Raw genomic sequence first — 93,009 nt, forward strand, 5'->3', positions numbered from 1 at the left:
CTACCGGGTTTCCCACCGAGGCCCGTTCGCCACCGAGACCATCTGCACCACGGTCAGCGACTCCATGAACGAGCCCCCGGACGTCTACGCTTTCCGCTGCTTCTATTCGGAAACCGGCGTCCGCGGCTACAAACTTCTGCCCGGCTGGTATTTCCGCTACCAATACCGAATCGACTGAGCTCAAGGGTCAAGGAAGCGTAAAACCTGTTTACCGGTGCCGTGGATGGTGGCAACGTGCGGGCATGGACTTCCTTTCGCACTTCCGGCGTGAGGTCGGCGCGTTCGAGGCGGCGGTTCGGCGGGCGGCCGAAGGCGGTGAGGCGCCGTTCGTGCCGTCCTGTCCGGGGTGGACGGCGGCTGATCTGGTCGCCCATCTGGGTGGGGTGCACCGGGGCGTGTTCCATGTCATCGACGCGCGGCTGACCACCTGGCCCGGCTTCTCCGACCCGAGCGTCTTCAAGCTGCCCGCCGACATGACGGGCTGGCCGCGGCCGGACGGGGCGCCCAATGTCGGGCCGCTGGCGGCGAGTCTGGTCGACTGGTTCGCGGAGGGGGCCGAGAAGTTGGCGGCGCTGTTCGGCGAGCACGATCCCGCCGAGGCGGCGTGGACCTGGTCCCGGGAGCAGACCGTCGGTTTCTGGCTGCGCGTGCAGGCCATCGAGGCGGCCGTGCACCGGTGGGACGCCGAGGCCGCGCTCGGCGCGGCCGAGCCGCTCGCGGCCGATCTGGCGCGTGACGCCGTGGGCCACACCTTCGAGGTGATGGCCCCGGCGCGGCGTGCCTGGCGGCAGGCTCCGCCGGGCGCGGGCGAGCGGTTCGGCTTCCGCCAGACGGACGGCGACGGCGCGTGGACGGTCACCTTCGACGGCGACCGGATCGACCTGGCCCCGAGCGCGAAGGAAGCCGATGTGGAGGTGGCGGGGACGGCATCCGACCTGGCGTTGTTCCTCTGGCATCGGCGCTCGGCCGACGAGCTCGCCGTCCGGGGTGACCGCGCACTGCTCGACCGCTACTTCGAGCTGGTTCCCCCGGTCTGACCCGGATCAGGGCCGGAACGCGCGGAGCGCGGCGTCCACCAACGCGTCCGCGTACTCCGCCGTGAGCGGCCCGGAGCGCGTCAGCCAGCGCTGGTAGATCGGGGCGTAGAGCAGGTCGAGCACCAGGTCGAGGTCGGCGTCGGCGGCGAGCTGGCCGGCGCGCTGGGCACTGCGCAGCCGTTCCCGTTTGGCCTCGTCGACGGGGGCGGCCAGCTTCTCGTGGTACTGCGCGGCAAGCTCGGGATCATTGACGATCTCCATGTTGAGCGCCCGGATCGGCGCCTCGAACTCGGGGTCCGCGAACTCGGCGGCCGTCGCGCGCATGACGAGCTTGAGGTCGGCCTCGATGTCGCCGGTGTCGGGCAGCACGACGCCCTCGGCGCCCTCGCTGAGCGCCAGGAAGGCGTCGAAGATCACCGCGCCCTTGGACCGCCACCACCGGTAGATCGTCTGCTTGCCCACGCCCGCCCGTGCGGCGATGGCCTCGATCGAGACCTTGGCGTATCCGACCTCGGTGACCAGTTCGCGCGCGGCGCCCAGGACGGCCTGCCGCGAGCGCTCACTCCGGCGCGCCGGATCGGGGTTCCTCGTGGCTGACATGCGCCGAGCATAGCAGCACACCGAGACGAGACGGTCCGTCTTGACACGGCCCCGGCCGTCATGCAGACTCTCGAAACGAGACGCAACGTCTCGTGTCGCAACCCCAACGAGAGGAACCCGCCCGATGACGACCGCCCGAGTATGGTTCATCACCGGCGCGTCCCGAGGGCTCGGCAGGGCCTTCACCGAGGCCGCGCTCGCCGCCGGAGACCGCGTCGTCGCCGCCGCCCGCGACCTCGCCCCCCTCGCCGACCTGGCGGAGAAGTACCAGCAGGACCTCGTCCGGCTACCGCTCGACGTCACCGACCGCGCCGCCGTCCAGGAGCAGACGGCCCGCGCCGTCGCCGCGTTCGGCAGGCTCGACGTCGTCGTCAACAACGCCGGGGTGATGCTCTACGGCATGCTCGAGGAGGCCACCGAGGAGCAGGTCAGGGCGCACCTCGACGTCAACCTGTTCGGCGCGATCTGGGTGAGCCAGGCCGTCGTGCCGTACCTGCGGGCCCAGGGCTCGGGGCACATCCTGCAGGTCACCTCCATGGGCACCGGCGGCGGGTTCGCCGCCGTCGGCCTGTACGCGGCGGGCAAGTCCGCGCTCGACTCGATCGGCGCGTCGCTGGCCATGGAGGTCGAGCCGTTCGGGGTGAAGGTGACGATCGTCCAGATGGGCGGCTATGACACGGGTCTGTTCACCACGGGGACGACGGCCACCGACGCGATGCCGGAGTACGCGCCGCTGCGCGCCAGGCTGGCCGAGATGTGGGGCGACGAGGCGGGCCCGGATCCGAGCACGGCGGCCCCGGTCATCATGGAGCTCGTCGACATGCCGGAGCCCCCGCCCCGGCTCATCGTGGGCGGCGCCTCCTACGACATCGTCCAGCAGATGGACGCGGAACGCACGCGGACCTACCGCGCGTGGGAATCCCTCAGCCGCAAGGCTCCGGGCTGATCAGCGCGCCGCAGCGAGGGCCCGGTCGAGGGCGGCCAGCAGACCGGCCCGATCCACCCCGCCGAGGGCGAGGGCCCTGGGGACGGTGCCGACCTCGGCCAGCAGCACGCCGCGCAGCAGATGGCCGGGCCGCAGGTCCTTCTTACGGCCCACGGACGCGAAGCCGCGTTCCAGCGCGAGCCGCGCCGAGGTCCCGAGCCTGGACGGCGGGTCGCCCGCCACGCTCGCCGCGGGCAGGGTGAACGCGGCGACGTCCACGCCGATGGCGGCCAGGCTCCGCGCGTTCTCCCGGTCGAGCGCGGCCCGGACGGCCGCGCGGTCGAGCCCGGCAGCGTCGAGCACCCCCCGCACCACCGGATCATCGGCTCCGGCGAGCGCCAGCAGCAGGTGGTGGGCCTCGACGGCCTCCGCGCCGTCCTGGTGCGCCTCGCGGCGGCCCCGTTCGATGACCACGTCCACGTCGATGAAGGCGGCGGCCACCGTCACCGCCTCCGGAGCTTGACACCCGCGTCGATCAGCCGCCTGGCGTGCTTCTTGTGCACGGCCTGACGTGTGACGCCGAGCGCCTCGGCCACCTGGGGCCAGCTCCAGCCGGTCCGCATCGCCTGTTCGACGGCGGCGTCCTCGATCCGGTCGGCCAGGCGGCGCAGCGCCGACACCGCGGCCAGGGCGTCGGCGGGGTCGTCGGGGAGGGGGGCTTCGGCACCGGGCATGCCGCAACTGTAGTGGGCCGGGCCGTGGCACGCGGGCCTCGCCGGGGCGTCAGGATCCCAGCGCGCGGCCGAGCCGGTCGCGCAGGTCGCGGAGGTGGGCGAGGAGTTCGGGCGGGTCGTGGACGACGAAGTCACAGCCGAGTCGGGCGAGGCTGAACGCCAGGTAGTCGAGAGTGTCGGCGCCCCCGCGCCACCGGCAGGTCCCCCGCCCCACCCAAGGAGCCCTCGCAATGCTTTCGACGTCCTCCCCCGTCCAGGTGACCTGGCGTGAAGTCCGCTCGCGGCGGCTCGCGCGTCACTCGCTCGCCGCGCCCGGCGGAGGCGGCACGGCGGCGGACGTGGCATCGGCCAACTGCGGGGCACACGCCCAGGTGATGTCGGCGGCCGAGCTGTCCGTCGCGACGCGCATGGACGGCGACGCGACGCGCCAGGACGTGCGCGAGGCGCTGCGCGGCGAACGACCCTCGCTGGTCAAGGCGCACGGCCCGCGCGGAACGATCCATCTGCTGGCGGCGCGCGACCTGCCGATGTGGACCAGGGCGCTGTCCGCCGTCCCGTCCGTCCTCACCGCCCGCTCAGGGCTCACCGCCGAGCAGATCGACGAGATCGTCCGCGCGGTCGCCGACGCCCTGGACGGCACTGCCCTGACCATCGCCGAGCTGGACGAGGCCGTGGTGGAACGTACCGGCCCGTGGGCGGGCGAGCGGGTGATGCCCGCGTTCCAGGACATGTGGCCGCGCTGGCGGCAGGCGCTCGCCCTCGCGGGGCACCGGGGCGCGCTGTGCTACGGCCCGAACCGGGGACGCAGCCTCACCTACACCAGCCCGGCCACCGTGCTGCCGGGGTTCCGGCCGGTGCGCGGCCCGGAGCCGGACGAGGAGCAGGCGGCCCTGGCCGAGCTGGTCACGCGCTACCTGCACGCGTACGGGCCGGTCACCCCGCAGGAGTTCGCCCGCTGGCTCGCCGCCCCTGCGGGGTGGGCGGTGCGGCTGTTCGAGTCCATGGGCGAGCGGATCACCCGGGTCGATGTGGATGGCCTGCCCGGCTGGGTGGTCGCGGGCGACACCGGAGTGTCGCCGGAGCCGCCGGGCGGGGTGCGGCTGCTGCCGTACTTCGACGCCTACACGGTGGGCTGCCATCCGCGCGAGCGGGTCTTCCCCGGCCGGGCGGCCGAGCGCGCCCTGGCGCGGGGCCAGGGCGGCAACTACCCCGTGCTGCTGGTGGACGGGACGGTGGCCGGCGTGTGGCACCAGCGCAGGTCGGGACGCCGGATCGAGGTCACCGTGGAACCGCTGGACGATCTCTCCCCGGCGCTGCTGAGCGACCTGGACCGCGAGGTCGAGCGGATCGGGCGGATCCTGGAGGGCGTTCCGCGCCTCACCGTCGGGCCGGTCACCGTCGGCCCCCACGCCTGACCGGCGCGGCCGATTCCGCCACCGGTCAGGCGGAGGCGAGCGCGCGGTCGATCCCCTCGGCCATGAACGCGCGGGCCAGCCGGGCCCGCCGCAGCCGCCAGCCGGGCGAGGTGCGGACCGGACGCCCGTAGCGGCGGTCATATATGTCGCTGACCAGGTCGGCCGGCGCGCCCAGTTCGAGCAGCACGGGGAACGCCTCCCGCTTGGAGATCATCCCGCCGCCCCTGAGCGTGACGGTGGCCCGCGCCAGCGTGAGCGGGCCGACGTCGATCCACGTGTCGGAGAGCCACGGCCCGAACTTGGCCACGACCCGCCGCCAGTAGCCGTCCAGTTCCTCCCGGACGAAGGCGGCCAGGTCGGCCGGGGGGACGGGCGGGATCATGCCGCCGGGAGCCGGGCCGTACAGGGTGGCCCCGATCTCCAGCAGCTCACTGCGGATCACCGGCGAGACCGGACGGTGGAACATCTCCTGGAACGCCCAGGTCAGGTGCTCTATGCCGGGATCGCGCAACCGGTGCCGCTCCATGTAGGAGCAGTGCAGCTTGGCCGCGACGGGATGGTCCCTGATCAGGTCACGATGCACGGTCTCCAGGCCCTGCACCTGCTCGGGGCCGGGCTTCTCGGCGATCACCGCGAGCAGGTCGAAGTCGCTGCGCCCGAACTGGAAGTCGCCACCGGCCAGCGAGCCGTGCACCCACAGCGAGACCAGGGGGACCGTCGCCCGGATCTCGGTGGCGAACCGCTCGACGACCGTGCCCGCGACTTCCTCGAAATCCATGTCCCTAGGCTCTCATGCGACCGGTGAGCCAGACCAATTCCCTAGGTTTACCGGAGGCGTCCGGACTTTTCCATACCGCATTCACGGGGCCGGAATGCGCGGACAACTCGACGGCACCCCGCTGACCGGCCCAAATGCGCCGGAGCCCGGTTTCGACCGGCCCCCCTGAACTGCCCCGGGCCGCCGGAAGACCTACCCCTGCCGCTCCTCAGCCGGGATTGACACACAGTTACCCGCGAGTAAATATCGGCTCACGGCGCGCCGCCACTATTCCCCGTGCACTCACTCTTACCGAAGGGCGGCCAAATGGGCTTGCGTGTGCGCGTGAGCATTGCCTTTGTCGCGATTGCGACCATGGTTTTAGCCGTCGCCGGCACCACCGTTCCCGCTTCGGCGGCCGGTGCCGGTGACGTCATCTCGGCACAGTCAGTGAGCTTGTACTACGACCCCACCAAGCTGGTGAAGGTCCCGGCGAAGGTCTGGAAGATCCTCTACCGCTCCACCTCGGCGCGAGGCACGGCGGTGCAGGTCTCCGGAACCGTGCTGGTACCGAACGGCTCGTACTCCGGCACCCGGCCGATCGTCGGGTACGCCATGGGCACCCACGGCCTCGGCGACCAGTGCGCGCCGTCGGCGTTGATGCAACAGGGCAAGGACCAAGAGATCGCGTTGATCAGCCTGCTGCTGGCCAAGGGCTGGGCCGTCGCGGTCACCGACTACGAGGGACTGGGCACTCCCGGCCTGCACACCTACATGGCCGGTATCTCGCAGGGCCAGGCCGTGCTCGACTCGATCAGGGCGGCCACCCGCGTTCCGGGCTCTGGTCTGTCCGCGTCGGCGAAGGTCGGCGTGATCGGCTACTCCCAGGGCGGCGCCTCGGCGGGCTGGGCGGCCCAGCTCCAGCCCAGCTACGCCCCTGAGCTGCAACTGCGCGGCGTCGCCGCGGGCGGCGTCCCGGCCGACCTGCAGCGGGTCGCGGCCAACCTGGACGGCACGTCGAACTTCGGCCTGTCGGCCGCCGCGGGTATCGGCCTCAACGCCGCCTACCCGGAACTGAGTTTGGACGCCTACCTCACCGCCGAGGGCCGCACGCTGTTCACCGACGTCAGCGACGACTGCGGTGGCGCGATCAACTCCAAGCTGAGCGGACGGCGGCTCTCCCAGCTCACCACCACCGACGTGATGAACCTGCCCGCCTGGCAGGCGCGTCTCGCCGAGACCCGGCTCGGCTCCCGGACCCCGGGCGTGCCGGTCTACCTTTACCACGGTGACAACGACGAGGTGATCCCGCTCGCCGTCGGCCAGACCCTCCGCCGCGACTGGTGCAACCGAGGCGCCAAGGTCCTGTGGACCCCGCTACCCGCCCCCAACCACGTGGCCGGCGCGGTCGAAGGCGCCCCGCTGGCCATCACCTGGCTGCACACCCGCTTCAACAACCTGCCCGTCCTGTCCAACTGCTGACCCCCTGAACGACCCGCCCCGTGATCACTCACGTGATCACGGGGCGGTTTCAGGTCCTACGACCAATGATGTACGGCGGCCCCGGCCGTGGCCCGAGGCGACCGCCGGGTGGGACGGCATAGCGTCGAGGCCATGAAGATCGGAATTCTCGGAACCGGCCACGTAGGGCGGGCGCTGGCCATCGGCTGGGCCGGCGGGAGCCACGACGTCGTCCTCGGATCACGGCGGCCGGAGGACGCCGCGTCGCGTGCCGAACTGGCGACCGTACGGGAAGCGGGCGTACCGGTCCTGGACCCGTACTCAGCCGTCGCGGGCGCGGACGTGGTGGTCAACGCGACCCCCGGCACCGTGTCCGTGCCGCTGCTCACCGAGATCGGCGCCCCGGCCCTGGCCGGGAAGGCGCTGCTCGACGTCGCGGTCGGCTTCCGGGAGGACGGCACGCTCTCCCACCTCGAAGAGAGCCTGGGAGAGGAGATCCAGCGCACATTCCCGGACACGAAGGTCGTCAAGACGCTCTGCACCATCGACGCGCAGCTCATGGTCGCCCCCGAGTCGCTGCGGGGCCCGAGCACGGTCTTCCTGTCAGGGGACGACGCCGACGCCAAACGCAGGGTCGGCGGCCTCCTGAACGACCTGGGCTGGCCCCCTGACTCCCTGCTCGACCTGGGAGGCATCCCCACGGCCCGGGGCCAGGAGCACTACAGCCTGCTCTTCATGGGAATCGCCGACGCCATCGGCTCATACGGTTTCGGGATCCAGGTGGTCCCTCCGAGCCGCGGCTGAAGGCGAGATCAGCGGAGCACCTGCCCGATCTGCTCCACGGTCAACTGCCGGGCGTCCCAGAGCAGCCCCACCGTATCGACGACCTCCTCGGGGAACGGGACGGCGGGCGCGGCCCGGCGGACACCGGCCAGCGAGTCCGGCACGGCGGCCGGAACCCCGAGCACGGCGCCGCGGCGCCCCGGCCACCACCGGCAACCGAGCCGCATCCCCAGTCGCTCCGCGACCCGCCGAAGGAACTCCTCCCCCGGAGGCCACTCCGGAGGCACCGCGGCAACCGCACCTCGCGGCCCCGCCAGAAGGTCTCCGGAGGGGCCGCGGTTCGTTCGCGCTATGGCCGCTTCCAGCCAATGCTCTGTGGCAGCACACCCTTCTCCCAGAGGCGGTCGAGCCTGGCGAGGAGCCTGGGCAGGGTCCTGTCGAATTCCTCCCATGCCTCCGGGTCCAGCTCGCGCCACCGGTCGGAGATGACCAGACCGGGTGGCAGCGGGCCCGTCGAGCCGGCCACCCTGCGGCACGCGGCGCACCAGGTGTAGCCGATCATCGCGGGACGATCCGCGTGCCGCGTGTTCCTGAGGTACGTGCGAACGGACACCTCTCCGCACGCGGGGCAGCGCCACTCCGACTGGTCCCGAAGGAAATTCCGCTCTCTTCCGAGAGCCTCAAGCTCCATGGGGGTGAAGCGCCCTAGCTGCAGCATTGGCCCGTCCTTCGCCGGAAGATCGCCAACGTGGTCACAGACGGCGTTCGCCGCGAAAGCCCCGTCAGGACGTGCCTGACGGGGCGTCCGCCGCGCCGTCGGTCAGCGCGGTAGGCGGGACAGCATCCGCGCCAGATCGTCTGGAAATTCCGTTCTGTGCGGCTCGGCGCAATATCTCACGGCTGCGGCCGCTGAGACCAACTCCATGGCCGAGTACCCCCCGCTCGACAGCATTCTCGCGGCCATTCCCAGAGGAACCACGAAGTCCGCCTGGGCGCCGTCCGACAGCGTTTCGAGCAGTCCGGATTCCTCCGAAAGCACTCGCTCGACGATCGAGCTCAGGACTCGCGCCAGTTCCGGGCCGTCCGTCTCGCGGGAAAGCTCGATCATGTCTTCGTATTCGGCGAAGCCGAATCGATTGATCCGGCGATGTTCTCTGCTCACCGTGATTTCCTTACCAGCGGATTCCTTGATGTCGCAGCCTGGGTTGGCAGACCAGTTCGCAAGGAGTGGCAGACGTGCCGTGCGCGCCACCGGGGGGCGAGTTCAAACCTCTTACCTTCACCACTTCGAACACATCCCCTCGAACTCCGGCCGCGCCCTCCACCTTCTCGGCTTTGATGAGGCACATGGTCTCGGCGCATCCCGCGTGGTAACGGCCGTCCGATGGGGTGAACCGCCGGACGAGGTCGTCCACCGCTCCGCCGGGAGTCGGCGTCATGTCGTGACCTGAGTGACCGTAATAGGTCTGCCCTGAGGGAGATGTGTATTTCGCCGCGAAGAAGGGGCCGTCCTCCTTGTTGAACTGCTCACGCAAACTGTCGGCATACTCCTGGAGATTGTCGCAGTTGTGGACGAGGACCGGGGTGGCGCCCGTCAGCACGTAGTACGTGTTGATGTCGGCGATGGTGAAGTTGTGGACGCGTTGCCTGGCGGTCGAGGTCTTGGTCGCGGTGACCTGGACGTAGGTGCCCGCGCTGGTGCGGAGCCACATGCCGGGCTTGAGGCGGTCGGCCTTCAGCCAGGCGCGCTCGCTCTGGACCCAGATCGGGTGGCCATCGGTGGCGACGAGGTCGCTGGTGGCGGAACCCGTGTCACCGTCGGTGTCGATCGTGATCTTGACGAGCTTCTTGTCGCCTTCGCCGGCGATCTGCCGGACGACGGGCTTGGCCCTGGTCTCGCCGGTCTCGGGGTCGGTGGCGAGGACCTTCTCGCCCAGGGCCACCTTCTCGATCGGCTTGGCCGTGCCGTTGGCCAGGAGCACGAGGGTTCCGGCGGCGAAGCTGTTGGGGCAGCTGTCGGCCTTGGCACCGCGTGACTTCGGGTTTGCGGCCGGTGGTTTGGTCTTGGCCTTGGCCTTGGCGGCCAGGGCCTTGGCCCTCGCCGCGGTCTCGGCGGCGAGCTTCTTGGCCAATTGCTCGGCCGCGGCCTTGGCGGCGGCTCTCTTGACGGCCGCTTCGCGGGCCGCCTTGGCGGCCGCGGCCTTGGCCGCCTCCGCGGCCTTCGCCGCTCCTCGCAGGATGGCTCTGGCCCACTTCAACTGCTGGAAGAAGTTGATGACGGCCTTGCCGGCCTTCCAGATGGCCTCGATGATCTTCGGGGCCTTGAAGATCTTGCCCCAGGGCAGCGCGCCGACGACCATGGAGACGCACGCGCCGAGGTCGCCCTTGAGGCAGTTGAGGATGTCGTTGATCCCCAGGATCTCCATCAGGATCTGGCCGCCGGCCTCCAGCACCACGTCCAGCACGGACTTGTTCTGGAGCTGCTGGGCCTTGGCCACGTCCTCCGGGCTGGGGCCGGGGTCGGCCCCCTGGCTGGGGGCGGTGTCCCCGTTGGTGGTCGGGCCGTTGTCGGGCCGCATGCCCGTCCGGTCCGGCCCGGCCGTGATCTGGTTGCCGTTGACGTCGTAGGCGAAGTTCTTGGACACCGTGCTGTCCGGCTTGGCCACGGTCTCGCGAAGAAGCTGGTCGGCGACGTCGTAGGTGTAGGTGGTGGTGTCGTTGCCCGCGGTGCCGGTCCGCTTCTGCGAGAGGCGGTTGCCCATCAGGTCGTAGGTGTAGTCGATCCGGCCGGCGGCCTGTGTGCCGGTGCCGCAGGTGGTGGCCGAGTAGCAGGCGGAGGTGACCCGGTCCACGCTGTCGTACGCGTAGGCGACCTCCTCGGTGCGGTCACCTCGGCGGGTGACGACCTTGGTGGGGTTGCCGACCTGGTCGAGCGTCAGGTCGAACGCCGACACCGGAGCGGCGTCGCCGTTCGCCGTGGCGATCGAGGTCAGCCGTCCCGACTCGTCGTAGGCCCGCTTCTCGGTCAGCCCGCCGGTGGGCAGGGTGGTGGAGACGCGACGGCCAGCCGGGTCGTACTTGAACGTCCATTCCGACGCCCCGCCCGCGACGCCGCCGGACACGTTGTGCGAGGTGATCCGGCTGTCGCCGTCGTAGTCGGCGGTGACCTTCGTGCCGTCCGGATGCGGGCGCGAGGTGATGTTGCCGCGCTCGTCGTAGGCGTAGGTGAAGGTCTGGTCGGACTGCCCGGCGGTCTTGCGGGTGACCGTCTTGATCTGGTCCTCGTCGTCGTAGACGACCTCGCGGACGCCGGTCGGGTCGCCGTAGGCCGTGGTGCGGTCCTTGGCGTCGTAGGCGAACGTGTGGACCGGGCCCTGCGAGCCCAGGGTGGTCTTGGTGCGACGGCTCAGGATGTCGTAGTCGATGCTCACCGTGCGCTTGGCGCGCTCCTCCGGCGACACCCACTCAGGGCCGTTGATGGTGATCGCGGTCCGCGGGTTGCTCTCCGCGTCGTAGGTGACCTCGACCCGGCGGGACAGCGGGTCGGCGCGGGTGATCAGCCGCCCGGCGTCGTCGTAGGCCATCCGGGTGTAGCGGCCCAGCGGGTCGCGCACCGACTCCAGCATGCCGTCGATGCTGTAGGTGTAGACCGTGGAACGGGCCTCGGGGTCGTACGGGCTGTACGGCGTCTCCGGGGTGTGCACCGTGCGCAGCAGATTGTCCTCGTTGAACGTCTGATGCGTGGTGCGGCCCTTGGCGTCGGTCGTGGCGATCAGCCGGTTGACGCCGTCGTACGTCGCGGTGGACGCGTTGCCCAGCGGGTCGATGATCTTCGTCTGGTTGCCCGCCCGGTCGTACTCGTACCGGGTGGTGTACCTGTCCGGGTCGGCGCCCTCGACGTTGCCGCGCGGCTCGGTCACCGCGACCAGCAGGCCGTCGTCGTCGTACTTCCAGGTGGTGACCCCGCCGACGGCGTTGGTCTCCTTGATCGGGTTGCCGGCCTTGTCGTACTCGGTCTTGGTGGTCTTGCCGCCGGCGTCGGTGATCTCGGTCTGCCGCCCCGAGTCGTCGTAGGCCATCCGCGTCCTACGACCGAGGTTGTCGGTGGTAGAGGTGATCTGGCCGTTGTTGTCCCGGCCGAACGTGGACTCCTTGTTCAGCTCGTCGATCTTCGAGCTGGTCCGGTCGAGCGGGTCGGTCTTGATGTCCCGGTCGGTGAAACCGCCGCCGGGGTACGGGTGCCGCACCCGCACCGGGTTGTCGTCGGCGTCGTAGAAGTACGTGGTCGTGTAGTCGGCCTTGTTCGCCCCCGGCTCGTTGCCCAGCGGGGAGGTGGTCGTCTTCAGCAGGCCCTCGGCGTTGTAGGTGTAGCTGGTGGTGATCGGCGCGCGGGTCCGCAGCAGCACCGACGCGGTGGCCTGACGGCCGGCCTAGGTGTAGGTGTAGGTGCTGGTGCGCCGCTCGTGGTCGACCTTCTGGAGCAGCCCGTTGGCGAAGTAGTAGTAGTTCGTCGTCTGCCCCATCGGGGTCTGCACGCGAACCTGCCGGCCGGTCTCGTCGAAGCCGCTGCGCCAGGCGTTGTTCTTGCCGGGCTCCTGCGTGCTGGTCAGCCGGTCCTGGGCGTCGTAGGCGTACCTGGTGGTGTAGGCCGCCGGGTTCCCGCCGGGCACCGTGCCGCGCGGGTCGATCGAGGCGATACGGCGGCCGGTCACGTCGTAGACGACCTCGGCCCGCCGTCCCTCCGGAGAGGCCGACGCCTTGATCAGACCGGAGTTCGGCCCGCCCTGCGGCAGGTACTCGAACCGGGTGACCTTGCCGCGCTGGTCGGTGGTGGAGGTCCGCAGGCCGCGCGAGTCGTACGCGCTGGTGATCGTGTTGCCGTCGGGGTCCTCGCTCTTCACGAGTTCGTTGAACTCGTTGTAGGTGTCCTTCCAGACCTTGCCGTTGGCGTCGGTGTGCTCGGTCGGGTTGTTGTTTCCTTGTCGTAGCGGTGGTTGTCGGTGTCACCGGTACCGTGCTGGGTGTAGACCAGCGTGTTGCCCCGGTAACCGTCCCAGGTCACCACGCCGTCGGCGTCGGTGGTCGTGGCCTCCTGCTTGGCGGCGTCCCACGCGGGCGGTGCCCTGCTTGACCTGCGGCACCGGCGGCGGCGCGGCCTGGGCCACGGCCGCGTCCACCGGCGCGACGAACGACGCGACGAACGACGCGACGAGCGTCAGGGTGAGTAAGGGAATCTGAATTCGGGCATGCCGAAATCGGCCTTTGGCGAGCAAAGCTCGGAACCTCCCCCGTGGAGGACGACAGTGAAATACCGTCGACTATCCGATTACAGATTCGAAGGAAGGCAGACAACGCACTGGACTACAACCAGTGATCTGGTAAGCCACACTCCGTTACATAATGTCGGCATAAGCCGCTTGACAAATGCTTCACGAGATGGCGAACCATCCGCCGACCTGGAGTGCAATCGCCTTGGATCGATCCAAGTGCGGCATCTGCGACAGCGGAGCGTCGCGTGGGGAACCCGTCGCGGTACGCGATCGGGGCTCTGTGATCTGCCGAAACCCGAACGGCGCGGGCGAGACCGCGAGCGTCATAACATCGCGGTATAGCTAGATCTTATAGACCGAAATCAACGGGAACGGAACCGTCGAGCGCGACCTCGATGTACCGCCGCCAGTCGCCCGCGCCGTTGCGGATCACCGCCGCCAGGCCGCAGATGACCATGTTGACGTCGCCGGTCGTCACGTCCTCGCCGATCGCGCCGTGCGCCCGCGCCCGGTCGACCAGCCCGCCCGCGACGGCGAGCAGCGCCTCACGGGTCTCCCTCCCCTGCCCGCGCGCGCCCATGGCCTTCTCCACGACCTCGGACATGCCGCGATCGTCCGCCGACACCTCGCCCATGTGGCGCACGGGCGGCTGCACGGCGTGCCCACCCCGGTCAACGCGGTGCTCCAGCGCCTGGCGGCGGAGTTCGCCCGCGACCGCAGGCCGCCCGGCTCCCTCCCCGGTCGAGGCGCTGACCGTCGCGATCAAGGCCGGGACCACCGGGAGCTGAAACCCGATCAGGGCAGGGCGATGCCGCCGCCGTACAGGCGGGCGACCCGGATCCTGATGACCACGCGACGGTCCTCCACCATGTTCCGCAGGAACACCGCCTCGTCCTCGGGTCGCTCGAACGGCGCCTGCATGCCGAGGAGTTCCCGGCCGGTCTCGTCGCCCGGCTCGGCGCTGGGCGGAGACACCTCCGCCTCCCCGGCGGCGACCGCGTACGCCATGAAGTCGGTCGTCGAGACGTACAGCGCACACCGGGGGTCGGCGGCCAGCCGCCGCACCTTGACGCGGCCCTCGATGGAGCTGATCCGGATGATCCGCTCCGCCGGGTCCCACGCGTAGGCCACGGTGGACATGACCGGACGGCCGTCCTTGCCGTTGGTGGCCAGCGCGCCCATCCGCTGCTCGCCGAGCAGCCGGATCAGGTCTTCCTCAGACGGAGTGGCGGGTCCCGGGCCCCGGCCCGGTTCGTACGCCTGCGTCATATGGTCGATCAGCACCCTTCGAACTGGGGGACGGTAAATGTGAGGTTCAGGCCGGTGGGCTTGAACCACTTCTCCAGCAGCCGCTTGGCGGTGCCGTCCAGGTACATCTCGGTGATCGCCTTGTTGACCGCCTCGCACCCGGCGACGTCGCCCTTGCGGATGCCGACACCGTAACGCTCGTCCGTGAACGGCGCGTTGACGAACCGGATCTGACTGCCCTTGGCCTCCTGCGCGTAACCGGCCAGGATCAGGTCGTCGGTGGAGACGGCGTCCAGCGAGCCGTCGGCCAGCTTGGCCAGGCAGTCGCTGTACTTCTTCACCTCGACCAGCTCCACGTTGACCTTGCGCTCCTCCTTGACCCGCCGCCAGGAGTTGGAGCCGGTGACCTGGCAGAGCTTCTTGCCCGCCAGGTCGCGCACGTCGCGGATGTTCGCGTCGGAGGAACGCACCAGGGTGTCCTGGTGGGCCACGTAGTACGGCCCGCCGAAGTCCACCTTGGTCTTGCGCTCGGCGGTGATCGAGTACGACGCGAAGATCAGATCGACGTCGCCGGCCTGCAGCATCGCCTCGCGCTTGGCCGAGGGCGCCTCCTTGAAGACGAAGTTCTTGGCGCCCAGCTTGCGGGCCACGTAGGCGGCCACGTCGACGTCGAAGCCCTCGTTCTTGTTCCCCGACTTGTAGCCGAGGCTGGGCTGGTCGAACTTGACCCCGATCGTCAGGGTCTCCTTGCCGAGCACGGAGTCGGCCTGGGCGCCGAGCCCGCACCCGGCCGTGGCCAGCACCACCGCGCCCGCGAGGGCGAGCCGTACACGCATCGTCGGTCTCCTTTCGCCCACGCTCAGCGGTACTCGCTCAGCCGCGGCTGGACTCCGGCGAGGATCAGCGCGGCGGCGGCCAGCGCCACCCCGGGCAGCAGCCAGTTCCAGCCGCCGAGCGCCGAGTCGCCGCTCTTGATCTGATCGTTGAAGGTGGTCCTGTGCAGCTTGATGAGGTCCACGAGGGCCGTGTCGTAACTCTGGAAGGTCTGGCTGAGGTAGCCCATCCGGTGGCCGATGGCCTTGCCGCGCTGCCCGCCCAGCGCGAGCCTGCGCATCTCTTGGTCGCCCCGCTGGAAGCCCTGGTAGCCCTTCAGTACCTTGCCGACGGCCGTCCGCTCGTCGGAGCGGGTGACGGTGGCCGCCTCGACGCCGTGGAAGCCCAGGAACCCGGCCTGGCCGGGAAAGGCCGAGACCGCCTTGTTCACCCCGGCGTAGTACTTGTCCAGGCTGCCGCCCGGCGTGTAGAGCACCTTCTGCGAATTGTCCAGGTAGACCTGCTCGTAGGTGTCCGCGCGCTCGGGGTCGAGCAGGTAGCGGCTCTGGTCGCCGTGCATGGTGTTGCCGATCGCCCGGGCCCGCGACATGGCGAGCACCGAGTTGAAGCCCTCTTCCTTGGCCTTGCGCAGCCCTTCGGCCTGCGCGCCGAGCAGCAGCACGGCAAGCACGGTGAGCGCGCCGACGCCGACGGTGGCCAGCATCAGCGCCGGGTTCGTCAACCGGCGGAACCTGCGGGTGAGGAAGACCTGGATGCCGACCAGGGTCAGCACCGCGCCCAGCCCCACCACGCCGACGATGATCCGCCCGGCGGTGATGGCGGCGTGCTCGTCCTCGTAGGTCTGACGGACGATCGTGCCGCTCTCCAACGTCAGGTTGTACGCCTTGGGCAGCAGGTCGAGCCGCATCAGGTCGGTCGCCTCGCGGTAGACCTCGATGACCCGCGTGGGCGGCGGCCCGGCCGCGTGGTCGGCCTGCTGGTTCAGCAGCATGGCCCGCTCGGCGAGCTGCTGGTAGCGGCCGAAGCCGTTGAGCAGGGCCACGACGGTCAGCTTCTCGGTGGGGTCGCCCATGGCCAGGTCGCTGGCCAGCAGCAGCGCCTTGCCGACCTCGGTCCTGCGCTGCTCGTAGCGCTGGACGGCGGTGTCGCGGCCCTCGCCGAGGCCGGTGTCCCTGCCGATCAGCAGCACGTTCGCCACCTGGGCGTCCATGTCGCTGAGCGCGAAGTACATGTCGGCGGTGGCGACGACCTGCGGGCCCGCGTCGTGGCCGATCACCTGCAGGCCGTCGCGGACGTTGCCGATGGCCCAGAAGGTGCCGCCGAACAGCAGCGCCACGGCCAGCAGGCAGACCCCGGCCAGCGTGCGGATCCGCCCGGGCACCGTACGGCGGCGCGGCGCGCGCGGCTCCGGCGCGGGCCTCTCGGGCAGCGTCGTCGGGCGGCCCATGACGGCTGTCGTGCTCGCCTGCGCGCCGCCCGGGTCGTTACCGCTGGGGACAGGCGTCAGTGGAGGCGCGGTCACGGTGCCTCACCCTTTCCGTAGCGTGATGACGGTCCACGCGCCGAGCTGGATCCGGTCGCCGTCGCCGACCGGCACCGGCACGTTCTGCGGCAGCGACTCACGTGAGCCGTTGACCGCGGTGCCGTTGGCGGAGCCGGGATCGACGAGCATCCAGGTGCCGTCCGGCTGGGCCAGCAGCACCGCGTGCAGGTGCGAGACCCCCGGATCCTCCGGCGGCCCGGTCAGGTCGATCTCCGGGCTGAGGTTGCGCGAGCGGCTGCGCCGCCCGATGCGCACCTGCTGCCCGGTGAGCGGGAACCGCCGCTCCGGGCAGTACGGCGGGAACGGCACGCTCGACGCGTCGGGCCCGCCCATGCCGATGATGGTGTTGTAGTAGTCGCGGTCGGCGGTGACCACGGCCTCCCAGGCCCCCCCGTAGGTCGCCTCCGCCGCCTGCGGCTGCGGGTCGGGGGCGACGCCCTGCGGCGTGGTGACCGGCGCGGGCATCACCGGCGGCCCGACCGGTGGTGCCGTGGGCGGCGGACCTGCCGCCTGGAACGCGGCCGTCTGCTGCGGGCGCGACGACCGCCCAGACTGCGCCGACTGCGCGGCCGTCCGGCCCTGGAGCATCGCCTGCACCGACTGCGCCTGCTCGGCCATCCGGATCGCGCCGGAGACCTCGACCGCGTAGTCGAACCCGCACTCCTCGCAGAACCGGCCGGTTCGCGGGGCGTCGCAGTCGGGGCACGTGCTGCGTCCGCCCTCGGCGTTCGCGGCCGGTGCGGCCGGGACCGGAGTGGCCGAGGACGCGGGCATGCCCGAGGGCACGCCTGAGGGCGCGGCCACCGGCGGCCCTCCCATCACGGTCCCGCAGATGTCGCAGTAGTCCGTGGCCTCCGACTCATGGCCGGTGGGACATGTCGCCATCGCTCGTCCTCCTCACTCTCGGCTCTCGCCTCGGGGCCCTCAGCCCTGCGGGTCCCGGCGCATCCGGGCGGTGCGCACCGAGCCGGTGTCCAGCGCGATCTCCGCCGCCTTCTCCACATTGGGCTTGAGCCGCGCGGTACCGCTCTCCGGGTCGAAGTCGATGACCCGGTCGAGCAGTTTGGCGGTGTCGCTGTTGCCGGACTGCGCGGCGATGCCCCTCGCCCGGCCGAGCCTGGCGGTCGCCAGGTCGAGGTCGCCGTCCTTGCGAGCCTGCAGGCCGTCCTGGATGAGCTGGGCCAGTTCCTGCTGCCCGGTGTAGTGGGCGACGCGGGGGTTGATCCTGGTGGACTGCGCCAGGTCGGTGCTCCACTCGGCGAGCACGTTGCCCGCGGCGAGCTGCTCCCCGGTGTCCGGGATCATCAGCCGGATCCACGCGGCCCGCATCTCCTGCCCGACCGTGCCGGGGGCCACCTGGAAGGACATGTGGTACTCGCGGCTCTCCGCGCCCCACGAGCCCGTCGGGTAGTCGCCGTCCAGCGGCCCCGACGGCGTGCGGCGGCCCGTGAGGTCCTCCAACGTCGGCGAGACCTGCTTGACGAACTTCAGCGTCGCGTTCTGCGGCGTGCGCACCCGCAGCACGACATCGGCCACGGCCTTGCCCATCGCGGTCTGCGTCATGGCCCGGAAGTCGGCCTCCAGGTCCTTCGGGTCGGGGATGTCGTTGACGCTGCCGAGCAGCGCCGAGGCGACCTTGCGCAGCTCGGCGACCACCCAGCCGTCGCCCACGCCCCGGCAGTCGCAGACGAACTTGCCGGTGCAGTAGGCCAGGTCGGCGTCGAACTCCCTGGCCTCCTGGTGCTCGTTCTTGCCGTCGGTGAGCAGGATGGCGTGCTTGATGGCGTGCGGGAACGGCTGGAACAGGTCGGCGGCGAGCCGCAGCCAGCGGCCGATCGCGGTGCCGCCGTCGGCCTGCATCCGGCTGATGGCGTCCTTGGCCGCCCGCCTGCTGTTCTCGTCGGCGGGCACGAGGTGCCGGTCGTGCGGGAAGACCATGTGGGCGTAGGCGGTGCCGGAGACGATCGCGAAGAACACTCCGTCGCGCAGGGTGTCCACGGCGGCCATCGCCGCCTTGCGCGCCTCGTTGATCTTTCCGTAGGACATCGAGCCCGAGGTGTCGACGATGATGACCTCGGCCGCCTGCTGCGCCTGGGCGAGGCGTTCCACCGGCCCGGCCGCCTCGACGGTGAGGATCGCGTGCACCTCGGTACCGTCCACCGGGAGGTACTTGTTCTGGTCCACGCGGATCGTGAACTGCGGCTGCTCGGTCACTTGGGCGTGCTCCCCTTCTCGAACGGGATCACCAGCACGGTGATGTTGTCGCGGCCGCCCGCGTCGTTGGCGAGCCGTACCAGGGCCTGGGCGGTGGGCAGTGGGGCGGTGGCCGCCTCCGGGGCGGCGCGGGCCATCTCCTCGGCGGCCGGCAGGTAGTTCCACAGGCCGTCACTGCACACCACGATCACCCCCGGGCCGTCGGGCTCGAAGGTGCGGATCTGCGGGATCACCTCGCCGGCGTCGGCCCCCAGCCAGGCCGTCAGCATGCCGGTCTCGGTGGCGTCGTCGAGGGTGAGCCGGGCCGGGGTGGGGCCCAGCCAGTAGGCGCGGCTGTCGCCGACCCAGGCGATGGTCACCCTTCCCCTGCCGACGATGGCGGAGACGAACGTGCAGGCCGGGGCGTCGTGGACGGTGCCGAGCGCGGCGATGGCCTCGGCGGCCCTGGCCACGGCGGCGCGGGTGGCGTCCACCGGGTCGGCCCCGCTGCGCAGCTCCTTGGTCATGGTGGCCAGCCCGGCCTCGGCGGCGGCCAGCGAGCCGTCGTCGGGGCGCGGCGAGGAGGACACCCCGTCGCACACGATTCCGGCGGTGATCCCGCCGTCCACCGCGGCCAGGGCCATGGCGTCCTCGTTGCGGCTGTGCCGCTTGCCCCGGTCGCTGACCCCCGCGCCCGCGCCCGCCTGGACCTCCGAGTGGTCGCGGGCGGTCGGCTGGCGCAGCCCGCAGCGCTCGCAGTACCCCTCGGCGTCGATCGCCGCGGCCCCGCACGCGGTGCACGCCCCCGGCGTACCGGCCTGCAGGGCGCGTCCGCACTCCTCGCAGAAGGTCTCCCCGAGCAGCACCGGATAGCCGCAGTGCGGGCAGTTGGCGTTCATCTCACACCCACGTTCTCGGGCGGACGGCGTTGGCCTTGTCCACGTAGGCGTGCCGGTCGTCGATCGCGCCGGAACCCCTGGCCAGGGCCCGGTAGACGCGCTCCAGCTCCTTGCGCACGCCGTTGTCGCTGAGCGTCGCGCCCAGCAGCGGCGGGCCTGCCGTGCCGCGCTGGCCACCGGCCGAAAGCCAGGTCAGCGCGACCTCCAGCACCTCCGCGGCCATCCGGTTGTGGCGTCCGGCGTCGAGCCGCAGGTCGGCCAGGCGCTCCCCGGCGACCATCAGGTCGTCCACCGGCAACTGGCCGGGGTCGCGGCCCCTGATGGCCAGCGCGACCGCCGCCATCTGCGCCGAGATGTAGTGGCTGGAGGTGGTCGGCACCTCGTCCAGCACGCGGGTGGCCGACGCGCGGTCGCCCATCGCCAGGCACACCCTGGCCAGGCCGAACGCCGCGCTCACGTAGGCGCGGTCGGTTCGCCAGATGCCCGCGTAGTGGCGGGCCGCCTCGCCGTGGTCGCCCGCGCACTCGCGGGCGAACGCCAGCGCCAGCCGGGGCGCGCGCTCGCCGGGCATCCGGAAGTAGACCTCGTCGAACAGCCGCACCGCCTCGGCCAGGTTGCCCCAGGCCAGCTCGCGCAGCGCGTGGTACCAGAGCACGCGCCAGTCCCACGGCGTCTCCCTGGTCGCCGCTTCGAGCACCTCGCCCGCGCGCGGGTTGCGCTGCTCGATCAGCGCCCTGATCAGGGCCAGGCGGATCTCTATGGAGGCGACCGGGGCCGCGTCCAGCATGGTGACGAGGTCGTCGAGGGTCCGCGCGGTGATGCCGGCCAGGAAGCCGGCGCCCTGGTCGCCAGGGTCGACCAGCGGGGTGGACAGCGCGCCGACCGCGGCCTCGACCGACAGGGGCTCAAGGACCTGGCCGTTCACCGGGCCCTCGGCGGCGAGGGTGGTGGCCGCCGCCAGGCGCTCGGGGCCGAACTCGGTGGACAGGGCCGGGCGCGGCCTGCCGTCCTCGGCCGCCCTGATCTCCCGGAGGATGCCGGTGAGCTGCTCGGACATCTCCTGGGCGCTCTGGAAGCGGCGGGCCGGGTTGGGGTCGGTGGCCCGGTGCAGGAAACGGTCGAACGACTCGTAGGTGGCCAGCAGCGGCTGGCGGTCCGGCGTGGGCAGCGGTGCGGCGCGGTTCTCGGCGGCCGGGCTGAACGGCATGCTCAGTACGGCGAGCATGCGGCCCACGGTGTAGAGGTCGGAGCTGACGGACGGGCCGTCCTTGGCGATCTCCGGCGCCTGGTAGCCGACCGTGCCGTAGATGGAGCTGTCCTGGTCGTCGATCCGCCGGACCGCGCCCAGGTCGATCAGCTTGAGCTGGTCCTCGACCTGGATGATGTTGGCGGGCTTGAGGTCGCAGTACAGCAACTGGCGGTCGTGCAGGTAGTCGAACGCCTTGAGGACCTCAAGGATGTAGGCGATGGCCTGCGCGACCGGCAGCGCCTCGCGGTTGGCGGTCATCGACAGCCGGGCCTTGAGCATGTCCTGCAGCGACTGGCCGCCGACGTATTCCATGACGATGTAGCCGACCATGGTGCCGGTCGTCGGGTCCGGGTGCTGCACGAAGTTGAAGATCCGGACGATGTTGGCGTGGTCCATGCTGGTCAGGAACCGCCGCTCGGCCTCGGCGGCCAGCAGCGCCTCGACGTCGCCGGTGTCCAGCAGGCCCTTGAGGACCACCCAGCGGCCGTCCAGGTTGAGGTCCGCCGCGAGGTAGATCCAGCCCAGTCCGCCGTGCGCCAGACAGCCCTTGACCTCGTACTGCCCGGCGACCAGGTCGCCGTCGTTCAGCTTCGGGGTGAAGGAGAAGCGGTTGCCGCAGTGCGGGCAGAACCCCTCGGCGCGGCCCGGCCGGTCCCCCTTGGCCCGGCCCACCGGCTTGCCGCACGAGCCGTTGCTGCAGTAGCGCTTGTGCTCGGGGACCTCGGGGTCGCGCATCACCACCAGCGACGGGTCGCGGTACGGCACCGGCGGCACCTCGACCAGGCTCGCGCCCAGCGAGCTGCGCCGGGAGCGCGTGGAGCTGGTGCCGCGCCCGCTGACCGGCCCGGTCGAGGGCGCGGTGCCCAGGTCGATGCCCGATCGGCCGCGCCAGCCGGCCGAGACCGGCGCGCTGCCGCCCTGCCAGCCCGACACCGGGGTGCTGCCCGGACGCTGTGGCATCGAGGGCTGCGACGCGCCCGGCGCCTGAGGGGCCTGCGGCTGCGGCGGGGCCTGCGGCTGCACCTGGCCGGTGTGCGGGTACGGCGGAGCCGGCGGCGGCGCCTGTCCGGCGCCCGCCGACGGGTACTGCTGGAACGGCTGCGGCGCCGGGCCGGACGGCGGCGGCCCCTGCTGGCCCGTGCCCGGCGGGTACACCGGGGCGCTGCCCGGAGACGGATACACCGGGCCGCTCGCGGGCGGCGGCGGATAGAGCGGACCGCTGCCCGGCGCGGGCGGATACGCGGGCCCGCCGCCCGGCGGCGGGTAGGCCGGGCCGCCCTGCGGCGCGGCGTGCCTGCCCCCGGTGCGGGGCGGCTCGGGAACCGGAGCCGCGGGCGGGGCGAGCCCGCAGGTGTCGCAGTAGCCGTCCTGGACGGTTCCAGTGCAGCCGGGATGGGTGCACGCAGTCATCCGGCCTCTCCCATCTCCTTGATCGCCCGCTGGTAGGCGGCCACCGCCACGGTCGACTGGCGCAAGTCGCACGGGGCGGTCCACAACAGGTCACGCGCCTGACGGAACAGGTAGTCGAGCCCGGCGTCCTCGCCGCGGCCCAGTCGTACGGCCTTGGCCCGGAACGCCTCCAGCCGCCCGCGCAGTTCGTCGCGGCGGTCGAGCAGTCCGGTCACCGTCGCGGTGGTGGTCCTGGCCTGGTCGAGGGCACCGGCGGTGGCGCGGTCCAGGCCGCCCAATCGCTCGGCGAGGTCCATCCACTCGCCCCGGTCGCGCAGCGCGTTCAGGGCGTCCAGCCGGTCGCGCAGGTTCGCGGCCTGGGCGGGCATGGCGGGCAGCACCGGGGAGGCGATCTTGGCGAGGACCATGTCGCGGGCCGTGCGGGTCTCCGCCTCGGCCGCGTCCACCTGCGCGATGCGGTCGGTGATCTCCTTCGACCGCCGCGGGTAGTCGTCCATGATCGTGGCGGCCTGTTCGAGCAGCGCCCGGCGGCCGGCCACCTGGGTGACGATCGCGTCCAGCGCGACCAGCTCGCGGGGGTCGCCGCCCGCGTAGGCGAGGGGGTCGGCGCGGGCCTCGTCGCGCAGCCTGACCAGTTCCTCGCCGATCCGCATCAGCTCGGCGTCGTCTCCGCCGACCCGCCCGGACAGCTCGCGCGCCGAGAGCCAGGCGCCCTCGGCCTGGTTGATCCGGGGCGCGAGAACGCTCCACGCGGAGTCCGCGGCGGCCACCGTCTGCGCGCACTCGCGGTACGCGGCGTCCATCCGGCCCATCACCTGGTCGAGGGTGAGCCACTCGGCGGTCGGCCGGACCAGGGAGCGCCGCTCGACCGGGACGTCCTCGACCTTCATCTCCACCGAGGCGCCGTTGAGCAGGCCGGTCAGCGAGGCCAGCTCCGCGCCCCCGAGGCGTCTGCCGCCCCCGGCCAGTTCCTCGGCCTTGGACAGGACCCGGCCGTAGGCGTCGAACAGCCACCAGAGCGTGGCGATGGCCGCCTCGGTGGCCTCCCAGCGCCGTTGGGTCTCGCCCCGCAGCTCGGCCCCCTTCAGCAACTGGTGACCGGGATGCTGCTCCAGGTCGAGAAGGTCACCGGACAGCCGCTCACGCTCATCACGACGTCGCCGCAGGGCGTTCGCCACACCCTCGGCGCTCATGGGCGGCCCGCTCGCGCTCACCACTTCCCCCGCCCCACACTTCATGTCCCCGCTGTGTCCCGTCCTGTCCGATGATCTCCCTGTCTTGGACAGTCCCCGGGACGGATAAGTTTGCCTATTTCCTCAATCTTTGTACATCGGGCTGGGACACGCGAACCGGTTCACCTCCCAGGGGGCCTTGTGTGACCCCACCGTGACCCTGGCGATCCTTTACCACCCGCATATACCCCCTTGCCCTATCGGACTCGCGGGGCGGCATACATCCTCCGGGGCCGGGCATGCCGCAGACAGCACCCGGGACTCCGCTGCTCATCGAGGGGGAAACCATGTCGCAGGGCAAGTCGATCGCCTTTCTCGTCGCTCCCGAGGGCGTCGAGCAGGTGGAACTCACCGAACCGTGGAAGGCGGTCCAGCGGGCCGGCGGCACACCCCGGCTGATCTCCACGAAGTCCGGCAAGGCGCAGGCGTTCAACCACCTGGACAAGGCCGACTCCTTCGAGGTGGACGCCACGGTGGACGAGGTCTCCGCGAACGACTTCGTCGGCCTGGTGCTCCCGGGCGGCGTCGCCAACCCCGACTTCCTCCGCACCGACGAGAGGGCCGTGCGGTTCGTCCGCGACTTCTTCGAGACGGGCAAGCCGGTGGCGGCCATCTGCCACGCGCCGTGGACCCTCATCGAGGCCGGCGTGGTGGACGGACGCACGCTCACCTCCTGGCCCAGCCTCCGGACCGACCTGCGCAACGCGGGCGCGACCTGGGTCGACCAGGAGGTCATGGTCTGCACGTCGGGCCCCAACGTACTGGTCACCAGCCGCAAGCCGGACGACCTCAAGGCGTTCGGCCAGGCGACCGTGGACGCCATGGTGTCCGTATCGCCCTGACCTGGCTTTTGACGGTCACCTGACGTGGGGAATGCCACGCCGACGCCGAAACGACGCGTCGCTGTAACATCGCGGGCCCGGGATGAGATCAATGGTCTAAAGACAGGCCAAGGAGATTCCTGGATGCCAGACCTGCCCGTGGATCCGATCCGGCTGGTCACGGCATGGGCGGGCCGCCCCGTGACGGTAACCGAGATCAAGGGCGGGCTCAGTCACCGAATCGCCCGGGTGGACACCGGTGACGGCGAATGCTGGCTGATGCGGGTGCTCGACCCCCGCGTCTCGGAGGCCGGTCTGGGGATCCCGCTGGAACAGGAGATCGCCAACACCGCGTGCGCGGCCCGCGGCGGTGTGGGCCCCCGGGTCGTTCACCGGATCCCGGACCACCCGGTGCTGCTGCTCGAATTCCTCGACGGCCGCACGCTCGACGCCGCCGCCGTACGCGATCCCGACATGATTCCCGAGATCGCCCGCGCGTGCCGCAGGCTGCACGCCGGGCCGCGTTTCGCCAACGACTTCTCCATCTTCCGCAAGCTGGAGGAGCTGCTGGCGCTCTGCCACGCCAACGGGCTGCCGGTGCCGGACGGGCACGCCGACCGGCTGCCGGTGATCGCCGACATGGAGCGGGCGCTGACGCGCTGGCCGCTGCCGGCCGTACCGTGCCACAACGACCTGCTGCCCGAGAACTTCATCGCGATGGCCGACGGCTCGGTGCGGATCGTGGACTACCAGCTCTCCGGCAACCACGACCCCACGTTCGAGCTGGGCGACATCGCCGCCGAGGCCGACTATCCGCCCGAGCTGGTGTCCCTGCTGGCCGCGTCGTACTTCGGCGAGCACGACCGGCGGCTGCTGGCCAGGGTGCGGCTCTACCTGGCCATGTCCAACTTCACCTGGACCCTCTGGTTCGCGGTGCACCACGGGCTGCTGTCCGAGCAGGCCGCCGCCGCGGACTTCGACTACGCGGCCGAGGCCGCGGACAAGTTCCAGCAGGCCGTACGCGACATGGACGACCCGGGGTTCGGCCGGCTGATCGATGACGTCCGGGGGCTGCCCCCGGTCTGACCCCCCGCACCACCGCAAGGGCTGTCGGCGCGCCGGTGGTTCACGGGCCCCCGGCGTACGGTGACGAACCCACCCAGGACGCCCAGGAGAAATCGATCAACTGAGGACGGCGCCGGTCGCCTCGAAGGCGCGCGCCACCTCGGCGCGCGCCGCCTCCATGCCCGCCGCGGAGCCCTCGCGGGACAGCGAGGTCATGTCGACGTCGGGCATGCCGCAGGCTACCGCCCACTGCCACGGGGTGAGGTCGCCGTCCACGTTGAGGGCGAACCCGTGGCTGGTCACGCCGAGGCTCTGCCGCATGCCGATCGAGACGATCTTGCGCTTGGACCCGGTGGTCCACACCCCGGTCAGCAGTTCGGACCCCGGCGGGGTGTCGCGGCGCTCGGCCCCGACGCCCATCGCCGCGAGCGCGGCCACCAGCCGCAGCTCGACCTCGCGGACGTAGTCGACGATGCCCTCGCGCTCGCCCAGCTTGACGATGAGGTAGCCGACGAGCTGGCCGGGGCCGTGGTAGGTGAGCTGCCCGCCCCGCCCGGTGGGCATCACCGGGATCTCGTGCGACGGGTCGGGCAGGTGCTCGGTCAGTGTGCGCTTGCCCACCGTGTAGACGGCGGGATGGCTGAGCAGCCACAGCGTGTCGGGCAGCGCGTCACGCTTGCGCTCCTCGACCAGGACGGCCATGCGCTCCATGGCCTTCTCGTACTCGACCAGGTCGTCCTGGATCATCGACAGCGGCCGTTCCCTCATGACGACAGCCTATGCCGCCGCCCGGGGACGCCTACCTGTGGGTGTAGTAGGACGAGGGCATGTCGGAGGCCGGGGCCTTCGGGATGAAGATCCACATGATGAGGTAGATCACGAACTGCGGCCCCGGCAGGATGCACGAGAGCAGGAACAGCAGACGCACCAGGTTCGGCGACCAGCCGAGCCGCTCGGCGATGCCGCCGCACACGCCCGCGATCATTCTGTACCTTCTGGACCGATGCACCGTTGCCTCCCACTGAGTTGGTCTCTCACCCAGAAGAACGCCCACCGCCCCACCCCACGTTCCGATCCCCGCCCCTGACAAAACCCTGACCTCACCCCCGACAGGGTCCGCCCCTGCCGCCGGCGGACGGGGAGGGCGCGCCGGAGTGGGTGGCCAGCGAGATCAGACGAGCGGCGTGGGCGCGGTTCAGCCGAACTTTATATAACGTTCCATCTATTACACAGTCGTATGCCTGAAAATCGCCCGAGACGCGGCCCTGGGGATTGAGCACGCCATCGACATCTACCAGCGGCAACGGTCGTTTCGGCATGCTCGAAATAGTACGGGTGGCCAAATGGGTCCAGGTCCTGGCGAAAACGAAGTCTGGCGGGTTAAGTTCCCTAAGCAAGTTTCGGGGGTTTGCGATCCATACCTCTATGGAGGAGCCGTATGCGGTTATCCCTGCGCCACCGCGCGATCCGTGCCGTCACCCTGGCGACGGCGCTCGCGCTGCCACTGGCGTTCGCACCACCGGCCGGCGCACAGGCCGGCCCGGTTTCAGACGTCTTCGCCAAACTGCTGGAGAAGACCGTCACGGGGAAGAACGTCAAGAAACACCTGAACGCCCTCCAGGCGATCGCCACCGCCAACGGAGGCAACCGTGCCGTGGGGACGTCCGGCTACGACGCGTCGCTGAACTACGTCGCGGACAAGCTGCGCAAGGCCGGCTACAAGATCAGCACCTCGCCCGTCGAGTTCCCGCTGACCTGGGAGGAGCTGTCCGCTCCCGTCCTGGAGCAGGTCTCGCCCACGCCCACCACGTACAACACGCCCGCCGACTTCGTGACCGTGCACTCGTCCGGCTCGGGCGACGTCACGGCCGAGGTCCAGGTCATCGACCCGGTGCTGCCGCCGACGCCGACGCCCAGCTCCACCGCGGGCTGTGAGGCGAGCGACTGGGCCGGCTTCGTGCCCGGCCGCATCGCGCTCATCCAGCGCGGCACCTGCCCGTTCAAGCAGAAGGCGGACAACGCCAAGGCCGCGGGCGCGGCCGCGGTGATCTTCTTCAACGAGGGCCAGCCCGGCCGGACCGACCCGTACGTGTTCGACATCGGCGAGTGGCGCTACGGGTTCCCCGTGATGTTCGCCGGCTTCGCCGTGGGCAACGCCCTGGCCGGCACGCCCGGCGTGCGGCTCCACGTCAAGACCGACACCAAGACCGTGGTCGGCAAGGCCAAGAACCTGCTGGCCGAGAGCCGGTTCGGTGACCCCGACGACGTGGTCATGGTCGGCGCGCACCTGGACAGCGTGCCCGCCGGTCCCGGCATCAACGACAACGGCTCGGGCACCGCGGCGATCCTGGAGACCGCTCTCCAGATGAAGCTCTTCCCGGTCCGCAACAAGGTCCGTTTCGCCTTCTGGGGGGCGGAGGAACTGGGTCTGCTGGGCTCCGCGCAGTACGTCGAGCAGCTCTCCCAGGCCGAGCGTGACCGCATCCGGCTCTACCTGAACTTCGACATGGTGGCGTCGACGAACTTCGCCTACAAGCTCTACGACGGCGACAACTCCGACAACGTCGGCTCGCCTGCCGGTCCGCCCGGATCCGCGCAGATCGAGAAGCAGTTCGAGAAATTCTACGGCAAGCGCAACCTGGCCACCGTCGGCACCGACTTCGACGGACGCTCCGACTACGGCCCGTTCATCGCGAACGGCATCCCGGCGGGCGGCATCTTCACCGGCGCCGAGGGGATCAAGACCGCGGCCGAGGCCACGCTCTTCGGCGGCACCGCGGGTGCCCCGTACGACCCCTGCTACCACCAGGCCTGCGACAACATCAGCAACATCAGCGACAAGGCGCTCGACGTCAACTCCGACGCGATCGCCGTCTCGACGGCGACGTACGCCTTCGACCTGTCCTCGATTCCGAGGCGTGCCGCCGGGGCGGCGGCCACGACTCTGAGGTCGCTCTCGGCCTCCTGACCGCACGATGACGGCGAGCCCTCGCGAGGAGGGCTCGCCGTTCGCGTTCCCCGGCTCACTCCCCCGGCAAGTCGGCGGGCTCTTCCCCCCACGACGGCAAGTCCGTCGGGCCATCCTCCGAAGGCGGAGCCACGTCCGGATCCTCCTCCCACGGCGGCAGGTCGGTCGGGCCTTCCTCCGAAGGCGGAGCCACGTCCGGCCGATCCGTGAACGGCGGGTCGGGCACGAGCGGCTCCTCGGACGGGAAGGGCACGTTCGGCTCACTCGGCGGGTGCTTCTCACCCTTCGGCGCGTCGTAGATCCCTACCGCCCAGGACAGGGGCCGCTCACCGAACTGGGCCGCGAGCCTGTCGGCGAGACCCACGTCGCGGAAGTCACCACTGATGGTCGGATCGCACCGCTGGGCCTCGCCCGCTTTGCCAAGTGCGCAGACCTTGAGCACTTCGCCGTCCACGAGGTCGGTCGGGTTGATCGGCGCGTCCGCCGGGAAGACCCACAACTTCAGGCTCTGCGGCTTCTTCAGCCAGTCCCGGCTCACCCGCCGCTCGTTGAAGTCCCAGCTCATGTGGTCCCCACACCGGCTGATACCCCCGGAGGGCGCTTCACCGGTCCGCTCATAGCGGGTGAGGACCCAAGCCCTCGGGTCCGAGCAGAGCAGCGTGAATCCCGTGTCGACGCTGCTCGGCCGGAAGGTCATGGCCGCCTTGCCCGCCGTGGTGGACCGCCTCTGCTCGATCAGCGGCACCCATCGGATCTTCGCATCCCGGATGGTCGTCTTCACGACCACGTCCATGGTCGGGGGCAGCCTCAGGTCCGGCGCGGGCGTGGTGATCTTCGCCGAGCTCATGGGGCCCACCGCGACCGGCGCCGCCGTGCCGTTCGCCATCAGTCCCGTCACGCCCGCCACTGACGCCACCGCGACCCCCGCGAGCACGGCGGAGGCGAGGTACCGGCCGCGGCGGAGGCGGTGGCCCCGCCGCACGATCGCCTCGATGTCGGGAGCGCCCCCCCGGTCTCCGGAGGCGCGCTCGTCGAGCAGCGCGCGCAGGTTGCCTTCCGTGTGCCTCATCGGTCCGCCCTCTCCAACTTCAAGGTCGCCATGCCCGGATCGACGCGTAGCCGCGCCAGCGCCCTGCTGAGCTGTGTCTTCACCGTCCCGAGCGAGCAGCCGACGAGGTCGGCCACCTGGGCGAGCGTTCGCCCCTCCAGGTAGTGCAGGACGATCACCGATCGCTGGCGCGGGGACAGTGCGCCGATCGCGTCCCACAGGGCCGCCTGGTCGCTGACCTCGCCGGCCAGGTCCCGCGGGTCGGCCTGGTCCGGCAGGATCTCGGTCGGCACCTCGCCGCGCCAGCGCCGCCGCCACCAGGAGGCGTGGGTGTTCACGATGATCCGGTAGACGTACCGGTCGGGGTCACCCTCGATCCGCCGCCAGGCGACCCATGCCTTGGCCAGCGCGGTCTGCACCAGGTCCTCGGCCAGATCCCAGTCCCTGACGAGGAGATACGCCATGCGCCGGAGCCGCAGGTGGCGCTGCGCCACGTAGCCGGCGAAGCCGTCGTCCATATGTGGTGTCTCCGTATCGTCGTCCTCGACGATGACTACGTCCTGAGCGCGCGTTCCGGTTGACAGCCGCGTCCTTCTCGCGGGCCGGGTCCGCTTTGGTCCAATGACCGGGCACGAAGACTCCACGGCTCCGCTAGCCTCGCTTCTCACGTACTTTGTCGGCATCCCAGTGGAAGGTGTCTTCGCTTGATCGGCTGGTTTGAGGCGACCGTGCTGGGCGTGTTGCAGGGGCTCACCGAGTTCCTGCCGATCTCCTCCAGTGCCCATATCCGCGTCGTGTCCGCCTTCTTCCATTGGCCGGACCCTGGTGCCGCCTTCACCGCGGTGATCCAGCTCGGCACCGAGGCCGCCGTGCTGATCTATTTCCGCAAGCGGATCTGGGACATCATCAGCACTTGGACCCGTTCGCTGTGGACTCCTGAGCTGCGCCAGGACCAGGCGGCCAAGATGGGCTGGTTCGTGATCGCGGGAAGCATCCCGATCGGCGTTCTCGGGCTCGCCTTCAAGGACCAGATCGAGACCGTGGTCCGCGACCTGCGCCTGGTCGGCACCTGCCTGATCGTCTTCGGCCTGCTGCTGGCCCTGGCCGACTACATGGCCCGCAACCAGCTCACCCTCGACAAGCACCTCAACATGCCGCACGCCCTGACCTACGGCATCGCGCAGGCGCTCGCCCTGATCCCCGGCGTGTCCCGCTCGGGCGGCACCACCGGCGCGGGCCTGCTGCTCGGCTACCGCCGCGAGGAGGCCGCCGAGTACTCGTTCCTGCTGGCCATCCCCGCCGTGCTGATGTCCGGCCTGTTCGAGCTGACCGAGATCGGCGACAACACCCCCGACTGGGGGCCGACCATCCTGGCGACCGTGATCTCCTTCGTGGTCGGCTACGCGATCATCGCCTGGTTCCTGCGGTACATCAGCACGCACAAGTTCACCAGCTTCGTCATCTACCGCGTCGCGCTCGGCGTACTGGTCATCGCACTGGTCTCTTTCGGAGTGATCCCGGCCTGACCTGGGGAAACGCTGTGGCCACCTAAACGATAGGGTGCTATCGTTTAGGTGTACGCGTTTCTTGACCGTGAGTCGATCCGGGAGGAAACAATGAGCGCACCCGCGATCCTGCCCTTCCACATGCGGCGTTCCGGGTTCGACCCGGCACCAGAGTTGTCGGCGCTGCGCGACGACGAGGGCGTCAGGCGCATCACCACCCCGTTCGGCGTCGACGCCTGGCTCGTCACCCGGTTCGCCGACGTCCGAGCGGTGCTGTCCGACTACGAGCTGTTCCGCATCGTCCCGCGCCCCGAGCTTGAACGGGGGGCCGCCAAGCTGAGCGACGAGGACGCCGCCCGGCTGCGCGCGGGCAACCTGCTGGGCGTCGATCCCCCCGACCACACCCGGCTGCGCCGGATGCTGACGGGCGAGTTCACCGTCCGCCGGATGCGCAGGCTGGAGCCCCGGATCAGGGAGATAGTGGACGCCCACCTCGACGCCATGGAGCGCGAGGGTCCCCCGGCCGACCTGGTCACGTCCTTCGCGCTGCCGATCCCCTCACTGGTGATCTGCGAGCTGCTCGGCGTGCCGTACTCCGACCGCGACGAGTTCCAGCGCCGGTCCAACCGCCTGCTCGACATCTCGATCCCGCTCGTGGACCGGGTGGCCGCGCAGGGCGAGATGCGCGGCTACATGTCCGAGCTGGTCGCGCGGGCCAAGGCCGATCCGGGCGACGACCTGCTCGGCATGCTGGTGCGCGAGCACGGCGACGAGCTGACCGACGCCGAGCTGGCCGGCATCGGCTCCCTGCTGCTGGTGGCCGGGCACGAGACGACCTCCAACATGCTCTCCCTGGGCACCCTGGCCCTGCTGCGCCACCCCGAACAGCTCGGCCTGCTGGCCAAGGAGCCCGAGCGGATCGACGAAGCGGTGGAGGAGCTGCTGCGCTGGCTCAGCATCGTGCACGCCGTCACGATCAAGGTGGCCACCCGCGACACCGAGGTGGGCGGCCGGGCGATCGCGGCGGGCGAGCTGGTGATGTGCTCGATACCCGCTGCCAACCGCGACCCCGCGCTGCTGCCCGACGGCGACCGGCTCGACATCGCCAGGGCGGGCGCCGGGCACGTCGCCTTCGGTCACGGCGTCCACCACTGCCTGGGCGCGCCGCTCGCGCGGATGGAGATGCGCACCGCCTACCCGGCGCTGCTGCGCCGTTTCCCCACGCTGCGCGAGGTCGAGCCGGGGCCCAGGTTCCGGTCCTTCCACATCGTGTACGGCCTGGCCTCCCTCCCGGTGGCCTGGTAGCCGCGCGGTCCCGGTCAGCGTGCGGCCCATGGAAGAGCGGCGTTCCCCCCGGCGCGCGTCCGGCCCGGCCCGGCGGGCGGACGCGATGCGCAATTCCGGAAGGATCATCCAGGCCGCCATCGCGGCGCTGCGCGACGAGGGCCCCGGGGTTTCCCTCGACGAGATCGCCCGCCGGGCCGGAGTCGGCGTGGCGACCGTCTACCGGCGCTTCGGCGACCGCGACGGCGTGATCAGGGCGGCCTTCGAGAGCTACTTCGCCGACGAGGTCGAGCCGCTGGTGCTCGCCGCCGGGGCCGACGCCGACCCCCGGCACGGCCTGGCGGGCGCGCTGGCCGCCGTGGTGGACACCATGGCCGCCCACCGGGTGCTGCTGGCCGCCGCCCGCGAGTCGGGCGCGTTCACGGTGGAGATCGCCGAGCGCTTCATGGGGCCGCTGGGCGACCTGCTGGCCGCCGCCCAGCGGCGCGGGCTGGTCAGATCCGACCTGATCACCCGCGACCTGGCCGCGATCGTGGTGATGGCGCTGGCCACCGCGCGCGACGACGACACGGGCGCCGCCCCCCGCCGCTACCTGGCCCTGCTACTGGACGGCACGCGCCCCTCCCCCGACCCGCTGCCGGCCCCGCCCTCCACATCGCCGCTCGGCGGCCCGCCGGGGGGCGTGCGGCCCTCGCCCGAGTGACACGCCCCCAGGGCCGAACGCCGTTCGTCGACTGCCTGACGCCGTTCGCAGAGTTCCCCGACTGACTGCGTGTCGGACGGGGATGTCGTCAAGGTGACGTGGCCGCTGACACACCACCCCGGGCACGGCGAAAGCCCCACCGGCCCGGGTCCTGTCCCAAGACCGGAGCCGTGCCCCGATGCCGAACCCCAGTCCTCCCATAGCGTCCGGCGACACCCGCTCGCGCCAGGCGTGCTTCGACGTGCCCGACCGGCTGGAGGCGATCGGTGAGGCGCGCCGGTTCGTCCGCCAGGCGCTGGCGCGCTGGCGGCTGGCCGACATCACCGACGACGTGGCGCTGATCGTCACCGAGCTGATCACCAACTCCCTGGCGTACGGGAAGGAGCCGATCAGGCTGACGCTGCGGGCCGACGGCCGGGCCGTGCGCGGCGAGGTCAGCGATCACGGCTCGGCCCTGCCCACGCTGATGCCCGCCGACCTCTACAACGAGCACGGCCGGGGGCTGATCCTGGTCAACGCCTACGCCGACCGGTGGGGCATCGATCCGGCCGCGTCCGGCAAGACGGTGTGGTTCGTCCGCCGGGCGGCGGCGGCCACCGAGGAGTTGCATCCAGCTCCGGACCGCACGTTCGCGTGGTGAACGGCGTCCCGGATGTCACGGGTTGCACACGAATGACCTTCGCCGGGTTCCAGAGGCGGATCACCAGGAGAACACTTCGGGCATGTCATGGCTTGGGCATACCGCCGTCGAGATCGCCGCCGCGGTCCGGCGCGGTGAGACGACCGCTCACGAGGTCGTCGCCGAGCACCTCGCGGCGATCTCCGAGCGGGCCGGGCTGGAGGCGTTCCGGGTCGTGCGCCAGGCGGCGCTGGCCGAGGCGCGCGCCGTCCAGGACCGCGCGGATCTCGCGCGGCTGCCGCTCGCCGGGGTGCCGGTAGCGATCAAGGACAACATCGCGGTCGCGGGCGAGGCCGACCGGAACGGCTCGGCCGCGACCCCGGCGGCCCCGGCCGCCGCCGACCACCCCGTGGTGGCCAGGCTGCGGGCGGCGGGCGCGGTCGTCGTGGGCGTCACGAACGTGCCCGAACTCTGCCTGGCCGGATTCGCCGACAGCTCCTACGGCATGCCGCGCAACCCCTGGAACCCGGCCCGTACGGCGGGCGGCTCGTCCTCGGGCAGCGCCGTCGCCGTCGCCGCCGGTCTGGTCCCGATCGCGCACGGCACCGACGGCCTCGGCTCGCTGCGCATCCCCGCCGCCTGCTGCGGCCTGCTCACGCTCAAGCCTGGCCCCGGGGTGGTGCCGCCGCAGGCGCGCGACTGGTTCGGCCTGGCCGAGAGCGGCCCACTGGCCACCACCGTCGCCGACCTGTCGCTGGCGCTCGCCGTGATGGCCGACGACATGGCCCTGGCGACCGCGTGGCGCACCGGCGGCCGCACCCGCATGGCCTGGGAGCCCGGCCCCGCGAGCGGCCCGCTCGGCTCGGCCGCGGCCTGGCGGGAGGAGCCGTTCGAGCTGCGCGTCGCGGTCGCGCCGGCCCCGCTGCCGCCGGGGTTCGGCATCGACCCCGAGTTCCAGGCTGCGGTGCTTGAGGCGGGCGAGATCCTGCGGGTGGCGGGGCACACGGTGGTCCCGCACCCCGGCCGCTTCCCGATGCGCCTCGGCCCGGCCGCGCTCGCGCTGTGGGCGCGCGCCGCCGCCGACGGCGCCCACGGCCTGGACCGCGCCCTCCTGGAGCGCCGCACGCGGGCGCTGGCCCGCGCCGGGCGCGTCCTCGACGCGTTGCGCCTCACCGGCCGCGCCGCCTACGAGCGCTGGCGCGCCTACGGCGCCGACCGCTGGTTCGGCGACGCCGATGTGCTGATCACGCCCACGCTGGCGCTCGCGCCGCCCCCGGCCGACCGCTGGGGCCGCAGGGGACTGCTGCCGAACGTCTCGATCGCCGCCCGCTACGCCCCCGTGACCGGGCCGTGGAACCTGGCGGGCTGGCCCGCCATGTCCGTGCCGCTGGGCACGCGCGGCGACGGCCTGCCCATCGGGGTCCAGCTCGTCGCGCCGCCCGGCGGCGAGGCCCACCTGCTCGGCCTGGCCGCGCAGATCGAACAGGCGCGCCCGTGGCCGCGCCACGCCCCCTGAGCGTTCAGCCGGGAGGTCGCCGAAGAAATCGGTAGCTGTTACGGATACGGCTACCGATAGGTCTTGGGCCTATTTTTGGCCCACGCATGATTCGGCGACATCGGCGGCCGGGCCGGATATCCCCTCCACGGCCCTTCACCGGTGACGACGGTGCGGCCAAGGGGCCCCGTCCCGGAAGCGGTAACCCCGCTCACCCGGACGGGGCCTCCGCCACCGATCCCCCGTCAACCCACTCCCCCCAACGCCCCCAACCGTCTCCGCTCATCACTCCACCTCACCCCCCCCACCGTCCCGCGCGTGATCCGCGCTTCCGGGCGGCCATGTCCAGTGGAGGTGCTCCCCACCATGAGCCTTCGACGACATCTCGTGACGGCGTTACTCCCCGCGATCCTCCTGGGGATCGCACCGGCCACGGCTCCGGCCACCGCACAGACCGCCGGGACACCACCGGCGCACGCCTCCGCCACCACTCCCGAGAGTCCGGTGGCGTCCTCCGGAGAGGAACGCGAGGCCGACATCACCCTCCGGTACGGCACCGACGGCCGAATCCGGAGCGCCAAGGTGACGCGCCCCGGCGCCGGCTACGTGAAGGTCCACTTCTCCGCGTTCCGCCTGCTGCCGGGCGACCGCGTCACGGTGGCCGACCCCGCGGGGCGCGAGGTGCACACCTACTACGGCGACCCGACCCGAGGCGGCAACGCGGGCGGCTCCGGCCACACCGAGCACGGCGGCCCAGGCTTCGCCGCGCTGTCCATCGACGGCGACACCGCCGTGGTCACCCTGCACGCGCGTACCGCCCGCCGCGACGCCGGACGGCTGGCCCGCGAGGGCTACGGCGTCCGCGTGGACCGCTTCTGGCGCGGCTTCACCGCCGACGAGGCCGCCGCGCGCTCCAGGGCGCTGACCGTGTGCGGCACCGACGCCCGCCGTGACGTGGTCTGCTACCGCGACAGCCACCCCATCGAGTACGCCAGGGCCAACGCGGTCGGCCAGCAGCTCCTGAACGGCCTGGGCTCCTGCACGGTCTGGAAGGTCGGCAACACCAACCGCCTGCTGACCAATAACCACTGCATGGAGAACGCGGCCGACCTGCGCGCAAGCGAGTTCAAGTTCGGCAACGACTGCGCCACCTGCGGCGGGAACGACCCGCGTCCGGGCACCAAGGTCGGCCCCGGCGAGTTCCTCAAGACCAGCGGCCTCAACGCGCTGGACTACACGCTGTTCAGCGTGGCCGACCCGGCCGCCATCCAGCAGTACGGCACGCTCTACATCGAGCCGCGCGAGCCGATCGCGGGCGAGCGGATCTACATCCCCGGCCACGGCGACATCAAGCCCAAGCGGCTGTCGCTGTACGAGGACGACCAGGGCGGGGCCACCTGCAAGATCGACATCGTGTCGTCGGGCGTGAACACCGGTTACCGCTGCGACAGCTCGGGCGGCAACTCGGGCTCCCCGGTGCTCTCGGCGTCCAGCCACAAGGTGATCGCGCTGCACCACCTGGGCGGCTGCCCGAACTGGGGCACCCGGATCACCCTGGTCTACAACGAGATCGCCGCGCTGATCGACAACACCCCGCCCACCGGGGGTGACGACTTCTCGGTCGCGGTCTCGCCGTCCTCCGGGAGCACCGCGCCCGGGGGCGTCCTGACCGCCTCGGTCTCCACCGTCACCACTGGCGGCCAGCCGCAGAACCTCACGCTGAGCGTGAGCGGCCTGCCCGCCGGGGCGAGCGCGAGCCTCAACCCCGCCACCGTGCGGTCCGGCGCGAGCTCCACCCTGGCCATCTCCACGGGCGCCCAGACGCCGCCGGGCACCTATCCCCTGACCGTCAGCGCGGCGGGCTCGACCGGCACGCGAACCACCGGATACACCCTGAGCGTGGGTTCGACCTCGGTCTGTCCGGGCTACGAGACCACCAAGACCGGGACGATATCAACGCAGGAGCAGTACCAGCCGGACGGGCGTTACTACCAGACCACCGTGTCCGGCCCGCACCGAGCCTGCCTGAAGGGCCCGGCGACCGGCGACTTCGACCTCTACCTGCAGAAGTGGAACGGCGCCACGTGGGCGGTGGTCGCCCGGTCGACCACTCCCAGCAGCGACGAGAACCTCACCTACACGGGTTCGGCGGGCATCTACCGCTACCGGATCCACGCCTACAGCGGTACCGGCTCGTACACCCTCGGGTACGACGCGCCGTAGCGATACCACCTCCCGGCCACGGCGAGGCGGCGCGGGCGGACGGTGGGCCCCCACACTCCGCCCGCGCCCCACGGGCTCCTGCCGCCCGCGCCGTACCCGCGCGCGGCGGCGCTGATTCCCCTCCCGGCGCCGCCGCGCCCCTTTTGTCGTGCCCTAGGGGAAATGGGCAATGAATGGTCTACCGACCGGACAGTGCCGTGCGCCAGAGTCCCTCTCGCGGCCGATCCGTGGCCAGGACGGCAGAGCGGGCGGATGACACGCCCCCGCCGTCGTGAGCCGACGCCGCTCCCCCGATCGAACAGGCCACCGGAAGGGACGCCGATCAGTGAGGTTTCCGAGCAGCAGCGCCTGGCGGCACGCGACCGGGGTCAGCCGTCGCGGCACAAGGCCGCGGCTTGCCGTACCGGCCCTGGTGATGAGCCTGATCGCGGGCACCGCCATCACCTTCGCGGCCCCGCCCGCCTGGGCGGAGCCGCCACCCAAGGAGATTCCGCAGGAAGGTCACGTCAGCGACGCGCACCTGAAGTTCCAGCCGTTCATGGACTACGACAACGACGGCTGCTACCCGTCCGTGGCCATCGGTCGGGACGGGGCCATGAACCCGGGGCTCGAACTGGGGGGTGCCCGCAACGGCGCCTGCCACGACGAGTCCGACCTGGACAACAGCAACATGTACGCGCGCACGCGATGCAACTCCAACGGCTGGTGCGTGCACAAGTACGCCCTGTACTTCCAGAAGGACCAAAAGCTCGACGGCGATCTCGTCGGCAACGGGCACGTCAACGACTGGGAGCACGTCGTGGTGTGGACCAAGGACGACAAGGTCCGGTACGTCGCGGCCTCCCAGCACGGCAGTTACGTCGTCCGGGAGCCCTCGGAGATCGAGATGGGCTGCGACCGCGAGGGCGAGACGAACTGCAACCATCCGAAGATCGTCTATCACCTGCAGGGCGGTGACACGCACTCGTTCCGCTTCGCCGACAAGGGCGAGCAGCCGGAGAACCACTACAAGCGGTGGCACCTGCCGGATTTGATCAGCTGGAGCGGCTTCCCCACGAGCGCGTTGCGGGACAAGCTGGCCGCGCACAACTGGGGCAGCGCCACCCTCGCGCTCAAGGACCAGAACAATGAGTTCGCCCGCGACCTCGCCAAGGCCCACCGCAGGCTGATCGCCGTGGACGACGGCTACGACGAGGTGGAACTGCCCTTCGACTTCGACATCTACACCAACGAGGTTCCGGCCGGAATGGCCGATCCGAACAGCCCGCCCGACGACGATCCGGAGGACGGCGGCAGCGGCGACAACACCGCCGACTCCCTGCGGGTGATGGGCCTCGGCTCCTCCAGCGTCTACGGCCAGGGCAGCAGCCACGGCAACGGCTACCGCGACGTGGCCGACCACGGCTTCAGCGACCTGTACGAGAACAGGTCGCCGCTCACGGCGCTCGCCGCCGAAGACACCACCCCCAAGGTCGACTGGGTGGGCTCCGTCCGGGTCGGCACCATGCCGGACCGCGACATCGAGGGGTGGAAGGGCTACCGGATCGACCAGATCGCCGGCAAGGCACAGTGCGCCGTGAAGACCTACCAGCCCAACCTGATCACGCTCATCGCGGGCGGCAATGACGTGATCTACGACGACCGGATGGACACCGCGATCGACCGCCTCGAATCGTTGATCAAGCAGGTCATCCGAGACTCCCGGGGCGTGACGGTCCTGGTGGCCGGCATGCAGCCCTTCCGCGACGCCGGCACCGACCAGCGCGGCAGGGCGTTCACCGCCCAGATCGACGGCCTGGTCGAACGGCTGGCCCGCGAGGGCGAGCACGTCGTCTACGCCGACACCACCGGGCTCACTCACTCCGACATCGGCTCCGACGGCATCCACGCCACCGACGAGGGCTACCGCAAGATCGGTGAAGCCTTCGTGAAGGCCGCCCGCTACGCCAAGGACAAGGGGTGGATCTACAAGCCCAACCCCTTCGCCCCGAACGTGCACTCCAACCCCTGCGGCCTGAAGGACGACGGCACGGGGGCCGAGGGCGCCCAGGACTCCGATCCGTCGAAGCTCGGCCCCTACTGGGATGATCGCGGCGTCATCCAGGACAAGCAGTACGACTCCTCGAACCGGTACCTGCTGGTGGACATCAACAAGGACGGCAAGGCCGAGTTCGTCTTCGTGGACAAGTACCAGAACTTCCGGTTCTGGTGGAACAGCGGACCCTCCGGCAAGAACTGGGTGCCGTTCGTCGAGGGGCAGAACTCCTACCGTCCCGCCGCCGGGGCGGTGGGCAACCAGTTGCGCTTCGGCGACATCGACGGCGACGGCTTCCCGGACTGCATGATCGTCGATCTGACCGGCCGGGTGACCGCGTTCACCTGGAAGGGCGAGAATCCGTCGGGTTCACGAATGTGCATGCGCAAGTACGACGGCGTGGCGAGCGTGTTCTCCAACGGTTCCGAGGGCGACCGGCTGAACACCGACCCGGCTACCAAGATCCGGTTCGCCGACGTCACCGGAGGCGGCCGGGACGACTACTTGCTGATCAAGCCGGACGGCACGACCACCGCGTGGTACAACCGCGACTTCCAGACCAAGGACGACCGCAAGTGGCTGGACTGGACGCCACCCAAGAAGATCGGCGGCGCCCTGGTGAACCCCAGGCAGATCAGGTACGCCGACATCAACGGCGACAAGCGGGCCGACCGCATCCTCATCACCGCCCGAGGCGGCGCGCGGGCGTGGCTCAACGAAGGGGCCCGGGGCGCCGGCGGGAAGTACCGCGACATCGGCAGGATCGCCGGTGACGCCGAGGTGCCCCCGAAGGACGTCCAGTTCGCCGACATGGACGGCGACGGCAAGGCCGACTTCGTACGCATCGGCTGGACCGGCGTCGCCCACGCCTGGCTCAACAAGCTCCCGCCGGACTACTTCAACAGCTTCCACCCGTAACGGCGGCTGAAAGACTCCGCCCGGCCGCCCAGGAGGCGGGCGGCCGGGCGGGACTCGACCAAGCGGGACTCAGCCGGTCGGGAATCAGGTGCCGGCGGGATGCCAGACGGTACGGGTCTCCAGGAACGCGGTCATCCGGCCGGTGCCCGGGTCGGCCGTCCAGTCGTCCCGGGCGGGGCCGCGGACGCGCTTGAGGTTCTCGGCCGCCGCGCGCTCGCACTCCACCGCCAGGTCGTCCGGGCAGCCGGTCAGGTCGATCGCGTTGACGTCCATGTGGCTCGCCAGCCAGGGAGCCAGCTCGGCCGGGCGGCCCGTGAGCAGGTTGATCACCCCGCCCGGCAGGTCGGAGGTGGCCAGCGCCTCGGTCAGCGTGACGGCGGGCAGCGGCGCCCGCTCGCTCGCCACCACCACGCACGTGTTCCCGGTGACGATCACCGGGGCGACCACCGAGACCAGCCCGAGCAGCGGGTCGGACGGCGGCGCGACCACCGCGACCACGCCGGTCGGCACGGGCGTGGACACGTTCAGGTACGGCCCGGCGACCGGGTTGACCGCCCCCTGGATCGCGGTGATCTTGTCGGACCAGCCCGCGTACCAGACGAGCCGGTCGACCGACGCGTCCACCGCCTCGCCCGCCTTACGGGCGGACACCCCCTCCACGGCGGAGATCTCCGCCGCGAACTGGGCCCGCCGTCCCTCCAGCATCTCGGCGATCCGGTAGACGACCTGGCCGCGGTTGTACGCCGTGGCCCCGCTCCACCCGGGGAACGCCTTGCGGGCCGCGACCACGGCGTCTCTGGCGTCCTTGCGGGACGCCCTGGCCGCGTTGGCCAGGAAGTCGCCCTTGGAGGAGGTCACCGGATAGGACCTTCCGCTCTCCGAGCGCGGGAACTTCCCGCCGATGAACAGCTTGTAGGTCTTGCGGACGCCGAGCCGCGCGCCGGACTCACTCATGGCCGCCGCCCCTCCAGGTGCTCTGGTGCGAGGGACGCTCGGACTCCATGATCTGCCCGCACCGGCTGACTCCGCCGCGGTGGGCGAACCAGCCGCCCCGGCGTGCCGTACGGCCGGCCGCGGCGAACGCGTGCCCCCCGCTCATCTGGGCTCTTCTGGCCGCACGTTTCGGGCGGCGGTGGTCACACATCGAGGTACGCCTCAAGGCCATGACGTCCACCTTCGCGCCCGTACCCCGACTCCTTCAACCCCCCGAACGGCGAAGCCGGGTCGAATCGGTTGAAGGTGTTCGCCCAGACCACCCCCGCGCGCAGCCGATCGGCCACCCACAGGATGCGTGAGCCCTTCTCCGACCAGATGCCCGCGGACAGCCCGTACGGCGTGTTGTTGGCCTTCTCCACCGCCTCGGCGGGGGTGCGGAAGGTGAGCACGGAGAGCACCGGGCCGAAGATCTCCTCCCGGGCGATCCGGTGCGACTGCGCCACGCCGGTGAAGACGGTCGGCGCGAACCAGAACCCCCGGTCCGGCAGTTCGCAGGACGGTGACCAGCGCTCGGCGCCCTCCGCCTCGCCCGCCGCCACGAGTTCGCGGATCCTGGCGAGCTGGGCCGCCGAGTTGATCGCGCCCACGTCGGTGTTCTTGTCCAGCGGGTCGCCCACCCGCAGGCGTCCGAGCCGCCGCCGCAGCGCCGCGAGCAGGTCCTCCTCGATGGACTCCTGGACCAGCAGCCGCGATCCGGCGCAGCACACGTGGCCCTGGTTGAAGAAGATCCCGTTCACGATGCCCTCGACGGCCTGGTCCAGCGGGGCGTCGTCGAAGACGATGTTGGCCGCCTTGCCGCCCAGCTCCAGGGTGACCTTGCGGCCCGAGCCCGCGGCCTGGCGGGCGATCTGCCGTCCGACCCCGGTGGAGCCGGTGAAGGCGATCTTGTCCACGCCGGAGTGGGCGACCACGGCCGCGCCGGTCTCACCGGCGCCGGTGACGATGTTCACCACCCCGGGCGGCAGCCCGGCCTGGTCGCAGATGCCCGCGAACGCCAGCGCGGTCAGCGGCGTGGTCTCGGCGGGCTTGAGCACCACGGTGTTGCCGCAGGCCAGCGCCGGGGCCACCTTCCAGGCCAGCATCAGCAGCGGGAAGTTCCACGGGATGACCTGCCCGGCCACCCCGAGCGGGCGGGGGGCGGGGCCGAACCCGGCGTGGGCGAGCTTGTCGGCCCACCCGGCGTAGTAGAAGAAGTGCGCGGCCACCAACGGGAGGTCCACGTCGCGCGACTCGCGGATCGGCTTGCCGTTGTCCAGGCTCTCCAGGACGGCCAGCTCCCGCGCCCGCTCCTGGATGATCCTGGCGATCCTGAACAGGTACTTGGCCCGCTCGGCGCCGGGCAGCGCGCTCCAGGACTCGAACGCCTTGCGCGCGGCGCGCACCGCCCGGTCGACGTCGGCCTCGTCGGCGTGGGCCACCTCGGACAGGGTCTCCTCGCTCGCCGGGTTGACCGTCTTGAACGGCGTGCCGCCGCCGTCGGTGAACTCTCCCCCGATGAACAACCCGTAGGAGGAGTCGATCGAAACCACATCCCGCGACTCGGGCGCGGGCGCGTACTCGAAGACCATGATCAGTCCAGGGTGTAGTAGTCGGGGCCGGCGTAGCGGCCGGTGGTCAGCTTGCCGCGCTGCATCAGCAGGTCGTTGAGCAGCGAGGACGCCCCGAGCCGGAAGAGGTCCGGGGTCAGCCACTCCTCTCCTGCGGTCTCGTTGACCAGCACCAGGTAGCGGATGGCGTCCTTGGTCGTGCGGATGCCGCCGGCGGCCTTGACCCCGACGCGCCGCCCGGTGGCGGCGTGGTGGTCGCGCACCGCCTCCAGCATGACCAGCGTGACCGGCGTCGTCGCGGCCGGGCTGACCTTGCCCGTGGAGGTCTTGATGAAGTCGGCCCCGGCCAGCATCGCCAGCCGGCTCGCGCGCCGGACGTTGTCGTAGGTGGCCAGCTCCCCCGTCTCCAGGATCACCTTCAGGTGGGCCGCGCCGCACGCGGCCTTGATGGCGATGATCTCGTCGTAGACCTTGCGGTAGTCACCGGCCAGGAACGCGCCGCGGTCGATCACCATGTCGATCTCGTCGGCCCCGGCCGCGACCGCCAGCGCCGTGTCGGCCACCTTGACCTCCAGGCTGGAGCGCCCCGACGGGAACGCGGTGGCCACCGCGGCCACCTTGACCGGAGTGCCGGCCAGCGCGGTCACGGCGACCTCGATCAGGTCCGGGTAGACGCACACCGCGGCCACGTGCGGGACGGAGGCGTCGGCCGGATCAGGCCGCGCCGCCTTGGCGCACATCGCGCGGACCTTGCCCGGGGTGTCGGCACCCTCAAGCGTGGTCAGGTCCACCATCGAGACGGCCATGTCGATCGCCTGGGCCTTGGCGGTGGTCTTGATCGACCGGGTGGCCAGCATCGCCGCCCGTTCATCGGCGCCGACCCGGTCCACGCCGGGCAGGCCGTGCAGGAACGCCCGCAACGTGGCGTTGGAGGACACCACATCCGCGTAAGCGGTAGTCAGTGTTGACACAGGTCCAGCATCGCCGACCAGCGCGATCCAATCCAAACCGGACCCGGCCGAGGGTCGTCACGGCATTTCGTCAACATTCGCTCGTGTAACCCCTAAGACCCCTTCTAGGTAGTCCTAGGGCGGTAGTACGACCAGGTAAGGCCCGGAGATAAGGCATCCGCCCGATGTGTCGGAGGGGGTCTTAGAGCGAACCTTGAGATGTCAGCAAAAGGACATCGACCAGGGAGAACCCCCATGGGACCGGAACTGCACTACGAACTGATCCTCAACCGCGTCAGCGAGCTGCACGAGGCGGCGGCGGCGCACCGCAGGGCCAAGGAGGCCGACAAGCGGCGCAAGTCTTCAGAGGGGACCCGCGGCTCGCGGAACCGCTCCCTCTTCGCCAAGCTCCGCACCTCATGACCCCCCACAGAGCGCCCGGCCGAAACCTCCCTCTCGGCCGGGCCTCGAAACCCCCGTGAAGGCCGGTGGCCTGGCGCGATGTGCGCCCGGGCGCCGGCGTTCAGCCGACCGAAAAATCAGGCGATTCCCCAAGGTGGGGCATGACATGCTGGACGACATGGTGGGTCGGACGGTCAGTCCTGTCTTCGTGGGGCGGGAAGCCGAGCTGGGGGTCCTGACCGAGGCGTTCGACGAGGCGCGCAAGGGGGCGGCGTCCGTCGTCTTACTCGGGGGCGAAGCGGGGGTGGGCAAGACCCGCCTGGTGGGCAGGTTCACAGAGCACGCGATCGACGAGGGCGCCCACGTGCTCTCCGGCGGCTGCGTCGAACTGTCCGCGGAAGGTCTGGCCTACGCCCCGTTCACCGCCGCGCTGCGGCAGCTCGTGCGGGAGATGGGGGCGGCGCCGGTATCCGCGCTGCTGCCCGACGGCGCGGGCCGCGATCTCGCCCGCCTGTTGCCGGAGTTCGGGGAACCCAGCGGCGACACCGAGACCGAGACCGCGCGGGCCCGGCTGTTCGAGCAGATCCTGGCGCTGCTGGAACGCCTGGCCGAGCGGCGTCCGATTGTGCTGACCATCGAGGACGTGCACTGGGCCGACCGCTCCAGCCGCGACCTGATCGCGTTCCTCAGCCGCAACCTCGGCACCGCGCCCGTCCTGATGATCCTCACCTTCCGCTCCGACGAGCTGCACCGCCAGCATCCGCTGCGGCCCGTGCTGGCCGAGCTGGGCCGCGTCGAGGGCGTGCTGCGGATGGAGATCCCCCGGCTGACCCACGACGAGGTCGCCGCGCAGATGGCGGGCATCCTGGGCGGCCCCGCCGAGTACCACACCGTGCTCAGCGTCTTCCAGCGCAGCGAGGGCATCCCGCTGTTCGTGGAGGCACTGGTCGAGGCGGGAGGCGACTCCTCCCTTCCCGAGTCGCTGCACGACCTGATCACCGGCTCCGTGGAGAACCTCCCCGACGAGACCCAGCGGGTGCTGCGGATGGCCGCCGCCGGGGGCACCCGGATCGGCCACGCCCTGCTGGCGGCCGTGAGCGGGCTCGCCGACGCCGAGCTGGAGGACGCCATCCGGCCCGCGGTCGCGGCCAACGTGATCCAGGTGGCCGACGGCCGCGCCTACGTGTTCCGGCACGCGCTGATCCGCGAGGCCGTCCACGACGAGCTGCTGCCCGGCGAGCACACCCGGATGCACGCCAGGTTCGCCGAGGAGATCGAACGCCACCGCACGCTGGTCCCGCCGGGACGCGCCGCGATCGAGATCGCCCACCACTGGTATTCGGCGCGTGACGACTCCCGCGCACTCAACTCGGCCTGGCTGGCCGCCCGCAAGGCGGCGCACGCGTTCGCCTACACCGAGCAGATGCAGCTCCTCGAACGCGTGCTCACGCTGTGGGACAAGGTGCCCGACGCCGCCGAGCGGATCGGCGCCGACCACACCCACGTGCTGGAACTGGCCTCCGGCGCCGCCCTGTCCAGCGGCGAGCACGAACGCGGGATGAAGTTCGTCAAGGCCGCGCTGTCCGAGCTGGACGAGCAGGCCGAGCCCGAGCGGGTCTCCGAGCTGATCGTGCTCCTGGCGCAGATCCAGAAGGAGCGCCGCAAGCCGGGCGCGCTGGAGAACCTCCGCCGCGCCGAGCGGCTGGTGCCCGACCCGGGGGCCGCCCGCGCCGCGGTGCTCACCAAGCTGGGCAGCTACCTGTTGTTCAGCGGCGCGATCGCCGAGGGCACCGCGCTGACCAGTGAGGCGCTGCGCATCGCGCGAAGCGTCGGCGACGAGTCGCTGGTCGCCGACCTGCTGATGAACATGGCCATCGGCCACTCCATCGACGGGCGGCTGGAAGAGACCATCGCCACCAACAACCGGGCGATGGCGATCGGCAGACGCCTCGGCCACGGCCGGCTGATCCTGCGCGCGATGGGCAACAACATCGACGCGATGAACAACCTGGGCCGCTCGGAGGAGGCCGTCGCGCTGGCCGTCGAGGCCGAGCGGCTGGCCAGGAAGTACGGCCGGTACCGCGTGCAGGGCCTGTTCATGACCCTCAACCGGGCCGAGGCCCTCGACTCGCTCGGCCGGTGGGACGAGGCGATCGAGGTGATCGAGTCGGCCCTCACCAGAGACCCGGTCCTGCAGACCCGCCACCACCTGCTGCGCGCCAGGGGCGACATCGCCGCCGCCCGGGGCGAGGCGGACGTGCTGGAGTCGGTGCTGGCCGAGCTCGACGCCTTCACCGGCCCCATCGACGACGCCGCCCAGGAGACCACCGGCAACACGCGGCTGCTGATGGCCTACCACCGGCTGCGCGGCGAGCCGGGCAAGGCCCTCGACAGCGCCGAGCGCATCCTGCGCGACGACCGGCTGTCCAGCAAGGCGCTGATGGGCTGGCGGCTGCTCGCCGACATCTGCACGGTGTGCGACTCCTACACCCACGAGGCGTTCGACGAGTCGCAGTCCGAGCGGGCCCGCGTGGTGCGCGCGCTGGCCGACGGCATAAGGGCCGGGATGCACGTGGACGGCCCGGTCGGCGACGCCTACCGGATGATGTGCGAGCGCGCCCACGACGAGGCCGCCGCCGCGTGGGCCCGGCTCGGCCGGTGCTACCCGCAGGCCAGGGCGCTGGTGATGGCCGCCAAGGAGGCGAGCGTGGCCGGCGACCGCGAGGCGGCGGCCGTCCGGCTCCGCGACGCGCACCCGCTGGCCGTGTCGCTGGGCGCGCACCCGCTGATCGAGTCGATCGAGGTCCTGTCGCGCCGGGTGGGCGTGTCGCTGGACGGCGGGGCTCCCCTCGCCGACACGACAGGGGCCGACCTGCTGACGCCGCGCGAGGTCGAGGTGCTGCGCCTGGTCGCGCAGGGCCGCTCCAACCGCGACATCGCGGCCGAGTTGTTCATCTCGGCCAAGACGGTGAGCGTGCACGTCTCGAACATCCTGGCCAAGCTCGGCGTGTCCAGCCGTACCGAGGCCACCGCGGCGGCACATCGCCGTTCACTGCTGACCTGATTCGGGCCGCCTCGGGGGACGCCGGGCACTACCCTGCTGGGCGTGAACCAAAGATCACCCGGAGGCGATCAGCACGCCTTACGCAGCGCCCTGATCACCGGTGTGGCCACCGTGCTCGCCGCAGGGGCGGGTGCGTTCGTCACCTGGATTCTCACCGGGCAGAATCCGGCGCCGCGGACGTCCGCGTCGGCCGTCGTGACGCGTACCGTCACGCAGACGGCCACCGCCACGGTCACCACCGTGGCGACCACCGGCGGGGCGGAGGCCGAGCCCTCCGCCTCCTCCGAGGAGGCCCCCTCGGGCGACTCTCTGGCGCTGACGAGCCTGAACTCCACGGGCGACGCCCTGGTCCAGGGCACCTGGACGCTGGCGGGCAAGAAGTACCCGAAGAGCCTCTCGACGTCCGACGTGTGCGGCAACGACTCGACGGTCGTCTACCAGTTGCCGCGCCCCTACCAGGCGCTCACGGCCACCGTGGGCCTCGACGACGAGGGCGGGCGGCGCGACGCGGGCGACGCCGTCAAGTTCGAGGTCTACGTCGATCTGGACGACGACCTCGAAGCCGACGAGAACGAGCAGGTGACCGTGGTCGCGGCCGAGTACCGCAAACCCGGGCGGATCAAGGCGCCGCTCAAGGGCGCGAGCACCGTGATGCTTCGCGTGAGCTCCGGCTCGTGCGTGCTGTCGCCCGCCGTGTGGGGCGCCCCGGCGGTGTCCGGGCCGGTCGGGACCGGGTAGGACCGGTCACAGGAGCGGGACCGGTCACAGGAGCGCCTCGGCGATCAGGATCACGCCGAAGATCGCGAACGCGGCGGCGGCGCCGTACCTGATGAACCTCTCCGGCAGGTGCTTGCCGAGCATCCGGCCGACCACGATGGCCAGGGCGTCGGCGGCGACCATGCCGACCGTGGAGCCGATCCAGGTGCCGAACCAGCCGTGCTGGGTGGCCAGGGTGATGGTGGCCAGCATCGTCTTGTCGCCCAGCTCGCTGAGGAAGAACGCGACGGTCACGGCGATCAGCGCGGACCTGGTGGTGCGCGACGCCTTGCTCGACTCCTCCTCGGTCAGCTCGTCGCCACGCAAAGTCCAGGCGGCGAAGCCGAGGAACGCCACGCCTGCCACGACGGCGATCGCGGTGGCCGGCAGGAGGTCACCGGCCAGCCCGCCGACCGCCACGCTGATCAGGTGCACGACCGTGGTGGCGATGGTGATGCCGGCCAGCACGGGCCACGCCTTGAACCGGGTGGCGAAGGTCATGGCCATGAGCTGGCTCTTGTCGCCGAGCTCGGCGACGAAGATCACAACCAGGCTGATCCAGAACGCTTCCAACGGGGGTGGCCTCTCCTGCGGCGCGGCCGGGCCGGAGGAGCGTGCACCGGGGGAGCCGGGGCAGGTCTTCGGCCCGGCAGCGGTCGAATACGACACGTCTACCAGGCCGAAGGTCTCGTCCGCCCGCGACTGCGGGCCCGCGTGACCGGGCGCTGGGCGCCAGTGTGTCGATCACGCGATTGGGACTACTCCCCTTCGGTGTTACTGGGAGCCTAACACCGCTCCACGAGCCGGTATTCCGGCCGTGAGAATGGTCACAGTGACACGCCGACGAGCACCGGCTCGTTGACGAGGGTCACGCCGAACTTCTCCGCGACGCCGTCGCGCACCTCTCTGGCCAGGGCGAGCAGTTCGCCCGCGTTGCCGGAGAGGTCGGGATTGGTCAGGGCGAGCGGGTGTTTACCGGAGATGCGGACACGCCCCGTGCCGTAGCCCTTGACGAACCCGGCCTGCTCGATCAGCCAGGCGGCGGGCACCTTCACCGCGCCGTCCGGCATCGGCCAGCGCGGATAGCCGACCGCGCGCAGCTCCAGTTCGGCGGCCTGCTCGGCGGTGAGCACGGGGTTGGTGAAGAAGGACCCGGCGCTGCGGGTGTCGGGATCGGCGGGGTCGAGGACCATGCCCTTGGCGCGGCGCAGCCCGAGCACGGCCTCCCGGGCGTCGGCCAGCGGCACCCGTTCGCCCAGCGGCACGCCGAGGCGCGCGGCCAGCTCCTTGTAGGAGATCGGCCCGGACAGCGGCGAGCGGGCCAGCGAATAGGTGACCGACAGCACGACGTGGCGGGCCAGGTCGGCCTTGAACACGCTGTGCCGGTAGGCGAATCCGCAGTCGGCGGCGGCGAGGTCGCGCACCTCGCGGGTGCGGCGGTCGAGCACCCGCACGCCGGTGATCGTCTGAGCCACCTCCTGGCCGTACGCGCCGACGTTCTGGATCGGCGTGGAGCCGACCAGGCCGGGGATGCCCGCCAGGCACTCGGTCCCCGACCAGCCCTCGGCCACGCCGCGGGCCGCCAGGGCGTCCCAGTCCTCGCCGCTCTGCGCGGTGACCAGCACCCGGTCGCCGTCGGTCACGACCTGAACGCCCTTGGTCGCCACCCGGACGGCCAGGCCGTCGAACCCCGCGTCGGAGATCACCAGGTTGCTGCCGCCCCCCAGGACGAGCACCGGCTCTTTCGCCGCGTCGGCGGCGGTGACCAGGCCGATCAGCTCCCCGGTGTCGCCCGCCTCGGCGAACGCGCGGGCCGCGCCGCCCAGCCCGAGCGTGGTGTACGGCCCGAGCCGCACCTCCGACAACCGTTCCGCCATGCGTCACTCCCCAACCGGCCGGACGTCGATCAGGCCGTTGACCAGCCTAGGGTGTGCGGGCCCCGGGTTTCGAACGCAGCAGCCGCAGGACACGGTCGTAGGTGCGGTGGGACTCGCGGTCGCGGTAGGCGGGATCCACCTCGTGGTAGGCGCGGTGGCGCTCCTGGTGGACCGGCAGCGTGCCCTCGGGGACCACCAGGTCGCCGGGGAGGGTGAGGGAGAACTCCAGGTCGGCGTTGCGGTAGTAGCGGGCCCGGTCGCTGAGGCCGCCGGCGTCGAGGGCGGCGGCCCGCCGTACGGCGAGCAGGTAGCCCAGCAGGCCGCGTACGCGCCCAGGACCGGCCGGGTGCCACTCGCGCCCGTCGTCGCCGGGATCGACGCCCTGCCAGCCCGCCGCCGTGGCCCCGGCGTGGATCGCGTCGGCAAGCGGGGTGATCGCGTCGCCGTCCAGGACCGTGGAGGTCTCCATCATCACGTGGATCTCGGCGGTGTCGATCCGCATCAGCTTGGTGCGGCTGGCGCCCCAGCCCGCCGAGCCGGAGCGCCAGTGCGGGCGCTCGGCGACGTGGAATGCGGTGATCCGGCTGCCGTGCGCGTCGGCGAGTTCGTGCAGGACGGTTCCGGCGCCGTCGATGTCGCCCAGGTCAAGTGCGATGATCTTGGCGTCGGTGTAGGTGAGCAGCGCGTCCAGGCACCGGCGGACGTCGCCGGGCCAGCCGTCCACCAGCAGGCCGACCGTCACGGTCCCGGAGGGCGTCTTGGTGTAGCGCTCGCTGCCCCCGGCGCCGCTGATGGCCTCATCGACCCGCGAGGTGGCCAGGCTGGCGTCCCAGAGCACCTGGGCGGCCACCACGCCCTCAGTGCCGGGTCCGGACGCCTCGGTGGGCTCGCCGCCCTTCTCGGGCCCATCTGGCTCTTCTACGGGCTCCAGGCGCTCTCGCGCGGCTGGGACCGGGATCGCGGCGACGGTGGGCCACACCTCGAACGGCGGCTTGGGCGCCAGCTCGAAGCCCTCGGGGCCGCCGTCCCGCACGAGCCAGCCGGCCTGCTCGATCTGGCCGCGCAGCACGTCGGCCGAGGCGAAGTCGCGGTCGGCCCGTGCCTTGGCGCGCTGCTCGGCCAGCCCCCTGACGTGGGCCGGCGCCTCTCTCCGTTCGCTCACCGCGCCACCATCCCCTTTCGCGCCTCGCGTGCCCCTGGGTGGGTTCCGGTACCGGCCCCTACCCGTACGGCACGGCGCTAAGCGGCCGCGCGGCCCGCTCCGCTCAGGCCAGCCGGACCACGGCGCGCGCCCTGGACAGCACGCGGGAGTCGCCCGAGCGGGCGGTCAGCGCCAGGACCACGAGGTTGTCGTCGAGCTTCTTGTCGATCACGCCGCTGACGGTGATCGACGCGCCCTGGTCGTCGTCGGGGACGACCACCATCGAGGAGAAGCGCACCGAGTAGTCGACCACCGCGCCCGGGTCGCCCGCCCAGTCGGTGACGAACCGGCCGCCCTGGGCCATCGTGTACATGCCGTGCGCGATGACGTCGGGCAGCCCGACGGTCTTGGCGAAGCGCTCGTTCCAGTGGATCGGGTTGAAGTCGCCGGACGCCCCGGCGTACTTGACCAGATCGACCCGGTGCACCGGGTAGTCCACGGCCTCGATCTGCTGCCCGGCCTCGACCTCGTCGTACTTGATCGTCGCGGTCATCGCTACGCCGCCCCTCCGCGCTCCACGATGGTGTTGTAGGTGGTGCAAACGTGCTCGCCGTCCACCGTGGTCACGTCGCTCTGGACGGTCAGCACCTCGTTGCGCCCGATGCTGCGGATCTCGGTGATCGTGGACGTGCACACCAGCTCATCGCCCGCGCGGACCGGCCGGGTGTACTCGAACCGCTGGTCGCCGTGGACCACCATGGCGTAGTTGAGACCCAGCTCCGGGTCGGACAGCGCCTCGCCCGCGCCCGCCAGGGTGAAGACGATCGGGAAGGTCGGCGGCGCGATGACGTCGGGATGCCCGGCCGCCTTGGCGGCCTCCCGGTCGCGGTAGACGGGGTTGGGGTCGCCGATCGCCGAGGCGAACTCCCTGATCTTCACGCGGCTGACCTCGTAAGTGGAGGACGGCGTGTAGGTCCGGCCGACGAAATCGCGGTTCAGGGCCATCGTGCCCGGGGCTCCTTCTGGTTCGAGAAACGCCACTACCCGCCTACCGGTGTTCGGCATAGGCGGGTAGACGGGATCGCCTGTCGACGCCGCGAACGCGGCGGATAGGGAGGGGCGCCGATCAACGGCGGCGTGACGCCGCCGCCCCGGTCAGCGGGTCTCGCGGTGCGGCTGGTGGCACTTGCAGTTGGGGCAGTACTTCTTCAGCTCAAGCCTGTCCGGGTCGTTGCGCCGGTTCTTCCGCGTGATGTAGTTGCGGTGCTTGCACTCCTGGCAGGCCAGCGTGATCTTCGGCCTAACGTCGGTGGCAGCCACGTGGGAGTGCCTTTCTACGTCTGGGACGGGTGGACGGCCCGCACCGGCCGCTCTGTATGAGACGACTCGGCGTGGGTTGTAGCGGAGGCCGGACTTGAACCGGCGACACAGCGATTATGAGCCGCTTGCTCTGCCTGACTGAGCTACTCCGCCTGGAGATCTGCGAAATCCAACGGCACCCAAGAATACCCGACCCGCGGGGGTGCAGCGCACGCGACCGCTCGGCACTAGGGGTGGGCCCCGGGTCCGACCGGCGGCATGAGCATCGCTGTACTTGCTTGGGCTCCTGGTGTTGGAGCGCTGGTCAGCCTACCAGGCGGCGGGCTCCCCACGCGAACGGGCCGGCGCTCGCGCGGATCACGCGTGCCGATCACACGATTTCTGCGGATCATGACAACCGACCCGCCCCAAGGGGCGTCCAACGACGCCGATGGTGATCGTGACCGCGACGGCGCACCTGGGGAGGGAGTCGGCGGACATTCGGTGCAAGGGGTAGTAGTCTCCTTGTTCTCGATACGCGGTCCCGCGCACCTCGGCAGGCACGACTGAAGGCCCCCGCCCGCGCTGGACGAGGGCCTTCAGGCCGTTTTGCGGCTGCACCGTTGCCATAAAGTTGCTATAAAAGCTGGATATTTCGCTTTACTGGCTAACATCCGTTTGTCGGGGTGCCCGCGACGACGGCTCAGAGTCACAGATTCCCTGTAGGCGCGCGAGCGCGCGCCCTCCCTCCCTCGATCAGGAGCATCGATGGCCCACAATGAAGGCCCTCCGCAGTACGGACAGTCCGGGCAGCCGCAGTACGGTCAGCAGCAGCCCGGCGGCCAGCAGTACCAGCAGCAGCCGCAGCAGGGCTACTACGGCGGCCCCGGCGGCGACGCCGGTCAGGGCTACTACGGCCCGCCCGGCGGCGGCGCGCAGCCGCAGAACGGCCTCGGCCTGGCGGCGCTGATCGTCGGCATCGTCGGCCTGGTCTTCGCGATCATCCCGTTCACCTTCTGGCTCGGCGCGGTGCTCGGCATCGTCGGCATCGTGCTCGGCATCGTCGGCATGCGCAAGGTGTCGTCCGGCGCGGCCAACAACAAGGGCGCCGCCCTCACCGGTGTGATCACCGGCGCTCTCGGCCTCATCGTGGCCATCGTCTGGTTCGTCCTGGGCGTCCTGCTCGTCAACTCGGTCAGCGAGCAGACGCAGAACCAGCTCAACGAGCTGCAGAAGACCTCTGAGTGCCTGCAGAAGGCGCAGACCGCCGACGAGATGTCGGCCTGCACCGCAGGCTCCTGACGCGGCTCTGACTGCCCCCGCAGCTTGGGTATTTCCCCAGGTCGCGGGGGCATTCGCATGGAAATGGGCACTTTTGGGCGGCCGGGCCGCCCGGCGTTTTCCCAGGCAATCGTGACCCGGAATCCACCCCCGGCTGCCCTAAGATCCGGACAGGCCCTTTAACTGGGGTGATTTTGCTGCGGGAACAGTGCGGCCTCTCGTCTGCGGACGGGAGGCCGTTCCTGTACCGGCATGGGTGAAGTCACATGCGAAACGCCCAAATCCGGAACCGCCGGACCGAGCGTTTGATGGTGCGAAATGGAGCCCCCAAACGGAATCGAACCGTTGACCTTCTCCTTACCATGGAGACGCTCTGCCGACTGAGCTATAGGGGCTGATCTCGCGGGACCCGTTCCGGCCTCGCGACACGAGTAACCATACACTCCACGCTCATCTGACGCGAATCAGAACCGGCCGTCGTTTCCGGCCTCGGGCTCGCCGGTCCGGCGGGCTCCGCCGTCCGTCGCGCGGCCCTGGTGGTCCGCCCCGCGCGGACGTCGCGGCAGCGGAATGATCTCGCACAGGTCGGCGAGATCGACGTACCGCGCGACCTGCGCCACCGACAGGCAGTCGGCCACCAGGTGACCGTTTCTGCGCAGCCGGAGAACCGGCCGCCCCGCCCGGACGGCACCGGTGATCTCGTAGCCGTCCGGCCCGACCCATCGCCTCTCCACGAACGGACACACTAGGCCGAAGTCCCACTGGTTTCCCTGAACAACACGCGTATCGCTCATACCGAACAGGTATGCGATTTCCCATCAGCGTGCTATCTGTCGTCTTTGAGTCGGTAGTAGCCGATCAGATCGTCCATGACGGTGACCTCGTCCAGCCGCACCTTGGTGCCGGTGCGCAACGCGTTGATCATCCGGCCGCCGCCGACGTAGATGCCGGAGTGGTGGGTGCGGGCCCGGCGCTTGCTCAGCTTGCCGTAGAACACCAGGTCACCGGGGCGGGCCGCCTCTGGGGACACCCGCTGCATACGCCTGATGTGGTCATTGGTGGTGCCGCCGCCGAGCACGTCGTCGCCGTACGCGAGGTGGTAGACCCAACGGACCAGGCCGGAGCAGTCCAGGCCGACCGTCTCCTCCGCGGGGCACGGGCGGATCTTGCCGCGATAGCCGAGGCAGGTGCCGAGGGACGGCCCGGGACGCCGCGCGTGGCCGCCGCCCCAGGCGTAGGGGACGCGCCCGCCGTCCCAGCCGGGCAGCACCCGCCCCCGCATCACCGCCGTGGCGACGGCCACCACCCGGTTCGGGTCCACGTCGAGGTCCACCGGTTTGGCGAGAGGAACCGAGGCGACCGCGAACGCCAGCACCATGCCCACCACGAACGCGAGCCGGAGCGGCCGGTTTCGGCCGCCGTCGCACACGTATCGCCAGATTCCTCTCACAGGGCGATTCTGCCGCCACGCGGGGCGGGACAGGCGGACCGGATCGACTAGTCTCACGAACAGATCGGCTCGGCGTCGTCGGGAGAGCTGCGGGGGAAAGGTGACCGAGCACCGCGCACCACAGCCGTCCGTCCGGCCCACCACCGGCCCTGGACCCGGCGGGCTCCCCCCTGCCTCGCAGCCGTACTGGGGTGATGACGCGGCCCTTGTGGTGGCGGTCGTGCTGGGTGTGGTGTGGGCGGTGGTCTCGGGGGCCGGAGGCGTGGCGGGGTGGGGGGTCGCGCTGCTGGCCACGCTGGAGGTGGTGCGCAGGCGTGGCGTTCGGGCGCTCTTCGCGGCGCGGGGCCCGGCCGTCCCTCGGATGCCCTCGCATCTGCCCAGGGTGAGCGACCTGCCGGTGGTATTGGTGCTCGCCTGGACCGGATGGCTGGCGTTGCCCTGGGGGCTCAGCGCGCCCGCCGCGCAGAACGGACAGCCGGCATCGCTCGGGCCGGTGCCCGCCAAGTCTCCGGCCGCTCCGCAGGCGCGGCGTGACGTCTACCACGAGGTGGCCGAGCGCGCCGCCGTACGCGAGCGCGCCCGGATCGCGAGCGAGGTGCACGACGTGGCGGGGCACGGTCTGGCCGCGATCGCGATGCAGGCCAAGCTCGCGCTGCTGATGCTCGACGAGCGGCCCGAGCAGGCCCGCGCCTCGCTGGAGGCGATCCGCTCGACCAGCACCCGCGCCCTGGCCGACCTCCGCGCCGCCCTCGACACCATGGCCCCCGCCGAGCCGCGCGCCGGGGCGGGCCGCGACGGAGGGCCTTACGACCTTCGCGGGCTGGTGGAGAACGTGCGGGCCGCCGGGCTCCCGGTGGACCTCGAAGTGGACGAGCGGGCCGGCGCCGCGCCCGCCCACGTGGCGGCGGCCGTCCACCGCATCGTGCAGGAGTCGCTGACCAACGTCATGCGCCACGCCGGCCCCACCCGAGCCGTAGTGCGCGTCGCCCACGAGCCGACCCCCGACGGCACCCCCGGCGACCTCGTCGTGGACGTCTCCGATCGGGGGGTGGGATCCGCTGCCGTGAGGGCTTCGGAGGGGCGGGGGATGGCCGGGATGCGGGCTCGCGCGCGGGCTGCCGGGGGGTGCTTCAATGCGGGGCCGCGGGATGACGGCGGGTTCCGGGTGGTGGCGCGTTTCCCCCGTGCGGACGGCGGCGCGTCCTGCGCGCCGAGAGGCCGGGACGAGGCGTGATCCGGATCGCGCTCGCCGACGACGAGGCGGTCGTGCGAATGGGCCTGCGCGTTCTCATCGAGCGCGAGCCCGACCTCGAACTCGTCGGAGAGGCGGCCGACGGCGCCGCCGCCCTCGAACTGGTCCGCCGTACCCGCCCCGACGTGCTGCTCCTCGACATCCGGATGCCCGGCACCGACGGCGTCGCCACGCTGCGGGCGCTGGCCGCCGACCCCGTCCTGCGCGACCTGCGGGTCGTCGTGGTGACCACGTTCGAGATCGACCACTACGTCTTCGAGTCGCTCCAGGCGGGCGCGAGCGGCTTCATCCTGAAGGAGAACGCCCCCGAGGAGCTCGCCCACGCGATCCGGGTCGTGGCGGCGGGCGAGGCGCTGCTGTCCCCGTCGGTGACCCGGCGCGTGATCGGCATGTTCGGCCGCCACCTGGCGGGGGGCATCGCGCCCGCCGTCGCGGGGCTCGACGAGCTGACCCCGCGAGAGCGCGAGCTGGTCGCCTGGGTGGCCACCGGCCGGTCCAACGACGAGATCGCCCGCGAGCTGGTGATCAGCCCAGAGACGGTGCGCACCCACGTCAGCCGGGCGATGGTGAAGCTGCGGGCCCGCGACCGGGCCCAGCTCGTGGTGTTCGCCATGCGCGCGGGCCTGGCCATCCCCACCGAATCCTGAGCCCCGCCGCTCGTCACTTGCGCAGGAAGCCCTCGTAGTTGCGCTGCTGGAGCTGGCTCTCGATCTGCTTGACCGTCTCCAGACCCACCCCGACCATGATCAGGATGCTCGCGCCGCCGAACGGGAAGTTCTGCTGCGTGCCGGGGTCCCTGAGCAGGACGAACGCCACGATCGGGATCAGCGACAGCACCCCGAGATAGATGGATCCCGGCGCGGTCATCCGCGTCAGCACGTAGTTCATGTATTCGGCGGTGGGCCGCCCCGGCCGGACGCCCTGCACGAACCCGCCGTATCTGCGCAGGTTGTCGGCGACCTCCGCCGGGTCGAACGTGATGGACACGTAGAAGAAGGCGAACGACACGATGAGCGCGAAGTAGGACACGATGTAGACGGGATGGTCGCCGGACACGAGGTAGCGGTTGACCCACGCGGCCACGCCCGATTCGGGGCCCGCCACGGACACCGCGAGCTGCGGCAGCATCAGCAGCGAGGAGGTGAAGATGACGGGGACGATCCCGGCCTGGTTCACCTTGATCGGAATGTACGTCGACGTCCCGCCGTAGGTCCTGCTGCCCACCATGCGCTTGGCGTACTGCACGGGAACGCGCCGCTGCCCCTGCTCGACGAACACCACCGCCGCGACCAGGAACACCCCCAGCACCATGATCATCACGAACGCGGCGACGCTCTGCCGCATGATCGTGGTGAGGTACGACGGGAAGACGGCGACCACCTGGGTGAAGATCAGGATGGACATGCCGTTGCCCACCCCGCGCTCGGTGAGCTGCTCGCCCATCCACATGGTCACGATCGCGCCCGCCGTGATCGTGCTCACCAGGGTGATCGTGGTGAGGAGGTCCTGGCCGGCCAGCAGCGGCAGCCGGCACGACGGGAAGATCTGCCCCGAGCGGGCCATCGCCACCACCGCCGTGGCGTTCAGCACGGCCAGCCCGATGGTGAGGTAACGGGTGTACTGCGTGATCTTCGCGTTGCCCGCCTGCCCCTCCTTGCGCAGCGCCGCGAGCCGGGGGATCGTCACCGCGAGGAGCTGGAGCACGATGCTCGCCGTGATGTACGGCACGATGCCGAGCGCGAAGACCGACAGCCGCAGCATTCCGCCGCCGCTGAAGAACTGGACCAGGTCGAAGACCGTGCGCGAGGAGCCCGCCTGGGCCTGTGTCAGGCAGGCCGTGACGTTGCGCACGTGCACGCCGGGCGCGGGCAGGATCTGGCCGAACCGGAACAGCACGATCATGCCGAGCGTGAAGAGCAGCTTCCCGCGCAGCTCGGGCGTGCGCAGCGCACGGGAGATCACGCTCAGCACGGCGGCCGCCGGGTCTGGTGTTCATCTGGCATCACAGCGGCGATTCTCGCCAGCGGGAGCCGCCCCGGACATCCGCCCGCAAGCGGCTTCGGACATACGCGAATCCGCGTACGCCACGGCCTCGGAGGGTTGGAAACCGGCACGTCAGAGCGCGTCTGCGGAAAGCTCGATCATTCCGGCCACCACCGCATCCCGCTGCGCTACCTTCCCCGATACAACCCATATGGGTGCGACACCACTGACCACGGGGGTTCCTGATGGCTGTCGGAGAACGGGGCGGCCCGGCGTGGGCCGGGCTCGCCGTCCTCGTCCTGCCCGCGCTACTCGTGGCGACCGGGAGCGCCGCGACCGACCAGGTCACGCCCCAGATAGCGGAGGATCTGCGCCTGGACGACGCGGGACTGTCCTGGTTCGGCGAGACCTACACGCTACTGTCCGTCGCCTTCCTGATCGCCATGGGCGCGGTGGCCGACCGGGTGGGCAGGCGCAGGCTGCTGCGATACGGCGCCGCCGGCTTCGGCCTGGCCGCGCCGCTCGCCGCCTTCTCGACCGGCGCCGCGACCCTCATCGCCGCCCACGCGGTGCTCGGCCTCGCCGCCGCCGCGCTGATCCCCGCCACGCTCGCGCTGGTCAGGAACATGTTCCCGGACCGGGGACGGCGGCTCACCGCCATCGCCGTGCTGATCGCCAGCGGATACGCCGGGGCCGAGGCCGCGCCGGCGCTCGGCCTGATCGTGGCCGAGCACTTCGGGTGGCCCTGGGTGTTCCTATGCCAGGCGCCCATCGCGCTACTGCTGCTCGCGCTGTCCCCGCTGCTCCCAGAAAGCCGTGATCCCGGCGCGGAACGGTTCGACGCGGCCGGTGCGGCGCTGTCGGTGGTCGCCGTGGCGGCGCTGCTCTACGGGCTCAGCGCGCTCGCGTACGAAGAGGTCGCGGTGGTTCCGGCGGTGGCCGTGGCGGCGGGGCTCGCGCTGTGCGCGGTCGTGGTGCTGCGCCGGGGCGGGCCCGCCGCCGTCCCGCTCCTCGGCTCCCGACCGCCGGTCGCGGGGTTCGTCACGGTGCTCCTGGTCGCGGCGATGTCGCTCGGCACGGCCACCCTGGGGGCGGACCTGGCCCGATGGTCCGTCGCGCTGGATCCGGGTCTGGAACGCTGGACGCTGCTGCTGCCGGCGGCCGCGATGGTCGCCGGTCACCTGCTCGCCCCGGTGTTCGCGCGGCGTGCCCACTCCGCCTCGGTGGTGGGCGGCGGGCTGGCGGTCATCGCGGCCGGGGTCGCGCCGCTCGCCCTGATCGGCTCCGAGATCGGCGCGATTCCAGTGATCGTGACCACGATGGTCCTCTCCTTCGGGGCCGGGCTGGCGCTGGTCCCGGCGATCGAGCTGATCGTGGGGGCCGCGCCGCCGGAGCGCGCCGGGGTTCCGGCCGCGCTGCCGGAACTGGCCAGGCAGTTCGGCGCGGTGCTCGGGTTCGCCGCGTTCGAAGGCGTACGCTCCGTCGCCTATCGGGTCCTGCTGACGCCGCCCCCCGGGCTGCCGCCCGAGATCGCCGACGCCATTCGCGACCGGTACGCGCTGGAGTCCCTCGGTGAGCTGCCCGAGCGGTCGCTGAAAGCCGCGCTGGACGCCACCACGGCGGCGGACACCGCGAGCCTGCGGGTGAGCGCGGCGGTCGCCGCGATCGCCGCGCTGGCCGTGGCCGTGCCGGCGCTGATGTCGTCCCGCCGCCGGACGACGTACGAGGAGACGCCGGACAGGCGGGAGGCACCCGCATAGCGGGCACCGGTGATCAGGGGGCGTATCTTCCGGTGTCCTCGGTGAGGGCGGCGAGGGCGGCGAGGGCGGCCTCCCAGCGGGGCTCGCCGTCGCCGGTGTCGAGCAGGACGCGGACGCCCTCGGCGCGCAGGCCGTCCACCGCGCGGCGGAACGGCGCGCGCGAGGCGAGCGCGGCGTTCACGAACGGGACCACCACCACGGGGATCCCCAGGCCAGGGGCCTCGGCGAGCAGCCCCAGGGCGTAGGTGTCGGTGATGCCCAGGGCGAACTTGTTGACGGTGTTGAAGGTGGCCGGGGCCACGATCACGGCGTCAGGACGCGGCGGCTTCGGCTCGCCGGGCCTGCGGTAACGGCTGCGCACCGGACGCCCGGTGCTCGACTCAAGGGCCGGGATGTCGAGGAAGTCCAGCGCGGACGGCGTGGCCACCACCTGTACGGCCCAGCCCGCGCCCTGCGCCCGGTCGATCAGCCCGACCACCTCGCCGCCCGCCTCGGCGGCGCAGACGATGACGTACAAGGTTCCGCCGGGCACACGCGCCTCCCCTGGCGACGGTCGTCCTTCAGCCGCCCGCCGGCCGTCCTTCAGCGTCCGATGACCGATGTGCTGTCCAGGCTCGCCTGAAGCTCCATCTCCAGGAGATCACGCATGAGATTACCCGAGAGCAGCGAACCGGCCCGGATGGTCAGTGAGAGGTAGAGCAGGGCGAGCCCGATGGCGAGAAGGGCGGCGACCACCAGACCGCCCAGCGCCACCGTCGCCGCCGCGAGTCCCAGCATCATCAGCGCGCAGGCCGCCCGCCCGACGATGGGCGGCAGGTCGGCCGTCCTCCGCTGCCGCCGGCGGCGGCCGAGCCAGGGCACTCCCCGGCTCACCGCGACCACCGCGCCGCCCAGGAGCGAGATCCAGTAGAACCCGAAGTCGAACAGCCCGAAGACCCCAGCCAGGCCCGTGACCAGGCCCGTCGCGCACAGCGCGATCAGCAGCGCCTGCGACGCCCGGCGCGCCCGGCGCGCCTTGGCCTGGTTGACGGCGGGCGAGACGAAGATCTGCTGCCAGTGGCCGCGCGTCAGCCGGGACGGCGTGTCCCGCGCGCGGAGCAGCAGTTCCTCCGCCGTGTTCTTCTGCAAAGAGCGCAGCAGATACCAGTCGAGCGAGAGCAGGCGGGTCGCGATGGCGTCCAGACGCCGGTCCGAGTCGGCGATCTCGTCTCTCGGCAGCAGGCAGTCGTGCAGGATGTCGTGGTACTCACGGGCGCGCGCCGAGGGCGGCGGGGCCACGACGTGCGCCCTGGGCCGCAGCATCACCGGCAGCTCGGTGATCATCCTTCGCGTCCCGGCGTCGATCTCGGGCAGGGTGGTGAAGATTCGGCTCAGCGCCGTCGCGGCGAGGGGGATGGCCAGGCGGGCGTCGACGTCACCCAGGTCGCCCGGCGGCTGTCCGGCGGACCGATCGTTGATGAGCTGCACCACCCGATCGACCACCCGGTTCGCGGCCGGGGACGAACCCGCTCGGAACGGATCCCACACCCAGTGCCAGCTTCCGCCGTTGGAGCCGGTGCGGGCGGACCGCTCGGCGGCCAGCGCCTCGTCGAACTCGGCGGTACCGAGCATGGTCGCCAGGTACCAGCCCGCCCTGAGGGCCTGCCCGCCCTCGTCGTAGGCCAGGCCGATCAGCGCCTGCAGCGCCGAGGGCGTGCCAATGGCCGCGATGTCGCTGAGCGCGCCCGGTATGCCCTGGCGGGCCCGTTCCTCCAACGCCGGGATCGCGATGTCGCCCATGGAGATCAGCGCGTCCCGCAGGGTCCTGACGTGGGGGTCGAACGGGGGGACCGAACCCGCCGCAGGCGCGGGGTGGCGCGGGGTCTCTCCCTGCTCCCGGACCAGCGCCTCGGTCAGGACGGTGACCGCCTCCGGCAGGTTCGTTGAGGCCAGCGCCTGCACCGCGCCGTTCCAGCGGCTGTCGCCAGGATCCCGGAGCACCCGCTCAAGGTGGGCGAAGACGGCCCGCCCTCGGGGCCGCCGGTCCGAGGCCACCGCGCCGAGCGCGCCGATCACCACCTGGCGCTCCGCGCCCAGCACCACGTCGAGCTGCCGTTCGAAGCGATGGGTGATCGACTCCGCCAGGTCGGGATCGACGTGCTGGGCGTCGGCCAGGCACTCGAAGGCGAGCACCGGATCGCGGTCGTAAACGGCGGCGATCACCGGCCGGCTGTCCTTGCTGGTGTTCCCGCACCAGAGCTTCACCGGCTCGCGCCAGGTCCCCGGGTCCCTGCGGTGGTAGTTCAGCAGGGTCTCCGGGTCACCTTCCAGATGGGCCGCCGCGAGGTACTCCTGGAGGGTCAGGTGAGCGAACTGGTAGCGCTCGCCGCCGTCCACGGACAGCAGCAGGCCGCTGCGCTCGACGATCTCCTTCAGCAGCGGCTCGGCGTGCTGGGCGTCAAGGTTGACCATGGGCAGGATGTCGGCGATCTCCTTGAGCACCTGCGTGTAGGTGAGCGTCAGCCGGTCCCGGTCCGAGTGCGGACGGCTGAGCCCGGTGATCGCCAGATGCTGGAGGACCAGCTTCTTGCTGGGGCCGGGGTACTGGTTGATCGCGCTCTTCAGCCGCCGCAGCAGCACATCGGTGGCCTCCTTGTAGAACTCCGCGCGCGAGTGCGGGAGCATCTGCTCCTTGCCGTCGTACACGTCGCTGTAGAGGTAGGCGATCATGGTGAGCAGCAGCGGGTTCTTGGCGAGCTGGAGCAGCCTCGGGGTGTTGCGCAGCGCGCCCAGCAACTGGTCGACCGCCTGCCCGCCGGGCATGCCCGGCCAGCCGCGCAGGAACCGCCTGATGAGCTGCTGGTCGAAGTCCGCCACCCGGTAGCCCTGCGAGATCTGCGGGGACAACTGGCCCTCGTAGATCGCCGACCGGCAGGTCACCAGCACCTGGCAGCCCTCGTTCGCCTCCACGAAGTCCTTGATCCAGCCGACCACGCGGGTGCGGTCGCGGGAGCCGACCTCGTCGAGACCGTCCAGCAGGACCGACAGCCTGCGGGTTTTGAGCAGGTGGCTCAGGAACCTCGCGGGGGACGGCAGGCCGTCGCGGCCGAGCTGCGCCGTCAGGTGCTGCTCCAGTGTGGTCGTCTCGTCGCCGTTGCAGCGGTGCAGGTCGAGCAGGACGGGCACCCTGGCCAGGCGGCTCTTGCCGTCGCCGAGCGCCCACAGCAGGACGGAGTGCCGCAGCAGCATCGACTTCCCCGAGCCCGGCGGCCCGGTGATCACGGCGGTCCCGGCGGCGCGCAGGCTCTCGTACGCCTCCGAGCTGACCTCGGAGTCTCCGACGTTCACCGCCTTGATCGGCACGTAGACGTCCTGCATGGCCAGGGCGCGGCCTTCCAGGAACGGGATGTTCACCCGGCCGTACTTCTCCCTGATGGTACGGCTGTAGCGCCTGACGGCGCGTTTGCGCAGCAGGCGGGTGCCGATCAGGTCGTAGAGGAAAAGGGCGGACCTCTCGATCGCCTGCGACAACAGGTCCTTGGCGACATCTCTGAAGATGAGTAGGACGAAGAGCGCGGCCGTCACCAGCCATGCCGGATTCTGCAACCATTCGGGAATCGAAATGGCAAGGTATCGGGGCATGTTCATGATGGAAATTGCGAGGGTGGCTTCACAGGCTGTTCACTCGGTGGACGCGCGGGTAAAGGTGCGTGTTTGATTATCGGCGGCTCTGCCGCTGCGTTACACGGCACTCGCGCTCTGTGTCCTTGTGGCGCGTAGGCTGATCGCGGCAACGCACCAGTTGCCCGCGCTGGCGGCGGCCGGCCACCGGGCGGTCGCGATCGACGTGCGCGGCTACGGCCGTTCCTCCAAACCCGACGACATCAGCGCCTACCGGATGCTCGACCTGATCGATGACAACGTCGCCGTGGTCCGCGCCCTCGGCGAGGAGAGCGCGGTGATCGTCGGCCACGACTGGGGGGCCGCCGATGCCCCCGACCAGCACTTCCTGGCACGGGGCGGGGGCATGCGCGACCGGCTCGGCTCAGCGCGCCCGGCTCAGCTCAGCGCGGCCGGCTCAGCTCTCTTCCAGCGCGAAGCCGAGGACCACCGCCGCCGAGACCACCACGTTCCCGGGCGCGAGATCTTCCTCGGCCGCCTCGGCACTCGCCCCGTGACCCCGGTAGGACTGGACCCTCCTTGAGTCCGGATCGACGTCCCTGATGTGCACCACCCGGCCCAGCCGGACACCGGCCGCCTCGGCGTACAGCTCCGCCTTCGCCCTGGCGGCGTCCACGGCCGAGCGCCGCGCCCGCTCCCGCAACTCGGCCTTGGCGCGGACGTCGAAGTCGACGGCCTCCAGCCGGTTGACGCCCGCGTCCACCACGTCGATCAGCAGCCGCTGGAGACCGTCGAGATCGCCGGACTCGATGGTGAACGCGGCCTCGCACGTGTAACCGAGGAACTTCCGTTCCTTGCCGTAGCCCTCCCACGAACTGGTCATGGTGAGTCGCGCCCCCGACACGCCCGCGTCCGGGATGTCATGACTCCGCAACACCCTGCGCAGCCCCGTCACCGTGTTCTGCCCCGCCTCGAACGCCTCCTTCGGAGTCGGCTCGGTGCGCTCGACGACCAGCCGGACCCGCACCAGATCCGGTGTGGCCCGCACGCTCGCCGCGCCGTAGGCGTTCACGCCCCACGGCGTCTCGATCTGCGTCTCCAACATGAGGATTCCACTTCTTTCAGGAGGTCATGGACTCATCCGTCGGTGGAAGCGACGCCCATCACGCCCAGCCGGTGAAAATCACCGTAATGATCGGGCGAGAACCAGGCGGCGCGTGTGCGAATATCGATGACAATGCGATGCGCGTTACGGCTCGCCCCCCGTGGCCGAGGTTCCACATCATATTCCTGATAGGCGCCACCGGCGGGAAGTTGCCGTTCGTGATTGAAGAATCGCCCACCGCTGAAGTTGTACAGCCCGCCCGGCCAGGTGTACCAGCCGGAATCGGCAGGGTATCCCTTGGCCGCCCAGATATCACGCGCTTTCAATGCCGCCCGGCAACTCCGGATTTCGCAGGCCGGAAAGACCTCCGCCCCCGCCGGGGCCGGGCTCGCCGTCCACCCCAGACCGACGAGGGCGGCCAGTGCCAGCCCCGCACCACACCCGCGCCTCATCGTGTTCACTCGACCACGATAGGTGACCGCTTGTCGCGTCCCGGCGGAGAGCCGACGTCCACGGCGTGGGACTGGCCTGATCAGCTGTGCGGGCGCTACCGTCGATCATGCTCCCCGCCTCCTCGGATCTGCTGCCGATCATCCGCGCCCTGATCTCCCCGCCGGGGATCGTGATGCTCCCGATCGTCGCGCTGACCGGGCTCCTCGTCCTGGCGTCCGTCTCCCTGCCCGGCGGCTCCTTCGACCTGCTGCTGCCGTCGATGTTCCTCGTCCCCTGCGCGGCGGCCCTGTGGCTGGCCCGCTTCGCCGCGGCACTCGCCCACCTCGAAGGACGCCGGGGAATCCGCCGCCACTGGATACGGTGGGCGGCTGCGCCCGTCATGGGAGTGGCGGTGATCGGGCTGGTCCTCACCGGCACGCCGATGGACGCCCGTTTCGCCCTGTCCCGCCCGAGCCTCGACACCCTGGTCCAGGACGTGACCGCAGGCCCCACGCCGGCCGTCCAGCCCGACCAGCGGGCCGGTCTCTACTCGCTGACCGGGATCGAACGGACGGCGACCGGCGTCCGTTTCCTGATCCGCGACACCGGCTTCTACGGTTCGCAGGGCTTCGCCTGGAGCCCCGGCGGCCCGCCCCCGCGCGAGGACGACAGCTTCTACACCCACTACCAGGGCCCTTGGTACCGCTGGGAGGTCACCTGGTGATCGACGCCTGCCGTCAGGGGCCGTCTTCTTGCTTCGCGTCGGCGGACGCCTGCCGCTCCGCGGCACGGCGCAGCTCCTCGAACAAAGGCCCCACCGCACTGCCCTCGACATCGACCCGCTGATCCTTGTCGATGATCTTCGCATTCGGCGTCGCGCTCTCCCCCACCGGACTCGCCACCTCCGGCTTCCCCTGCCCGGTCGACAGAACCACCCCCGCGCCCACCACGGTGGCGGCCCCCAACACCGCCACCCACCACCAGCGACGCCCTCGCCCGATCACCCGTCCCCCATCTCCCCTGCGCTGATCCATACGGCCCCACTACGGTTGAAAGGCGATCTGATCACGGGCGGCGACCGCCACCGGCAGTTCGACCTAACGTGCGCGTATGCGACCTCTAACGGTGATCGTAGCGGCGACCGTCTGCGTCATCGGGACGATCGGTCTCACCGGTTGCACACCTCCCATATCCGGATCGACCGGAATAAGCGTCGACGCCGACGGCCATCCGGTCATCGTCCTGGCCTGGTGCGGTGACGCCGCCCCTGACGGTGTCCACATCTCCCACCACGAAGACGCATCGGGCCGCCCTCTGGCCGACGCGCCGGACGGCCCCTCACCGGCTGCCACCAGCGTGGATGACGTGAACCTCACCGCCCCGTATCTGCGCGGTCGGAGCGCGGCCGTCCGCCTGGACGCCCCGGCGTACGGCTGGTCGGCCGAACCGAGACCGCTCGTGCTGCGGCCCGGCGTCCGCTACCACGCCTTCGGTTACCGGGGACGGGGCCACGGCCAGGTCAACACCCAGTATCTCGACTTCTCCGCCGAGAGAGTGGCCAGGCTGACGCCGGACACGGTGCTGATCCAGCGAGCCGACGAGAGAAGGTCACCGCCGGCGTCGGCCGACGCCGTCATCAGCCGGGAAGAGTTCGCCCGCCAGGGCCGGGACGCGGCCGACTGTTGACGGCCCGCTCCGGCGGACACGATTTGATCTGTTCATTGAATGTCAGCCGATCAACAATCCGGGTGTCAGGAACATCGGCATACGCCTGTGATTGGAGATCGCGTGCGTAGAACCGTCCCGCTGCTCGCCGCCGCCCTGGTGGCGCTGCTGGCGTTATCCCCGCCGGCCCCGGCCAGCGCCGCCCCTCAGAAATCGACGGCCCCCCAAGCACCGGCCCAGGCGATCACCTGGACCCCGTGCGTGCGGAATCCCACCGCCGAGTGCGGCAAAGTGACCGTCCCCGTGGACTGGAACGACCCCGGCGGGCCCACGATCGACCTGGCCGTGGCCAGGCGCAAGGCCGCCGACCCCGATGCCAGGGTCGGCTCGCTCCTGCTCCACCCCGGCGGACCCGGAAGCTCGGGAATCAGCTACGCGCTGTCCCTCAACGACTTCAGCCCCGAACTCAAGCGCCGCTTCGACATCGTGGGCTTCGACCCCCGGGGCGTCGGGGAGAGCAGCCCGGTCGTCTGCTCATTGAAGCTGGTCGTCGAGTTGCAGGATCCGCTCATCAAGAGCCAGGCCGAGTTCGACTCCATGCTCGACTACAGCAGGCGGCTGCGCGAGGACTGTCGCGCCCGGACCGGGCCGGTGTTCGACCACATCGACAGTGTGAGCGTGGCCCGCGACCTCGACGCGATCCGCGCCGCGCTGGGTGAGGAGAAGGTCACCTTCTACGGCCTTTCCTACGGCTCGCTGGTCGGCCAGATGTACGCCGAGTTGTTCCCCAACCGGATCCGCGCCCTCGTCCTGGACAGCAATGAGGACCACAGCCTACGTACCGGCCCCTACCTCTACGAATGGGCCTCGTTCGCCCAGGACAGCTTCGACGAGTTCGTGAAGTGGTGCGGCGCGGAGGCCCGGTGCGCCCTGTACGGCAGGGACATTCGCGCGCTCTGGACCCGGCTGCTGGAGCGCGCCGACCGCGGCGAGGTGCGCAACCCCAGCAGTCCGGCCAGGCCCCTCACCCGGCAGGACCTGATCCGGTCCGTGTTCCGGGCGGGCTACGTGCCCACGTGGTACGACCTCGCCACCCTGCTCGCCGCCCTCGACGCGAACGCGCCGAACCCGCCCGCCTCCGCGTCCCGGCTGCCGGCGGCGACTCCGACGGCGCCGGAGGCACAGACGGCCGCACAGACGGCCACACAGCCGGCCGCCGACCCGGAGCCGGCGCTCTCTTATGCGCTCCCGATCTTCTGCAAGGACTTCCGCTGGCCGATCCGCGACTACCGGGAGTACACGAAGCATCTGCGCCGTGCCCAGGCCGTCGCGCCGGACATGGGGATCGTCCCGACCAGCCTGACACTCGTCGCCATCTGCCTGAGCGAGCCGGACCCGATCCCCAATCCCCAGCACCGCCTGAAGGTGAAGAACGGACCGCCGCTGCTGCTCGTGAACGGGCTGCACGACCCGTCCACCGGGTACGCCTGGGCCGTCAACGTCGCCGCCCAGATCGGCAAGCGGGCGCGGCTGCTCACCTATGAGGGCTGGGGACACGACATCTACGGACGCAGTGACTGCATCAACAGCACGGTCGACGACTACCTGATCGCGCTGAAGGCGCCCGCGCGCGGCGCCCGCTGCCCGGCCGTACCGATCGGACCGCCCAGAACGGCCGCCGACCAGCCCGCGCCCACGCCCTTGACAGGGTTCGAGACCGGCCGGTAGAACACCAGAAGGTTATAAAACCGAAAGGTAATCAACGTGTCTGCCGATGTGCTGGACGCGACGTTCGCCGCCCTCGCCGACCCCACTCGCCGTGCCATTCTGGCCCGGCTGGCCAAGGGTGAGGCGACGGTGACCGAACTCGCCGCGCCCTTCGCGATGACCCAGCCGGCCGTCTCCAAGCACCTGCGGGTGCTGGAACAGGCCGGCCTGATCACCCGAGGGCGCGACGCGCAGCGCAGGCCGTGCCGGCTTGAGGCCGCCCCGTTGAAGAACGCCATGGACTGGCTGGCCGAATACCGCGACTACTGGGAAGAGAGCTACCAGCGCCTGGACGCCCTGCTCGGCGAGCTCAAAGCCGGACAGACGGAGGCTCCGTGACACCTCCGCGCCACGACGCCGAGGGTCTGACGGTGACCCTGCCGTCCGCCACCGAGGTCAAGCTGAGCAGGACGTTCGACGCGCCCCGCACACTCGTCTTCGACGCGTTCACCCGCCCCGAACTGCTGCGCCGCTGGCACGGCGCCAAGGGCTGGCGGCTCGTCGTCTGCGAGATCACCCTCCGCCCGGGCGGTTCGTGGCGATTCGTATCGCACGGCCCGGGCGGAGCCGAGCTGGGCCACGGCGGCGTCTTCCTCGAAGTCGAGCCCCCGGCACGGCTCGTCCAGACCGAGACATACGACGGCTGGGAAGAAGGCGCGGCGGTCGTCACCACCCTCTTCGAGGAACACGACGGCCGGACCGCGATGACCACCACGGTCCGCTACCCCTCCCAGGAAGCCCGCGACAGCGTGCTGCGCACACGCATGGAACGCGGCGTGGGCGAGGCGTACGACCGCCTGGCCGAACTCCTCGCCGAAACCACCGAAAGGACGACCACCCAATGACCGACACCACCGAGACCACCCCGGCCCCGGCGCCACCCGTCCCCCCGGGCACATTGCTGCTCGAACTCGTCCCCGTCCCCGTCTCCGACATCGACCGGGCCAAGTCCTTCTACGCCGACCGCTGCGGCTTCACCGTCGACGTGGACGTCCGCCCCGCCGAAGGCGTCCGCATCGTCCAGCTCACCCCACCGGGCTCCGCCTGCTCCATCACCCTCGCCGAGGGCGTCGACTCCCTCGACATGCCCGTCGGCACCCTCCGCGGCCTCCACCTGGTCGTCAGCGACATCGAAGCCGCCCGCACCACCCTCATCTCCCAGGGCGTGGACGTCGCCCCCGTCCAGGACCTGGGCGGCGTCTACTACGCCGCCTTCACCGACCCCGACGGCAACACCTGGACCCTCCAGCACATGCCCTGGCGCACCTGAGACCGGCCGGTCCAATGTCCGTGCGATCATGGTTCGCATGACCTCGACCAGAAAGGGCCATGCCGCGTAGGCGCCCTTCCGCGGCCGGGGGTGGGCGACCAGTCTGCTGAACGGCCACCAGGCGATGGCAGCGAAAGCGGGTGCGTTCGTCCGGGGTGATCTCGCCGGAGTCGATTCGATGGCGGCCATCACCGTCCGCGCCGGTCCGTCCAGATCCGCATGGCCGGATGTTCAGTTCGAGGGCGCGGCGAACGCGGCGCGGTCGGGAGCCGGTAGCCATTGCCGTTCCGGGTCGAACGGCCGGAAGTCGCTTTTGATGGAACGGATGAGCCGGGCCGGCACTTGGTGCGGGTTCTGCCGGTGATAAAGCAGCGAACACGGATAGACAGGAGTCGGCTCGACGATTGGAATCTACACCGTACGAGGATTCCACGGCAGCCGCAGTTCTTCACCACCGAATCCGATGTGCTCGCCCGAGCCGATCCGCTCAACGAAATGTTTCCAGCCGAAGTCGGGCCCCGAAGTATCGATCCGGATGTCGAACGCCGCGCCAAGATGGCCGTAATAGTCGGCCCACTCGCTGTGGCCATGGGCAAGAAGAAGAAAGAGGTCCTCGACGCCGAATGGGACCGCTTCTCGGCGGTCCTGCACCTGGGACGGAGCCGGAGGACCGCGCTGGGCTTACTCTGCCTTCGTGGACAGAGGGACGCTGACCAGGATCTACGAGCGTCGGGCGCGCCACGTGAACCGGAAGAACATTCCCTACCTCGGCTTTGACGAGCTCGTCACGCGGCTCGGCGCCTGTGCGCTTGAGCACGTCATCTTCGGCACCGTCAAAGGCGCTGACCCTGCCTACTCGTACCAGCTCTTCCTCTCTCCCGACGCATCCCGCGTGGTGGCCTGCCTCGGCGTCAGAGCACAGCGGGAGCGCCCGGCGCACACCACCCCCGACTGATCATCCCGGCCCAGGTCCGCTCCGCCCGCCCCGAATCGACGGCGGGGCGGCGCGCCCCCTCGATCTTCAATCTTCAGGGGCGGATCGAAGCCGGTGGATCTCAGCGGCGGTGCTGCGCTGGGCCGTCTCCAGGAAGCGCAGGACGGCGCCGAGCTCTCCGTCGTCGAAGTCGTCGAGGTCGTCTCGGGTGCGTGCGACCAGTCCCGCGTAAGCGCGGGTGACCCTGTCGAGGCCGTCCTGCGTGGGTTCGATGAGGACCCGCCTACGGTCGACAGGATCGGCCACCCTCCGGACGCAACCCGCGGCGACGAGCCGATCGATCATCCGTGAGGTCGATCCGGTGGTGAGGTTCACGTGCCTGGCCAGGACGCTCGGCGTCGTGGGCCCGTGACGCCCCAGCACGTGCAGGCACTGCACGTCGGTGTCGGTGACGCCCAGCCGGTCGGCGACGAGGTTGTTGAGCTGCACGACCAGGATCGCCCAGCCAGGTATCGCCTTGCCGACGACCTCGGCGAGCACCCCCTCCCTGTCCGGGGCCGGGTTCGTCATCGCGAGATTCCTCCATCCGGTGATTGCTGCGTGGCGCAGCAATCGTGCTAAGTTCGCTGCGCGACACAGTGACTGCACAACACAGTCACTGCGTGACGCAGTCATCTTATCCCATCGCCCTGCGACAAAGGAGCACAGCGCAGCATGACCACATCCACCCGCCCACCGAGCGGGGACGCGGCGGCACCCGCCCTGCTGCGAGGGCGCACCGCGTTCATCGTCCTCGCCGTGATCCTCATGGCGGACTTCATGGAGCTCCTCGACGCCACGATCGTCAGCGTGGCGGCTCCCGCGATCGCCGGAGACCTCGGTGCCGGCGAAACGTCCCTGCAATGGATGATGGCCGGATACACGCTGGCCGCCGGAGCCGGCCTGATCACCGGCGGCCGAATCGGCGACCAGTTCGGCCGCCGCCGCGTGCTCCTCCTCGGGCTGGCCGCCTTCATGCTGGCCTCCGCCGGCTGCGGGCTCGCACCGAACCCCGGCGTGCTGGTCGGCATGCGCATCGTGCAGGGCCTGGCCGCAGGGCTCATGATCCCGCAGGTGTTCGGCATCATCCGCGCCTCGTTCGAGCCCGGCGCGCGCGCCAAGGCGTTCGGCGCGTACGGCGCGGTGCTCGGCCTGGCCTCGGTGGCCGGGCCGCTGCTCGGCGGGCTCCTGGTCGAGGCCGACCTGTTCGGCCTGGGCTGGCGGGCCATCTTCTGGGTGAACGTGCCGATCGCGATCATCGGCCTGATCGTGGGAGCCCGCTTCCTCCCCGAGTCCCGCCTACCGGGCGACGCCCGCCTCGACCTGCCGGGCGCGGCCCTCGTCTCCGCCGCCGTGGTGCTCCTGCTCTTGCCCCTGATACAGGGACGCGACTGGGGCTGGCCCTGGTGGAGCTTCCTCACCCTGGCGCTGTCGGTCCCGGCGGTGACCCTGTTTCTGATCAGAGAACGACGGCTGGTCGCGCGCGGCGGGCAGCCGATCCTCGACCCGGCCCTCCTTCGGGTACGGGCCTTCGCCGCCGGCCTGGCCACCTCCCTGCTGTTCTTCGGCGCTCTCGGCTCCTTCTTCCTCCTGCTGTCGCTCTACCTGCAACTGGGCACCGGCCGCACCGCACTGGAGACCGGCCTGGTGATCCTGCCTTATGCCGTCGGCTCGATCATCACCTCCGGCATCGGCGTCCAGTTCGCCCACCGCGCCCTGCTGGTGTCAGGCGCGCTGGTCCTGGCCGCCTCCCAGCTCGCCCTGCTGCCCATCGTCGGCGACGGCGCCGACCCGACGTACTGGGCCCTCGCCGCCCCCCTGTTCGCAGGCGGCCTGGGCCTCGGACTCACCGCCCCGTCCCTGGTCAACGTCGTACTGGCGGGCGTACCCGGCAAGGACGCTGGAGCGGCCGGCGGCGTCCTCACCACCGTCGGCCAGGTCGGCAACGCCTTCGGAGTCGCCGTACTCGGAGTGGTGTTCTTCACCCACCTGGACAACGCCCTGGCCAAGGGCACCACCGCCCTAATCGCCTATGGCGATGCCTTCACCACGATCCTGCCCTGGCAGGCCACCTGCTACGTGGCCGCCGCCGCCCTCATGCTCCTGCTCCCCAAGCGCGCCGACGCCACCCACGCATGACAGCCACCGCCCAGGAGATCTGATGACCGCCGCGCCCCATGTCACCATCGACCCGTTCGCCGGCGCCGTCCGCAAACTCGGCGAGCCCCACCCCGCGCGTGCCCTCCTGCGCGCCGCAGGCCCCATCGTCGAGGCCGACGCCCCCGCCGGCGGCCCGGTGTGGATCATCACCCACGACGAGCTCGCCCGTGAGGCCCTCGTCCACCCGCACATCGTCAAAGACCCGGCCTGGGCACCGCTCGGCTGGGACCCCCGCACAGCAGGTCTCGAACCGACCGCCGCCACGCAGCCGTCGCTCACCACCTACGACGGCCCGGCACACGAAGCCTTGCGCCGGGCGCACGCCCCCCTCTTCACGGCCCGCCGCATGAACGAATACTCCGAACGCATCACGGCGATCGCCCGCGACCTGCTCACCGGGCTCGCGGACTCCGGCCGAACGGTGGATCTGATGGCCGACTTCACCACCCGGTACCCGCTCACCGTGGTCTGCGACGTACTCGGCGTCCCCCGCGACCGGATCGACCAGGCCATCGCGGCCTGCCGGGGCATGTACAGCGAAGACGCCGAGGAGGTAGGAGCGGCGATGGCCGCCTTCGGCGAACTGGCCGTCGCCGCACTGAGCGACGGCCGGGACGGCCTCGCCGTCGAATTGCGCGACCGGGTCCCGGTCGAGATCACCGAGACGCAGCTGCACTACCTCATCTTCACGCTCATCTACGCCGGGCAACTCACCACCGACCCGTCCCTGGGCTTCCTGCTCGCACGCGTCTTCGCCGCCAATAGCGGCGCAGCGGAGTCGACCACGATCGACGAGTTCGTCCGGGAGACACTGCGCCTGCACGCGCCGGCCCCCTTCAGCCTCTGGCGGTTCACCTCCACCGACATCGAACTCGCCGGGATCCGGCTCCCCGCCCGCTCGCCGGTGCTCATCGACATCCAGGGCATCAACACCGCCCCCACCAGGTCGATCGGGCCAGACCTCACCTTCGGCGCCGGCCCCCACTACTGCACCGGCGCCCAGCTAGCCCAACTCGAACTGAAGGCGGTCGTCGAAGTCCTGCGAGCCGACTTCCCCGAGGCCCGCCTCGCCGTCCCTCTCACCGAACTCCAACAAACCGACCTCGGCGGCATCCAGGGCAGCCGTCTGACCGCCCTGCCGGTCAAACTACGCGGCTGACACCCAGGGTCATGTCCATGCAAGGGTGTATGAATCAGCCGTCGCGTGCAGACCACTCGCGCATGCCGATTCCCACGCTGGGGTCGACCTCGACCTCGACCTCGACTTCGAGGGCGCCGGGTCGCGGCGATCAGCCGGGTCAATCCGCCGAGCTTCTGCCCACCGCCCGTCAGGGTCCAGGCTGATAGATCAGGTGCAGGACCCCGGTGGCGAAGGTGGCCGAGTGGACCAATCGCAGCGAGGTCGGACCGCTGTCGGCGAAGAGTCGCTCCCCATGGCCGAGGACGACCGGGTGGATGAGGAGGTGCAGTTCGTCGAGCAGGTTGTCGCGTAGCAGCGATCGCACCAAGGTCGAGCTGCCGCTGATGGTGACGTGCCGGTCCGGCCCCTCTTTTGAGGGCGGCGATTTCGCTGGAGACCGGGCCGGGGATGACGGTGGTGTTCTGCCAGGCCGGGGATGTCAGCGTGGTCGAGGCCACCAGCTTGGGCATCGAGTCGGTCAACACCAGGTGGACCGACACCGGAGACGCCCACGAGGCTCGCGGCTTGAAGCATCGCGGACGGGATGACGTACGGCCGGTGCCGATCCCTCCGGAGCTGGTCGAGATCCTTCGCGAGCATGTCGAAGAGTTCGGGGTCGGCCCCGATGGGCGACTCTTCCGGAGCGAGCGAGACGGAGTGGTGGCGTCAACGGCGTACACGGAGGTGTGGCAGGACGCCCGGCTCTTCGCGCTCACTCCAGCTCAGGTGGCCTCGCCGCTCGCACGTCGGCCGTACGATCTGCGGCACGCGGCGTCTCGCTCTGGCTCAACGGCGGTGTGCCCACGCCAGAGGTGGCCGAGCGTGCCGGGCACGGTGTTGACGTGCTGCTACGGGTCTACGCCAAGTGCCTGGACGGCCAGGAACAGATCGTCAACCAGCGGATCGAGGACGCGCTTGCCTCCTGAGACGAGCTGCGCCGTGTGTGAAGGGTCCCGGATGCTCTCTGGGGCTCTTCCGCGTTCCGTGAGAGCTGGTCCGACCTGCGCGAACAGCCCATGATCCATTCCGCGTATATTCCGGGAACGGTGACGAACGGCTGCGTCCGGCGGCTCGTGGCTACACGACCCGGACATGCAAAGAGGCCCTCAAGGGGCCTCTGAGCTGGTGTTACTGGTGGTGGCAGGTGCAAGGTTCGAACTTGCGTAGGCTGAGCCGACGGTTTTACAGACCCGTCGCAACAACGCTGCGACCTGCATCTTCTCCCACGAATCTGGTGATCTAGCCGTGTATTGGCCGTGCCTACTGTAACGAAACCCAATAGTGGTCGTCCCATCATCCTCAGACGCGTGGATCATCGGTGACCTCCCGCACGTGGAGGAACGCCCGCACGATGGCGTTGACGCCCGATCAGGTGAACTCCGACCTTGTGGCGCGGCCGTACGATCTTCGCCACGCAAGGGATTCAGTGCGACTCAACGCCGGCGTTCCCGCTAGCCAGGTCCTCCAGTCAGCGGGAACACAGCGTTGGCGTTCTACTGAAGATCTATGCCAGTGCACCGACCGACAAACCCAGAGGTGGCGCGATGGTCGGTCGCGCGCTGCGCGTGCCGCACGTTGCCCGTACGTGATCAAGGAATGTCTCTTGCGTTACGTGAGTGGCCAACAGCCATAGGCCCGCATACTGGTCTTGTCTGATGCATCTCAAGGTCCGGGTGTCCATGTGAGGTCTCGTGACATACTTAACCAGTCGTCCCCAAGACAAGCGTGACATGCAAACCGGGCGGCTATATTCAACCCATGCCCGAGCGCACCACCTCCCGTGACAGTAACCTCTACGGCTGCAAGCTGACGGAGAGAGACCTCCGCAGACTGGCCGATCTAATTAATCAGGGCTTCAGCGAGAAGGCAGAGCTCACTGCCTCGGCAACGGTGGACGATGTCACAATTAATTCAAAATCAATCGACGAGCTATTGAAAGAAATCGATGACGGCACAGAAGTGCTCAATCGCACCTCAATTCAGTCGGTAGAATATCAGCCCATCTACAGGCGAGCCCGAGTATTCTTTTATAATGGCTTCACAGGGGTGCTTGTGAATGGCAGCGATCACACCTGGGTGCTAGGCAAGCATGAGGAGCTAGTACGCTTCCTGTCAACAAAAGTTGATCAGCCTCGCATACTCGTGCTGCGGATTACCTGGTGGGCATTGATTGGCCTGTCGCTCGCAGCCAACATCGGAGCTCTCGCGGCGATCAGCCAACGGCTGCCAACTTCCGGAGTGTTTGCAGTTATCTTTGCACTAGCATCCTTCCCGCTATTGGCTACGTTTGCTGGCAGGGCAATCAGAACAGAGAGGAAGAGTGCGGTAATCCTTCACGATACAAAGCACAGGAAGATCGACCACATAGCGGTCGCCTCACTCGTAGCAGGAATAATTGGCGCATTGGCTTCAATCGTTCAGACTATCGTCGCTATCGCATCTGGACAGTAAGAAAACCACCTGACCACCAAACAGGAGTAGCGTGTCACTGCACGTGGTGCAATGTTGAGGTGATTACAATCTGGTTTGGATGTTCAATACTCTCACCGCGAGTGAGGATATGGTACTGGTTCGCCACACGTGCCACACCAATACACGCTGCCCGCATTGGCTGTCAGATGGTAAAACGACGGGGCGCGAGCCCCTCTGCGGTGAGTGTCACGCCCGTCAGCTAGAGCTTATGGTAGGCGGCCCGGGTCTCTATGAGGGCCGATAAGCGCTTCCCGGGCCGATCGCTCAGCTTAGCACGCCAAACTGGAGGGAAAAATAATGAATTCTTCTAATCAGAAGCGATACCAGGTTTTCGTAAGCTCAACATATCTAGACCTGATAGAGGAAAGGCAGGCGGTGATTTCTGCTCTACTGCAACTCGACGCCTTCCCTGCCGGCATGGAGCTATTCCCCGCAGCGGATGATGATGCATGGACGCTCATCAAGCGCGTAATTGATGATTCCGACTATTATCTGCTCGTGATTGGCGGCAAGTATGGCTCAATCGACTCGGTCGAAGATTTAAGCTACACCGAGAAAGAGTACAATTATGCTGTCGGAAAAAAGAAGCCCGTCATGGCCTTTTTGCACGGCAAGCCCGAGTTGCTCCCACTCATGAAGTCAGAACTTGGCGAGACAGCTCGGGCTGCGCTTAGTAATTTCCGTGCACGCGTTCAACAAGCTAAACATGTCAAGTTCTGGTCATCCAGCGAAGACTTGCCCGGCAAGGTGGCCTTGAGCTTCGCGCAATTCGTGAAACAGTATCCTGCCACAGGTTGGATAAGGGCAAATCAGCAAGCAACAATAGAGACACTACAAGAGATTAACGATCTCAGGAAGAAGATCGCCGAACTCGAGAGTTCAGCAGAAATAAATCGCCACGAACCGCCTCAGGGAGTATCCCACTTAGCCCAGGGATCCCAACAAGCCTCGCTCCCCGTATGGCTAGAAGCAATCTTCTCTCGACCTCGAAACCTCGATGCCAGAGTAGAAATATGGGTGAAGATCGACCTCACTTGGGATCAGATCTTTGCCGCCACGGGTTCAATTCTTTTCGACGACTGCGAAGAATCCACTATACATGAGCAACTAAACGGGTGGCTAAATAACTACGAGCGAGTCAATGCCTTAGAGGAGCCAGCAATCCTTGAGACACTCGCTGATAATAAGATAGATCCAGGTAGCGTAAAGGTAAAATCGATCGAAATATCATTCTCGGAAGACGAATTTCAGACCATCTTGGTTCAATTTTTAGCCCTAGGATTAATCAAGCGTAGCGAGCGCCGCCGCAGCGTTACAGATAAGGGTTCATATTGGGCGCTTACGCCATACGGAGAAACGCGAATAATACAGCTTCGAGCCATCGCAAGTTCCCCGACTCCAGCACTTTCTGACTAGCCATCGAGCATCGACTGCAGTATCCGCAAAAACCACAGAGTCCTCCTCCACACACCTTGGTAGCCATACCTCGGGAGGCAGCGCCGACTGAATTGTGCGGACTCCTCCGTGTTATTCTGCGGCGCGCCACGAAGCAGCGTGCACCTAGGCATTTACCATGGCGATCGCACAACCTCCCTGCCGGAGGGGGTTGTGCGGACTCTGCGGCTCCACCTTACTCCTCTCCCGTGCGCCCCATCTTTCCGCTGTAGACCAGGGCGAAGCGATCGGCGGGTACCACAATGTCTGCGGTTTCCACCGGCTGCTTTCCTGCGTAGTAGCTGCGTTGGATGGTCACCATGATGGAGCCCGAGGCGTGCTTCAGTTGCTCGCATTCATCCGCCGTGCCGAGCCGCGCCCCGACCTCTTCAACCCAGTCGTCGATGACCACCCCGATGCTCAGCATCCGCTCGACCACTCCCCTACCGGCCAGCATGCCGTCTTCGGGTAGGACAACCGCCGTTCCCCGTGTGGTGGCAAGGGGTTCCCAACTGGTCGAGAGCATCACGGGCTCTTCGTCGGCCGTGAAGACGTAGTGAGTCCTGACCACGTCTTCTGTGTCGCCTTCTGCCTCGGTGAGCGCTAGACGGTTGCGGATCTCTGGTGGTGCCTGGATGGTCTGTGAGTCGTAGGTCCAGCCTGCGGCACGCCCCTGGCGTTCCATGTCCTGCCGGAATGGCGAGCCGTACGGCCTCGCCCGGTACCAGGCGCGGATCAGTCGTTGTGGCTCTCGTGGCAGGCGGACGAAGGTGCCAGCGCCGGAGCGGGCTACGGCGAGACCTTCAGAGATGAGGACCTTCAGCGCCTCGGACGCCGTAGACCGCGAGATGCGCAGGTCAGACGCGAGCCCTGGCACGGAGGGCAGCCGGTCGCCTTCACGTAGCTCACCGGAGGTGATCTTGGCGCGCAGCTGGTCGGCTACCTGGAGATACAAGGGACGTTCGTCGTCTCGATCCACGCGGGTAGCTTGACAGCCTTACCAGGAAGCTTCAAGCTTGCCGGTACACAGCTCGACCTACCCGAGAAGGTTGGGGCGATGTATCGACAGTCCCTCCCATCCACTCAAGCCAGCATCGAGAGCGCCGGCACCTGGGCGCGCGGTATCGCGCAAGCTGAGTTGCCCGGACTCGCCACCGTGGCCGACGAAGTCGCCCGAGGCTTATTGTCCGCAGCGCTCCGGCGAACTCCGCTCGGCGAACAGATCCATGTCCAGATCGACATTACCGGCGAGGGCCTGCACATTGAGGTCCGCGACCCCGGTCTACCCGACCCGACAGGCGGCTTCGAGACGGCCGAACTGTCGAGCGTCACCTCGTCCTTTGGCGCGTCCTGCGGGCCGGAGGGACACCGCACCTGGGTACTCCTGCGAAAACAACGGATGGCGTCATGACCGCACGCGATGAAGACGACAGCACTCCAGACAATGCCAGCCGACAGGAGAGCGTGGACAACGTGTTCCAGCTGATCTCACGCGCCTTCGATGACGCGGTCGCGGCCGTGCGGATGATTCCGGAGCCACGGCGTGCCTTTGACGACGCCACCCACCTCGCTGAGAAGGTTCGCGGGATGGCGGACACCGCCGCCCAGGTGCGAGCGGAAGCCGCCGCACGCGTGCACCGGGCGGAAGGGCTGTCGGTCGGCAAGCTCGCCCAGCGGCTCGGGATATCGAAGGCGCGCGCCGAGCAGTTGCTCAGGATGGCACGAAGAGCGAGAGACGGCCATGGAGAGAAATAGGGGGCTCATCCAGCCAGCGACGGTTGCCGCCGATGAGCTACAGCGTGCCCTCTCGGCCTACGGCATCGTCGCCGACGTTCACACAGGGAACCGCATCGCGCTCATCTCGGTATGGACCGACCTGGTCGTCTGGACAGATGGGGTGGTCTACCTCTGGTGGACCGGAAAGGTCTCACCACGTTCCAGGCGGTACGTATACGCGAGCTACGGCGTAGAGCATCTGGACACCGTTGCTCGCGTCGTGGCGCGCCGATTCGACGCCTTGCGCAACCTTCGACAGCCCTGGTCCGTGGACGGTGCACCATGTGGATGACACTGAATTGGAACTCCGACGATTTCCCGCCTCGGACGCTGGAACAGATCCAGGCCAATCACGAAACCCTCATCAGGGTGCGAGCAGCGGCGGCGGTGATCGTGGCGCGGAGCATCAACCTGCAATCGCTGGCTCTGGTCCGTGGCTGGGATCTGTCACGTGCGGCCTTGGACGAAGCCGCCGCCAAGCTCGGGATGTCACCGGTCTCAGATGAGGAATGGGAACTCGTCACGGACTGGCGCGGCGGCAGGGTCGATGGCCCTTCCTCGTAGGGGATGGCAGGGGAATCCCTCCCCTGCCGCCGCGCCGACGCTGGGCACTCTGCCCTGATGATGCCCCTCCCCCGCCTCCCAGATGACTGCCGACACATCGCGGCCGGTCGTGGAATCGACCCCGTCCCCGGCATATCCGTCCCACACCCCTGTGCGGATATGCGCTCACTCACCGTACGGGCGCGGTCGCCTCGATCTCTGGCCAGAGCATGCGGCAGCGAGGCGGGGGAGGCTCGCTTTCACATCTCATCTGCGCGAATATCGGCGGACACCGTCACCGCGACACCTTCGTAATCCGATTTCGCCGCATGAAGGTGAATGCCACCAGGGCGTTTGATCCCATCGGGCCACGTCACGGCGCCGAGGGCGGATTGCCATGCGTAGAAGTCCCGCTCCCGCTGTATCGGGTCGCTGGCGTGACACTCCCCCGCCACAACAGGACCCGCCCCACCGTCCCCGATCATCCACGTGATGGTGGGCAAGTCCTCGCGTCCGGTGCGCTCTAGAAGATTTCCAAGCGCCCGGTAAGCCTCTTGCTGAGAGTTCAGCTTGTCGTTCTCCTCGGCCGCGGCCATGGCTACCTCACTAGGTGACGTTCGCGTCAGGAAGCACGATCGGCGATTCCCCGTGCTTGTGGTCGTACATACCGGCCAGCGCTGAGCGGAAGCCGGCGAGGTGGCCGCGCCACACGTCGCACAGTGCTTCACGTGCAGATGAGTCCGTTTGCAGAAGGAACTGAAGGTGCCGAAGTCCATGCATGAGCACGTCGATGTAGCGAGGGAAGGGCGCTTCGGTGGCCGTCACTTCGATGGGCTTTCCAACCGCGTCGGGCAGTTCAGGGCTGATCGGTACGGCTCGCGGCCACCGATCCAATGCCAACTCCTCCGAGCAGCCCACCACGGCGACGTAGGTGAGGATCACCGCCGTATCGTCTGCGCGCCATGACGTGGAGTGCAGCAGTTTCACGTCCGCCGTCTGGTGCTCTTCCAGCAGTGCCTCAACGGCGCTGTGCGGATCGCTGTCCTGCCGGATCGCATCCGACCGCCAAGCGTCCTGACCGCTGATCAGCCACAGGCCGACCTGGTCGGCCGAGATGGGCCAGACTTCTACGCGCACCTCAGTGGTGGCACTCACGTGGCTTCCTCCGGAGCTGGATTTGCCTTCTCATCGGCCTTCTTGGCGGTGTTGATGAGCTGTGCTGCGCGTGCTTTCGAAATGCTGATGCGATCCGCCAGGCCGGCCAGCGATAGTTGCTCGCTCTTGAAGATGCGGGCCGCAGACTGCGCCCGTAAATCCCCCGAGGCTTCGCTGAAGCGCTGAAGCGTCTCTACCAGCTGGGTGGCTTCGCCGTACGCCCGGTCAGCGTCGGGGTCGTTTTGGATGGCGCTCACCGCGGACTCGAAAGCACGCACGAGCCCCGCCAGCGCGGCGGCTACCTCGTCGTGCGTGTCCTGGTCCTGCATGCAGCCCAGGTTACGCGAACCGTCAAGGGGGGCCTAGACACGCCGCGCTCCCCTGCGGCTGACCTCGCACATGACACGCCGTGTAGTCCCCCCTTGACGCTCGTACAGGGGGGCCTGTACGGTACTTCGTGTAGGCCCCCCTGTACGGCCCGACCAGAGGAGTTCCGATGATCCCCGTCACCAAGCCCCGCCGCCTGCTGCCCACGCTGTTCGTGCTCGCGGCCGTCCTGTTCCTCTTCTACGCCGTCAAGCAGCCCGAGCGTGCCGCTCAGGTCTTCCTCAGCGCCATCGACGGGCTCGGGATCGTTATCGACGCCATGAGCAGGTTCATCGATGCCCTTGCCTGAATCCCCCCAGAAAACGCCGGAGCGGCCCCGATCCGCCAAGACAGGAAGCCGCTCCGGTCTCCCCGCCGCCCATCAGAGAGCAACAAGGAGTGCCACCATCATGGCAACTGATCCCATTTCCGTCACTACCGGCAGGGCGAAGATTCACCCGTCCCTGCTATCGCCCAACCAGCGCCGCAAGGCGTTCCGGGGCAGGGGCGGCGCGCCCGAGGCCGATTGCCTGCTTGACCTCGATCTGCACAACGGCCCGGCACACGCCGAGTCGGCCGAAGAGCGCGCGGCCCGCGAGTCCGTCGCTCGTGACGTGTGCGACTCCTGCCCGTCGCTCAAGCTCTGCGCCGACTACGCGCGGCGCGCCTGCCCCGATTCGGGCGTGTGGGCGGGGATGACCGCACGCGAGATCGTCGCCTCGCCTGACCAGCTCGGGACCGGCTGGGCGGAGGTGGCTTGATGAGTCGCATTCGTGCTGCGTTCTGGGATCCGGCCGGTGACCGCTACGGCATCCCGTCCTACCCCTGGCGGATGGCCCCGCCGCACCTGCTCACCCTGCGCCAGCTCACCGCCAAGGGCCTGCGCCCCGGCGGCCAGGGCGTACAGGCCCAGGTGCTGTGGCGCTCGCGCCGTCACGGTACGAGTGGCGTTCGCGCCGCCTACCTCTACGATGTCCGGTTCGCCCTGCCCAAGCGCACGGCCAGCCTTCGCCAGCGGGCGGCCCTGGCCAAGGCGAACGCCGCTCGCCGTACCTGCCCCGAATGCGGCCTTGACGCGGGCTATGTGCTCCCCCGGCACCTCGGAACCTGCCTGAACTGCGCCGAGGAGCGGGCTGCATGAACGACCACGAGACCATCAACGCTCCGAGGCCGCTCGGTCAGGGTGAGCACACGGCTATTTCGGTGACGGCCGCCGCGACCGGCGTCCTGGGCCTGCTCGGCTTCGTGATCAGCTTCGCCACCGTGGCCACGGCCGCCGCGCCGTCCTTCGGGTGGCTGGCCTGGATCGTGCCGCTGGGCATCGACCTCGGCATCGCCGTGTTCTCCGCCCTGGACATCGTGTTGGCTCGCCTCGGCATGCGCCTGCGCTGGCTGAGGCTGATTCCTTGGGCGCTGACCGCCGCGACGGTCTATCTGAATGTCGCCACCTACCTCGGTGCCGAGCGCGTCGACTGGTTCGCCGTGGTGTCACATGCGGTGCTGCCGCTGCTGTGGGTCATGGCCGTGGAGGTCGGTGCGCATGCCGTCCGCAAGCGCGCCGACCTGGCCAAGGCCGACCGTATGGACGGCATCCGCCGTTCGCGCTGGCTGCTGGCACCGCTGCCCACCCTCGCCCTGTGGCGTCGCATGGTGCTGTGGGAGATCCGCAGCTACCCGGACGCGCTCACCCGTGAACGTGATCGCATCCTGGCCAAGACCGAACTTCAGGACCGGTACGGACGCCTGTGGCGCACCAAGGCCACCCGCCGCGAGCGCGCCCTGTACCGGCTGGGCGAACTGGTTCCGGTATCCACACAACACCAAGTGCAGATCTCGCCGGTACGGCTGGCCCCCGCCCCGGCGCTGCCGCCGGCCTCTGCCCGCAAGCGGCCCAGTCGCAAGCGCGGCAAGGTCACACGCCATACGTCACCCGACGTCAGCGACCTGATCCAGGTAGGTCGTCGAGTCGCAGCCGACCTGAACGCACGAGGAGTGCCGCTCACCCGCGACCGCCTCCGCGCCGCCGTCCGGGAGACTGGCCGGTCGATCTCAACCGACCGCGCCGGAGCGTTGCTCGCCCGCCTGCGCGCCGAGCCGAAGAGCGAGGCCGCCTGATGAGCCTGCGCATCTCCGAGGAACTGATGAGCTGCGATCGGTCGGGGCAGCGAGCCGTACGGCGTGCGGACGGCCGGTGGACCGTCAGCGGATACGGCGGGCGGGCCTTCGACCGTGACCAGGCCATCACGGCTCTCACGCTCGGCGAGGTCCTGGCGATCAGCCCGCCGCCCGGTGACCCGATCTGGCTCTTCGTCCCTGGGTGGCGAGCCGAACTCGGCACCGCGCCCACCGTACCGACCGGCATGACCCGCGCGGACCGTCCGCGCCGGACGGACCGCCTCGCGTAACGCCGACCCGCGCGGACCGACCGCGCGTAGTCGCTGACCGCCAACGGGGCGCGGGCCCCACTCGCCAAAGCCGGATCGCGCCCCGCCCACCCCGCGCAATTCCAACGCACACGAGGTGACCTCATCATGTCCGACCAGCCCGACGACAGTGCACAACAGCCCGACCAGGGCGCGGAGATCGTCCACTTGGACACGGTCCGCGCCGGGCGCCATCCCTACCCGCCAACCAGCCCCGACGCCGAGCCCGATGGCGAGGTGATGCGCGTTGACCGCGCCGGAGGCGAGACCCGCGACTGGATCACCGACCTTGCGGAGAAGGCCAGGACCCGCCGCCCGATCGTGCCGCTGTGGCTGCGCTCCCGCGCCGAGGCTCTGAGCATCCTGTCGTGGGTCGCCGCCCACTACGTCTACGTGGCCGGTTACCAAGCGAGCCGCGCCCCGCTGTACGCCGGGCGGCTGGCCGTACGCTCGCCGCGTGGCTTCGGCCGATTGGTGGGCGGTTTCGTCCGGTGGACCTTCGACCTGGAGGGCGAGCCGGTACGGCTGGCCACCGTGCAGAAGGCCGACCCCGACGCGTACCTGAAGCTGAGCAGGCAACGGGATGCGCGGGTACGGCTGCGCGCGCTCGGTGCGCTGCTCGTCATGATCACGCTGGTGATCGTGAGCATCCTCGTGGCCAGCGCGCCGACGCCCGCGCAGTGGGCGGCGCTCGCGTTCATGGTCGCTCTGCTGGGCGTGCTCGGGCGTCCAGCCGATCGGCCGCTGATCGATCGCGCGGTCATCCCGACCTCGGTGGAGAAGCTGACCAGTGACGTGGTGATCCGCGCGCTGGGCTCACTCGGCATCGCCGCGATCAACCAGGCCATCGCCAAGAACTCCCGTAACCCGCTGGACTTCAAGGCACCGATCACCCGGGACGGCCCCGGCTGGCGCGCCGATGTGGACCTGCCCTATGGAGTGACGGTCGCCGAGGTGATGGACCGGCGCGACAAGCTCGCCTCTGGCCTGCGCCGTCCACTGGGCTGCGTGTGGCCGGAGACGGTCCCCGAGGAGCACACCGGCCGACTGATGCTGTGGGTCGGCGACCAGGACATGAACAAGGCCCGTCAGCCCGCGTGGCCGCTGGGTCGCTCCGGCAGCGCGGACCTGTTCAAGTCCACCACATTCGCCACCGACCAGCGCGGCCGGTTCGTCGGGCTGACGCTGATGTTCGTTTCGGTGATCATCGGCTCGATTCCGCGCATGGGCAAGACGTTCCTGCTCCGGCTGCTGGCGCTGATCGCGGCCCTGGACCCGCGTACCGAGTTGCACGTCTATGACCTGAAAGGCACCGGGGACCTGTCGGCGCTGGAATGCGTCGCCCATCGCTACCGCGCCGGAGACGACGACGAAGACATCGAGTACGCCATCGCCGGCATGCGCGCCCTTCGCGAGGAGCTGCGCCGCCGCGCCAAGGTGATCCGCGGCCTGCCGAAGGACATCTGCCCCGAATCGAAGGTCACGCCCGAGCTGGCCGGTAACCGGAGTCTCGGCCTGCATCCGATCGTGATCCCGGTGGATGAGTGTCAGGTCTGGTTCGAGCACGAACGCTTCGGGGCGGAGTTCGAAGCGATCTGTACCGACCTGGTCAAGCGCGGCCCGGCGCTGGGGATGGTGCTGATCCTGGCCACCCAGCGCCCGGACGCCAAGGCCCTGCCCACCGGGATCAGCGCGAACGCCGCCGTACGGCTGTGCCTGAAGGTCATGGGCCAGATGGAGAACGACATGGTGCTCGGTACCTCGGCTTACAAGAACGGCGTCCGCGCCACCATGTTCAGCTTCAACGACAAGGGCATCTGCTACTTCTCCGGCGAGGGGGAGAACCCGCGCATCGTGCGCTGTGTCTACCTCGACGCCCCGGCCGCCGAGAAGATCGCCCTACGCGCCCGCGCCATGCGCGAACGGGCCGGAACGCTGTCGGGTCACGCCGTGGGCGAAGGCTTCGACGCGACCGAGGCCGCGCAGGGCTCGGATCTGCTGGCCGACATCGCGGCCGTGGCGAGCGAGCCGAAGCTGTGGAACGAGGTCGTCGTCGATCGCCTCGCCGAACTGCGGCCCGAAGCCTACGGCCCGTGGGCGGCGCTGACGGGTTCGGCCAAGTCCGCGCAACTGACCAACGCGCTCAAGCCGTACGGCGTCAAGACGGGCCAGGTCTGGGGCACCACCGCCGACGGCAAGGGCGCCAACCGCACCGGGATCACCCGCGACGACATCACCCACGCCCTGACCGAACGTGATGCTCGCAAGAGGGCGGGCGCGGCTTCCTGACCACGCCGACGCCTCTAGACCTAGAGGCCGCCCCCTCTAGGTCTAGAGGGTCCGCTAGGCCCCGAAACCCCGCCCTGCCTGCGCTCTAGCGCCTAGGCCCTGGCCTTCCCCGACCCGCTCAAACGTCTTCGGAGACCACTTTGGCGACCCTGCTTGCCCTGCTAGGACTCTACGTTCCGCTCGTCACTCTCGGTTACTGCCTGATCTGCCTGGTGTGCCCGTGGCGTGCCTGCCCGCGCTGCCGTACTCACCGGCGGCGGCACGCCTGCCGCGCCTGCAACGGCACGGGCATGCGGCCCCGCCTCGGCTGGCGGATCTACACCTACCTCCGCCGCTTCCACGACAACGGCACCCGCTGAAGGGGACCTGCTCATGTCTGCTGACCTCACCGGCTACGCTCTGGCCGCCGCCGCACGCGGCTGGGCCGTCTTCCCGCTCACCCCGCACGGCAAGCGCCCCATGCGCGGTTTCACCGACTGGGAACGCCACGCCACCACCGACCCCGGCCGTATCCACACCATGTGGGCGCGCGGCCCGTTCAACATCGGCATCGCCTGCGGCCCCTCCGGCCTGGTCGTGCTCGACCTGGACACCCCCAAGCCCGGCCAGCACCCGCCACCACCATGGGACCAACCAGGCGTCAACGACGGCGCCGACGTGCTCGCCATCGTGTGCGAGCAGGACGGACAGCCGTTGCCGCTGGAAACCTTCACCGTCCGCACCCGCCGAGGCGGCACACACCTCTACTTCACCGCCCCGCCCGGCGTGCGCCTTGGCAACACCGCCGGACGCCTGGGCTGGTTGATCGACACCCGCGCCTGCGGCGGCTACGTCGTCGGCCCCGGGAGTAACGTGGAACTCCCGGATGGCACTGGCTGCTACGAAGTGATCCACACCGCCGCCCCGGTGCCGCTGCCCGACTGGCTGGCCGTACGGCTGGCCCCACTGCCGCCTCAGCCACCAGCCTGCGCGCCCGACGTCCTGGCCATGCTCGGAACCGACCGAGCCACCGGATACGCCCTGGCCGCCCTGCGCGGCGAAATCGAACGTGTCCTGGCCGCCGCGCCCGGTACCCGAAACGACACTCTCAATGCCGCCTCCTTCGCCCTCGGCCAGCTCGCCGGCACGGGCCTTCTCCCTCGCCGTCTGGCCGAACAAGCGCTACAGCACGCCGCCGAGGCCACCGGCCTGAGCACACGAGAAGCGATGTCCACCATCCGATCCGGGCTCGACTCCGGCGAACGTCACCCCCGCAGGGAGGCCGCATGAGCATCGCCAACGGCCACAGCCCGGCACAGCAGGCCACGGCGATCCTGACCAGGCTCGCAGCCGCTGACCGCCTGGCCGACGCGCACAACCGCCCACCACACCAGTGGGACACACCCATCCCGCTTCGCCAGCGCGCGGAGCTGCCGCCCTTCCCCGTGCGTGCTTTCCCGGCCTGGGTGGCCGATCACATGACCGCCGTGGCCGAGGAGACCCAGACCCCGCTGGATCTGGCGGGCTGCGTCGGGATGGCTGCACTGTCCACCGCCGCAGGCGGCAGAGCCGTCGTCAACGTCCGAGGCTCATGGATCGAACCGGTCAACCTCTACGTCCTGGTGGCCATGCCGCCCGGCTCGCGCAAATCCTCGGTATTCCGCGAAATGACAGCCCCGCTCAGGCAAGCCGAGAAGACACTCCTTGACCGGATCGGCCCGCAAATCACCGAGGCCGAGGTAACCCGACGCCTAGCCGTGGAAACCGCCGAGAAGGCCGCTCGCACAGCCAGCGCCGCACGCGGGGAGGCAGCAACCGAGGCGATCGCCGAAGCCCAAAGCACCGCCCTGGCCGTGGAGGGCATCCGGGTTCCCGTCAAGCCGCGGCTTGTCGCCGACGACATCACTCCCGAGACCGCCGCGAGCCTGCTCGCCGAGCAAGGGGGACGACTGGCCGTGCTGTCCGCCGAGGGCGGCATCTTCGCCACCCTCGCCGGACGCTACTCCGGCACGCCCAACCTGGATCTGTTCCTCAAGGGCCACGCGGGTGACACCCTCATTGTGGACCGGCGTGGCCGCACCGAGCAGGTGGACAGCGCCGCGCTCACCCTCGGCCTGGCCGTGCAGCCGGAGATCGTGGCCGACATCGCGGGCATGCCCGGTTTCCGGGGAAAGGGGCTGCTCGGCCGCATCCTGTACAGCCTGCCGACATCCAACATCGGTTACCGCCGCATCGATCCCGACCCCGTTCCGGCCGAGGTCGCCGAGCGCTATCAGCACAATCTGCAAAAGCTCGTCATCGGCATGCACGAGTGGGACGATCCCGCCCGGCTGCTGCTCTCGCCCGAGGCCGCCGAAGTGTTCGCCGAGCAGCGTCGCCGTACCGAGCCCCGGCTGCGGCCCGACTCCGGCGACCTGGGCCACATCGCCGACTGGGCGGGCAAGTTCGATGGCGCGGTTGCACGCATGGCCGGACTGATCCACCTCGCCACCCACGTTGACGACGGCTGGCGACGCCCGATCAGCGCCGACACCATGACCGCTGCCGTGGAGCTGGGCGCGTACTTCACCGCTCACGCGCTGGCCACCTTCGACGCGATGGGCGCTGACCCCGACATGGAAGGCGCCCGCACCGTCCACGCCTGGCTACAGCGCACCCGCCCGGAACGATTCACCGTCCGCGAGGCATTCACCGCGCTCCCGAGAAGCCGCTTCCGCAAGGTCGGCGAACTGGAACCGGCCTTGGAAGTCCTTGACCAACTCGGCTGGATCCGCCGACAACCCGAACCGCCCCGCACCGGCCCCGGCCGCCGCCCCTCCCCCATCTACGCCGTCCACCCGCTGATCACAACTAGAGCGAGCCACCGGTGAAAGCAGCCAGACCCGATCCCGACAAGCTCACCGTCTCCCAGGTCTGCGCCGAACTCCAGATCTCCCGGTCCACCTTCTACGACTGGCGCGCCAAGGGCCGCGCGCCTCGCTGCATCAAGCTCCCCAACGGTGACCTTCGCATCCGCCGCCATGACTTGGACAAGTGGCTCAACGACCTGGAGACGGCCGCCTGATGGACAACATCACATACCGCGTACGCTTCTGGAAGATCAAGACCTACAAGGGCTCCAGGGTCACCACTCACACCGTTCGCTGGGTTGTGGAGAGCCGCGAGTGGAAAGAGCCGTTCCGCAACATCGCACAGGCCCGAAGCTTCCAAGCGCGTCTGATGACGGCCGCGCGTGAGGGGGAGGCTTTCGACATCGGTACCGGGCGACCCATCTCGTGGAAGCGGGAGGAGTCGCCGCTGAGCTGGTATGCCTTCACCTTGGCGTACGTGAAGGCCAAATGGCCGTACGCTTCGCCCAACCACCGCCGAGGCATTGCTGAGGCGCTTACCGACGCCTCAGAAGCCCTCTACACCAGTGAGAACGGCGCACCATCCCGCGACATGTGCCGCGCCGCGCTCCGCTGGGCGTACAGCACGCGGATCAGAGACGATGAGCAACCGCCCGCCGAGCTGGCTGAGGCTCTTCGGTGGCTAGAAGGACACACGATCGCGCTGGCCGCACTCGCTGAGCTCGGCAAGGGGGCTACGCTGGCGCGCGGCATGCTTGACAGGATCAGCCGGACCAAGGACGGATCCTTGGCCGCCGCCAACACTGCCAACCGTAAGCGCATGGTGCTGAACAACGCCATGGAATACGCCATGGAGCTCGGCGCACTTTCGAAGAACCCGTTGAAGGCCGTGAAGTGGACCCGTCCGCGAACACTCACCACCGTGGATCCACGGACGGTCATCAACGCCGAGCAGGCAAGGCGATTCTTGGCCGCCGTTCATGGACACAGCGAGCGTGGACAGCGTATGAAGGCATTCTTCGGAGTGCTATATTACGCAGCTCTACGGCCGGAGGAGGCCGTAGACCTCCGCAGAGAACACCTGGTGAGCCTGCCCGAGGAGGGCTGGGGCGAGATGCGACTGACGAGCGCCGAACCACGCGCCGGTAGCCGCTGGACCAACAGCGGCCAGCCACGCGAACGCCGCGCGCTGAAGCACCGCGCAGATGGCGAAACCCGGTCCACCCCGATACACCCTGAGCTGGTGAACCTATTCCGCTGGCACCTGGAAGAGTTCGGCACCGGTCCTGATGGGCGCGTATTCATCGGCCCCCGGGGCGGGCTGATGACCGATCGCGCCTATCTGAAGGTCTTCCACGAAGCCAGGACTATGGCCTTCAGTCCTGCTGAGGCTGCATCTTCGCTCATGAATGTGCCCTACGCACTCCGTCACGCTGCCGTATCCACATGGCTTACCGCAGGTGTACCGGCGCCCCAGGTCGCCGAGTGGGCAGGCCACAGTGTGGCGGTCCTGCTCAAAGTCTATGTCAAGTGCGTTCACGGCCAGGAAGGCGAGGCCATGCGCCGAATCTGGGATGCTACCAGACCTTAGCCAGCACTAGATACAAAGGTGCCGGACATCAATCGAAATCTCCGCTAGAAATGATACCGGCCACCTCCAGAGACCGCCCGCATGGGCGGCGGAAAGAACTTCACACAATCCGGTAGGCCGGAGCTAAGGGACGAAGCTGTGGACCGTCGATCGCCCCCGGCCAGGTACGGCAACCTGCCATGCCGAGGCGATCGTAAGGGCTGCCACTATGCGGCAGCGCGGCAACCCCAGTCGGAACGTTCGGTTGGTACGGCGGAGCCGGCGCGCGGTGTACGGCCCGGTGTCCCGCCGCTGCCCGAGACCAGCCCCCCAGGCCGCACGCCCGGACGGCGGGCGGAGGGTCGGGGGGTACGGCGGCGCGCCGCGCCGCCGCTTGATAGCCATGAGAACAATTCAGCCGCCAGATGGACTAATCACGATACCAGCAGTTTGACTGCACTAGCCTTCTGTTCCACGCAAAAGCTCGTCTGTGATGACCTCAATAACGTCGGGCTCAAAGCGAATCAGAGTTGTTAGGCATATTTGCCAGTGTCCGCCTTTCAATGCATGCGCAAGCAGTTGACGGCCCTCAGCAACTGGAGCCTTGGCTGCTAGTGCCGTGAGTGTATAAGCCTGTTCACTGGCGTCTAGAATCGCCTGCGCAGTAGACTTCGCCCGTCCAATATTCCCGCATTCGACATGGGCCTCCGCAACCATGCGAAGCACACGCGCTTGCTCGCCAGGATCGACTATGGAACGGGCGATGGACTCCGCCTCGTTTAAACAGCCACTTTTGACATAAGCACCGGCGATCGCAGTGAGCAGTTTAGTCCGCCTTGACGAACTCCCTATAGAGGACACGACTCTTGTGGCCCCGCTAAAGTCACCTAGTGAGGCCACCGCCACTGCGGCAGCTGCGAGCGCGAGCTCACGTACAGTTGGGGCGCTAATGAAGTGAGCTAAGTTCTCAGCACGATCCAGGCCCCTTAGAGTGGCTATCTTCGGCACGATATCCTGAAGCGCGGAGTCTCGGGACGAGGCGCTAGGAATCGCGATAGCAAGAGAAATGGCCTTGTCGGAAATTTTCCGAGCTCGACTTACATCGCCTGCGCCAGCCACCTCCTGCGCCAAATTCATATGTGCCCGAGCTCGCAAATCCGGATTCGCAATAGAGCCCACCACTCTTTCGGCCCTCTTTTTGTCGCCGATCGCCACCGCAGATCGGGCAATCGACGACATCAATTTAGCCTGAGGGTACGGCTCCTTTATCGACATGGCAATCGCTTCTGCGTCATCGAAATTGCCAGTGCTCAGTTTACGCTCAATCCTGCCGGCAAGCTCCTCCACAGGTGTCCGGAAGCCGCTGGTCATTGCCGAGCAAGCCTCGCCGCTGCTGCGGGCTCGGGAGAAGAGCGCCATCAACTTCGCATGCATAGCAGGGTCTAGAACCGCTTCGATAGTCTGCGCAGCACTAGCCACATCACCGTTCTCTAGCTCTGCGCGTACGATGAATGCTAGAGCCTTCACCTGTTGTTCTGGCTCACGGATCAGGCCCACGATGGCCTTAGCCTGACCGAGGTCCCCCCTCCCAGCAAACGCCTCCACCACAGCTTTAAAGGCGCGCGCCTGCTGGTTTGCATTAGAGATGTGATGCGCAATTTCTTGCGCACGGTCTACAAAACCAGCTTGGGCCGCAGCTAGCGATAGAGCACTCAACGCTCTACTTGCATGGGACGGCGCTGAAATCGATCGCGCAAATACTTCAGCCTCGCGTGCTAGGTGTGCAGATTGGACAGTCTCGCCACTTTTCGCAGATCCAGATGCAACAGCAGCAAGTCCTCTAGCATGCCGCGGCGCATTTGTGATGCCACGGACGATATGCATCGCGCGTTCTAGTGCCGCGTCACCGAACCTTGCTAGGTCATTGATCGTTGGTGGGTGAGCACGCCAGCCTTGTCCCGGAGTAGTT

General features: G+C 69.7%; 96 protein-coding genes, 3 tRNA genes and 3 pseudogenes (1 of these 102 running past the window's edge). 50 read left to right on the forward strand and 52 right to left on the reverse strand.

From position 1 onward, the window contains the following. Positions 1–178 carry the 3' portion of a hypothetical protein gene (locus P3X83_RS04470; protein WP_277303561.1) on the forward strand. 98 nt of this gene lie to the left of the window's left edge, so only the last 178 of its 276 coding nucleotides appear in the window; its start codon lies beyond the left edge, outside the window; its stop codon occupies positions 176–178. Between the two features lie 64 nt (positions 179–242). Then, complete coding sequence (locus P3X83_RS04475; protein WP_277303562.1) at positions 243–1,037, forward strand: maleylpyruvate isomerase family mycothiol-dependent enzyme; 795 nt, start codon at positions 243–245, stop codon at positions 1,035–1,037. A 6-nt stretch (positions 1,038–1,043) separates the two neighbouring features. Here P3X83_RS04475 and P3X83_RS04480 read toward each other — a convergent pair whose 3' ends face one another. Beyond that, positions 1,044–1,637 carry a TetR/AcrR family transcriptional regulator gene (locus P3X83_RS04480; protein WP_277303563.1) on the reverse strand — a complete coding sequence of 198 codons (594 nt, stop codon included), beginning with the start codon at positions 1,635–1,637 and terminating at the stop codon, positions 1,044–1,046. 124 nt (positions 1,638–1,761) lie between these two features. On the opposite strand from P3X83_RS04480, the gene P3X83_RS04485 reads away from it, so the two are divergent. Further along, positions 1,762–2,583: an SDR family NAD(P)-dependent oxidoreductase gene (locus tag P3X83_RS04485; RefSeq protein ID WP_277303564.1), complete on the forward strand. Its 822-nt coding sequence runs from the start codon at positions 1,762–1,764 to the stop codon at positions 2,581–2,583. Here the strand turns inward: P3X83_RS04485 and P3X83_RS04490 are convergent, their stop codons facing one another. The 3 genes from P3X83_RS04490 to P3X83_RS04500 are packed head-to-tail and all read right to left on the reverse strand — an operon-like array spanning position 2,584 to position 3,510. Beyond that, on the reverse strand, positions 2,584–3,063 hold the full coding sequence (locus P3X83_RS04490) for a Clp protease N-terminal domain-containing protein (RefSeq protein ID WP_277303565.1): 480 nt from the start codon (positions 3,061–3,063) through the stop codon (positions 2,584–2,586). Between the two features lie 2 nt (positions 3,064–3,065). Further along, positions 3,066–3,296 carry an RNA polymerase subunit sigma-70 gene (locus P3X83_RS04495; RefSeq protein ID WP_277303566.1) on the reverse strand — a complete coding sequence of 77 codons (231 nt, stop codon included), beginning with the start codon at positions 3,294–3,296 and terminating at the stop codon, positions 3,066–3,068. Between the two features lie 49 nt (positions 3,297–3,345). Beyond that, entirely contained in the window at positions 3,346–3,510 is a 165-nt protein-coding gene (locus tag P3X83_RS04500) for a hypothetical protein (RefSeq protein WP_277303567.1), read from the reverse strand. 16 nt (positions 3,511–3,526) lie between these two features. Between P3X83_RS04500 and P3X83_RS04505 the strand changes: the two genes are divergently transcribed. After that, positions 3,527–4,711: a winged helix DNA-binding domain-containing protein gene (locus P3X83_RS04505; protein WP_277303568.1), complete on the forward strand. Its 1,185-nt coding sequence runs from the start codon at positions 3,527–3,529 to the stop codon at positions 4,709–4,711. 25 nt (positions 4,712–4,736) lie between these two features. Here the strand turns inward: P3X83_RS04505 and P3X83_RS04510 are convergent, their stop codons facing one another. After that, complete coding sequence (locus P3X83_RS04510) at positions 4,737–5,489, reverse strand: nucleotidyltransferase (RefSeq protein ID WP_277303569.1); 753 nt, start codon at positions 5,487–5,489, stop codon at positions 4,737–4,739. A gap of 354 nt (positions 5,490–5,843) precedes the next feature. Between P3X83_RS04510 and P3X83_RS04515 the strand changes: the two genes are divergently transcribed. Next, positions 5,844–6,950, forward strand: coding sequence for a lipase family protein (locus P3X83_RS04515; protein ID WP_277303570.1), 1,107 nt, complete (start codon positions 5,844–5,846; stop codon positions 6,948–6,950). A 132-nt stretch (positions 6,951–7,082) separates the two neighbouring features. Further along, positions 7,083–7,733, forward strand: coding sequence for an NAD(P)-binding domain-containing protein (locus P3X83_RS04520; RefSeq protein ID WP_277303571.1), 651 nt, complete (start codon positions 7,083–7,085; stop codon positions 7,731–7,733). Positions 7,734–7,741: 8 nt separating this feature from the next. Here the strand turns inward: P3X83_RS04520 and P3X83_RS04525 are convergent, their stop codons facing one another. The 14 genes and pseudogenes from P3X83_RS04525 to P3X83_RS04590 all read right to left on the reverse strand — a co-directional run bounded on the left by P3X83_RS04525 (position 7,742) and on the right by P3X83_RS04590 (position 23,551). Beyond that, the gene (locus tag P3X83_RS04525; protein ID WP_277303572.1) at positions 7,742–7,999 is read right to left on the reverse strand and encodes a hypothetical protein; all 258 of its coding nucleotides are present in this window, start codon (positions 7,997–7,999) and stop codon (positions 7,742–7,744) included. 62 nt (positions 8,000–8,061) lie between these two features. Continuing rightward, positions 8,062–8,274 carry a hypothetical protein gene (locus P3X83_RS04530; protein WP_277303573.1) on the reverse strand — a complete coding sequence of 71 codons (213 nt, stop codon included), beginning with the start codon at positions 8,272–8,274 and terminating at the stop codon, positions 8,062–8,064. Positions 8,275–8,532: 258 nt separating this feature from the next. Then, positions 8,533–8,874 (reverse strand): hypothetical protein, encoded by a 342-nt coding sequence (locus P3X83_RS04535; RefSeq protein WP_277303574.1) that lies wholly within the window; start codon positions 8,872–8,874, stop codon positions 8,533–8,535. A 10-nt stretch (positions 8,875–8,884) separates the two neighbouring features. Beyond that, entirely contained in the window at positions 8,885–12,118 is a 3,234-nt protein-coding gene (locus P3X83_RS04540; RefSeq protein ID WP_277303575.1) for a polymorphic toxin-type HINT domain-containing protein, read from the reverse strand. Between the two features lie 24 nt (positions 12,119–12,142). Beyond that, positions 12,143–12,676: pseudogene (locus P3X83_RS04545) on the reverse strand (hypothetical protein); the annotation flags it as partial. 655 nt (positions 12,677–13,331) lie between these two features. Further along, entirely contained in the window at positions 13,332–13,760 is a 429-nt protein-coding gene (locus P3X83_RS04550; protein ID WP_277303576.1) for a hypothetical protein, read from the reverse strand. Positions 13,761–13,777: 17 nt separating this feature from the next. Next, positions 13,778–14,266: a TIGR03618 family F420-dependent PPOX class oxidoreductase gene (locus P3X83_RS04555; protein WP_277303577.1), complete on the reverse strand. Its 489-nt coding sequence runs from the start codon at positions 14,264–14,266 to the stop codon at positions 13,778–13,780. After that, on the reverse strand, positions 14,260–15,066 hold the full coding sequence (locus P3X83_RS04560) for a glutamate ABC transporter substrate-binding protein (protein ID WP_277303578.1): 807 nt from the start codon (positions 15,064–15,066) through the stop codon (positions 14,260–14,262). The genes P3X83_RS04555 and P3X83_RS04560 overlap by 7 nt, the downstream gene beginning before the upstream one ends. A 23-nt stretch (positions 15,067–15,089) precedes the next feature. Beyond that, entirely contained in the window at positions 15,090–16,586 is a 1,497-nt protein-coding gene (locus tag P3X83_RS04565) for a hypothetical protein (RefSeq protein ID WP_277303579.1), read from the reverse strand. 6 nt (positions 16,587–16,592) lie between these two features. Beyond that, complete coding sequence (locus P3X83_RS04570) at positions 16,593–17,492, reverse strand: FHA domain-containing protein (RefSeq protein WP_277303580.1); 900 nt, start codon at positions 17,490–17,492, stop codon at positions 16,593–16,595. Between the two features lie 39 nt (positions 17,493–17,531). Further along, positions 17,532–18,821, reverse strand: coding sequence for a VWA domain-containing protein (locus tag P3X83_RS04575; RefSeq protein WP_277303581.1), 1,290 nt, complete (start codon positions 18,819–18,821; stop codon positions 17,532–17,534). Continuing rightward, positions 18,818–19,699: a protein phosphatase 2C domain-containing protein gene (locus tag P3X83_RS04580; protein ID WP_277303582.1), complete on the reverse strand. Its 882-nt coding sequence runs from the start codon at positions 19,697–19,699 to the stop codon at positions 18,818–18,820. Before P3X83_RS04580 ends, P3X83_RS04575 begins: the two co-directional genes overlap by 4 nt. 1 nt (position 19,700) lies before the next feature. Continuing rightward, positions 19,701–22,358 carry a serine/threonine-protein kinase gene (locus tag P3X83_RS04585; RefSeq protein ID WP_277303583.1) on the reverse strand — a complete coding sequence of 886 codons (2,658 nt, stop codon included), beginning with the start codon at positions 22,356–22,358 and terminating at the stop codon, positions 19,701–19,703. Then, positions 22,355–23,551, reverse strand: a complete 1,197-nt coding sequence (locus P3X83_RS04590) for a hypothetical protein (RefSeq protein ID WP_277303584.1) — start codon at positions 23,549–23,551, stop codon at positions 22,355–22,357. Before P3X83_RS04590 ends, P3X83_RS04585 begins: the two co-directional genes overlap by 4 nt. A 326-nt stretch (positions 23,552–23,877) precedes the next feature. Between P3X83_RS04590 and P3X83_RS04595 the strand changes: the two genes are divergently transcribed. Both P3X83_RS04595 and P3X83_RS04600 read left to right on the forward strand, forming a co-directional pair. Beyond that, on the forward strand, positions 23,878–24,432 hold the full coding sequence (locus tag P3X83_RS04595; protein WP_277303655.1) for a type 1 glutamine amidotransferase domain-containing protein: 555 nt from the start codon (positions 23,878–23,880) through the stop codon (positions 24,430–24,432). 123 nt (positions 24,433–24,555) lie between these two features. Then, on the forward strand, positions 24,556–25,497 hold the full coding sequence (locus P3X83_RS04600; RefSeq protein WP_277303585.1) for a phosphotransferase: 942 nt from the start codon (positions 24,556–24,558) through the stop codon (positions 25,495–25,497). 96 nt (positions 25,498–25,593) lie between these two features. On the opposite strand, the gene lipB is transcribed toward P3X83_RS04600, so the two are convergent. Continuing rightward, positions 25,594–26,244, reverse strand: a complete 651-nt coding sequence (lipB, locus tag P3X83_RS04605; protein ID WP_277303586.1) for a lipoyl(octanoyl) transferase LipB — start codon at positions 26,242–26,244, stop codon at positions 25,594–25,596. Positions 26,245–26,275: 31 nt separating this feature from the next. Further along, the gene (locus P3X83_RS04610; RefSeq protein ID WP_346742680.1) at positions 26,276–26,530 is read right to left on the reverse strand and encodes a PspC domain-containing protein; all 255 of its coding nucleotides are present in this window, start codon (positions 26,528–26,530) and stop codon (positions 26,276–26,278) included. A gap of 384 nt (positions 26,531–26,914) precedes the next feature. Between P3X83_RS04610 and P3X83_RS04615 the strand changes: the two genes are divergently transcribed. Beyond that, positions 26,915–28,444 (forward strand): M28 family metallopeptidase, encoded by a 1,530-nt coding sequence (locus P3X83_RS04615; protein WP_277303588.1) that lies wholly within the window; start codon positions 26,915–26,917, stop codon positions 28,442–28,444. Positions 28,445–28,499: 55 nt separating this feature from the next. On the opposite strand, the gene P3X83_RS04620 is transcribed toward P3X83_RS04615, so the two are convergent. Beyond that, on the reverse strand, positions 28,500–29,513 hold the full coding sequence (locus P3X83_RS04620; protein WP_277303589.1) for a hypothetical protein: 1,014 nt from the start codon (positions 29,511–29,513) through the stop codon (positions 28,500–28,502). Then, complete coding sequence (locus tag P3X83_RS04625; protein ID WP_277303590.1) at positions 29,510–30,010, reverse strand: SigE family RNA polymerase sigma factor; 501 nt, start codon at positions 30,008–30,010, stop codon at positions 29,510–29,512. The genes P3X83_RS04620 and P3X83_RS04625 overlap by 4 nt, the downstream gene beginning before the upstream one ends. A gap of 186 nt (positions 30,011–30,196) precedes the next feature. On the opposite strand from P3X83_RS04625, the gene P3X83_RS04630 reads away from it, so the two are divergent. The 7 genes from P3X83_RS04630 (at position 30,197) to P3X83_RS04660 (ending at position 40,274) form a co-directional block, all read left to right on the forward strand. Next, a complete protein-coding gene (locus P3X83_RS04630; protein ID WP_346742681.1) occupies positions 30,197–31,018 on the forward strand; it encodes an undecaprenyl-diphosphate phosphatase in 822 nt (273 codons plus the stop codon). A 90-nt stretch (positions 31,019–31,108) separates the two neighbouring features. Further along, on the forward strand, positions 31,109–32,302 hold the full coding sequence (locus P3X83_RS04635; protein WP_277303591.1) for a cytochrome P450: 1,194 nt from the start codon (positions 31,109–31,111) through the stop codon (positions 32,300–32,302). Positions 32,303–32,330: 28 nt separating this feature from the next. Beyond that, positions 32,331–32,984 carry a TetR/AcrR family transcriptional regulator gene (locus P3X83_RS04640; protein WP_277303592.1) on the forward strand — a complete coding sequence of 218 codons (654 nt, stop codon included), beginning with the start codon at positions 32,331–32,333 and terminating at the stop codon, positions 32,982–32,984. 178 nt (positions 32,985–33,162) lie between these two features. Continuing rightward, the gene (locus tag P3X83_RS04645) at positions 33,163–33,624 is read left to right on the forward strand and encodes an ATP-binding protein (protein ID WP_277303593.1); all 462 of its coding nucleotides are present in this window, start codon (positions 33,163–33,165) and stop codon (positions 33,622–33,624) included. An 82-nt stretch (positions 33,625–33,706) separates the two neighbouring features. After that, positions 33,707–35,119: an amidase gene (locus P3X83_RS04650; protein WP_277303594.1), complete on the forward strand. Its 1,413-nt coding sequence runs from the start codon at positions 33,707–33,709 to the stop codon at positions 35,117–35,119. A 345-nt stretch (positions 35,120–35,464) separates the two neighbouring features. Beyond that, positions 35,465–37,321, forward strand: coding sequence for a serine protease (locus tag P3X83_RS04655; protein ID WP_277303595.1), 1,857 nt, complete (start codon positions 35,465–35,467; stop codon positions 37,319–37,321). A gap of 325 nt (positions 37,322–37,646) precedes the next feature. After that, entirely contained in the window at positions 37,647–40,274 is a 2,628-nt protein-coding gene (locus tag P3X83_RS04660) for an NPP1 family protein (protein ID WP_277303596.1), read from the forward strand. An 84-nt stretch (positions 40,275–40,358) separates the two neighbouring features. Here the strand turns inward: P3X83_RS04660 and P3X83_RS04665 are convergent, their stop codons facing one another. The 4 genes from P3X83_RS04665 to deoC are packed head-to-tail and all read right to left on the reverse strand — an operon-like array spanning position 40,359 to position 43,779. Next, positions 40,359–41,228: an aldehyde dehydrogenase family protein gene (locus P3X83_RS04665; RefSeq protein ID WP_277303597.1), complete on the reverse strand. Its 870-nt coding sequence runs from the start codon at positions 41,226–41,228 to the stop codon at positions 40,359–40,361. After that, on the reverse strand, positions 41,221–41,373 hold the full coding sequence (locus P3X83_RS04670) for a hypothetical protein (protein ID WP_277303598.1): 153 nt from the start codon (positions 41,371–41,373) through the stop codon (positions 41,221–41,223). Before P3X83_RS04670 ends, P3X83_RS04665 begins: the two co-directional genes overlap by 8 nt. Before the next feature lie 37 nt (positions 41,374–41,410). Continuing rightward, positions 41,411–42,838, reverse strand: a complete 1,428-nt coding sequence (locus tag P3X83_RS04675; protein ID WP_277303599.1) for an aldehyde dehydrogenase family protein — start codon at positions 42,836–42,838, stop codon at positions 41,411–41,413. Positions 42,839–42,840: 2 nt separating this feature from the next. Then, the gene (gene deoC, locus P3X83_RS04680) at positions 42,841–43,779 is read right to left on the reverse strand and encodes a deoxyribose-phosphate aldolase (protein ID WP_277303656.1); all 939 of its coding nucleotides are present in this window, start codon (positions 43,777–43,779) and stop codon (positions 42,841–42,843) included. A gap of 243 nt (positions 43,780–44,022) precedes the next feature. Between deoC and P3X83_RS04685 the strand changes: the two genes are divergently transcribed. From P3X83_RS04685 to P3X83_RS04695, 3 genes are all read left to right on the forward strand, one after another. Next, entirely contained in the window at positions 44,023–44,190 is a 168-nt protein-coding gene (locus tag P3X83_RS04685) for a hypothetical protein (protein ID WP_277303600.1), read from the forward strand. A 145-nt stretch (positions 44,191–44,335) separates the two neighbouring features. Then, positions 44,336–47,233, forward strand: coding sequence for a helix-turn-helix transcriptional regulator (locus P3X83_RS04690; RefSeq protein ID WP_277303601.1), 2,898 nt, complete (start codon positions 44,336–44,338; stop codon positions 47,231–47,233). Between the two features lie 42 nt (positions 47,234–47,275). Beyond that, positions 47,276–47,971 carry an NPCBM/NEW2 domain-containing protein gene (locus tag P3X83_RS04695; protein WP_277303602.1) on the forward strand — a complete coding sequence of 232 codons (696 nt, stop codon included), beginning with the start codon at positions 47,276–47,278 and terminating at the stop codon, positions 47,969–47,971. 24 nt (positions 47,972–47,995) lie between these two features. Here the strand turns inward: P3X83_RS04695 and P3X83_RS04700 are convergent, their stop codons facing one another. The 7 genes from P3X83_RS04700 to P3X83_RS04730 form a co-directional block, all read right to left on the reverse strand. After that, complete coding sequence (locus P3X83_RS04700; protein ID WP_277303603.1) at positions 47,996–48,562, reverse strand: TMEM165/GDT1 family protein; 567 nt, start codon at positions 48,560–48,562, stop codon at positions 47,996–47,998. Positions 48,563–48,816: 254 nt separating this feature from the next. Continuing rightward, positions 48,817–49,866: a UDP-N-acetylmuramate dehydrogenase gene (locus P3X83_RS04705; protein WP_277303604.1), complete on the reverse strand. Its 1,050-nt coding sequence runs from the start codon at positions 49,864–49,866 to the stop codon at positions 48,817–48,819. Between the two features lie 46 nt (positions 49,867–49,912). Continuing rightward, positions 49,913–51,028 carry a hypothetical protein gene (locus tag P3X83_RS04710; protein ID WP_277303605.1) on the reverse strand — a complete coding sequence of 372 codons (1,116 nt, stop codon included), beginning with the start codon at positions 51,026–51,028 and terminating at the stop codon, positions 49,913–49,915. A gap of 103 nt (positions 51,029–51,131) precedes the next feature. Further along, entirely contained in the window at positions 51,132–51,560 is a 429-nt protein-coding gene (locus tag P3X83_RS04715) for a MaoC family dehydratase (RefSeq protein ID WP_277303606.1), read from the reverse strand. Positions 51,561–51,562: 2 nt separating this feature from the next. After that, positions 51,563–52,012, reverse strand: a complete 450-nt coding sequence (locus tag P3X83_RS04720; protein ID WP_277303607.1) for a MaoC family dehydratase N-terminal domain-containing protein — start codon at positions 52,010–52,012, stop codon at positions 51,563–51,565. A 150-nt stretch (positions 52,013–52,162) separates the two neighbouring features. Beyond that, the gene (rpmG, locus tag P3X83_RS04725; RefSeq protein WP_203943720.1) at positions 52,163–52,327 is read right to left on the reverse strand and encodes a 50S ribosomal protein L33; all 165 of its coding nucleotides are present in this window, start codon (positions 52,325–52,327) and stop codon (positions 52,163–52,165) included. Positions 52,328–52,406: 79 nt separating this feature from the next. Then, positions 52,407–52,480, reverse strand: a tRNA-Met gene (locus P3X83_RS04730). 594 nt (positions 52,481–53,074) lie between these two features. Between P3X83_RS04730 and P3X83_RS04735 the strand changes: the two genes are divergently transcribed. Continuing rightward, on the forward strand, positions 53,075–53,608 hold the full coding sequence (locus P3X83_RS04735; RefSeq protein ID WP_277303608.1) for a DUF4190 domain-containing protein: 534 nt from the start codon (positions 53,075–53,077) through the stop codon (positions 53,606–53,608). A 298-nt stretch (positions 53,609–53,906) separates the two neighbouring features. On the opposite strand, the gene P3X83_RS04740 is transcribed toward P3X83_RS04735, so the two are convergent. From P3X83_RS04740 to P3X83_RS04750, 3 genes are all read right to left on the reverse strand, one after another. Continuing rightward, a tRNA-Thr gene (locus tag P3X83_RS04740) sits at positions 53,907–53,982 on the reverse strand. 69 nt (positions 53,983–54,051) lie between these two features. Beyond that, complete coding sequence (locus P3X83_RS04745) at positions 54,052–54,321, reverse strand: hypothetical protein (RefSeq protein WP_277303609.1); 270 nt, start codon at positions 54,319–54,321, stop codon at positions 54,052–54,054. A 92-nt stretch (positions 54,322–54,413) separates the two neighbouring features. Next, entirely contained in the window at positions 54,414–55,037 is a 624-nt protein-coding gene (locus P3X83_RS04750; protein ID WP_277303610.1) for an NlpC/P60 family protein, read from the reverse strand. 100 nt (positions 55,038–55,137) lie between these two features. Between P3X83_RS04750 and P3X83_RS04755 the strand changes: the two genes are divergently transcribed. Together P3X83_RS04755 and P3X83_RS04760 are read left to right on the forward strand one after the other, a co-directional pair. Further along, a complete protein-coding gene (locus P3X83_RS04755) occupies positions 55,138–56,271 on the forward strand; it encodes a histidine kinase (protein WP_277303611.1) in 1,134 nt (377 codons plus the stop codon). Beyond that, on the forward strand, positions 56,268–56,936 hold the full coding sequence (locus P3X83_RS04760) for a response regulator transcription factor (protein WP_277303612.1): 669 nt from the start codon (positions 56,268–56,270) through the stop codon (positions 56,934–56,936). The genes P3X83_RS04755 and P3X83_RS04760 overlap by 4 nt, the downstream gene beginning before the upstream one ends. 13 nt (positions 56,937–56,949) lie before the next feature. Here P3X83_RS04760 and secY read toward each other — a convergent pair whose 3' ends face one another. Beyond that, a complete protein-coding gene (secY, locus tag P3X83_RS04765; RefSeq protein ID WP_277303613.1) occupies positions 56,950–58,260 on the reverse strand; it encodes a preprotein translocase subunit SecY in 1,311 nt (436 codons plus the stop codon). A gap of 257 nt (positions 58,261–58,517) precedes the next feature. Between secY and P3X83_RS04770 the strand changes: the two genes are divergently transcribed. After that, complete coding sequence (locus P3X83_RS04770; protein WP_277303614.1) at positions 58,518–60,032, forward strand: MFS transporter; 1,515 nt, start codon at positions 58,518–58,520, stop codon at positions 60,030–60,032. A 13-nt stretch (positions 60,033–60,045) separates the two neighbouring features. On the opposite strand, the gene P3X83_RS04775 is transcribed toward P3X83_RS04770, so the two are convergent. Both P3X83_RS04775 and P3X83_RS04780 read right to left on the reverse strand, forming a co-directional pair. Further along, on the reverse strand, positions 60,046–60,564 hold the full coding sequence (locus P3X83_RS04775) for a flavoprotein (RefSeq protein ID WP_277303615.1): 519 nt from the start codon (positions 60,562–60,564) through the stop codon (positions 60,046–60,048). A 50-nt stretch (positions 60,565–60,614) separates the two neighbouring features. Next, positions 60,615–63,653: an NACHT domain-containing protein gene (locus P3X83_RS04780; protein ID WP_277303616.1), complete on the reverse strand. Its 3,039-nt coding sequence runs from the start codon at positions 63,651–63,653 to the stop codon at positions 60,615–60,617. 127 nt (positions 63,654–63,780) lie between these two features. Here P3X83_RS04780 and P3X83_RS04785 point away from each other — a divergent pair. After that, positions 63,781–64,080 (forward strand): annotated as a pseudogene (locus tag P3X83_RS04785) (alpha/beta fold hydrolase); the annotation flags it as partial. Positions 64,081–64,089: 9 nt separating this feature from the next. Here the strand turns inward: P3X83_RS04785 and P3X83_RS04790 are convergent. Both P3X83_RS04790 and P3X83_RS04795 read right to left on the reverse strand, forming a co-directional pair. Next, on the reverse strand, positions 64,090–64,737 hold the full coding sequence (locus tag P3X83_RS04790) for an SIMPL domain-containing protein (protein ID WP_277303617.1): 648 nt from the start codon (positions 64,735–64,737) through the stop codon (positions 64,090–64,092). A gap of 32 nt (positions 64,738–64,769) precedes the next feature. Further along, positions 64,770–65,189: a ribonuclease domain-containing protein gene (locus P3X83_RS04795; protein WP_277303657.1), complete on the reverse strand. Its 420-nt coding sequence runs from the start codon at positions 65,187–65,189 to the stop codon at positions 64,770–64,772. A gap of 86 nt (positions 65,190–65,275) precedes the next feature. Between P3X83_RS04795 and P3X83_RS04800 the strand changes: the two genes are divergently transcribed. Further along, on the forward strand, positions 65,276–65,893 hold the full coding sequence (locus P3X83_RS04800) for a hypothetical protein (RefSeq protein WP_277303618.1): 618 nt from the start codon (positions 65,276–65,278) through the stop codon (positions 65,891–65,893). Between the two features lie 13 nt (positions 65,894–65,906). Here P3X83_RS04800 and P3X83_RS04805 read toward each other — a convergent pair whose 3' ends face one another. Beyond that, positions 65,907–66,143: a hypothetical protein gene (locus tag P3X83_RS04805; RefSeq protein ID WP_277303619.1), complete on the reverse strand. Its 237-nt coding sequence runs from the start codon at positions 66,141–66,143 to the stop codon at positions 65,907–65,909. 136 nt (positions 66,144–66,279) lie between these two features. Between P3X83_RS04805 and P3X83_RS04810 the strand changes: the two genes are divergently transcribed. The 5 genes from P3X83_RS04810 (at position 66,280) to P3X83_RS04830 (ending at position 69,871) form a co-directional block, all read left to right on the forward strand. Then, positions 66,280–66,855 (forward strand): hypothetical protein, encoded by a 576-nt coding sequence (locus P3X83_RS04810; protein WP_277303620.1) that lies wholly within the window; start codon positions 66,280–66,282, stop codon positions 66,853–66,855. A 102-nt stretch (positions 66,856–66,957) separates the two neighbouring features. Further along, complete coding sequence (locus P3X83_RS04815) at positions 66,958–68,562, forward strand: alpha/beta hydrolase (protein WP_277303621.1); 1,605 nt, start codon at positions 66,958–66,960, stop codon at positions 68,560–68,562. 36 nt (positions 68,563–68,598) lie between these two features. Beyond that, positions 68,599–68,940 carry a metalloregulator ArsR/SmtB family transcription factor gene (locus tag P3X83_RS04820; protein WP_277303622.1) on the forward strand — a complete coding sequence of 114 codons (342 nt, stop codon included), beginning with the start codon at positions 68,599–68,601 and terminating at the stop codon, positions 68,938–68,940. Next, a complete protein-coding gene (locus tag P3X83_RS04825) occupies positions 68,937–69,446 on the forward strand; it encodes an SRPBCC family protein (RefSeq protein WP_277303623.1) in 510 nt (169 codons plus the stop codon). The genes P3X83_RS04820 and P3X83_RS04825 overlap by 4 nt, the downstream gene beginning before the upstream one ends. Beyond that, positions 69,443–69,871 carry a VOC family protein gene (locus tag P3X83_RS04830; protein ID WP_277303624.1) on the forward strand — a complete coding sequence of 143 codons (429 nt, stop codon included), beginning with the start codon at positions 69,443–69,445 and terminating at the stop codon, positions 69,869–69,871. The genes P3X83_RS04825 and P3X83_RS04830 overlap by 4 nt, the downstream gene beginning before the upstream one ends. A gap of 411 nt (positions 69,872–70,282) precedes the next feature. On the opposite strand, the gene P3X83_RS04835 is transcribed toward P3X83_RS04830, so the two are convergent. Next, positions 70,283–70,522 (reverse strand): hypothetical protein, encoded by a 240-nt coding sequence (locus tag P3X83_RS04835; protein WP_277303625.1) that lies wholly within the window; start codon positions 70,520–70,522, stop codon positions 70,283–70,285. A 43-nt stretch (positions 70,523–70,565) separates the two neighbouring features. Here P3X83_RS04835 and P3X83_RS04840 point away from each other — a divergent pair, with 43 nt between their 5' ends. Beyond that, complete coding sequence (locus tag P3X83_RS04840) at positions 70,566–70,826, forward strand: hypothetical protein (RefSeq protein ID WP_277303626.1); 261 nt, start codon at positions 70,566–70,568, stop codon at positions 70,824–70,826. A gap of 66 nt (positions 70,827–70,892) precedes the next feature. Here P3X83_RS04840 and P3X83_RS04845 read toward each other — a convergent pair whose 3' ends face one another. Next, a complete protein-coding gene (locus tag P3X83_RS04845) occupies positions 70,893–71,375 on the reverse strand; it encodes a MarR family transcriptional regulator (protein ID WP_277303627.1) in 483 nt (160 codons plus the stop codon). A gap of 144 nt (positions 71,376–71,519) precedes the next feature. Here P3X83_RS04845 and P3X83_RS04850 point away from each other — a divergent pair, with 144 nt between their 5' ends. Next, entirely contained in the window at positions 71,520–72,983 is a 1,464-nt protein-coding gene (locus tag P3X83_RS04850) for an MFS transporter (RefSeq protein WP_277303628.1), read from the forward strand. 22 nt (positions 72,984–73,005) lie between these two features. Beyond that, complete coding sequence (locus tag P3X83_RS04855; RefSeq protein ID WP_277303629.1) at positions 73,006–74,163, forward strand: cytochrome P450; 1,158 nt, start codon at positions 73,006–73,008, stop codon at positions 74,161–74,163. Between the two features lie 169 nt (positions 74,164–74,332). Here P3X83_RS04855 and P3X83_RS04860 read toward each other — a convergent pair. Beyond that, positions 74,333–74,542, reverse strand: a pseudogene (locus P3X83_RS04860) (dihydrofolate reductase family protein); the annotation flags it as partial. 439 nt (positions 74,543–74,981) lie between these two features. Between P3X83_RS04860 and P3X83_RS04865 the strand changes: the two are divergent. Next, positions 74,982–75,110: a hypothetical protein gene (locus P3X83_RS04865; protein ID WP_277303630.1), complete on the forward strand. Its 129-nt coding sequence runs from the start codon at positions 74,982–74,984 to the stop codon at positions 75,108–75,110. A 209-nt stretch (positions 75,111–75,319) separates the two neighbouring features. On the opposite strand, the gene P3X83_RS04870 is transcribed toward P3X83_RS04865, so the two are convergent. Further along, a tRNA-Tyr gene (locus tag P3X83_RS04870) sits at positions 75,320–75,399 on the reverse strand. 543 nt (positions 75,400–75,942) lie between these two features. Between P3X83_RS04870 and P3X83_RS04875 the strand changes: the two genes are divergently transcribed. Both P3X83_RS04875 and P3X83_RS04880 read left to right on the forward strand, forming a co-directional pair. Then, complete coding sequence (locus P3X83_RS04875; RefSeq protein WP_277303631.1) at positions 75,943–76,635, forward strand: hypothetical protein; 693 nt, start codon at positions 75,943–75,945, stop codon at positions 76,633–76,635. A 318-nt stretch (positions 76,636–76,953) separates the two neighbouring features. Beyond that, entirely contained in the window at positions 76,954–78,072 is a 1,119-nt protein-coding gene (locus P3X83_RS04880) for a DUF4062 domain-containing protein (RefSeq protein ID WP_277303632.1), read from the forward strand. Positions 78,073–78,286: 214 nt separating this feature from the next. On the opposite strand, the gene P3X83_RS04885 is transcribed toward P3X83_RS04880, so the two are convergent. Next, positions 78,287–79,069, reverse strand: a complete 783-nt coding sequence (locus tag P3X83_RS04885; RefSeq protein ID WP_277303633.1) for a GntR family transcriptional regulator — start codon at positions 79,067–79,069, stop codon at positions 78,287–78,289. A 78-nt stretch (positions 79,070–79,147) separates the two neighbouring features. Between P3X83_RS04885 and P3X83_RS04890 the strand changes: the two genes are divergently transcribed. The 3 genes from P3X83_RS04890 to P3X83_RS04900 all read left to right on the forward strand — a co-directional run bounded on the left by P3X83_RS04890 (position 79,148) and on the right by P3X83_RS04900 (position 80,430). Further along, the gene (locus P3X83_RS04890) at positions 79,148–79,501 is read left to right on the forward strand and encodes an ATP-binding protein (RefSeq protein WP_277303634.1); all 354 of its coding nucleotides are present in this window, start codon (positions 79,148–79,150) and stop codon (positions 79,499–79,501) included. Next, positions 79,498–79,845 (forward strand): hypothetical protein, encoded by a 348-nt coding sequence (locus P3X83_RS04895; protein WP_277303635.1) that lies wholly within the window; start codon positions 79,498–79,500, stop codon positions 79,843–79,845. The genes P3X83_RS04890 and P3X83_RS04895 overlap by 4 nt, the downstream gene beginning before the upstream one ends. A gap of 303 nt (positions 79,846–80,148) precedes the next feature. Continuing rightward, positions 80,149–80,430: a hypothetical protein gene (locus P3X83_RS04900; protein WP_277303636.1), complete on the forward strand. Its 282-nt coding sequence runs from the start codon at positions 80,149–80,151 to the stop codon at positions 80,428–80,430. A 239-nt stretch (positions 80,431–80,669) separates the two neighbouring features. Here P3X83_RS04900 and P3X83_RS04905 read toward each other — a convergent pair whose 3' ends face one another. Genes P3X83_RS04905 through P3X83_RS04915 form a run of 3 tightly spaced genes read right to left on the reverse strand, consistent with a single transcriptional unit; the run spans position 80,670 to position 81,893 of the window. Beyond that, positions 80,670–81,005 (reverse strand): hypothetical protein, encoded by a 336-nt coding sequence (locus P3X83_RS04905; protein ID WP_277303637.1) that lies wholly within the window; start codon positions 81,003–81,005, stop codon positions 80,670–80,672. Between the two features lie 10 nt (positions 81,006–81,015). Continuing rightward, a complete protein-coding gene (locus P3X83_RS04910; protein ID WP_277303638.1) occupies positions 81,016–81,564 on the reverse strand; it encodes a hypothetical protein in 549 nt (182 codons plus the stop codon). Continuing rightward, on the reverse strand, positions 81,561–81,893 hold the full coding sequence (locus tag P3X83_RS04915; RefSeq protein WP_277303639.1) for a hypothetical protein: 333 nt from the start codon (positions 81,891–81,893) through the stop codon (positions 81,561–81,563). Before P3X83_RS04915 ends, P3X83_RS04910 begins: the two co-directional genes overlap by 4 nt. A gap of 167 nt (positions 81,894–82,060) precedes the next feature. Between P3X83_RS04915 and P3X83_RS04920 the strand changes: the two genes are divergently transcribed. The 11 genes from P3X83_RS04920 (at position 82,061) to P3X83_RS04970 (ending at position 91,061) form a co-directional block, all read left to right on the forward strand. Beyond that, positions 82,061–82,240, forward strand: coding sequence for a hypothetical protein (locus P3X83_RS04920; RefSeq protein ID WP_277303640.1), 180 nt, complete (start codon positions 82,061–82,063; stop codon positions 82,238–82,240). Positions 82,241–82,340: 100 nt separating this feature from the next. Continuing rightward, a complete protein-coding gene (locus P3X83_RS04925; protein ID WP_277303641.1) occupies positions 82,341–82,691 on the forward strand; it encodes a WhiB family transcriptional regulator in 351 nt (116 codons plus the stop codon). Next, positions 82,691–83,071: an RRQRL motif-containing zinc-binding protein gene (locus tag P3X83_RS04930; protein ID WP_277303642.1), complete on the forward strand. Its 381-nt coding sequence runs from the start codon at positions 82,691–82,693 to the stop codon at positions 83,069–83,071. The genes P3X83_RS04925 and P3X83_RS04930 overlap by 1 nt, the downstream gene beginning before the upstream one ends. Continuing rightward, positions 83,068–84,045 carry a DUF2637 domain-containing protein gene (locus P3X83_RS04935; protein WP_277303643.1) on the forward strand — a complete coding sequence of 326 codons (978 nt, stop codon included), beginning with the start codon at positions 83,068–83,070 and terminating at the stop codon, positions 84,043–84,045. Before P3X83_RS04930 ends, P3X83_RS04935 begins: the two co-directional genes overlap by 4 nt. Further along, on the forward strand, positions 84,045–84,335 hold the full coding sequence (locus P3X83_RS04940) for a hypothetical protein (RefSeq protein ID WP_277303644.1): 291 nt from the start codon (positions 84,045–84,047) through the stop codon (positions 84,333–84,335). Before P3X83_RS04935 ends, P3X83_RS04940 begins: the two co-directional genes overlap by 1 nt. A gap of 126 nt (positions 84,336–84,461) precedes the next feature. Continuing rightward, positions 84,462–86,642, forward strand: coding sequence for a cell division protein FtsK (locus P3X83_RS04945; protein ID WP_277303645.1), 2,181 nt, complete (start codon positions 84,462–84,464; stop codon positions 86,640–86,642). 140 nt (positions 86,643–86,782) lie between these two features. Next, on the forward strand, positions 86,783–87,001 hold the full coding sequence (locus P3X83_RS04950; RefSeq protein WP_277303646.1) for a hypothetical protein: 219 nt from the start codon (positions 86,783–86,785) through the stop codon (positions 86,999–87,001). 13 nt (positions 87,002–87,014) lie between these two features. After that, entirely contained in the window at positions 87,015–87,911 is an 897-nt protein-coding gene (locus tag P3X83_RS04955; protein ID WP_277303647.1) for a bifunctional DNA primase/polymerase, read from the forward strand. A 188-nt stretch (positions 87,912–88,099) separates the two neighbouring features. Beyond that, positions 88,100–89,491, forward strand: a complete 1,392-nt coding sequence (locus P3X83_RS04960) for a YfjI family protein (RefSeq protein WP_277303648.1) — start codon at positions 88,100–88,102, stop codon at positions 89,489–89,491. Next, positions 89,488–89,685 (forward strand): helix-turn-helix domain-containing protein, encoded by a 198-nt coding sequence (locus P3X83_RS04965; RefSeq protein ID WP_277303649.1) that lies wholly within the window; start codon positions 89,488–89,490, stop codon positions 89,683–89,685. The genes P3X83_RS04960 and P3X83_RS04965 overlap by 4 nt, the downstream gene beginning before the upstream one ends. Then, the gene (locus P3X83_RS04970; RefSeq protein WP_277303650.1) at positions 89,685–91,061 is read left to right on the forward strand and encodes a tyrosine-type recombinase/integrase; all 1,377 of its coding nucleotides are present in this window, start codon (positions 89,685–89,687) and stop codon (positions 91,059–91,061) included. Before P3X83_RS04965 ends, P3X83_RS04970 begins: the two co-directional genes overlap by 1 nt. A gap of 438 nt (positions 91,062–91,499) precedes the next feature. On the opposite strand, the gene P3X83_RS04975 is transcribed toward P3X83_RS04970, so the two are convergent. Further along, on the reverse strand, positions 91,500–93,009 hold a 1,510-nt coding region (locus tag P3X83_RS04975), incomplete at its 5' end, for a hypothetical protein (protein ID WP_277303651.1).

The sequence above is a fragment of the Spongiactinospora sp. TRM90649 genome, from assembly GCF_029382225.1.
GTDB lineage: Bacteria > Actinomycetota > Actinomycetes > Streptosporangiales > Streptosporangiaceae > Spongiactinospora.

Coding starts and splice junctions, on each gene's coding strand:
- P3X83_RS04880 (WP_277303632.1), top strand. CDS start 76,954: ATGAATTCTTCTAATCAGAAGCGATACCAGGTTTTCGTAAGCTCAACA.
- P3X83_RS04810 (WP_277303620.1), top strand. CDS start 66,280: ATGCGACCTCTAACGGTGATCGTAGCGGCGACCGTCTGCGTCATCGGG.
- P3X83_RS04935 (WP_277303643.1), top strand. CDS start 83,068: ATGAACGACCACGAGACCATCAACGCTCCGAGGCCGCTCGGTCAGGGT.
- P3X83_RS04795 (WP_277303657.1), bottom strand. CDS start 65,189: ATGAGGCGCGGGTGTGGTGCGGGGCTGGCACTGGCCGCCCTCGTCGGT.
- P3X83_RS04580 (WP_277303582.1), bottom strand. CDS start 19,699: ATGAACGCCAACTGCCCGCACTGCGGCTATCCGGTGCTGCTCGGGGAG.
- P3X83_RS04705 (WP_277303604.1), bottom strand. CDS start 49,866: ATGGCGGAACGGTTGTCGGAGGTGCGGCTCGGGCCGTACACCACGCTC.
- P3X83_RS04875 (WP_277303631.1), top strand. CDS start 75,943: ATGCCCGAGCGCACCACCTCCCGTGACAGTAACCTCTACGGCTGCAAG.
- P3X83_RS04485 (WP_277303564.1), top strand. CDS start 1,762: ATGACGACCGCCCGAGTATGGTTCATCACCGGCGCGTCCCGAGGGCTC.
- P3X83_RS04905 (WP_277303637.1), bottom strand. CDS start 81,005: ATGGCCGCGGCCGAGGAGAACGACAAGCTGAACTCTCAGCAAGAGGCT.
- P3X83_RS04970 (WP_277303650.1), top strand. CDS start 89,685: ATGGACAACATCACATACCGCGTACGCTTCTGGAAGATCAAGACCTAC.
- P3X83_RS04510 (WP_277303569.1), bottom strand. CDS start 5,489: ATGGATTTCGAGGAAGTCGCGGGCACGGTCGTCGAGCGGTTCGCCACC.
- P3X83_RS04640 (WP_277303592.1), top strand. CDS start 32,331: ATGGAAGAGCGGCGTTCCCCCCGGCGCGCGTCCGGCCCGGCCCGGCGG.
- P3X83_RS04665 (WP_277303597.1), bottom strand. CDS start 41,228: ATGAGTGAGTCCGGCGCGCGGCTCGGCGTCCGCAAGACCTACAAGCTG.
- P3X83_RS04620 (WP_277303589.1), bottom strand. CDS start 29,513: ATGAGGCACACGGAAGGCAACCTGCGCGCGCTGCTCGACGAGCGCGCC.
- P3X83_RS04600 (WP_277303585.1), top strand. CDS start 24,556: ATGCCAGACCTGCCCGTGGATCCGATCCGGCTGGTCACGGCATGGGCG.
- P3X83_RS04855 (WP_277303629.1), top strand. CDS start 73,006: ATGACCGCCGCGCCCCATGTCACCATCGACCCGTTCGCCGGCGCCGTC.
- P3X83_RS04570 (WP_277303580.1), bottom strand. CDS start 17,492: ATGGCGACATGTCCCACCGGCCATGAGTCGGAGGCCACGGACTACTGC.
- P3X83_RS04585 (WP_277303583.1), bottom strand. CDS start 22,358: ATGACTGCGTGCACCCATCCCGGCTGCACTGGAACCGTCCAGGACGGC.
- P3X83_RS04945 (WP_277303645.1), top strand. CDS start 84,462: ATGTCCGACCAGCCCGACGACAGTGCACAACAGCCCGACCAGGGCGCG.
- P3X83_RS04925 (WP_277303641.1), top strand. CDS start 82,341: ATGGCAACTGATCCCATTTCCGTCACTACCGGCAGGGCGAAGATTCAC.
- P3X83_RS04635 (WP_277303591.1), top strand. CDS start 31,109: ATGAGCGCACCCGCGATCCTGCCCTTCCACATGCGGCGTTCCGGGTTC.
- P3X83_RS04615 (WP_277303588.1), top strand. CDS start 26,915: ATGCGGTTATCCCTGCGCCACCGCGCGATCCGTGCCGTCACCCTGGCG.
- P3X83_RS04915 (WP_277303639.1), bottom strand. CDS start 81,893: ATGCAGGACCAGGACACGCACGACGAGGTAGCCGCCGCGCTGGCGGGG.
- P3X83_RS04520 (WP_277303571.1), top strand. CDS start 7,083: ATGAAGATCGGAATTCTCGGAACCGGCCACGTAGGGCGGGCGCTGGCC.
- P3X83_RS04720 (WP_277303607.1), bottom strand. CDS start 52,012: ATGGCCCTGAACCGCGATTTCGTCGGCCGGACCTACACGCCGTCCTCC.
- P3X83_RS04780 (WP_277303616.1), bottom strand. CDS start 63,653: ATGCCCCGATACCTTGCCATTTCGATTCCCGAATGGTTGCAGAATCCG.
- P3X83_RS04770 (WP_277303614.1), top strand. CDS start 58,518: ATGGCTGTCGGAGAACGGGGCGGCCCGGCGTGGGCCGGGCTCGCCGTC.
- P3X83_RS04495 (WP_277303566.1), bottom strand. CDS start 3,296: ATGCCCGGTGCCGAAGCCCCCCTCCCCGACGACCCCGCCGACGCCCTG.
- P3X83_RS04675 (WP_277303599.1), bottom strand. CDS start 42,838: ATGGTCTTCGAGTACGCGCCCGCGCCCGAGTCGCGGGATGTGGTTTCG.
- P3X83_RS04515 (WP_277303570.1), top strand. CDS start 5,844: ATGGTTTTAGCCGTCGCCGGCACCACCGTTCCCGCTTCGGCGGCCGGT.
- P3X83_RS04930 (WP_277303642.1), top strand. CDS start 82,691: ATGAGTCGCATTCGTGCTGCGTTCTGGGATCCGGCCGGTGACCGCTAC.
- P3X83_RS04480 (WP_277303563.1), bottom strand. CDS start 1,637: ATGTCAGCCACGAGGAACCCCGATCCGGCGCGCCGGAGTGAGCGCTCG.
- P3X83_RS04595 (WP_277303655.1), top strand. CDS start 23,878: ATGTCGCAGGGCAAGTCGATCGCCTTTCTCGTCGCTCCCGAGGGCGTC.
- P3X83_RS04900 (WP_277303636.1), top strand. CDS start 80,149: ATGTGGATGACACTGAATTGGAACTCCGACGATTTCCCGCCTCGGACG.
- P3X83_RS04955 (WP_277303647.1), top strand. CDS start 87,015: ATGTCTGCTGACCTCACCGGCTACGCTCTGGCCGCCGCCGCACGCGGC.
- P3X83_RS04650 (WP_277303594.1), top strand. CDS start 33,707: ATGTCATGGCTTGGGCATACCGCCGTCGAGATCGCCGCCGCGGTCCGG.
- P3X83_RS04845 (WP_277303627.1), bottom strand. CDS start 71,375: ATGACGAACCCGGCCCCGGACAGGGAGGGGGTGCTCGCCGAGGTCGTC.
- P3X83_RS04670 (WP_277303598.1), bottom strand. CDS start 41,373: ATGAGCGGGGGGCACGCGTTCGCCGCGGCCGGCCGTACGGCACGCCGG.
- P3X83_RS04830 (WP_277303624.1), top strand. CDS start 69,443: ATGACCGACACCACCGAGACCACCCCGGCCCCGGCGCCACCCGTCCCC.
- P3X83_RS04590 (WP_277303584.1), bottom strand. CDS start 23,551: ATGAGCGCCGAGGGTGTGGCGAACGCCCTGCGGCGACGTCGTGATGAG.
- P3X83_RS04645 (WP_277303593.1), top strand. CDS start 33,163: ATGCCGAACCCCAGTCCTCCCATAGCGTCCGGCGACACCCGCTCGCGC.
- P3X83_RS04685 (WP_277303600.1), top strand. CDS start 44,023: ATGGGACCGGAACTGCACTACGAACTGATCCTCAACCGCGTCAGCGAG.
- lipB (WP_277303586.1), bottom strand. CDS start 26,244: ATGAGGGAACGGCCGCTGTCGATGATCCAGGACGACCTGGTCGAGTAC.
- P3X83_RS04895 (WP_277303635.1), top strand. CDS start 79,498: ATGACCGCACGCGATGAAGACGACAGCACTCCAGACAATGCCAGCCGA.
- P3X83_RS04940 (WP_277303644.1), top strand. CDS start 84,045: ATGAGCCTGCGCATCTCCGAGGAACTGATGAGCTGCGATCGGTCGGGG.
- P3X83_RS04920 (WP_277303640.1), top strand. CDS start 82,061: ATGATCCCCGTCACCAAGCCCCGCCGCCTGCTGCCCACGCTGTTCGTG.
- P3X83_RS04530 (WP_277303573.1), bottom strand. CDS start 8,274: ATGATCGGCTACACCTGGTGCGCCGCGTGCCGCAGGGTGGCCGGCTCG.
- P3X83_RS04850 (WP_277303628.1), top strand. CDS start 71,520: ATGACCACATCCACCCGCCCACCGAGCGGGGACGCGGCGGCACCCGCC.
- P3X83_RS04890 (WP_277303634.1), top strand. CDS start 79,148: ATGTATCGACAGTCCCTCCCATCCACTCAAGCCAGCATCGAGAGCGCC.
- P3X83_RS04655 (WP_277303595.1), top strand. CDS start 35,465: ATGAGCCTTCGACGACATCTCGTGACGGCGTTACTCCCCGCGATCCTC.
- P3X83_RS04560 (WP_277303578.1), bottom strand. CDS start 15,066: ATGCGTGTACGGCTCGCCCTCGCGGGCGCGGTGGTGCTGGCCACGGCC.
- P3X83_RS04505 (WP_277303568.1), top strand. CDS start 3,527: ATGCTTTCGACGTCCTCCCCCGTCCAGGTGACCTGGCGTGAAGTCCGC.
- P3X83_RS04715 (WP_277303606.1), bottom strand. CDS start 51,560: ATGACCGCGACGATCAAGTACGACGAGGTCGAGGCCGGGCAGCAGATC.
- P3X83_RS04690 (WP_277303601.1), top strand. CDS start 44,336: ATGCTGGACGACATGGTGGGTCGGACGGTCAGTCCTGTCTTCGTGGGG.
- P3X83_RS04960 (WP_277303648.1), top strand. CDS start 88,100: ATGACCGCCGTGGCCGAGGAGACCCAGACCCCGCTGGATCTGGCGGGC.
- P3X83_RS04735 (WP_277303608.1), top strand. CDS start 53,075: ATGGCCCACAATGAAGGCCCTCCGCAGTACGGACAGTCCGGGCAGCCG.
- P3X83_RS04475 (WP_277303562.1), top strand. CDS start 243: ATGGACTTCCTTTCGCACTTCCGGCGTGAGGTCGGCGCGTTCGAGGCG.
- P3X83_RS04790 (WP_277303617.1), bottom strand. CDS start 64,737: ATGTTGGAGACGCAGATCGAGACGCCGTGGGGCGTGAACGCCTACGGC.
- P3X83_RS04625 (WP_277303590.1), bottom strand. CDS start 30,010: ATGGACGACGGCTTCGCCGGCTACGTGGCGCAGCGCCACCTGCGGCTC.